Origin of the sequence: Kosakonia sp. WA-90 (assembly GCF_039871955.1) — a bacterium.
Classification (GTDB): Bacteria; Pseudomonadota; Gammaproteobacteria; order Enterobacterales; family Enterobacteriaceae; genus Kosakonia; species Kosakonia oryzendophytica.
Genome location: NZ_JBDPLJ010000007.1, coordinates 173,015 through 263,422 on the forward strand (window position 1 = coordinate 173,015; position 90,408 = coordinate 263,422).

85 protein-coding genes, 2 tRNA genes, 1 other RNA gene and 2 pseudogenes (1 of these 90 running past the window's edge) are annotated in these 90,408 nt (G+C 54.1%); 39 read left to right on the plus strand and 51 right to left on the minus strand.

Translation table 11 applies throughout. From position 1 onward, the window contains the following. The 7 genes from ABGA49_RS13865 to arsR form a co-directional block, all read right to left on the minus strand. Positions 1–641, minus strand: the 5' portion of a protein-coding gene (locus ABGA49_RS13865; protein ID WP_061499759.1) for an oxidoreductase. It extends 250 nt beyond the left edge of the window; the window shows 641 of its 891 coding nt (coding positions 1–641); it begins with the start codon at positions 639–641; its stop codon lies off the left edge, out of view. Between the two features lie 263 nt (positions 642–904). Next, positions 905–2,449, minus strand: a complete 1,545-nt coding sequence (locus ABGA49_RS13870) for a methyl-accepting chemotaxis protein (RefSeq protein ID WP_170933842.1) — start codon at positions 2,447–2,449, stop codon at positions 905–907. Between the two features lie 363 nt (positions 2,450–2,812). After that, positions 2,813–3,238: a glutaredoxin-dependent arsenate reductase gene (arsC, locus tag ABGA49_RS13875; RefSeq protein ID WP_347665688.1), complete on the minus strand. Its 426-nt coding sequence runs from the start codon at positions 3,236–3,238 to the stop codon at positions 2,813–2,815. A 12-nt stretch (positions 3,239–3,250) separates the two neighbouring features. Further along, positions 3,251–4,540 carry an arsenic transporter gene (locus ABGA49_RS13880; RefSeq protein WP_134318710.1) on the minus strand — a complete coding sequence of 430 codons (1,290 nt, stop codon included), beginning with the start codon at positions 4,538–4,540 and terminating at the stop codon, positions 3,251–3,253. Positions 4,541–4,586: 46 nt separating this feature from the next. Then, positions 4,587–6,338, minus strand: a complete 1,752-nt coding sequence (gene arsA / locus ABGA49_RS13885; RefSeq protein WP_347665689.1) for an arsenical pump-driving ATPase — start codon at positions 6,336–6,338, stop codon at positions 4,587–4,589. 17 nt (positions 6,339–6,355) lie between these two features. Next, positions 6,356–6,718 carry an arsenite efflux transporter metallochaperone ArsD gene (gene arsD / locus ABGA49_RS13890; RefSeq protein WP_061493267.1) on the minus strand — a complete coding sequence of 121 codons (363 nt, stop codon included), beginning with the start codon at positions 6,716–6,718 and terminating at the stop codon, positions 6,356–6,358. Between the two features lie 45 nt (positions 6,719–6,763). Beyond that, entirely contained in the window at positions 6,764–7,117 is a 354-nt protein-coding gene (gene arsR / locus ABGA49_RS13895) for an As(III)-sensing metalloregulatory transcriptional repressor ArsR (RefSeq protein WP_271044660.1), read from the minus strand. Positions 7,118–7,273: 156 nt separating this feature from the next. On the opposite strand from arsR, the pseudogene ABGA49_RS13900 reads away from it, so the two are divergent. Then, positions 7,274–8,065: pseudogene (locus ABGA49_RS13900) on the plus strand (IS3 family transposase); the annotation flags it as partial. Between the two features lie 199 nt (positions 8,066–8,264). Beyond that, complete coding sequence (locus tag ABGA49_RS13905) at positions 8,265–8,795, plus strand: DUF2778 domain-containing protein (protein ID WP_134318708.1); 531 nt, start codon at positions 8,265–8,267, stop codon at positions 8,793–8,795. Positions 8,796–9,410: 615 nt separating this feature from the next. Here the strand turns inward: ABGA49_RS13905 and ABGA49_RS13910 are convergent. Then, positions 9,411–9,484, minus strand: a tRNA-Gly gene (locus ABGA49_RS13910). Positions 9,485–9,786: 302 nt separating this feature from the next. On the opposite strand from ABGA49_RS13910, the gene ABGA49_RS13915 reads away from it, so the two are divergent. Next, positions 9,787–10,203 (plus strand): hypothetical protein, encoded by a 417-nt coding sequence (locus ABGA49_RS13915; RefSeq protein ID WP_061493262.1) that lies wholly within the window; start codon positions 9,787–9,789, stop codon positions 10,201–10,203. Positions 10,204–10,257: 54 nt separating this feature from the next. Here ABGA49_RS13915 and actS read toward each other — a convergent pair whose 3' ends face one another. Beyond that, positions 10,258–10,983 (minus strand): amidase activator ActS, encoded by a 726-nt coding sequence (gene actS, locus ABGA49_RS13920; protein ID WP_088237755.1) that lies wholly within the window; start codon positions 10,981–10,983, stop codon positions 10,258–10,260. Between the two features lie 84 nt (positions 10,984–11,067). Beyond that, on the minus strand, positions 11,068–11,967 hold the full coding sequence (locus tag ABGA49_RS13925; protein WP_088237754.1) for a LysR family transcriptional regulator: 900 nt from the start codon (positions 11,965–11,967) through the stop codon (positions 11,068–11,070). Between the two features lie 218 nt (positions 11,968–12,185). On the opposite strand from ABGA49_RS13925, the gene ABGA49_RS13930 reads away from it, so the two are divergent. The 4 genes from ABGA49_RS13930 (at position 12,186) to idi (ending at position 15,685) form a co-directional block, all read left to right on the plus strand. Further along, complete coding sequence (locus ABGA49_RS13930) at positions 12,186–13,679, plus strand: UbiD family decarboxylase (RefSeq protein WP_347665690.1); 1,494 nt, start codon at positions 12,186–12,188, stop codon at positions 13,677–13,679. A gap of 10 nt (positions 13,680–13,689) precedes the next feature. Then, positions 13,690–14,277, plus strand: coding sequence for a UbiX family flavin prenyltransferase (locus ABGA49_RS13935; RefSeq protein WP_088237752.1), 588 nt, complete (start codon positions 13,690–13,692; stop codon positions 14,275–14,277). Between the two features lie 16 nt (positions 14,278–14,293). Then, positions 14,294–15,010 (plus strand): DUF554 domain-containing protein, encoded by a 717-nt coding sequence (locus tag ABGA49_RS13940; RefSeq protein ID WP_347665691.1) that lies wholly within the window; start codon positions 14,294–14,296, stop codon positions 15,008–15,010. 117 nt (positions 15,011–15,127) lie between these two features. After that, the gene (gene idi, locus ABGA49_RS13945; RefSeq protein ID WP_134318703.1) at positions 15,128–15,685 is read left to right on the plus strand and encodes an isopentenyl-diphosphate Delta-isomerase; all 558 of its coding nucleotides are present in this window, start codon (positions 15,128–15,130) and stop codon (positions 15,683–15,685) included. A gap of 48 nt (positions 15,686–15,733) precedes the next feature. Here the strand turns inward: idi and lysS are convergent, their stop codons facing one another. The 5 genes from lysS to xerD form a co-directional block, all read right to left on the minus strand. Then, on the minus strand, positions 15,734–17,251 hold the full coding sequence (gene lysS / locus ABGA49_RS13950) for a lysine--tRNA ligase (RefSeq protein WP_061493256.1): 1,518 nt from the start codon (positions 17,249–17,251) through the stop codon (positions 15,734–15,736). A gap of 9 nt (positions 17,252–17,260) precedes the next feature. Next, positions 17,261–18,359, minus strand: a protein-coding gene (gene prfB, locus ABGA49_RS13955) for a peptide chain release factor 2 (protein WP_134318702.1) whose coding sequence is annotated in 2 segments (ribosomal slippage) — positions 17,261–18,283 and positions 18,285–18,359 — 1,098 coding nt in all. Because the reading frame shifts where the segments join, the coding sequence is not laid out codon by codon here. Between the two features lie 91 nt (positions 18,360–18,450). Continuing rightward, positions 18,451–20,184 (minus strand): single-stranded-DNA-specific exonuclease RecJ, encoded by a 1,734-nt coding sequence (recJ, locus tag ABGA49_RS13960; RefSeq protein ID WP_061493254.1) that lies wholly within the window; start codon positions 20,182–20,184, stop codon positions 18,451–18,453. A 5-nt stretch (positions 20,185–20,189) separates the two neighbouring features. After that, a complete protein-coding gene (gene dsbC, locus ABGA49_RS13965) occupies positions 20,190–20,903 on the minus strand; it encodes a bifunctional protein-disulfide isomerase/oxidoreductase DsbC (RefSeq protein WP_061493253.1) in 714 nt (237 codons plus the stop codon). Positions 20,904–20,926: 23 nt separating this feature from the next. Then, on the minus strand, positions 20,927–21,823 hold the full coding sequence (gene xerD / locus ABGA49_RS13970) for a site-specific tyrosine recombinase XerD (RefSeq protein WP_347665692.1): 897 nt from the start codon (positions 21,821–21,823) through the stop codon (positions 20,927–20,929). A gap of 98 nt (positions 21,824–21,921) precedes the next feature. Between xerD and fldB the strand changes: the two genes are divergently transcribed. Next, a complete protein-coding gene (gene fldB / locus ABGA49_RS13975) occupies positions 21,922–22,443 on the plus strand; it encodes a flavodoxin FldB (protein WP_347665693.1) in 522 nt (173 codons plus the stop codon). An 18-nt stretch (positions 22,444–22,461) separates the two neighbouring features. Here fldB and ABGA49_RS13980 read toward each other — a convergent pair whose 3' ends face one another. After that, positions 22,462–22,878, minus strand: coding sequence for a protein YgfX (locus ABGA49_RS13980; RefSeq protein WP_061493250.1), 417 nt, complete (start codon positions 22,876–22,878; stop codon positions 22,462–22,464). Then, positions 22,859–23,125: an FAD assembly factor SdhE gene (sdhE, locus tag ABGA49_RS13985; RefSeq protein WP_061493249.1), complete on the minus strand. Its 267-nt coding sequence runs from the start codon at positions 23,123–23,125 to the stop codon at positions 22,859–22,861. Before sdhE ends, ABGA49_RS13980 begins: the two co-directional genes overlap by 20 nt. 248 nt (positions 23,126–23,373) lie before the next feature. Here sdhE and ygfZ point away from each other — a divergent pair, with 248 nt between their 5' ends. After that, positions 23,374–24,357 (plus strand): tRNA-modifying protein YgfZ, encoded by a 984-nt coding sequence (gene ygfZ, locus ABGA49_RS13990; RefSeq protein ID WP_061493247.1) that lies wholly within the window; start codon positions 23,374–23,376, stop codon positions 24,355–24,357. Between the two features lie 45 nt (positions 24,358–24,402). Here ygfZ and ABGA49_RS13995 read toward each other — a convergent pair whose 3' ends face one another. Continuing rightward, the gene (locus tag ABGA49_RS13995; RefSeq protein WP_061493246.1) at positions 24,403–25,062 is read right to left on the minus strand and encodes a hemolysin III family protein; all 660 of its coding nucleotides are present in this window, start codon (positions 25,060–25,062) and stop codon (positions 24,403–24,405) included. 238 nt (positions 25,063–25,300) lie between these two features. On the opposite strand from ABGA49_RS13995, the gene ABGA49_RS14000 reads away from it, so the two are divergent. Both ABGA49_RS14000 and ABGA49_RS14005 read left to right on the plus strand, forming a co-directional pair. Further along, a complete protein-coding gene (locus ABGA49_RS14000) occupies positions 25,301–26,029 on the plus strand; it encodes a MurR/RpiR family transcriptional regulator (protein WP_061493245.1) in 729 nt (242 codons plus the stop codon). 116 nt (positions 26,030–26,145) lie between these two features. Further along, on the plus strand, positions 26,146–27,579 hold the full coding sequence (locus ABGA49_RS14005) for a 6-phospho-beta-glucosidase (RefSeq protein WP_088237747.1): 1,434 nt from the start codon (positions 26,146–26,148) through the stop codon (positions 27,577–27,579). A gap of 424 nt (positions 27,580–28,003) precedes the next feature. Here ABGA49_RS14005 and ABGA49_RS14010 read toward each other — a convergent pair whose 3' ends face one another. The 8 genes from ABGA49_RS14010 to ABGA49_RS14045 all read right to left on the minus strand — a co-directional run bounded on the left by ABGA49_RS14010 (position 28,004) and on the right by ABGA49_RS14045 (position 38,110). Next, the gene (locus tag ABGA49_RS14010; RefSeq protein WP_347665694.1) at positions 28,004–28,747 is read right to left on the minus strand and encodes an SDR family oxidoreductase; all 744 of its coding nucleotides are present in this window, start codon (positions 28,745–28,747) and stop codon (positions 28,004–28,006) included. Between the two features lie 60 nt (positions 28,748–28,807). Continuing rightward, entirely contained in the window at positions 28,808–31,681 is a 2,874-nt protein-coding gene (gene gcvP / locus ABGA49_RS14015) for an aminomethyl-transferring glycine dehydrogenase (protein WP_088237745.1), read from the minus strand. A 178-nt stretch (positions 31,682–31,859) separates the two neighbouring features. Further along, positions 31,860–32,249, minus strand: a complete 390-nt coding sequence (gene gcvH / locus ABGA49_RS14020; protein ID WP_061493241.1) for a glycine cleavage system protein GcvH — start codon at positions 32,247–32,249, stop codon at positions 31,860–31,862. 25 nt (positions 32,250–32,274) lie between these two features. Continuing rightward, positions 32,275–33,369 carry a glycine cleavage system aminomethyltransferase GcvT gene (gene gcvT / locus ABGA49_RS14025; RefSeq protein WP_347665695.1) on the minus strand — a complete coding sequence of 365 codons (1,095 nt, stop codon included), beginning with the start codon at positions 33,367–33,369 and terminating at the stop codon, positions 32,275–32,277. Positions 33,370–33,793: 424 nt separating this feature from the next. Continuing rightward, positions 33,794–34,996, minus strand: a complete 1,203-nt coding sequence (ubiI, locus tag ABGA49_RS14030) for an FAD-dependent 2-octaprenylphenol hydroxylase (RefSeq protein WP_061493239.1) — start codon at positions 34,994–34,996, stop codon at positions 33,794–33,796. A 19-nt stretch (positions 34,997–35,015) separates the two neighbouring features. Beyond that, complete coding sequence (ubiH, locus tag ABGA49_RS14035; protein ID WP_134318696.1) at positions 35,016–36,194, minus strand: 2-octaprenyl-6-methoxyphenyl hydroxylase; 1,179 nt, start codon at positions 36,192–36,194, stop codon at positions 35,016–35,018. After that, positions 36,191–37,507: a Xaa-Pro aminopeptidase gene (gene pepP, locus ABGA49_RS14040; protein WP_061493237.1), complete on the minus strand. Its 1,317-nt coding sequence runs from the start codon at positions 37,505–37,507 to the stop codon at positions 36,191–36,193. Before pepP ends, ubiH begins: the two co-directional genes overlap by 4 nt. 24 nt (positions 37,508–37,531) lie before the next feature. Next, complete coding sequence (locus ABGA49_RS14045; protein ID WP_088237846.1) at positions 37,532–38,110, minus strand: YecA family protein; 579 nt, start codon at positions 38,108–38,110, stop codon at positions 37,532–37,534. Positions 38,111–38,337: 227 nt separating this feature from the next. Here ABGA49_RS14045 and zapA point away from each other — a divergent pair, with 227 nt between their 5' ends. The 3 genes from zapA to ABGA49_RS14060 all read left to right on the plus strand — a co-directional run bounded on the left by zapA (position 38,338) and on the right by ABGA49_RS14060 (position 39,507). Next, positions 38,338–38,667, plus strand: a complete 330-nt coding sequence (gene zapA, locus ABGA49_RS14050) for a cell division protein ZapA (protein WP_061493235.1) — start codon at positions 38,338–38,340, stop codon at positions 38,665–38,667. A 41-nt stretch (positions 38,668–38,708) separates the two neighbouring features. Continuing rightward, a non-coding RNA gene (gene ssrS / locus ABGA49_RS14055) (6S RNA) lies at positions 38,709–38,892 on the plus strand. Positions 38,893–38,910: 18 nt separating this feature from the next. Continuing rightward, entirely contained in the window at positions 38,911–39,507 is a 597-nt protein-coding gene (locus tag ABGA49_RS14060) for a 5-formyltetrahydrofolate cyclo-ligase (RefSeq protein ID WP_088237741.1), read from the plus strand. Between the two features lie 43 nt (positions 39,508–39,550). Here the strand turns inward: ABGA49_RS14060 and serA are convergent, their stop codons facing one another. Next, the gene (gene serA, locus ABGA49_RS14065; RefSeq protein ID WP_061493233.1) at positions 39,551–40,783 is read right to left on the minus strand and encodes a phosphoglycerate dehydrogenase; all 1,233 of its coding nucleotides are present in this window, start codon (positions 40,781–40,783) and stop codon (positions 39,551–39,553) included. A gap of 267 nt (positions 40,784–41,050) precedes the next feature. Beyond that, on the minus strand, positions 41,051–41,710 hold the full coding sequence (gene rpiA, locus ABGA49_RS14070; RefSeq protein ID WP_061493232.1) for a ribose-5-phosphate isomerase RpiA: 660 nt from the start codon (positions 41,708–41,710) through the stop codon (positions 41,051–41,053). Between the two features lie 163 nt (positions 41,711–41,873). Between rpiA and argP the strand changes: the two genes are divergently transcribed. Continuing rightward, positions 41,874–42,767 (plus strand): DNA-binding transcriptional regulator ArgP, encoded by an 894-nt coding sequence (gene argP / locus ABGA49_RS14075; protein WP_061493231.1) that lies wholly within the window; start codon positions 41,874–41,876, stop codon positions 42,765–42,767. Between the two features lie 33 nt (positions 42,768–42,800). Here the strand turns inward: argP and ABGA49_RS14080 are convergent, their stop codons facing one another. The 7 genes from ABGA49_RS14080 to tkt all read right to left on the minus strand — a co-directional run bounded on the left by ABGA49_RS14080 (position 42,801) and on the right by tkt (position 51,184). After that, positions 42,801–43,541, minus strand: a complete 741-nt coding sequence (locus ABGA49_RS14080) for an oxidative stress defense protein (RefSeq protein WP_061493230.1) — start codon at positions 43,539–43,541, stop codon at positions 42,801–42,803. A gap of 95 nt (positions 43,542–43,636) precedes the next feature. Then, entirely contained in the window at positions 43,637–44,272 is a 636-nt protein-coding gene (gene argO / locus ABGA49_RS14085) for an arginine exporter ArgO (RefSeq protein WP_347665696.1), read from the minus strand. A gap of 139 nt (positions 44,273–44,411) precedes the next feature. Continuing rightward, positions 44,412–45,272 carry a small-conductance mechanosensitive channel MscS gene (gene mscS / locus ABGA49_RS14090; RefSeq protein WP_061493228.1) on the minus strand — a complete coding sequence of 287 codons (861 nt, stop codon included), beginning with the start codon at positions 45,270–45,272 and terminating at the stop codon, positions 44,412–44,414. A 185-nt stretch (positions 45,273–45,457) separates the two neighbouring features. Beyond that, the gene (gene fbaA / locus ABGA49_RS14095) at positions 45,458–46,537 is read right to left on the minus strand and encodes a class II fructose-bisphosphate aldolase (RefSeq protein ID WP_061493227.1); all 1,080 of its coding nucleotides are present in this window, start codon (positions 46,535–46,537) and stop codon (positions 45,458–45,460) included. 98 nt (positions 46,538–46,635) lie between these two features. Then, positions 46,636–47,799, minus strand: a complete 1,164-nt coding sequence (pgk, locus tag ABGA49_RS14100; protein WP_347665697.1) for a phosphoglycerate kinase — start codon at positions 47,797–47,799, stop codon at positions 46,636–46,638. Positions 47,800–47,847: 48 nt separating this feature from the next. Beyond that, positions 47,848–48,867 carry an erythrose-4-phosphate dehydrogenase gene (gene epd / locus ABGA49_RS14105; RefSeq protein WP_061493225.1) on the minus strand — a complete coding sequence of 340 codons (1,020 nt, stop codon included), beginning with the start codon at positions 48,865–48,867 and terminating at the stop codon, positions 47,848–47,850. 325 nt (positions 48,868–49,192) lie between these two features. Beyond that, a complete protein-coding gene (tkt, locus tag ABGA49_RS14110; protein ID WP_061493224.1) occupies positions 49,193–51,184 on the minus strand; it encodes a transketolase in 1,992 nt (663 codons plus the stop codon). Positions 51,185–51,460: 276 nt separating this feature from the next. Here tkt and ABGA49_RS14115 point away from each other — a divergent pair, with 276 nt between their 5' ends. Next, positions 51,461–52,219, plus strand: a complete 759-nt coding sequence (locus ABGA49_RS14115) for a M48 family metallopeptidase (RefSeq protein WP_061493223.1) — start codon at positions 51,461–51,463, stop codon at positions 52,217–52,219. A gap of 70 nt (positions 52,220–52,289) precedes the next feature. Here the strand turns inward: ABGA49_RS14115 and speA are convergent, their stop codons facing one another. Continuing rightward, a complete protein-coding gene (speA, locus tag ABGA49_RS14120; RefSeq protein ID WP_071889861.1) occupies positions 52,290–54,266 on the minus strand; it encodes a biosynthetic arginine decarboxylase in 1,977 nt (658 codons plus the stop codon). Between the two features lie 80 nt (positions 54,267–54,346). Then, positions 54,347–54,457 (minus strand): annotated as a pseudogene (gene yqgB / locus ABGA49_RS14125) (acid stress response protein YqgB); the annotation flags it as partial. 656 nt (positions 54,458–55,113) lie between these two features. On the opposite strand from yqgB, the gene metK reads away from it, so the two are divergent. The 8 genes from metK (at position 55,114) to ruvX (ending at position 62,325) form a co-directional block, all read left to right on the plus strand. Next, a complete protein-coding gene (gene metK / locus ABGA49_RS14130) occupies positions 55,114–56,268 on the plus strand; it encodes a methionine adenosyltransferase (protein WP_061493221.1) in 1,155 nt (384 codons plus the stop codon). 401 nt (positions 56,269–56,669) lie between these two features. Then, the gene (locus ABGA49_RS14135) at positions 56,670–58,064 is read left to right on the plus strand and encodes a sugar porter family MFS transporter (protein WP_061493220.1); all 1,395 of its coding nucleotides are present in this window, start codon (positions 56,670–56,672) and stop codon (positions 58,062–58,064) included. A gap of 77 nt (positions 58,065–58,141) precedes the next feature. Further along, positions 58,142–58,648, plus strand: a complete 507-nt coding sequence (locus ABGA49_RS14140; RefSeq protein WP_071889859.1) for a SprT family zinc-dependent metalloprotease — start codon at positions 58,142–58,144, stop codon at positions 58,646–58,648. Positions 58,649–58,735: 87 nt separating this feature from the next. Next, a complete protein-coding gene (endA, locus tag ABGA49_RS14145) occupies positions 58,736–59,434 on the plus strand; it encodes a deoxyribonuclease I (protein WP_134318693.1) in 699 nt (232 codons plus the stop codon). Positions 59,435–59,530: 96 nt separating this feature from the next. Next, a complete protein-coding gene (gene rsmE, locus ABGA49_RS14150; RefSeq protein WP_061493217.1) occupies positions 59,531–60,262 on the plus strand; it encodes a 16S rRNA (uracil(1498)-N(3))-methyltransferase in 732 nt (243 codons plus the stop codon). 13 nt (positions 60,263–60,275) lie between these two features. Beyond that, on the plus strand, positions 60,276–61,223 hold the full coding sequence (gene gshB, locus ABGA49_RS14155) for a glutathione synthase (RefSeq protein WP_134318692.1): 948 nt from the start codon (positions 60,276–60,278) through the stop codon (positions 61,221–61,223). Between the two features lie 122 nt (positions 61,224–61,345). Further along, positions 61,346–61,909, plus strand: a complete 564-nt coding sequence (locus ABGA49_RS14160) for a YqgE/AlgH family protein (protein WP_347665698.1) — start codon at positions 61,346–61,348, stop codon at positions 61,907–61,909. Beyond that, positions 61,909–62,325, plus strand: a complete 417-nt coding sequence (gene ruvX, locus ABGA49_RS14165; RefSeq protein ID WP_061493214.1) for a Holliday junction resolvase RuvX — start codon at positions 61,909–61,911, stop codon at positions 62,323–62,325. The genes ABGA49_RS14160 and ruvX overlap by 1 nt, the downstream gene beginning before the upstream one ends. A 162-nt stretch (positions 62,326–62,487) precedes the next feature. On the opposite strand, the gene ABGA49_RS14170 is transcribed toward ruvX, so the two are convergent. After that, the gene (locus ABGA49_RS14170; RefSeq protein WP_061493213.1) at positions 62,488–63,180 is read right to left on the minus strand and encodes a hypothetical protein; all 693 of its coding nucleotides are present in this window, start codon (positions 63,178–63,180) and stop codon (positions 62,488–62,490) included. Positions 63,181–63,247: 67 nt separating this feature from the next. Here ABGA49_RS14170 and ABGA49_RS14175 point away from each other — a divergent pair, with 67 nt between their 5' ends. Next, positions 63,248–65,509, plus strand: coding sequence for an FAD-dependent oxidoreductase (locus ABGA49_RS14175; RefSeq protein ID WP_347665699.1), 2,262 nt, complete (start codon positions 63,248–63,250; stop codon positions 65,507–65,509). Here ABGA49_RS14175 and ABGA49_RS14180 read toward each other — a convergent pair. Then, positions 65,506–66,486 (minus strand): type IV pilus twitching motility protein PilT, encoded by a 981-nt coding sequence (locus tag ABGA49_RS14180; RefSeq protein ID WP_061493211.1) that lies wholly within the window; start codon positions 66,484–66,486, stop codon positions 65,506–65,508. The two genes, ABGA49_RS14175 and ABGA49_RS14180, sit on opposite strands and share 4 nt — an antisense overlap. 17 nt (positions 66,487–66,503) lie before the next feature. Here ABGA49_RS14180 and ABGA49_RS14185 point away from each other — a divergent pair, with 17 nt between their 5' ends. From ABGA49_RS14185 to ABGA49_RS14210, 6 genes are all read left to right on the plus strand, one after another. After that, on the plus strand, positions 66,504–67,208 hold the full coding sequence (locus ABGA49_RS14185) for a YggS family pyridoxal phosphate-dependent enzyme (RefSeq protein ID WP_061493210.1): 705 nt from the start codon (positions 66,504–66,506) through the stop codon (positions 67,206–67,208). An 18-nt stretch (positions 67,209–67,226) separates the two neighbouring features. After that, complete coding sequence (locus tag ABGA49_RS14190) at positions 67,227–67,793, plus strand: YggT family protein (RefSeq protein WP_088238387.1); 567 nt, start codon at positions 67,227–67,229, stop codon at positions 67,791–67,793. Then, complete coding sequence (yggU, locus tag ABGA49_RS14195) at positions 67,790–68,080, plus strand: DUF167 family protein YggU (protein WP_061493208.1); 291 nt, start codon at positions 67,790–67,792, stop codon at positions 68,078–68,080. The genes ABGA49_RS14190 and yggU overlap by 4 nt, the downstream gene beginning before the upstream one ends. Before the next feature lie 8 nt (positions 68,081–68,088). After that, positions 68,089–68,682 carry an XTP/dITP diphosphatase gene (locus ABGA49_RS14200; protein WP_347665700.1) on the plus strand — a complete coding sequence of 198 codons (594 nt, stop codon included), beginning with the start codon at positions 68,089–68,091 and terminating at the stop codon, positions 68,680–68,682. Then, positions 68,675–69,811, plus strand: coding sequence for a radical SAM family heme chaperone HemW (gene hemW, locus ABGA49_RS14205; RefSeq protein WP_088238389.1), 1,137 nt, complete (start codon positions 68,675–68,677; stop codon positions 69,809–69,811). The genes ABGA49_RS14200 and hemW overlap by 8 nt, the downstream gene beginning before the upstream one ends. Before the next feature lie 74 nt (positions 69,812–69,885). After that, positions 69,886–70,272: an endonuclease domain-containing protein gene (locus tag ABGA49_RS14210; protein WP_347665701.1), complete on the plus strand. Its 387-nt coding sequence runs from the start codon at positions 69,886–69,888 to the stop codon at positions 70,270–70,272. Positions 70,273–70,504: 232 nt separating this feature from the next. On the opposite strand, the gene ABGA49_RS14215 is transcribed toward ABGA49_RS14210, so the two are convergent. From ABGA49_RS14215 to trmB, 3 genes are read right to left on the minus strand one after another with little or no spacing between them, the layout of a single operon-like run. Next, complete coding sequence (locus tag ABGA49_RS14215; protein WP_347665702.1) at positions 70,505–71,233, minus strand: DUF2884 domain-containing protein; 729 nt, start codon at positions 71,231–71,233, stop codon at positions 70,505–70,507. 56 nt (positions 71,234–71,289) lie between these two features. After that, positions 71,290–71,616: a YggL family protein gene (locus ABGA49_RS14220; protein WP_061493203.1), complete on the minus strand. Its 327-nt coding sequence runs from the start codon at positions 71,614–71,616 to the stop codon at positions 71,290–71,292. Further along, a complete protein-coding gene (gene trmB, locus ABGA49_RS14225; protein ID WP_061493202.1) occupies positions 71,616–72,335 on the minus strand; it encodes a tRNA (guanosine(46)-N7)-methyltransferase TrmB in 720 nt (239 codons plus the stop codon). Before trmB ends, ABGA49_RS14220 begins: the two co-directional genes overlap by 1 nt. A 136-nt stretch (positions 72,336–72,471) precedes the next feature. Here trmB and mutY point away from each other — a divergent pair, with 136 nt between their 5' ends. The 4 genes from mutY to ABGA49_RS14245 all read left to right on the plus strand — a co-directional run bounded on the left by mutY (position 72,472) and on the right by ABGA49_RS14245 (position 76,522). Continuing rightward, positions 72,472–73,527 carry an A/G-specific adenine glycosylase gene (mutY, locus tag ABGA49_RS14230; protein WP_271044659.1) on the plus strand — a complete coding sequence of 352 codons (1,056 nt, stop codon included), beginning with the start codon at positions 72,472–72,474 and terminating at the stop codon, positions 73,525–73,527. 26 nt (positions 73,528–73,553) lie between these two features. Further along, on the plus strand, positions 73,554–73,829 hold the full coding sequence (locus ABGA49_RS14235; RefSeq protein WP_061493200.1) for an oxidative damage protection protein: 276 nt from the start codon (positions 73,554–73,556) through the stop codon (positions 73,827–73,829). 109 nt (positions 73,830–73,938) lie between these two features. Further along, positions 73,939–75,021, plus strand: a complete 1,083-nt coding sequence (mltC, locus tag ABGA49_RS14240) for a membrane-bound lytic murein transglycosylase MltC (RefSeq protein ID WP_061493199.1) — start codon at positions 73,939–73,941, stop codon at positions 75,019–75,021. 247 nt (positions 75,022–75,268) lie between these two features. After that, the gene (locus tag ABGA49_RS14245; protein WP_061493198.1) at positions 75,269–76,522 is read left to right on the plus strand and encodes a nucleoside permease; all 1,254 of its coding nucleotides are present in this window, start codon (positions 75,269–75,271) and stop codon (positions 76,520–76,522) included. Between the two features lie 85 nt (positions 76,523–76,607). Here ABGA49_RS14245 and citG read toward each other — a convergent pair whose 3' ends face one another. The 8 genes from citG to ABGA49_RS14285 are packed head-to-tail and all read right to left on the minus strand — an operon-like array spanning position 76,608 to position 83,957. Beyond that, positions 76,608–77,438 carry a triphosphoribosyl-dephospho-CoA synthase CitG gene (gene citG / locus ABGA49_RS14250; RefSeq protein WP_347665703.1) on the minus strand — a complete coding sequence of 277 codons (831 nt, stop codon included), beginning with the start codon at positions 77,436–77,438 and terminating at the stop codon, positions 76,608–76,610. After that, complete coding sequence (gene citX / locus ABGA49_RS14255; protein WP_061493196.1) at positions 77,416–77,955, minus strand: citrate lyase holo-[acyl-carrier protein] synthase; 540 nt, start codon at positions 77,953–77,955, stop codon at positions 77,416–77,418. Before citX ends, citG begins: the two co-directional genes overlap by 23 nt. After that, positions 77,952–79,478 carry a citrate lyase subunit alpha gene (gene citF / locus ABGA49_RS14260; RefSeq protein WP_088238391.1) on the minus strand — a complete coding sequence of 509 codons (1,527 nt, stop codon included), beginning with the start codon at positions 79,476–79,478 and terminating at the stop codon, positions 77,952–77,954. Before citF ends, citX begins: the two co-directional genes overlap by 4 nt. A gap of 10 nt (positions 79,479–79,488) precedes the next feature. Next, positions 79,489–80,364 (minus strand): citrate (pro-3S)-lyase subunit beta, encoded by an 876-nt coding sequence (citE, locus tag ABGA49_RS14265; protein WP_061493194.1) that lies wholly within the window; start codon positions 80,362–80,364, stop codon positions 79,489–79,491. Further along, positions 80,361–80,654: a citrate lyase acyl carrier protein gene (gene citD, locus ABGA49_RS14270; RefSeq protein WP_347665704.1), complete on the minus strand. Its 294-nt coding sequence runs from the start codon at positions 80,652–80,654 to the stop codon at positions 80,361–80,363. Before citD ends, citE begins: the two co-directional genes overlap by 4 nt. A gap of 17 nt (positions 80,655–80,671) precedes the next feature. Next, the gene (gene citC, locus ABGA49_RS14275; RefSeq protein WP_061493192.1) at positions 80,672–81,691 is read right to left on the minus strand and encodes a [citrate (pro-3S)-lyase] ligase; all 1,020 of its coding nucleotides are present in this window, start codon (positions 81,689–81,691) and stop codon (positions 80,672–80,674) included. 16 nt (positions 81,692–81,707) lie between these two features. Beyond that, the gene (locus tag ABGA49_RS14280; protein ID WP_061493191.1) at positions 81,708–82,571 is read right to left on the minus strand and encodes a fumarylacetoacetate hydrolase family protein; all 864 of its coding nucleotides are present in this window, start codon (positions 82,569–82,571) and stop codon (positions 81,708–81,710) included. A gap of 21 nt (positions 82,572–82,592) precedes the next feature. Further along, a complete protein-coding gene (locus ABGA49_RS14285; RefSeq protein WP_061493190.1) occupies positions 82,593–83,957 on the minus strand; it encodes a 2-hydroxycarboxylate transporter family protein in 1,365 nt (454 codons plus the stop codon). Positions 83,958–84,292: 335 nt separating this feature from the next. Between ABGA49_RS14285 and ABGA49_RS14290 the strand changes: the two genes are divergently transcribed. Together ABGA49_RS14290 and ABGA49_RS14295 are read left to right on the plus strand one after the other, a co-directional pair. Then, entirely contained in the window at positions 84,293–85,930 is a 1,638-nt protein-coding gene (locus ABGA49_RS14290) for a sensor histidine kinase (RefSeq protein WP_061493188.1), read from the plus strand. Further along, positions 85,920–86,612 carry a response regulator gene (locus ABGA49_RS14295; protein WP_061493187.1) on the plus strand — a complete coding sequence of 231 codons (693 nt, stop codon included), beginning with the start codon at positions 85,920–85,922 and terminating at the stop codon, positions 86,610–86,612. Before ABGA49_RS14290 ends, ABGA49_RS14295 begins: the two co-directional genes overlap by 11 nt. Before the next feature lie 93 nt (positions 86,613–86,705). Here ABGA49_RS14295 and ABGA49_RS14300 read toward each other — a convergent pair whose 3' ends face one another. Next, on the minus strand, positions 86,706–88,841 hold the full coding sequence (locus ABGA49_RS14300) for an ornithine decarboxylase (protein WP_061493186.1): 2,136 nt from the start codon (positions 88,839–88,841) through the stop codon (positions 86,706–86,708). Positions 88,842–89,242: 401 nt separating this feature from the next. Between ABGA49_RS14300 and ABGA49_RS14305 the strand changes: the two genes are divergently transcribed. Together ABGA49_RS14305 and ABGA49_RS14310 are read left to right on the plus strand one after the other, a co-directional pair. Next, complete coding sequence (locus tag ABGA49_RS14305; protein ID WP_061493185.1) at positions 89,243–89,959, plus strand: DUF554 domain-containing protein; 717 nt, start codon at positions 89,243–89,245, stop codon at positions 89,957–89,959. A gap of 105 nt (positions 89,960–90,064) precedes the next feature. Then, positions 90,065–90,140 (plus strand) — tRNA-Phe (locus ABGA49_RS14310). The last annotated feature ends 268 nt before the right edge of the window (positions 90,141–90,408 follow it).

Below are 90,408 nucleotides of genomic sequence, written 5' to 3' on the forward strand. Positions count from 1 at the left end.
CACTCCTGCAAATAGTCCATCGCCAGTGTGGTGATGTCGTTGCGCGAGAACATGCCGGCGCGACGCCCTGCTAACACCATTAGCCCGGCAGCCGCATTCTGCAACAGCTTGCGCCACGCAACAGAGATGAAATCGGGAGAAAGATCAACAGCGCAGCGAGTACCCTGCAATACGGTCTGCACACGTTTCGCGGCTGGCGTATCCGGCAAGGTAAGCCGGGGGGCTGCACGCAACCAGACGGAGGCGTCCGGCTCACGCTGCGCGGGAAACCACACGACAGATGGCAGCACTTCGGCCCCCGCTACGTACGGCGTAATTTGCGCTTTTTGCTCCACGCCGTTTTGCAGTGCGCACACCACGGTATTTTCATTGCACAGCACCTTCAGCCACGCCGCACTTGCCGCCAGTTGCGTGGTTTTGGTCGCCACAAAAACCAGATCAAACGGCTGGTGAATGTCGCCCGGTTCAGTCAGCACCGGACCGGGTACCACAATATGTTCGTTATCGACACGCAAGATCAGCTGCGGGTGCGCCGTACGCCCGCACACCGTGGGCGTACGCCCGACTTCATGCAACGCCGCCACAATCGTGGTTCCAATTGCGCCAGGACCAATAAGGGCGACGCTGGGGTTATCTGACACCATCTCACTCTCCTGATTATCACGTGCCGCCCCGATAGCGGCAGTCATCACACACACTATGATACGCACTGAAGTCGATCACAAATGTGTCAATAAAAGAAACAGTGCTGTTTTGTGCGAATCGTTCGGTAAGAGCAGAGAAGAGGCGTTTTCATCCGGCGATGGGGATAATAAGACAAACGGGATACGTAAGATGCTTCGTAGTGGGAGTGACATCCGCGAGCCTGGGTAATCACAGGCTCGCGTTAATGACTCGATGGGGATTACCTGCCGGTATTAAAGAAAGCGACGGTCTCCGTCAGACGCCGGGTTTGCTCTTCCAGCGCACTTGCCGCTGATACCGCCTGCTGCACCAGCGCGGTGTTTTGCTGCGTCACCGCATCAATTTGAACAATCGCTTCGTTAACATGGCTGATCCCTTTGCTCTGTTCGTCGGTGGCAACGGAGATTTCCGACATGATATCTGACACACGTTTCACCGCGACAATCATCTCATCGATGTTGTTACCGGCAAGTTTGATCTGCGATGAACCGTTATTGACCCGCTCAACGGACTCTTCCACCAGGCCTTTTATCTCCTGCGCCGCCTGAGAGCTGCGTAATGACAGACTGCGCACTTCACCGGCGACAACGGCGAACCCTCGTCCCTGTTCACCGGCTCTTGCCGCTTCAACCGCCGCATTCAGCGCCAGGATATTGGTCTGGAACGCGATACCGTTAACCACTTCAATAATGCTGGCAATTTTCCCGGCGCTTTCAGAAATGCCATTCATGGTGTCATTCATGCCTTGCATCACCACGCCGCCGCGCGAAGCAATATCCACCGCTTCACTCGCCAGTTTGCGCGCCTGCCCGGCGTTTTCCGCATTTTGTTTTACAGCTGCGGTGATCTCTTCCATGCTGGAGGAAGTTCTTTCCAGCGACATGGCTTGCTGTTCAGAATGCGAAGCAATCTCCTGGTTTCCGGCGACAATGTCATGGGTGCTGGTGTTGATGATCTCCGCGCCATCACGGATATCTTCAATTACCGCAGTCAGTTGCTCTCGCATCACCCCCATTTCGTGGATCAGGCTTGAACTGTCGCCCGCTTTTTTATTTACCGGATGAGAGAGATCCCCGGCGGCAATTCGCGCTGCCACATCTGCGGCATAACGTGGCTCGCCCCCCAGAGTCCGTAGTGTACCCCGGTTAATCAGGTAGACGAGGATCGAGAGCAGAATGCTGATCGCCGCAAACTCAATGAGATTCTGGTAGAGCGACACCAGAAAGGCTTCATCAATATCATCAACATACAGCCCGGTGGTAATGATCCAGCCCCAGGGTGCCCACGGAATGTTGTAAGCAATTTTCGGTTGCGCTTTCGTCTCACCCGGGCGGGGGAAGACGTAAGCGGTATAACCGGCATGATTACCCTGCGTTACTGACACCATATCCCGGAAAATATAAACCCCGTTGGCATCGGCAATATCCGGCCCTTTGCCAATCAGTTTGGCATTGATCGGGTGCATAATGACCTGCGCCTGATTATTCACGATCGTGAAATAACCGGTTTCACCATAGCGCAGATCCTTAATTAATTGAGTGGCGCGCTGTTGTGCTTCCGCTTGTGAAATCAATCCCTTATCAGCCATGTCAGCCTGCGTTTTCACGATGCTGAGGGCCAGTTGCGAAACATGCAGTAACTCGTTTTTCCGCAGTGTCAGTTGGTCGTCTTTGACCGTCAGGGAACCGTAGAGCAGTGTTCCAGCCAGGCACAATAGCGCTACGATGAGAGGGAGCCAAAGTTTTTGCGCAAGAGATAGTTTCATGGCAGGAGTACCTATTGTTGTTTTATATGGCGGGTACAGCATCGGCCGTAGGGTTTCAGACCGCGCCTTATCTCTTTATCGGAAAGAGATAACAGCGGGTTAATCGATAGAAGTGATATATATATTCTTCTTAACCGCTTTTGGGTTATTAAAAATTTAACCAATTAATAACTAACGCGTTATTTTTCGGCAGATTAATTAACCTTTTGAATATCTTTGTATAAAGTCGAGCGTGATCACAATAATGCGCAGGAAGGCGCGAGAAGCGGAAGACGACGAATTCCTGTGAGGAAGATATACAGGGAAACACCATGCATGATGCAGGATCATCGAGGAATCTGGGGGCGGTTGCCCCCGTCATCGTTATTTCAGGCGTTTACCTGCACCATCAACAACCTGCTCGCCATCTTCTTTTACAAAAGCGCCTTTTTGCGCATCCGGAAGAATATCCAGCACAACCTCAGACGGGCGGCACAGGCGTGTTCCGCGTGGAGTCACGACAATCGGACGGTTAATCAGGATGGGATGTTGCAACATAAAATCGATTAACTGATCGTCCGTGAATTTATCTTCGGCAAGATTCAGCTCTTCGTAGGGCTCAACGTTTTTACGCAGCAGCTCCCGTACTGAAATCCCCATATCTTCGATAAGTTTAATCAGCTCATCGCGCGACGGCGGAGTCTCCAGATAATGAATAATTGTCGGTTCGGTGCCGCTGTTGCGGATCATCTCCAGTGTATTACGCGACGTACCGCAGGCCGGGTTGTGGTAAATGGTGATGTTGCTCATATCAGTATCTCATTACAAAGTGAAAGAGAGACGTAGCGCCAGCGCGGCCAGCGTTACAAACAGCACAGGCAACGTCATGATAATCCCGGTACGGAAATAGTAGCCCCAGGTGATCGTCATCGTCTTCTGTGAAAGTACGTGCAGCCAGAGCAGCGTTGCCAGGCTACCAATCGGTGTAATCTTTGGCCCCAGGTCGCAGCCAATGACGTTGGCATATATCATTGCCTCTTTGACCACACCTGATGCCGAGCTGCCATCAATAGACAATGCGCCTACCAACACGGTGGGCATATTGTTCATGATGGAGGAGAGGAATGCGGTCAGGAACCCTGTTCCCAGCGTCGCTGCCCAGAGGCCTTTTTCCGCCAATATGTTCAGCACACTGGAGAGATATTCCGTTAGCCCGGCGTTGCGCAAGCCATAAACCACCAGATACATTCCGAGCGAGAAAATCACAATCTGCCAGGGCGCACCTCTTAATACCTTGCCGGTGTTAATGGCATGACCACGCTTTGCAACGGCAAACAAAATCACGGCCCCCACTGCCGCAATCGCGCTCACCGGAATACCGAGCGGTTCCAGCACAAAAAAGCCAATCAGCAGAAGGAGTAAGACTATCCAGCCGGTTTTGAACGTAGCCAGATCTTTAATGGCTTTTGTTGGTGTCTTAAGGAGAGTCAGATCGTAAGTCGGCGGGATATCTTTGCGAAAGAAGAGATGCAACATTACCAGCGTGGCAACAATGGCGGCGATATCAACTGGCACCATCACCGACGCATATTCAGTGAACCCCAGGCCAAAGAAGTCTGCTGAAACGATATTCACCAGGTTCGACACAATCAGCGGCAGGCTGGCCGTATCGGCAATAAACCCGGCGGCCATCACGAAGGCCAGCGTTGTGCCTTTGCTGAACCCTAATGCCAGCAGCATAGCAATCACGATCGGTGTAAGGATTAACGCTGCGCCATCGTTAGCAAACAATGCCGCTACCGCTGCGCCGAGCAGGACGATGTACGTGAACAACAGGCGCCCCCGCCCCTTCCCCCAACGGGAAACGTGCAGTGCGGCCCATTCAAAAAATCCCGATTCATCGAGCAGTAGGCTGATAATAATGACCGCAATAAACGTGGCGGTCGCATTCCAGACGATATTCCACACCACGGGAATATCCCCCACATGTACCACACCGGAAACCAGCGCCAGTATCGCACCCAGCGTCGCGCTCCAGCCAATCCCTAACCCCTTCGGCTGCCAGATAACCAGAACAATGGTCAGGACAAAAATAGCGCCTGCCAGTAACATACATCCTCCTGAAAGGGCGACGCTGCCGCCCTGTATATCCCCAAAATTAACCCACTAATTCCCTGAGTTTTTCGATGCCCGCAGGCTCAAACGCCCGTACCGGAACAAGCGCTATACGTTTAGCGTGCTGCTGCCTGACGGCTTCAATCTGAGGGAGCTCCTGCCGGGCGCGCTGGCAAAGCAGGGGTGAGTGAGTCTCTGCAATGGAAAGGCTGTTGTTGATAATCCATCCCCAGGGATGAATCCCCGCTCTTTCAAGATCGGCCTGCAAATTTGCCGCCTCCAACACAGGGGTCGTTTCAGGAAGCGTGACCAGTAGCACTTTGGTGCGATCAGGGTCCTGAAGCTGCATCATCGGCGTGGTGAAATGGCCTTTATCGCCCATTTTTCTCGCAATCTCACGGTGATACGCACCGGTAGCATCAAGCAGTAATAGCGTATGCCCGGTAGGTGCCGTATCCATCACGACAAACCGCTTACCCGCCTCCCGGATCACCCTGGAAAATGCCTGGAACACGGCAATTTCTTCAGTACAAGGAGAGCGTAAATCCTCTTCCAGCAGCCGTTTCCCCGCGTCATCCAGACCCTTACCCTTCGTCTCAAGGACATGCTGGCGATAGCGTTCGGTTTCCTCGTGCGGGTTGATCCTACTGACCTGCAGGTTACTCAGGCTACCGTTGAGGGTTGTGCTGAGATGCGCAGCAGGATCGGAGGTGGTGAGATGCACATCAAATCCCCTGTCCGCTAAACTGACGGCGATAGCCGCCGCCATCGTCGTTTTCCCCACGCCGCCTTTTCCCATCAGCATAATCAGACCGTGTGTAGTGCGCGCGATTTCATCCACCAGGCCGGAAAGCGACTCGTACTCAGGTTTGGGCAGAATGTGCGTTTCCGTAAACGATGCTGACTCAAAACGGGGGTCGAATAGCCGCTTCAACGCGGACACACCCACCATGTTCACCGGCTGAAGAAATAAGGTGTCTGTCGGCAGCGCAGATAAACCCGCCGGAAGGTTAGCCAGCGCCGCCTGCTCCCGTTGCCATATCGCAGCCGCTAAGGCGTCACTTTCTGTTTCGGTTTCAGGCAGCACACCGTTAATAACCAGGTATTGATTTTTAAGGCCAAGCGTTGCCAGCTCGTCATGTGTGCGGGCCACTTCCTGCAGCGTTGATTTTTGCAGTCGTGCAACCAGCACAAGGCGGGTACGTTCGGGATCAGATAACGCCTCAACCGCATGTGCATATTGCTCACGTTGCTTTTCCAGCCCGGCCATCGGGCCGAGGCAGGAAGCCCCCTCCGGGTTACTGTCAATGAAGCTGCTCCAGGCTCCGGGAAGCTGGAGAAGGCGGATGGTGTGACCTGTCGGCGCAGTATCAAAAATAATGTGATCAAAACGGGTCAGCAGAGAAGCGTCTGTCAATAAACCAGTGAACTCATCAAATGCCGCAATCTCTGTCGTGCATGCTCCCGACAGTTGCTCGCTGATACTGTTAACAACGTCATCAGGCAGAAGACCCTTGATAGGATCCACGATTCTGGCCCGGTATTGCTGAGCCGCATCCTGTGGATCGATCTCCAGCGCGGAAAGTCCGGGAACGGCTGCCACAGGGTGAATAGTGTTACCGATAGTCTGATCGAACACCTGACCAACATTGGAGGCAGGGTCGGTGCTGACCAGCAGAACCCGTTTGCCCTGCCCTGCCAGGCGGATGGCCGTTGCGCAGGAAATGGACGTTTTCCCCACGCCTCCCTTCCCGGTGAAAAACAGGTAAGGCGGGATACGCTGTAAAAATTTCATATGTCCTCCTGACATATTCAGCAGCAGGAAGAATCACCACCGCAGCAACGTGCGGGAGCCAACCCCACTTTCTCCAGTGGAATACCAAACCAGCGTGCCAGTTCAGCCCGTTTGGGGTATCGCCCTGCCATGACGGTTTCACCGTCAAGCAACAGCAACGGCAGACCTTCCGCTCCCGATGCTTCAAGGAATGCTTTTGCTTTCTCGTTCTGAACGAAGCTCATGGGCTGTTGCGCCAGGTTGTAACGTTCAACCTGTACACCACGCCCTTTTAGCCATTGCACATCCGCAGAGAAATCGACCAGAACCTGATCGACATCTGAACCGCATACGCCAGTACTGCAACACATCGCCGGATCAAACACCGTTAACGTTTTCATCGCCACTACCTCACATTCATAAAAACATATATGTTCAGGCAAATTTTAGATGCAAACAGCCTTGCCGCTACCCGAGCAGTTTGCCGATGCCAGCTTACGGGCGATGGCCTGTACGTCGTCCTGTTGGCTTAACCAGGCCTGCTCAATAACCTGAGCCGCCCACGAAGGAATATGCGGAGATAAGCGGTAATGCACCCATTTTCCCTGCTTGCGATCCAGCAACAACCCGCTTTCCCGGAGCATAGCCAGATGGCGGGATATCTTGGGCTGCGATTGATCCAGTGCGGTGCAAAGATCGCACACGCACAACTCACCCATCTCCCTGAGCAGTAGAACGATCCCCAGACGGGTTTCATCAGAGAGATATTTGAAAAGTTGCAGAGAAGTAAGTGACATTATGCCTCCTGATCATAGGGAGACAGAATACGCTGCAAATGAATAAAAGCAATGAACATATTTGAAAAATCATATATGTTTACAGCAATATAATGTTGAATCGTGGCAGGTTTAACAGACACCTCAGAGACATTTAAAATGGCTTAAAGAGAGGTGCATATGAGCAGTAAGCGTTATCCTGAAGAGTTTAAAATTGAAGCCGTCGAGCAGGTTGCTGATCGTGGCCATTCTGTTTCCAGTGTCGCAACACGTGTCGATATCACCATCACCACCCACGGCCTTTATGCCTGGATTAAGAAATAGGGGCCGGACTCTTCCACCAACAAAGAAAAGTCAGATGCTCAGGCCGTGATCCGCCTACTAGAAGGAGCTGAAGCGGGTTACTGACGAACGGGACATATTAAAAAAAGCCGCGGCGTACTTCGCAAAGCTGTCCGACTGAGGTACACCTTTATCCGTGACAACTCCTGTTGTTGGCCTGTTCGTCTACTCTGTCGGGTGCTGAATGTTCATCCGAGTGGGTTTTACACCTGGCTTCAACAGCCGCATTCACCATGGTATCAGGCGGATCTCAGGCTGACAGGACAAATCAAACAGCTCTGGCTGGAATCCGGTTGTGTTTATGGCTATCGCAAGATCCATCTCGACCTGCGGGACAGCGGGCAACAATGTGGGATTAACCGTGTCTGGCGACTAATGAAGCGTGCCGGGATAAAGGCTCAGGTCGGGTATCGAAGCCCACGAGCGCGTAAAGGTGAAGCCAGTATCGTGACACCCAACAGACTCCAGCGGCAGTTCAACCTGGAAGCACCGGATGAACGTTGGGTAACGAACATAACTTACATCCGAACCCACGAAGGCTGACTGTATCTGGCCGTAGTTGTTGATCTGTTCTCGCGCAAAGTTATCGGCTGGTCAACGCAACCCCGGATGACAAAGGACATTGTCCTGTCTGGCTTAGGGGGGAGTTTTCGGGCAATCGTTGGTAGGTGCACAGTGAGAGTAAACACAGAATGATTTGAAATGGAGTAGTAGTGCAGATATCGCCTGCCTCAGTATACATTTTCATTTCTTTTTTAGGTTCCACCAAAACAAGAGTTAAGATTACTGGCGTTAAATTGGATTCATGGTTTTTAACAGGGGATGTTTTATGCAAATTATGAGAATGAGTTACAACGATCTATCCAATGGCGGTGGCGAAGCAAAATTGCACGTTTACGGTGTCGGTACCTTTCCTGTGTTTTCTGGTCAAAAACCGTATACAAACGATCCAAACTGTACCTATCGGCCAAATAGTGCAATCCCGGTTGGTCGTTACTGGATAGTTGATCGCCCGGAAGGTAGCCTTTCCAATAGGATCAGAGGTTGGGTTATTGATGCATGGAACAAATCCGACCATTCAGAGTGGTTTGCGTTGTTCAACGCGCAAACAATGAGCGACAGTATATTCATTAACGGCGTATCCCGTGGAGGCTTTCGCTTGCACCCCCTCAGGCCAGATGGCACAGGAGAAAGTGAAGGTTGTATTACCTTCGTAAGGCGTTCTGATTTTTACACGGTGCGGCAGGCTTTACTTGGCAGGGCAAAAACGCGAGTGCCGGGTTCACGAAATGGGTTGATGGCTTACGGTTATGTTGACGTTCAGGGAGAGAGTAACTTTGCAAACTGCAAAATTCGTTAAAAATGGAGGGCTATTTGCTCTGTGCTTCATCTGCGCGTTCTGGCTCTCGCGCTATGGTATGCCGCTTCACTCAATGACCACGTACATCATTGAGTATTCCCAGCAAATTTTCGGCAAATATCAGGCAGATATCTATGAAGCGGGCACAGATCCAATAACATTTATTTCGTTGATGGTTACGGTTTTACTATATGCCCTTATTATTTTTGGAGCCGCAAAGATAATCATCAGAAAAATGAAGAGATAACGTAGCACTATCTACATAGTTATTCGTGCGGTGTAATGGCTTACGAGTATAGATGAGATGCTTACACCGTGTTGACCACCGTAAACCTGTTTATCCCCTGCTCGTCATCTCGACGTGTGGCATGTAAGAGCATCGGGCTAAAATGCGCTTCACTAAAAGTCTTCAAGATTATGCCGGGCAAGCGGCTTTTGTTCGTTGTTGGGCTGTCGCAGTAAGAACCGGGAACCACCGCCAGCGTGATGATATGCTCCCTTGTACCACAGACCAATCACGCGACAGGTGCGGGCGTAGAACAATGGGTAGTTTAAGTTGCACCTGCTAAAGCGGGTTAACGTAACTAACTGATAAATATTAATTTATCAGGAGATTGGAGCGGGCGAAGGGAATCGAACCCTCGTATAGAGCTTGGGAAGCTCTCGTTCTACCATTGAACTACGCCCGCGGTGAGGTGCGAGGGGCATTATAACCCGTTACGGCGACAGAGCAAGGTGAGTTTACTGATAACCGCTGGAGTTTTAAGCAATTAATCTTCACGGCTTACAACACCGCCCCATTTGTGCAACCCGCACATCGACGCCGCTGAGCCCGGCATTACGAAGACATCCTCTCTGCGCTACGCCTCTCCCGTAAGTCTTTGCGGTTCCCAGGCTAAATTGACAATAATTAGGACAACAGCACCTCCCGCTTCGCTTTACGAGGAATAGCATATCCTGCGTAGTCACTACTTATTGGTTGGGGAAAAGGATGAACGTTAAGGCAATCTTTGTAGGCGTAGTTTTGGTGTCGGGTTCCATCAACAACGCACTGGCGGACAGTTGCCGGGAAAACATTTTTGGCGGGCAAGATTGCCGCTACGACAACGGTACAACCTCAAGCAGTCGGGCCAATATCTTCGGCGGACAGGATGTCCAATATAGCGACGGCAGAACGTCAACCAGCCGAGCCAATATTTTCGGCGGTCAGGATGTGAAAAACAGTGACGGCAGCAGTTCAACCAGCCGCGCGAACATTTTTGACGGCCAGGACACGCAATACAGTAATGGCGATAGCTCAACCAGCCGCGCCAATATTTTTGGTGGGCAGGACACCCACTACAGCAACGGTAAATCATCGACCAGCCGGGCAAATATCTTTAACGGCCAGGATACGCAGAATTATTAATTCGCGGCGCAATAACGCGCTAACAGGCCAGTCAGCGCCTGTTAGCGTGCTTTATTAGCATTTCGGTGGGCTACCTTGCGGAGGTAAATAACGCAGCGGATCGATAGCCGTCGCGCGATAACGCAACTGGAAGTGCAGCTTGACTGAATCCGTATCGCTGCTGCCCATGGTGGCAATCTTCTGCCCCGCTTTCACACTCTGCCCGTTATTCACCAGCAATGTGTCGTTATGGGCATAAGCGGTGATGTAATCTTCACTGTGCTTAATCATGATTAAATTGCCGTAACCACGCAGTTGGTTGCCGACATACACCACTTTCCCGGCCCCGGCGGCATAAATCGGTTGCCCGCGCGAACCGGCAATATCGATCCCTTTATTCCCACCTTCTGCGGTGGAATAGGTCATGACCACTTTCCCGGTCGTCGGCCAGCGCCAGCAACGGTCACCTACTGGCGGCCAGGAAGATTGCGGCACAGCAGAAGAGGGGACGACTTTCGCCGTTTTGCCGCTGCCTTTACCCGAGGAAGAGGCCGTTTTCGCACTGCCTTTCACTTTTAACTGCTGCCCGACTTCAATGGTATAGGGCGGTGAAAGGCCGTTCATGCCAGCCAGATCTTTAATACTGGTGCCGGTTATCCGGGAGATACGGTACAGGGTATCGCCCCGCTTCACCGTATAAACGCCGCCGGAATAACTGCCAACAGAAGATTTGTTCCCGGCGCAACCTGCCATCAGCAATATAATTGCCAGGCACATCACCCTGCGCAACGGGTTTATCATCAGGCGTCCTGCACGCAAAACAGTTCCTCGAATAAAATAAAAGGCGACCTATGATAAGCAGCCACCGATGGGATGCCAACCCTTTCACGCCGGATGACGCGGAATCGGGTATCCCTGGGCAATAATTTCCATAATTTCCGGCAAATAGGGCATGGCTGGCATCTTCACCAGGGCCGGATAAAAGACCTGCGGCGACGGGAAAACCTCCACCACGTGACATTGCGACAGCTTGCTGGCGTCGACTTCTGAAGAAGGCAACAGCGTCGCCGCCGCAAGTCCGGATTCCAGCCACTCAAGAATCACACCTGGCTGGGTAATATGCATAATCACCTTCGGATTGCCGCCCGCTTTACGAAATAAATCGATCAGCATTTCATAGGTTCCGGCATCTTTCGCCCGGTGTAACAGCACCAGTGGAAACGCCGCCAACGCCTGATAATCAAACGGGCTGACGGGGACTTGTGGCAAACACTGCTTACTGATCACCGCCACTAACCGTACGGGATCGAACGAGACATAATCAAAACCTTCGCTGCGATAGGGTCGCTGAATCATCGCCAGATCGATAGTGCCTTCATTCAGCATGGTCTCTAAATGGCTGGAATCGGTTACCGAGATATTAATTTCCGCGTCGGGATGGCGTTTATAAAGCTCCAACAACAATGGCTTAAAATAGGATTGAAAAAGATGTGTTAAGCCAAGTCTTAACTGGAATTTCTCTTTATTGGCAATCGCCACCGTTTCGCGTGCAGTATCTTCCACCTGACGTAATATTTCACAGGCTTTACGATAAAGAAAATAACCGGCTTCGGTAGGTTCAATACGATTTCCCTGACGGGTAAACAACGAAACTTGCAGTTCTTCTTCCAGCTCCTGGATCCGTTTACTGAGCGGAGGCTGTGCCATATTCAGCACTTTCGCCGCCTGGCTTACTGAGCCCTGCTCCACCACGCGACAAAAATAACGCAATCTTTTCAAATCCATACGACATCTCTCCGCCATACCCGAATGCTCAGTATCCCACTTAGTGTGGCAAAGGAAAAGTCCGCGGCTTTAATCAATTCACCAACGTTAAATTAACAATTATATAAAGAGTACTTTTTTGATCTGGTCTGAATCAGGAAAACGGTATTTGTTTAATCGGCAACATAAAAATAAGGTGAGCACAGCAAGTAAATCCCTATCAAAAAATGGAAAAGACCATGTCAACCAGAAAAAATAATAATGCCAGCGGCGTTTCCGATTTACGCTCTGCTCTTGAATTATTAAAGACATTTCCCGGCGAATATGTCGAAACCGACACCGAAGTTGACCCGCACGCAGAGCTCTCCGGCGTTTACCGCTACGTAGGCGCGGGCGGTACTTGCCAGCGTCCGACATGTAAGAACGGCCCGGTGATGGTGTTTAACAGAGTGAAAGGTTTTCAGGACATCAGTGTGGCAATTGGCCTGAATGGTTCACGCAAACGTGTCAGCCATTTCCTTAACTGCGAACCGGAAAAACTCGGCCATCTGCTAAAAGATTCCGTACAGAACCCGATCCCTCCGGTCGTCACCCAAGACCACGCCGTTTGCCAGCAAGTGGTGCACCTTGCCAGCGACGCGAATTTCGATCTGCGCAAGTTGTTGCCAGCACCGACCAACACCGAAGAAGATGCTGGTCCGTACATCACCATGGGTCTGTGTTACGCCTCCGATCCGGAAACCCATGAATCCGATATCACCATTCATCGTCTGTGCGTTCAGAGCCGCGATGAATTGTCGATGTGGCTCACACCGGGCCGCCATATTGACGCATTTCGCATGAAAGCCGAAGCGGCAGGTAAACCGCTGCCGATCTCCATCAGCATTGGCGTCGATCCGGCAATCGAAATTGCCGCCTGCTTTGAACCCCCTACCACACCGCTGGGCTACGACGAGCTGAGTGTTGCCGGTGCGCTGCGCGGTCACGCAGTCGAAATGGTGCAATGTAAAACCATCAACGAACGCGCGATTGCGCATGCGGAGATCGTTATCGAAGGCGAGCTGCTGCCTAACGTGCGTCTGCGTGAAGATCAGAACACCGATACCGGTAAAGCGATGCCTGAATTCCCGGGTTATACCGGCGAAGCGAAAGAAGCGCTACCGGTCATCAAAGTGAAAGCAGTAACCCATCGCTACAACCCTATCTGGCGCACGACCGTGGGTCCAGGTGAAGAACATGTCAACATGGCGGGTATCCCGACCGAAGCCAGCATTCTGGATATGGTTGGCCGTGCAATGCCGGGCAAACTGCTTAACGTGTTTGCGCACTCAGCAGGCGGCGGCAAGCTGCTGGCGGTGATGCAATTCAAAAAATTCTCCCCTGCGGATGAAGGCCGTCAGCGTCAAGCCGCGCTGCTGGCATTCTCTGCGTTCCCGGAGCTGAAACACGTGATTCTGGTCGACGAAGACGTGGATATTTTTGACAGCGACGATGTGCTGTGGGCCATGCAGACGCGTTATCAGGGTGATGTGGATACCGTGACGATCCCAGGTGTGCGTTGCCATCCGCTTGATCCGTCGCAGATCCCGGCTTACAGCCCAAGCATTCTGCAGCAGGGGATGTCCTGCAAAACCATTTTTGACTGCACAGTGCCGTTCCATCTGAAAAGCCACTTTGAACGTTCGAAGTTCAAAGAGGTGGATGTGAAACGTTTCCTGCCAGATTTCGAGTAAGGGGAAAGGTGTGACCACACTGCAACGCATCATTGTCGGTATTAGCGGCGCTTCCGGTTTTCAGTATGGCGTGAAAGCACTTGAGCTTCTACGCGCGCAGGATCTTGAAGTCCATTTAGTTATCTCGAAAGGGGCGGAAAAAACCTGCGAGCTGGAGACGGATTACCAGCTTGACGACGTGAGGGCGATGGCGGATGTGGTCCACCCTATCGGCAATCTCGGCGCAGCTATCTCCAGCGGATCGTTTAAGACCATGGGCATGCTTGTCGCGCCCTGTTCTATGCGTTCGCTGGGTTCCATTGCAAACTGCCTGACGGATAACTTGCTAACCCGCGCCGCCGATGTGGTGCTGAAAGAGCGCCGTCGTTTGGTGCTGCTGGCGCGCGAAACGCCATTGAATCTCGGGCACATTCGCAATATGCAGGCCATTACAGAAATGGGCGGGATTATTTTCCCGCCGGTTCCGGCGCTCTATCAGCGCCCGCAAACCACAGATGAGATCATTACCCACAGCGTCAGTCGCGCACTGGATCTGTTTGGTATTGATGTAAAAAACCTCCCGCGCTGGGGTGAGGGACACCTCACCTATAACGCGTAATCTTTCAGGAAACATTATGTTAATCGGTCCTTATGTGAACGGCGCCGCAGTGATTGTCGGCGGTCTGCTGGGTTCAGTGGTTGGCACCCGCATCCCCGATCGGGTCAAAGTGGCATTGCCGCTGACGTTTGGTTTGTGCTCGGTTGGGCTTGGCATCAACCTGGTGATTAAAGTGAAATTTATGCCGGCAGTAGTGCTGGCAATGGTGCTGGGGGCGGTGATTGGCGAAGCCTTCTTCTTTGAAAAACAGATTGGCAGAGCGGCAGGCACTACCCGTGGCTTGATCAACCGGATTTTCCCGCCAGTAAAGGGGTTAACCCACGATGAATTTACGGAAAAATTCGTCGCGATTCTGGTGCTGTTTTGCGCCAGCGGAACGGGGATTTTCGGCGCCATGCATGAAGGGATGACCGGCGATCCGTCCATTTTGTATATCAAAACAGTGCTGGATCTGTTCACCGCCGCCATTTTCGCCACCATGCTGGGCTTTTCGGTGATGACCATCGGTCTGCCACTGATTGCCGTACAGGTCGCGCTGGCAACGCTGGCGGTTTACATCGTGCATATAATAACGCCAGATATGATGGGCGATTTCTCCTGTGCTGGCGGCCTGATTATGGTGGCAACCGGGCTGCGCATTTGTAATATCAAACCCTTCCCGGTGGCGAATATGCTACCCGGTCTGGTACTGGTGATGCCCTTTTCCGCTCTCTGGGCAAAGCTGTTTGCCTGATAGTCAGGTATAATTGGGTTCGCACGGTGGCGCTGCGCTTATCGGATCTGTGGGATCGCCCTCCCGCGGTCTGCAGTAAGCGCAGCGCCATCCGGCGTTCTCAGTACTGGAGTCGTTATGGGTCTACAAGAACACGTCATTTTGGTTAATCACCAGGGAGAGGTGACTGGCACTCAGGAGAAATACGCCGCACATACTTCCCACACCCCATTACATCTGGCTTTTTCATGTTGGATTTTCAATCGGCAGGGCCAGCTTCTGATCACGCGCCGCTCACTGAGCAAAAAAGCCTGGCCCGGTGTCTGGACCAACTCAGTGTGTGGTCATCCGCAACTGGGTGAATCCGATGAAGAGGCGATACACCGCCGCTGCCGTTTCGAAATCGGCACCCGCGTCGACAACATTACGTCAATTCATCCCGGTTTTCGTTACCGTGAAACCGATCCATCCGGCATCGTCGAAAATGAAGTGTGCCCGGTTTATGCCGCGCGGATTGACGGTGAAGTCGTCCCCAACCCCGATGAAGTCATGGCGTATCAATGGGTTGACCTCGATGCCCTATTACAGGGGCTGGACGTAACGCCATGGGCCTTCAGTCCATGGATGGTCAGCGAAGCGTCGCCCGGTGAAGGACGGGATAATCTCCGCCGGTTTGCCGCCAGATTGCAGCAATAAAAAAGCCCCGACGCGATTAACGCCGGGGCTTTTATTATCGCTGAGCGATTATTTTACCGGACGCATTGCCGGGAACAGGATCACGTCACGGATGGTGTGGCTGTTGGTAAAGAGCATAACCATGCGGTCGATACCAATCCCCAGACCCGCCGTCGGCGGTAAACCATGTTCCAGCGCAGTCACGTAATCTTCGTCATAGAACATCGCTTCGTCGTCGCCTGCATCTTTCGCTGCAACCTGATCAGCAAAGCGCTGTGCCTGGTCTTCTGCGTCATTCAGCTCGCTAAAGCCGTTACCGATTTCACGTCCACCGATAAAGAATTCAAAGCGGTCGGTGATTTCCGGGTTCACGTCGTTACGGCGTGCCAGCGGGGAAACTTCCGCCGGGTACTCGGTAATAAAGGTTGGCTGAATCAGGTGCGCTTCGGCCACTTCTTCAAAGATTTCGGTCACGATGCGGCCCAAGCCCCAGCTCTTCTCAACCTTGATACCAATGCTGTCAGCAATGGCTTTCGCGCTGCCGAAGTTATCCAGATCCGCCATATTGGTTTCCGGACGGTACTTTTTGATCGCTTCGCGCATGGTCAGTTTTTCGAACGGCTTGCCAAAATCGAAAATTTCGTCACCGTACGGGACTTCAGTCTTACCAAGGATGTTCTGCGCCAGGGTGCGGAACAGCGACTCGGTCAGCTCGATAAGATCTTTATAATCCGCGTACGCCATGTAGAGTTCCATCATGGTGAACTCAGGGTTATGGCGCACGGAGATACCTTCGTTACGGAAGTTACGGTTGATTTCGAACACGCGCTCAAAACCGCCGACTACCAGACGTTTGAGGTAAAGCTCTGGTGCGATGCGCAGGTACATGTCCAGATCCAGCGCATTATGATGCGTGATAAACGGACGTGCAGACGCACCGCCAGGGATCACCTGCATCATTGGGGTTTCCACTTCCATAAAGTCGCGGCCAACCATGAACTGACGAATTCCGGCCAGGATCTGCGAACGAACCTTGAAGGTGTTACGGGATTCATCGTTCGCAATCAGATCGAGGTAGCGCTGACGGTAACGCGCTTCCTGATCCTGCAAACCGTGGAATTTATCCGGCAGCGGGCGCAGCGCTTTGGTCAGCAGACGCAGCTCAGTGCAGTGAATAGAGAGTTCGCCAGTCTTGGTTTTGAACAGCTTGCCGCGGGCGCCGAGGATGTCACCGAGGTCCCATTTTTTGAACTGCTCGTTATACACGCCTTCCGCCAGATCGTCGCGCGCAACGTAGAGCTGGATACGGCCCCCAACATCCTGCAGCGTCACGAAAGAGGCTTTACCCATAATACGACGGGTCATCATACGACCGGCAACCGCCACTTCAATGCCGAGTTCTTCCAGCTCTTCGTTCTCTTTAGCATCGAATTCAGCGTGCAGCTTGTCAGAGGTCTGGTCGCGACGGAAATCATTCGGGAACGGCACACCCTGCTCACGCAGCTGCGCCAGCTTCTCACGGCGATTTTTCAGTTCATTATTAAGTTCAACTGCCGCGTCAGCGCCCTGTGCTTGTTGTTCAGACATGTTGGTTCCTCATAACCCTGCTTTCAAACTTGCTTCAATGAATTGATCCAGGCTGCCGTCCAGCACCGCCTGCGTGTTACGGGTTTCAACCCCGGTGCGCAGATCTTTGATGCGGGAATCATCCAGGACATAAGAACGGATCTGGCTACCCCAACCGATGTCAGACTTGGTGTCTTCCATCGCTTGTTTCTCAGCATTTTTCTTCTGCATCTCCAGCTCATAAAGCTTCGCTTTCATCTGCTTCATGGCCTGGTCTTTGTTCTTATGCTGGGAACGGTCGTTCTGGCACTGTGTTACCAGCCCGGTCGGAATATGGGTAATACGTACGGCTGATTCAGTACGGTTAACGTGCTGACCGCCCGCGCCGGATGCGCGATATACATCGATACGCAGGTCCGCCGGGTTGATTTCGATATCGATATCGTCTTCCACTTCCGGGTAGACAAACGCGGAGCTGAACGAGGTATGACGACGACCGCCGGAGTCAAACGGGCTTTTACGCACCAGACGATGAACGCCGGTTTCCGTACGCAGCCAGCCGTAAGCGTAATCGCCGATAATCTTGATCGTGACAGATTTAATCCCCGCCACTTCACCTTCAGACTCTTCAATAATTTCGGTCTTGAAGCCACGCGCTTCTGCCCAGCGCAGATACATACGCATCAGCATGCTGGCCCAGTCCTGCGCTTCGGTGCCACCGGAACCCGCCTGAATATCAAGGTAACAATCGGCGCTGTCATACTCGCCGGAGAACATGCGGCGGAACTCCAACTGCGCCAGTTTCTCTTCCAGCCCATCCAGTTCAGCGACAGCTTCGTTGAAGGTCTCTTCATCGTCAGCTTCAACGGCGAGATCCAGCAGCCCGGCAACATCTTCCAGCCCCTGAGTCATCTGATCGAGCGTATCAACAATGGCTTCGAGTGAAGAACGCTCTTTGCCCAGCGCCTGTGCGCGCTCAGGCTCATTCCATACGTCCGGCTGTTCCAGCTCGGCGTTTACTTCTTCCAGACGCTCTTTCTTGGCGTCATAGTCAAAGATACCCCCTAAGAACGTCGGAGCGCTCCGTGAGGTCCTGAATACGATTTTTTACCGGGTTAATTTCAAACATGGTCTGATTTCTTTTAATGGACTTGTCAAAATGCGGTGATAAGGGCGGGAGTTTACCGGATCCACGCCCTTTTTTGTAGCGAATACTGGCGCTAAATTGGCCAGAGGTTTTCGATAATCAGCTGTACGCTACGGTTGCCGCGAAACTCGTTAACATCGAGTTTATAAGCAATATTCACCTGCCGCACACCATTGTCTGGCCAGCAGGTGGTATCCACGTTAAACGCGATACCGTCCAGTAGCGGGCCGCCGCCAACGGGCTCCAGCATCACTTTAAGATGGCGTTCCCCCACCAGACGCTGCTGCAACAGGCGAAACTCACCGTCGAACAGCGGTTCCGGGAACATCTGCCCCCACGGCCCGGCTTCACGCAGCATCTCGGCGATCTCCAGCGTCATCTCCTGCGCCGTTAATGGCCCATCAGAAACGATTTCGCCCTGCAATAACGCCGGATCCAGCCACTCAGTGACCAGATCGCCAAAACGTTGCCGGAACTCGTCAAAGCGCCCTTCCTCCAGGGTTAAACCCGCCGCCATCGCATGGCCGCCGAATTTCAGCATCATCCCGGGGAATAACATATCCAGCCGCTCCAGCGCGTCGCGCATATGCAAGCCCTGAATGGAACGCCCCGACCCTTTCAACACACCGTCACCCGCAGGGGCAAAGGCGATAACCGGGCGGTGAAAACGTTCTTTGATGCGCGACGCAAGAATACCCACAACGCCCTGATGCCACTCAGGATGGTACATCGCCAGGCCACCAGGAAGGGTATCAAGACTGCGTTCGAGTTGTTCGCACAGGGTGAGCGCTTCAGCCTGCATACCCTGTTCAATCTCTTTGCGCGTCTGGTTCAGCGCATCCAAATCGTTGGCAAGCTGGCGCGCCTCACCAAGGTTATCGCACAGCAGCAGTGCCACGCCGACAGACATATCGTCCAGCCGACCGGCCGCATTCAGGCGCGGTCCCAGCGCAAAACCGAGATCGCTGGCCGCCAGTTTTTGCGCATCGCGATTCGCCACTTCCAGCAGCGCTTTGATTCCGGGACGGCAGCGCCCGGCACGAATGCGGCTCAGACCTTGCCAGGTCAGGATGCGGTTATTGGCATCCAGCGGCACCACGTCCGCCACTGTACCTAATGCCACCAGGTCAAGCAGTTCTGCAAGATTTGGCATCGCCAGGCCGCGCGCATCGAACCAACCGTTATCACGCAGGAAACTACGCAACGCCAGCATCAAATAAAACGCCACACCCACACCTGCCAGCGATTTCGACGGGAAATCACAGTCACGCAAGTTAGGGTTCACAATGGCTTCTGCCTCGGGCAAGGTTTCCCCCGGCAAATGGTGATCGGTCACAATCACCGGAATGCCCAGCGCATGCGCCCGTTCAACGCCAGCGTGGGACGAAATACCGTTATCGACGGTCAAAATAAGCTGCGCGCCGCGTGCATGTGCCTGATCGACGACTTCCGGGCTAAGGCCATAACCATCGTCAAAGCGGTTTGGCACGAGGTAGCTGACGTTTTCGCACCCCAGTGAACGCAGCGCCAACACGCTCAGGGCGGTGCTGGTTGCGCCATCAGCGTCAAAATCGCCGACGACAATAATCCGCAGCCCTTCGCGCAATGCGTTGTACAAATGCGTTACTGCATCGTCGATGCCATTTAACTGATGCCACGGCAGCATGCCTTTGACGCTACGCTCCAGTTCGCTGTCATGCCGCACGCCGCGGCTGGCATATAACCGGCGCAGCAGAGGCGGAAGTGAATCCGCCAGTTCCACCGCGTCATCAATTACGCGGCGGCGAAGTTGTATCTGAGCTTTCACGCGAATTATTTACCGCCAGTGGCTTTTTGATGTTGGTCGAGAAACGCTTTCATCTCGGCAGGTGCCTGATACCCCGGCACAACATAGCCATCATTCAGCACTACCGCTGGCGTACCATTCACGCCAAACTGCACGCCCAGCGCGTAGTGATTGGCGATATCCATATCACAACTGGCCGGTTTAACGCCTTTGCCGCTCATGGCATCATCAAAGGCTTTGTTACGATCTTTGGCGCACCAGATCGCTTTCATGTCCTTCTCGGCTTCACTTCCGATCCCCTGGCGCGGAAACGCGAGGTAGCGAACGGTAATGCCTAAAGCGTTGTAGTCAGCCATTTCGCTGTGCAGCTTCTGGCAATAACCGCAGGTGATGTCGGTAAAGACGGTAATTACGTGTTTTTCCTGCGGCGCTTTGTAGACAATCATCTCTTTTGCCAGCGCATTGAGGTGGGGCATCAGCATTTGTGAGGTGACATTCACGGGTTGCGCGCCACTGACGTCGTACATCGGCCCCTGGATAATATGTTTGCCATCTTCGGTAACATACAACACACCGCTACTGGTCAACACGGCTTTCATTCCGGCAACTGGCGCGGGCAGGATTTCAGAGCTCTGTACACCCAGTTTCGCCAGCGACTGTTTGATCGCCGCATCATCCGCATGCGCAACACCAGAAAACGCCGCTGCTAGCAAGGTGAACATGATTAAACCGTTTTTCATAACACATCCTTAGATTGTCAGTATCACGCCCGCGGGTGATGCTGTTGATGAAGCTTACGCAGCCGCTCTGTAGCCACATGCGTATAAATTTGTGTTGTCGACAGATCCTGATGCCCCAGTAACATTTGCACTACACGCAAATCCGCGCCGTGGTTGAGCAGATGCGTGGCAAACGCATGGCGCAACACGTGCGGCGACAGCTTCTCGCTATCAATGCCCGCCAATTGAGCATAGTGCTTGATACGATGCCAGAATGTCTGTCGCGTCATCTGTTGCGCGCGCTGGCTCGGAAACAATACATCTATTGATACGCCGTTAAGCAACCAGGGACGACCATATTCAAGGTAATTTTCCACCCAGTAAACCGCTTCTTCGCCTAACGGCACCAGACGTTCTTTATTGCCTTTACCGATTACCCGCAACACCCCCTGCCTCAGGCTGATGTCGCTCATCGTTAATCCCACCAGTTCAGAAACACGAAGGCCGGTGGCGTAGAGCACTTCAAGCATCGCTTTATCGCGTAACTCCAGCGGTTGGTCAACCACCGGTGACTGCAATAATCGTTCGACCTGCGCTTCGCTTAAATCTTTGGGCAAGCGCAGAGGCAGTTTTGGCGAGGCCAGTAACGCACTGGGGTCGTCGCTGCGAATTTTTTCACGATACAGGTACTGAAAAAAACGCCGCACAGCGCTCAACAAACGTGCCGAACTGGTCGCTTTGTACCCTCCGTCGACGCGCTCCGCCAATATCGCCTGTAAATCCTCGCTTTGCGCCTGTTCGAGGCTGCTTTCCCGATGGTGTAGCCACTCCACGACGCTCTTCAGGTCGCGACGATAAGCGCTGAGGGTATTTTCCGCCAGGTTGTTCTCAAGCCAGAGAGCATCCAGAAACTGCTCAATGCGTGCCAGATCCTGTTCCATCTGCGCCTCCTTCTCTCAATCGCTGCATTATGCCTGATTGCCGTACGATTCTGGTACACTGCTCGCAAAGAGACATCAAGCATTGAGAAGTTTACGTTATGAATATTGGTCTGTTTTACGGTTCCAGCACCTGCTACACCGAAATGGCGGCGGAAAAAATTCGCGATGTTATCGGGCCAGAACTGGTGACGTTGCACAACCTGAAAGACGACGCCCCTGCGCTGATGGAGCAGTATGATGCGTTGATCCTCGGCATTCCCACCTGGGATTTCGGCGAATTGCAGGAAGACTGGGAAGCTATCTGGGATCAGCTTGACGACCTGCATCTCGATGGAAAAATCATCGCGTTGTACGGGATGGGCGACCAGCTCGGCTATGGCGAATGGTTTCTCGACGCACTTGGCATGCTGCATGACAAACTGGCGCCCAAAGGCGTGACATTTATCGGCTACTGGCCAACTGAGGGCTACGAGTTTACCAGCAAGAAACCGGTCATCGCCGATGGCCAACTTTTCGTTGGCCTGGCGCTTGATGAAACCAACCAGTACGATCTGAGCGAAACGCGCATTCAGGCCTGGTGCGAGCAGATCCTGCTGGAAATGGCGGAACGGCTAGCCTGATTACACACCGTCTCGCGCTTAATGCAGCCCCTGCGCCGACTTTTGAGAGAGCATCCGGCGCAGATCGCGCCACTCCTGTGCATCCATGCTGTCCGCCGCCAGCCACAAATGTTGGCGTCGTCCGTCTTCTTCACGGCGTAACCGCAGCATCATACCGCTGCGTAACATCCACGGCGCACCGACAATATTCCACTCAACGCCCTGCCAGCGTAGACGTGACTCCATCAGCAGTTTGATCTCACCATGGCAGGCATTGATGCGACGCTGGCTGCGTACGCTGTCAAAAACCACCAGCGATAGCAATAACAGCCACAATGGCGTATAGCTCAATGGCCATGGCATCAGCAATATCAGCGCCGCCACCAGACCATGGAGCAGTAAAGAGAGCCATTGCGCGCGCCATGAGACGCGTAAATCAGATTGCCACAGGACCACGTTCCCGATTCCGTGTTTGAATTAACTGCACCATTCTCTGCAACCCCGCATCCTGAGGTTTGCCATGATTCATCAGCCAGTTAAATAAGTCCGGGTCATCACTTTCCAGCAGGCGCACAAACAGATGCTTGTCGTCATCGCTCAGCGTGTCGTACTCATGTTCAAAAAAAGGCATGATGGAGATATCGAGTTCGCGCATTCCACGGCGGCACGCCCAGTGGATACGGGCTTTGTTATTAATATCCATGTTCTTCTCCCTGCGTAGGCATAATGGGGCCTATTGTAACGTGTTTTTGTGCTTTCTTTTGCGGATTATTTATCCTTACGAGGACGCTCAGGGAATAAATCGCATGGTCTGCAAAAATTTCATTCCCCTGCGCAGTCGCTCGCAAGGCTTTCACAATGGCACAAAACGCGTGCTTTATCGCTTGCATTGAACAATGGCTCTTTTACCATTAAGCACCAACACAGCGTTAAGCTAATCAGGACATTATTATGGCTTTTACACCATTTCCTCCGCGCCAGCCGACCGCATCCGCACGTCTGCCGCTGACGCTTATGACGCTCGATGACTGGGCACTGGCGACCATCACCGGCGCCGACAGCGAAAAATACCTGCAAGGCCAGGTAACCGCCGATGTCGCGAAAATGCCCCCTGAACAGCATCTGCTGGCGGCGCATTGCGATTCTAAAGGTAAAATGTGGAGCAATATGCGGTTGTTCCACTACCAGGATGGATTTGCCTGGATTTTACGCCGCAGCGTGCGTGAATCGCAGTTGACCGAGCTGAAAAAATACGCCGTCTTTTCAAAAGTCACGATAGCCCCCGATGACGAACATGTGCTACTGGGCGTGGCCGGTTTCCAGGCGCGCGCCGCGCTGACGGATCTGTTTACGACGCTGCCGGATGCGGAAAAACAGGTTGTTCAGGATGGTGCGACCACCCTCCTGTGGTTTGCCCACCCCGCTGAGCGCTTTCTACTGGTGACCGATGTCGCAACCGCCGAACGGGTTACAGAGAAACTGCGCGGCGAAGCACAGTTGAATAACAGCCAACAATGGCTGTCACTGAACATCGAAGCCGGTTTGCCGGTTATTGATACACCGAACAGCGCACAGTTTATCCCGCAGGCGACCAACCTGCAGGCGCTCGGCGGCATCAGCTTTAAAAAAGGTTGCTATACCGGGCAGGAAATGGTGGCTCGTGCGAAATTCCGCGGCGCAAACAAACGCGCGCTGTGGTATCTGGCAGGCAAGGCCAGCCGTGCTCCGGAAGCCGGTGAAGACCTCGAAATGCAGATGGGGGAAAACTGGCGTCGTACTGGTACCGTACTGGCCTCTGTCCAGCTTGATGATGGACGCCTGTTAGTGCAAGTCGTGATGAATAACGATATGGAGCCTGGCAGCGTATTTCGCGTTCGCGACGATGCAAATACCTTAAGCATCGAGCCGCTGCCCTACTCACTATCAGAAGAATAGTTTGATGAAGCCGGGGCTGGCGCAAGCGCCCCCCGGCAAGAAAGGCTAAACCTGTCCGACGTACAGATAGATCGCCAGGAAGTGGCAGACACTGCCACCGAGCACAAAACCGTGCCAGATAGCATGGTTATAAGGAATCCGCTTGCAGACGTAAAATATCACGCCAAGCGAGTATACCAGTCCCCCCACCGCCAGCAGTGTTACGCCGCCAAGCGACAAGCGGGTGGCCAGTTGGTAAATCACAATCAGTGACAGCCAGCCCATCGTCAGATACGTCACCAGCGACAATACCTTAAACCGGTGTGCAATGGTGAGTTTGAACAGGATACCCAACAACGCGAGGCTCCAGATGACAATCATCAGCCCGCGCGCCAACGGCGAATCCAGACCGACCAGCAGAAATGGCGTATAGGTACCGGCAATCAACAAGTAGATCGCACAGTGGTCAAATTTCTTCAGCCATATCTTTGCCCGCTGATGCGGGATCGCATGGTAAAGCGTAGAAGCGAGAAACAGCAAAATCATGCTGCCGCCATAAAGACTGTAACTGGTGATAGCCATCATACTGGCGTTACTGTCCACTGCCTGCACCAGCAGCAGCACCAGACCGACAATACCAAACACCAGCCCGATACCGTGGCTGATGCTGTTGGCAATTTCCTCTGCCAGTGTGTATCCCTGTGCGATTAATGGTTTCTGCGCCATAGCTAACTCCGGGAAGAACGCTTAAAACGTTGCGATCATAGAGTAACTGAGAATGATTCCAGTGCACACCTGTACGCTAAAATAAATATCGTATCTGAATATTTGCCGGCCAAAGGGTGACACGCCGCGCAAAAGTCGGGGCAACACCAGCAGAGTTATGGCAGCATGTGCGCACGCCCAGACCAACCGTGCATAAGATGGGTGACGTTAACAAAAAGTAAAGGATACCGCCGTGACGATGTTTACTCACTCGGCCATCGCCAGCCTCAATAATCTGGAGATGATGGTCTATAACTTTGTCGTCAAGAATCGTGACAAAGTGATGTATATGACAATTCGCGAACTGGCCGACGCGGCGGACGTATCGACAACGACGGTGTTGCGCTTTTGCCGCAAACTCAACTGTGAAGGATATTCTGAGTTCCGGGTGCGTTTTAAATTATATCTGGAACAAAATGAACCCCAGCAACCTAATTTTGGCGCCAGCGAAATTATCAGCTTTTTTAAAGGGGTAAATAACGAAGAGTTTGATAAATTACTCGATAGTGCTGTCGATGTCATATTATCCTCTGAGCGCATTATATTTGTCGGCGCGGGAACATCAGGCGCATTAGCAAAATATGGCGCACGGTTCTTTTCTAATGTCGGGAAATTCAGTAACCATATCGATGACCCTTATTTCCCGGTAACGAATGATATGGCGAAAAACGCGCTGGCAATTGTACTCTCCGTCTCCGGTGAGACAGAAGAGATCCTCCGTTTTGCCAGCCAGTTCAGTCTGCATCACTGTAAAGTGCTCTCTGTCACCAGCCACGAGCATTCACGACTGGCGAAACTGGCGGACTTTAATATCTCCTGGCATATTCCACAGACCCGCATTACCGGCGGCTACGATATTACGACGCAAATCCCGGTCATTTATATTCTGGAGACGCTGGGAAGAAAACTGGCGAAAAGAATAGCATAAAAAAACAGGTTGTTTTTTTGATGTAACAAATTACTGGCCAGGTAATTTGTTATATCGTGACATTTAATTCCCCTTTGTTAGACTCGTTACCAGCAAATATGACGAGAAAAGCAAAGATGAAAAAATTAACCTTACCGAAAGACTTTTTATGGGGCGGCGCCGTCGCTGCACACCAGGTTGAAGGCGGCTGGAATAAGGGCGGTAAAGGCCCCAGCATCTGCGACGTGCTGACCGGCGGCGCACACGGCGTACCACGCGAAATCACCCAGCACGTTGAGCCGGGTAAATACTACCCCAACCATGAAGCCATCGACTTTCACGGCCATTACAAAGAAGACATCAAGTTGTTTGCGGAAATGGGCTTCAAATGTTTCCGCACCTCCATCGCCTGGACGCGTATTTTCCCGAAAGGCGACGAACAGCAACCGAATGAGGAAGGGTTAGCGTTCTACGATGACATGTTCGATGAACTGCTGAAATATAACATCGAACCGGTAATTACCTTGTCGCACTTCGAAATGCCGCTGCATCTGGTGCAGGAATACGGCGGCTGGACGAACCGTAACGTGGTCGACTTCTTCGTACGCTTTGCGGAAGTGGTCTTTGAGCGCTACAAAAGCAAGGTCAAATACTGGATGACCTTCAACGAAATCAACAACCAGCGCAACTGGCGCGCGCCACTGTTCGGTTACTGCTGCTCTGGCGTGGTCTACACCGATCATGAAAACCCCGAAGAAACCATGTATCAGGTACTGCACCACCAGTTCGTGGCCAGCGCCATGGCAGTTAAGATTGGTCATCGCATTAACCCCGCCATGAAAATTGGCTGCATGCTGGCAATGGTGCCGCTGTATCCATTCTCCTGTAAGCCAGAAGATGTGATGTATGCGCAGGAATCAATGCGTGAACGCTATGTCTTTACCGACGTTCAATTACGAGGTTACTACCCGTCGTATGTGCTGAATGAATGGGAACGTCGCGGTTTCACGATCAAAATGGAAGCAGGTGATGAAGCCATCCTGCGTGAAGGCTGCTGCGATTACCTTGGTTTTAGCTACTACATGACCAACGCCGTAAAAGCGGAAGGCGGTTCCGGTGATGCACTGTCTGGTTTCCAGGGCAGTGTTCCCAACCCACATGTGAAAGCATCTGACTGGGGTTGGCAGATTGATCCGGTAGGGTTGCGTTATGCGCTGTGCGAACTTTACGAGCGCTACCAGAAGCCGCTGTTTATCGTCGAAAACGGTTTTGGTGCGTACGATAAAGTCGAAGACGACGGCAGTATTAACGACGATTACCGTATCGACTATCTGCGCGCACACGTCAAAGAGATGGTGGAAGCGGTGACTTACGACGGCGTCGACCTGATGGGTTATACCCCGTGGGGATGCATCGACTGTGTGTCGTTCACAACGGGTCAGTACAGCAAACGTTACGGCTTCATTTACGTGAACAAGCATGATGATGGCACAGGCGATATGTCACGCTCGCGGAAGAAGAGTTTTAACTGGTACAAAGCGGTGATTGCCAGCAACGGCGAAAACCTCTGAGTCAGTTTTCCCCTCACCCTGCCCCTCTCCCCTCAGGGGAGAGGGAATGTACCGGTGACAGAGGATATTTCCTTACCCGGCCTCATACCCTGGCGAAGAGAGGGAACAGGTCTGCGGAAGATGACCGTGTTTTCCCCCTCTCCCTGGCCCTCTCCCCACAGGGGAGAGGGAATGTACCGGTGACAGAGGATATTTCCTTACCCGGTCTCATACCCTGGCGAAGAGAGGGAACAGGTCTGCGGAAGATGACCGTGGTTTTCCCCTCACCCAGGCCCTCTCCCCTCGGGGGAGAGGGAATGTATCGGTGACAGAGGATATTTCCTTACCCGGTCTCATACCCTGGCGAAGAGAGGGAACAGGTCTGCGGAAGATGACCGTGGTTTTCCCCCTCTCCCTTCCAGGGAGAGGGCCGGGGTGAGGGTCTTTACCGCCCCCCAGCCAAATCTAAAAAACTCCCCGTCACATACGACGCTTTATCACTAAGTAACCAGGCAATCCCCTGCGCAACCTCCTCGGGTTGTCCGCCACGTTGCATCGGTATCACACTGCTTACGCGATCAACACGCCCCGGCTCACCGCCGCTGGCATGCATGTCGGTATAGATAAAACCTGGGCGAACACAGTTGACCCGGATCCCGCAGGCCGCTACCTCCAACGCTAACCCGATCGTCAGCGTATCAACCGCGCCTTTCGAGGCAGCATAATCAACATATTCGCCAGGGGAACCGGTTCGCGCCGCAGCCGATGAAACATTCACAATCGCGCCCCCCTGCCCACCATACTGCCAAGACATGCGTTTTACGGCTTCGCGGCAACACAGAAAATAACCGGTCACGTTGGTGCTTAGCACCTGGTTGATACGTTCAGCGGTCAGGTGCTCCAGCCGGCTTTGCCGAAACAAGATCCCGGCATTATTTACCAGCGCCACCAGCGGTTCCGCTTCATGGTCGATACGGGTAAACAGAGCGTCTACCTGCGCTTCATCGCTGACATCCGCCTGCACCGCAAAAGCGTTACCGCCCTGTGCGATGATGTATGCCACCACCTCGTCAGCCGCCTGGGCATTATGCTGATAATTCACCGCCACGTTGTACCCTTCCTGCGCCAGCAGCAGTGCAGTCGCCCGTCCAATCCCCCGGCTGGCACCGGTGACTAACGCTATCGCCATTATCCTCTCCCATAATAAAAGGGCGCCGAAGCGCCCTTAAAAGATAGCCTTATTCCCACACTACTGATATTCGCTTACCGGTACGCAGGAGCAGAACAGGTTACGGTCACCGTAAACATCATCCAGACGTTTTACCGTTGGCCAGTATTTATTGACCACACCCGCCGGGAATACTGCTAACTCGCGGCTGTAACCGTGGTTCCATTCAGCAACCAGTTCATTTTGCGTGTGTGGCGCATTCACCAGTGGGTTATCTTCCAGTGGCCATTCACCTTGTTTCACGCGATCGATCTCGCCACGTATCGCCAGCATCGCGTCAATAAAGCGATCCAGTTCGACCTTGCTTTCTGATTCAGTCGGTTCGACCATCAGCGTTCCGGCAACCGGGAACGACATGGTTGGCGCATGGAAACCATAGTCAATCAGACGCTTAGCAATATCCAGCTCACTGATGCCGGTCTCTTCTTTCAGCGGACGGATATCGAGAATACATTCGTGCGCCACGCGACCATCGCGGCCGGTATACAGCACCGGAAACGCCCCTTTCAGACGGCTGGCAATATAGTTGGCATTGAGGATCGCGACCTGGCTGGCCTGTTTCAACCCTTCAGCGCCCATCATGCGGATATACATCCAACTGATAGGCAGAATCGACGCGCTGCCGAAAGGCGCAGCGGACACCGCGCCCTGACGGGTCAGCATCCCGTCGATTTGCACCACGCTGTGGCCCGGCACGAACGGTGCCAAATGCGCTTTCACACCAATTGGCCCCATGCCCGGGCCGCCGCCGCCATGCGGGATGCAGAATGTTTTATGCAGGTTAAGGTGCGATACATCCGCGCCAATAAAGCCCGGCGAGGTAATACCAACCTGGGCGTTCATGTTCGCGCCATCCAGGTAAACCTGGCCACCGAACTGATGCACCACGTTACAGACTTCACGAATCGTCTCTTCATAAACACCGTGAGTAGACGGGTAAGTCACCATGATGCAGGAGAGATTATCGCCCGCCTGTTCGGCTTTCGCGCGCAAGTCAGCAAGGTCGATATTGCCGTTTTTATCACACGCGACCACCACCACCTGCATACCGGCCATCTGTGCGGATGCCGGGTTGGTTCCGTGAGCGGAGCTTGGGATCAGGCAGATATCGCGGTGCCCCTGGTTGCGGCTTTCATGATAATGGCGGATAGCCAGCAAACCTGCGTATTCGCCCTGCGCGCCGGAGTTCGGCTGCATACAGAGCGCATCATAACCGGTCAGTTTAACCAGCCAGTCAGAGAGCTGAGCGATCATCTGATGGTAACCCTCCGCCTGCTCCGGCGGGCAGAACGGGTGCAGCTCCGCAAATTCCGGCCAGGTGATGGGGATCATTTCCGCTGCGGCGTTCAGCTTCATGGTACAGGATCCCAGCGGGATCATTGCCTGGTTCAGCGCCAGATCTTTACGCTCCAGCGAGTGCATATAACGCATCATTTCAGTTTCGCTGTGGTAGCGATTAAAGACCGGATGCGTCAGGAAAGCATCGTCACGCAGCATACTTTGCGGAACAGAACGGCTGTCGAGCGCCACGTCCTGGTCCAGCGTGTCGATATCCAGGCCATGATTATCCCCCAGCAGCACCGTAAATAGCGCCAACACATCTTCACGGGAGGTGGTTTCATCCAGCGTAATACCCACGGCGTTGAGGATATCGCTGCGCAGGTTAATTTCCTGCGCTTCAGCGCGGGCCAGCACGGCGGCTTTATCCGCCACATCCACACACAGCGTGTCGAAGTAGTGCGCATGACGCAGTTTCAGACCTTTACGCTGCAAACCCGCCGCCAGGATATCGGTCAGGCGGTGAATACGCCCGGCGATGCGTTTCAGCCCTACCGGACCGTGGAAAACCGCGTACAGACTGGCGATATTGGCCAGCAGAACCTGCGAAGTACAAATGTTGGAGTTCGCTTTCTCACGGCGGATATGCTGTTCACGCGTCTGCATCGCCATGCGCAGCGCGGTATTACCGGCGGCATCTTTAGATACGCCGATAATACGGCCAGGCATAGAGCGCTTGAATTCGTCTTTTGCGGCAAAGAAAGCCGCATGCGGGCCACCGTAGCCCATCGGCACGCCAAAGCGTTGCGCGGAGCCAAATACAATATCAGCTCCCTGCTTACCTGGCGCAGTCAAATATACCAACGTCATCAGGTCGGCAGCGACGCTGACGATAATTTTGCGGTTTTTCAGTTCGGTAATAAGCGCGCTGTAATCGTGTACTTCACCGGTGGTGCCCACCTGCTGGAGCAGCACGCCGAACACATCCTGGTGATCCAATACTTTGTCGGCGGCATCCACAATCACGTCAAACCCGAAGGTTCCGGCACGGGTACGGACCACATCCAGCGTTTGCGGATGAACATCGTCCGCAACAAAGAAGCGATTCGCCCCTTTCAGTTTGCTGACGCGCTTCGCCATCGCCATCGCTTCAGCCGCCGCAGTGGCTTCATCCAGCAATGACGCAGAAGCCATATCCAGCCCGGTCAAATCCAGCGTCACCTGCTGGAAATTGAGCAGTGCTTCCAGACGACCCTGTGACACTTCCGGCTGGTAAGGGGTGTAGGCGGTGTACCAGCCCGGATTTTCCAGCATATTGCGCAGAATAACCGGCGGTAGCTGCACGGCGGTGTAGCCCATGCCAATGTAAGACTTAAAGCGCTTGTTACGTCCGGCAATCGCTTTCAGTTCGGCCAGGGCCGCGAATTCGGTGGTTGGCTCTCCAACCTGCGGCGGAGTGGCAAGCTGGATGTCTTTTGGCACGATCTGGCCGATCAGTGCATTTAATGAATCCGCGCCAACAGTATTCAGCATCTCCAGCTGTTGCTGAGCATCCGGCCCAATGTGACGTTCAATGAAAGCGCCACGGTTTTCAAGCTGGCTTAAAGTCTGTGTCATGAGCGATGGTTCCTGAAACGTGCAGTGAATCGTGTTTGGACATTATCTGAATACGCTAAATCATTCATTCGCGTTGCAGGAGGGCGGTAACATAGCCACTCCCCAGACGCTTACATCAGCAGGTGACCGGGGTGGGCGAGGAGGTTACCGCGTTTGCAACGCGAAGAATGACGCGTATTTATTCGTCTTCTAGCAGCGCCGCGTAAGCCGTGGCATCCAGCAGCGCAGCCACTTCCGCTTCGTCACTGGCTTTGATTTTGAAGATCCAGCCTTCACCGTAGGGCTCGCTGTTAACCAGTTCAGGCGCGTCATTCAGCGCGTCGTTCACCGCGACAACTTCACCGCCGATAGGCGCATAAATGTCCGACGCGGCTTTTACCGACTCCGCCACGGCGCAATCGTCACCCGCAGCAACGGTTGTCCCCACGTCTGGCAGGTCAACAAACACCATATCGCCCAGCAGTTCCTGCGCGTGTTCGGTGATACCAACGGTGTAGGTACCGTCCGCCTCTTTGCGCAGCCACTCGTGTTCTTTACTGTATTTCAGATCGCCAGGTACATTGCTCATCTCAATCTCTCCAGATAAAAAAAGGTTACGCGACGGCTTTGCCAGCACGCACAAAAATCGGTTTGGTCACTTTGACCGGCATTTCACGGTTGCGGATTTGCACCACTGCTGTTTCGCCAATACCAGCAGGAACGCGCGCCAGTGCAATACTGTAGCCAAGTGTCGGTGAGAAGGTTCCGCTGGTGATCACGCCTTCTTGCACATTGCCCTGGCTATCGGTGAAGCGTACCGGCAGTTCGTTGCGCAGCACACCTTTCTCGGTCATCACTAACCCAACCAGTTGCTCAGTGCCTTTTTCCCGCTGTACTTCCAGCGCTTCACGACCGATAAAATTGCGATCCTGCGGCTCCCAGGCAATGGTCCAGCCCATATTGGCCGCCAGCGGAGAAACGCTTTCATCCATTTCCTGACCATACAGGTTCATGCCGGCTTCCAGACGCAGCGTATCGCGCGCACCAAGGCCACAAGGTTTAACACCCGCGCCCAGCAATGCCTGCCAGAAGTCAGCCGCACGTTCATTCGGCAGCGCAATTTCATAGCCCGCTTCACCGGTATAACCGGTGGTCGCGATAAAAAGTCCATCAACATCAACGCCAAAGAAAGGTTTCATCCCGTCAACCGCGCTGCGCTGTGCATCGCTGAATAATGACGCGGCTTTCGCCTGCGCGTTCGGCCCCTGTACGGCGATCAGCGACAAATCATCACGCACGGTGAGTTCAATGGCGAAGGGTTCAGCGTGTTGGGCAATCCAGGAGAGGTCTTTTTCGCGGGTGGCGGAGTTAACAACGAGGCGGAAGAAATCTTCAGTGAAGTAATAAACGATCAGGTCATCAATGACACCGCCCGAGGCGTTTAGCATGCCGGTGTAAAGCGCTTTACCGGGCTTCGTGAGTTTCGCGACATCGTTAGCCAGTAAGTAGCGTAAAAACTCGCGGGTGCGTGCACCTTTGAGATCAACGATGGTCATATGCGACACATCAAACATACCAGCGTCGGTGCGCACTGCATGATGTTCATCAATCTGCGAGCCGTAATGCAACGGCATCATCCAGCCATGGAAGTCCACCATGCGGGCACCGCACAGTGTGTGTTGTTCATACAAAGGGGTCTGCTGAGCCATCTTTTCCTCGTCGAATAAGCTGAGCCATCACGCTCGCCGGTGGCGTTTAATCACGCCGCCAAAAGCCGGGTTCACGACCTGTTGCAGGCCGCGACGCAAACGTTCTCTTTCGCCTGAACTTATCACCGAAAGCGGCGCTTAACCATAAGGTAAAATGGGCCATCACATTAGCTTATGACCTGTTTAGCTAAAAAACGGATCAGATGATTACACTGGATGAATGGCGCAATTAGTGCACAAACCATTACAAAAAGGGGAATGCCAGGGTCATTTCCAGCATTTCACTCCGCAAAAAAGCGAATTTTGCCGCATGAGAAAAAACATGACATGAGAAAATCTAATCTGAAAAAAGCGGTGAAATTAGATTATTTCAAATGAGAAGTGCGAGCCCTTCCCGTTACCGGGAAGGGAAAATGTGATGGGGTTAACGTAACCACTCAGGGAGATCGTTCAGGCCTAACGCCTGACGCAGTAACTGACTTTTCACACCGGGGAGCGTATCGGCCAGTTTCAGGCCAATATCACGCAGCAATTTTTTCGCCGGGTTGGCACCGGCAAACAATTCGCGAAATCCCTGCATACCGGCCAGCATCAGTGCCGCACTGTGTTTGCGGCTGCGCTCATAGCGACGCAGATAAAGGTGCTGGCCAATATCTTTGCCCTCGGTGCGTAAACGACGCAGTTCGGCAATTAACTCCGCCGCATCCATAAAGCCAAGGTTTACGCCCTGCCCGGCCAACGGATGGATGGTGTGCGCGGCATCGCCCACCAGCGCCAGCCGATGCGCGGCAAACTGACGTGCATAACGCCCGGTCAACGGGTAAACCTGGCGCTCGCTTTCCACATGGCAAAGCCCAAGGCGGTTATCAAACGCCATACACAGCGCCTGGTTAAACGCCTCATCGCTTGCCTGCTGCATGGCCTTTGCCTGCTCCGGAGGCAACGACCAGACAATTGAGCAGAGATGCGGGTCGCTAAGCGGCAGGAAGGCGAGAATACCATCGTGATGAAATACCTGGCGCGCCACCGCCTGATGGGGCTCTTCCGTGCGGATAGTCGCCACTAAAGCATGATGGTGATAATCCCAGAACGTCAGTGGAATATCGGCTTTGTTACGCAGCCAGGAGTTAGCGCCATCGGCACCGATCACCAGCCGCGCAGTCAGCATCGTGCCATCTTTTAACGTAAGAAAGGCCTCATTTTCGCCCCACGCAACTTGTTGCAGCTCCGCCGGGGCAAGCGTTGTCACATCCGGGCATTGCTGTGCTTTATCCCACAACGCCTGATGGATCACCGCATTTTCAATAATGTAGCCAAGGTGATCGTACCCCATTTTCTGGTCATCAAAAGCAATACGCCCGAAGCTGTCTTTATCCCACACTTCCATGCCGTGATAGCAACCCGCGCGACGGGCAATAATGTTTGACCACACGCCCAGATGACTCAACAGTTTTTCGCTGGCAGCGTTGATCGCTGAAACGCGTAACGCAGGGGGCGCATCGTCAGCCAGCGGCGCAGGAAGCTGCTGCTCAAGCACCGCCACACGCAATCCGCTACCTTGTAACCCGCACGCCAGCGCCAGCCCCACCATACCGCCGCCGACAATCGCAACATCAACACTCTGCACTCTAACGCTCCTTTGATCCTTAACGCGCAACCCAACCAAGGGTTCGCTGCGCCAGCGCATCGCGCGCCGGGGTGAATAGATCCATCGCCATAAGCCCGATATTGCGCCCAACAACCAGCGGAGCCCAATGGTTCGCAAACAGATGCACCAGCCCGTCGGTCACCCCAATGGTCGATTTTTTATCCGCATAACGACGATCGCGATAGCGGGTCAGCACCGGGAACTCCCCCACATCCTGCTGCGCGCCTGCGGCCTGCGCCAGCGTTTCCGCCAGCGTCATTACATCGCGCATGCCAAGGTTAAAACCCTGCCCGGCAATCGGGTGCAATGTTTGCGCCGCATTACCCACCAACACGGCACGATGAGAAATGGTCGAGGATGCACAGTTCAACGCCAGGGGATAAACGGTGCGTTTGCCGGTCTGCGTAATGCGCCCGAGCCGCCAGCCGAACGCTTTTTGTAGCTCATGACAGAAACGTTCATCAGACCAGGCGGCCACGGTTTGCTGTTTTTCCAGCGGGTGGCACCACACCAATGAACAACGCCCCTGCGACATCGGTAACATGGCCAGCGGGCCATGTTCGGTAAAACGTTCGAATGCGCGTCCCTGATGTGGCACCGAAGTCGTCACATTTGCAATCACCGCGACCTGATGATAAGGCGATTGCTGCTGACTGATGCCCAACTGCTCACCCACGGCGGAGCGGGAACCATCTGCCGCCACCAGCAATTTACCGATAATTGACTCGCCATTATCCAGCGTCACACAGACCTGCCGGGCATCACGGATAAACTGGCGAACGCTCGCCGGACAATGCACAGTAACGCCCGGGGCTTTTTGCAGCAGGCTAAACAGCCGCTGACCGACATCATGCAGCTCTACCACCTGACCGAGTGCATCAAGACGATACGCCTGCGCATCCAGGGTAACGAAACCGGCATGCCCGCGATCGCTGACGTGAACCGTCGAAATCGGTGTCGCGCAGGAGGCTATCGCCTGCCAGATCCCAACACGGGCCAGTTGCTGGCAGGTTCCCGCCGCCAGTGCAATTGCGCGAGCATCGAACCCCGGGTGGTTGCCCGCCCCCGGCGCAGTGGCTTCCACCAGATGAACGGGCAGTTGACCTGAGGTTAAATGTGAAATGGCCAGTGCCAGCGTTGCTCCCGCCATGCCGCCGCCAATAATAATCACGCTCATGATCGGCGCGCCGCCGCCATCAGCGCCTCAATCTCATCCGCCGTTTTCACCACGCTGGCGGTCAGATTTTCGTTGCCGCTTTCTGTGATCACAATGTCATCTTCGATACGAATACCAATCCCGCGGTACTGTTCCGGTACATCGGCGTCCGGTGCGATATACAGTCCGGGCTCAACGGTCAGCACCATACCTGGGGCCAGTTTGCGGGAGCGATCCTGGCCATAAACACCCACGTCATGCACATCAAGCCCCAGCCAATGGCTTAGCCCATGCATAAAGAACGGACGGTGGGCGTTATTCGCCACCAGTTCTTCCACATCGCCTTTAAGAATACCGAGCTTCAGCAGGCCGCTAATCATGATACGCACCACTTCACCGGTCACTTCCTGAATCGAGGTATCCGGGCGGAACAGCTCAAGGGAGCGCGTCAGCGATGCAAGGACAATGTCATAAATTTCGCGCTGCGCCGGGCTGAATTTGCCATTCACCGGGAACGTGCGGGTAATATCTCCGGCATAGCCCATATATTCGCAGCCTGCGTCAATCAGCACCAAATCCCCGTCGCGCATCTGACTTTCATTTTCGGTGTAGTGCAGAATGCAGCCGTTGACGCCGGAGCCGACAATGGTGTTGTAAGAGGGGAAACGCGCGCCATGGCGGTTAAATTCATGATGAATCTCGCCCTCAAGCTGGTATTCGAACATGCCCGGACGGCAAACCTGCATCGCACGTGTGTGCGCCAGTGCGGAGATCTCCCCGGCGCGACGCATCACTTCAATCTCTTCGGCGGACTTGAACAGACGCATTTCATGCACGATCGGGCGCCAGTCGGTCAACGTGGCGGGAGCCTTCAGGTTTTGCCTCGAACCTTTGCGCAGCTTATCCAGCGCAGTAAACAGGACCTTATCGGCATACTCAAATTCGCCCTGAGCGTGATATACCGCATCAAGGCCGTTGAGCAGTTGATAAAGATGTTCGTTGATATCCGGGAACGCCAGCGCACGATCAACGCTCAGTTTTTCCGGCGCGGCGTCCTGCCCAAGACGTCGACCAAACCAGATCTCAGCGGTTTTATCCCGTATGCGGTTAAACAGGACGCTGTGGTTGTGGGTGTCATCGCTCTTTATCAGCACCAGTACCGCTTCAGGCTCGTTAAAGCCGGTGAAGTACCAGAAGTCGCTGTTCTGGCGATAAGGATACTCGCTGTCCGCGCTGCGGGTTGCTTCCGGCGCAGCGAAAATCAGCGCGGCGCTTCCAGGCACCATCTGCGCCAGTAATGCCTGGCGACGACGGAGAAACTCAAGCTGTGTCATGACACCTACTCCCTGCAAGGCGAATTAATGTAATGTCGGCTTCCGCACTTCGGGTGCGGTCGGCTGTGGGCGCGTAAAGGTGTCGTGGCACAGCAGTGCCGCGACACGCACGTATTCGATGATCTCTTCGAGCGACATCTCCAGCTCTTCCTGATCTTCTTCTTCGTCATAGCCCAACTGCGCGATATTACGCAGATCGTCAATTGCTTCACCGGTTTCGCCGGTGACTTTATCAAGTTTGGGTTGCGTAACCCCCAGCCCCAGCAGGAAATGGTTCACCCAGCCTGCCAGCGCATCCGCGCGATCAAACACGCTGACATCATCACCCTCAGGCAGATAGAGCTGGAAAAGGAAACCGTCGTCTTCCAGTGAGTCACTGGTGCCGGCGTGCATGGCGCGCAGTGCCTGCGCCAGCTCGTGACCGAACGCCAGTCCGTCATTCGTCAAGTCATGCAGCAGCGGCAGCCAGGAGCTGTCATTATTGCCACCGCAGAGCATCCCCGCGATAAGACCGTGCATTTCAGCAGGAAGTAATCCCACGCCCTGTTGGTTGAGTAGCTGGCCTACTTCGTTGTAACCAGGTATTTCGTTCTGTATAGACATGCGCATTCGTCGTCGTTGGGGGGAATATTCATGATATGCTACCACTTTGGCCCCTGGTGATATACCCGTGATGCTTCACGTTCCATGCCTTTGCATGCACGCTGAATCATTAAGGTATAGACGCAAAAAACTTGAAAGCACGCGCCAGGCTAGCTTATAGTGTCGCCCCTTCGCAGCCCAGGGCTCGAATGCGAAGGCAGAGCGCAGTCAAACAGCAGGAAGGTGGCATGTCTGCACAACCCGTCGATATCCAAATTTTTGGCCGTTCACTGCGAGTGAACTGCCCGCCTGAGCAGAGGGATGCTCTCAATCAGGCTGCGGAGGATCTGAATCAGCGGTTGCAAGATCTGAAAGTTCGCACTAGAGTCACCAATACTGAGCAGTTGGTGTTTATCGCCGCGCTGAACATCAGCTATGAGCTGACTCAGGAAAAGGCAAAAACCCGTGAGTATGCCGCCAACATGGAGCAGCGTATTCGGATGTTACAGCAGACCATCGAACAGGCATTGCTTGATCAGGGTCGCATAACAGAAAGACCGGGGCCAAAGTTTGAATAACACTTCAGGGTCAGTTGTGGTAGAGTGACCTTGAAGAAAAAATTTCTCTGAGATGTTCGCAAGCGGGCCAGTCCCCTGAGCCGATATTTCATACCACAAGAATGTGGCGATCCATGGTTGGTGAGCATGCTCGGTTCGTCCGAGAAGCCTTAAAATCATGACGACACATTCACCTTGAACCAAGGGTTCAAGGGTTACAGCCTGCGGCGGCATCTCGGAGATTCCCTTCTTTTACTTACTACCATGACGCAACTTCCTGATTTTCCTTCATCACGACAAGAAATCCGCAAACTGATTCGCCAGCGCCGCCGGGAACTGACCCCTGAGCAACAAGCACATTTTGCACAGCAAGCGGCCGCTCGTATGATGGCGTACCCGTCGGTGGTGATGGCGCATACCGTCGCGCTGTTTCTCTCGTTCGATGGTGAGCTCGATACCCAACCGCTCATTGAACAGCTCTGGCGCAGCGGCAAACGTGTTTACCTGCCAGTATTGCATCCGTTTAGCCCGGGTAATCTGCTTTTTCTGCACTATCATCCCCATAGCGAACTGGTGGTCAACCGCCTGAAAATCCAGGAGCCGAAACTGGACGTCCGCGATGTGCTGCCGCTTCATCAGCTTGATGTTCTGATCACTCCGCTGGTGGCCTTTGATGAACACGGACAACGTCTGGGAATGGGTGGCGGTTTTTACGACAGAACTCTGCAAAACTGGCGCGAGTACGGTCTGCAACCTATCGGCTACGCCCACGACTGCCAGGGCGTCAACACGCTGCCGGTCGAAGAGTGGGATATCCCGCTGCCTGCGGTGATCACGCCGTCAAAAATCTGGGAATGGTAACAGCCTTCCTCCCCCGACCTGGGAGAGGAAGACGCGAGGTTTATCAGAACAGCAGACGGGAACGAATGGTGCCAGGAATGGCTTTCATACTCTGCAGCGCTTTCTGCGCCACATCCTCATCGGCTTCAATATCCACCACCACATAGCCCATATACGGCGTTGTTTGCAGATACTGTGCAGCAATGTTGATGTTCTGGCTGGCAAAAATCTGGTTCAGCGCAGTCAGCACACCCGGGCGGTTTTCGTGGATGTGCAGCAGACGACGACCGCCATGCAACGGCAGAGAAACTTCCGGGAAGTTAACCGCAGACAGCGTTGAGCCGTTGTCCGAGTATTTGATCAGTTTACCGGCGACTTCTAACCCGATGTTTTCCTGCGCTTCCTGCGTGGAGCCGCCAATGTGCGGGGTTAGCAGTACGTTATCGAATTCGCACAGCGGGGAGTCGAAGGGGTCGCTGTTGGTTGCTGGCTCTGTGGGGAACACGTCGATAGCCGCGCCCGCCAGATGTTTGCGTTTCAGCGCATCGCACAGCGCCGGAATATCCACCACCGTACCGCGTGCGGCGTTAATCAGCAGCGCGCCAGGTTTCATCAGCGCCAGTTCTTCCACGCCAATCATATCTTTGGTGGAGTTGTTTTCCGGCACGTGCAGGCTCACTACATCGCTCATGTTCAGCAAATCGGAAAGGTGCTGAACCTGTGTGGCGTTACCGAGCGGCAGTTTGTTTTCAATATCGTAGAAGTAAACATGCATACCCAGCGATTCTGCGAGAATACCGAGCTGCGTACCAATGTGACCATAACCGATGATGCCCAGTTTTTTACCGCGCGCTTCATAGGAGCCCACAGCCAGCTTGTTCCAGATACCGCGATGGGCTTTGGCGTTCGCTTCCGGGATCCCGCGCATCAGCAGCAGCAGTTCGCCAATCACCAGTTCCGCAACGGAACGCGTGTTGGAAAACGGCGCGTTAAACACCGGGATGCCGCGCTTCGCAGCCGCGTCGAGGTTAACCTGGTTGGTGCCGATACAGAAACACCCAATCGCCACCAGTTTTTCAGCGGCAGCAATGACATCTTCAGTCAGTTGAGTACGGGATCGCAGGCCAATAAAGTGAGCATCACGAATGGATTCTTTCAGTTGTTCGCTGTCCAGCGCGCCCTTATGAAATTCGATGTTGGTATAACCTGCCGCACGAAGGCTATCCAGCGCCTTCTGATGAACCCCTTCAACCAGCAGGAATTTAATCTTGTCTTTCTCCAGTGATACCTTTGCCATTTACCCGACCCTGTTTTTGTCTTGACTGTGATGTTGTGCAGATCGCAATCCGCTTCAGTCAACATATCAAAAAAAACTATTGCGGCAATATGAACGTTTGCGTCGGCTATCTGAAGAAATGTCATACAGCGGGAATTGGCAGATAAAAATGCTGGAAAAATGGACAACACTGGCAGGGATCGTAGAAATAGCAGAAAAACGTGACAGATATCACCAAATATGCCGCTCGCAGATTTTTTAGAGGGAGGCAGGCGCCTCCCTGTCAGATCATTTTACGATGGTTTTCACGCCATCGGCAGTGCCGATCAACGCCACATCCGCGCCACGGTTAGCGAATAACCCTACGGTAACTACGCCCGGGATACCATTAATGCTGTTTTCCAGCGCGATCGGGTCGATAATCTCCAGCCCGTACACATCAAGGATCACGTTGCCATTATCCGTCACCACATTCTGGCGATATTCCGGGCGTCCGCCCAGTTTCACCAGTTCACGGGCAACCGCGCTGCGCGCCATTGGGATCACTTCCACCGGCAGCGGAAATTTCCCCAGGATATCGACCTGCTTAGACGCATCAGCGATGCAGATAAACTTATCGGCGACCGACGCAATGATTTTCTCACGCGTTAGCGCCGCGCCGCCGCCTTTGATCATCTGCATCTGACCATTAATTTCGTCTGCACCATCAACGTAGATGCCTAACCGATCCACCTCATTGAGATCGAACACGGTAATCCCGAGGCCTTTCAACTTCTCGGTTGAAGCGTCCGAACTGGAGACTGCGCCTTCAATCTGGCCTTTCATCGTGCCTAATGCGTCAATAAAGTGTGCGGCAGTGGAGCCTGTGCCTACGCCCACAATGGTGCCGGGTTCAACATACTTAAGCGCTGCCCAGCCCACTGCTTTTTTGAGTTCATCCTGCGTCATGGTCGTTCACCTGTGGTGTGAAATTTCAGGCGCATTATAGACCAGCCTCCCCCTAAATGTCCCTGTGACCAGCGTCACATTACGCGACTGCCAATTTCGTCTGTATCTCCTAAAAATTTATGTCATAGTGCTGGGTAATCATTTTCAGGAGACAGTGCGAACAATGAAACGTCCGGACTACAGAACACTACAAGCGCTTGATGCGGTCATTCGTGAACGCGGGTTTGAGCGCGCCGCACAAAAGCTGTGTATTACCCAGTCCGCCGTATCGCAGCGCATTAAACAACTCGAAAATATGTTCGGCCAACCACTGCTGGTGCGCACGGTACCACCGCGTCCAACGGAACAGGGGCAAAAACTGCTGGCGTTGCTGCGCCAGGTGGAATTGCTGGAAGAAGAGTGGCTGGGAGATGAGCAAACCGGCTCTACGCCGCTGCTGCTGTCGCTGGCAGTCAACGCCGACAGTCTGGCGACCTGGCTGCTGCCTGCGCTGGCGCCCGTGCTGGTGGACTCCCCCATTCGTCTGAATCTGCAGGTTGAAGATGAAACCCGCACCCAGGAACGCCTGCGTCGTGGCGAGGTGGTAGGTGCGGTGAGTATTCAGCCGCAAGCGCTGCCCAGTTGTCTGGTTGATCAACTTGGCGCGCTGGATTACCTGTTCGTCGGCTCAAAAGAGTTTGCTGCGCGCTATTTCCCCAACGGGGTCACGCGCTCTGCGTTACTGAAAGCGCCTGCGGTTGCCTTTGACCATCTGGATGACATGCATCAGGCGTTTTTACAGCAGTACTTCGATCTGCCGCCGGGCAGCGTCCCATGCCATATCGTTAACTCCTCCGAAGCCTTTGTGCAACTGGCGCGCCAGGGCACCACCTGCTGTATGATCCCACACCTGCAGATTGAAAGAGAATTGAACAGCGGTGAGTTAATTGACCTGACGCCGGGACTGCTGCAACGCCGCATGCTCTACTGGCATCGCTTTGCGCCGGAAAGCCGGATGATGCGCAACGTAACCGATGCGCTGCTGGAATACGGACATAAAGTATTAAGGCAGGATTGATTTGCCCCTCACCCTCACGGGTGAGGGAAACGATCACTTCGCAGCAGGAGTCTGCTGCTGGCCCTGAACGGGCTCCAACTGGAACACCACATCAACCTGATCGTCAAACTGGATAGTCGGCTGTTCGTAAGTTTCCTGCGCTGAAGCTGGCGCTGCTGCCTCGGCTTTCATCATGCGAACCATCGGGCTCGGCTGATAGTTAGAAACATGGTAACGAATGCTGTAGACGGGACCGAGTTTGGCATGGAAGCCGTCGGCCAGTTGCTGTGCCTGGCGGGTGGCATCATCAATTGCGGCTTTACGGGCTTTATCTTTAAAGGATTGCGGTTGCGCAACCCCCAACGAGACGGAACGGATTTCGTTCAGACCCGCCTTCAGTGCGCCATCCAGCAGCGAATTGAGTTTATCCAGCTCGCGCAGCGTCACTTCAACGGTGCGTACTGCACGGTAGCCTTTGAGGATGCTTTTGCCGTTCTGGTAGTCATAATCGGGCTGAGTGCGTAAGTTCGCGGCATTAATGTCTTTACGGGCAATGCCATTTTGCTCAAGGAAGCTAAGATATTGCGCAACACGGTCATCGGCCTGTTTTTTGGCTGAGGCTGCATCTTTAGCGGCGACATTCACCTCAATCGCCAGGGTGGCGATGTCCGGTGTCGCATCCACGCTCGCCGTCCCTGAGGTGACAATATGCGGACCATCAGGCAATTCACTCGCCTGCACCGCCATCGCACTGAAACCCACCATCGCCGCCAGGGCCATCACTTTAAATTTCACAGTTGCTCCTCCATGGTGCTTTTGTTACGTCCATACACGCTGGACGCCTGGCAGCAAGCTTAGCGGCTCGGCGCAAATTGTCCATCGGACTTACCTTAACTGAATAATCCCTGCAAATGGTGGATGCCCTCTTTCGCCAGTTGAAGCGCGATAATCCACATCACCAGCCCAACCAGCAGATTGATAGCCCGCTGCGCTTTGGCTGTTCGCAGGCGGGGTGCCAGCCAGGCTGCGAGTAAAGCCAGGCTGAAGAACCACAGAAACGATGCACTGACTGTGCCTAACGCAAACCAGCGGCGCGGCTCCACATCCAGCTGCCCACCCAGGCTACCGAGCACAACAAAGGTATCGAGATAAACATGGGGATTAAGCCAGGTTACTGCCAGCATGGTAGCAATAATGCGCCAGCGCCCCTGGCGTAACGCGTCCGCACTGGTCATGTCCGGTTGGCTGCTGAGAGCAGTTTTCAGCGCGCCAAAACCGTACCACAGCAAAAACGCAACGCCACCCCAGGTGACCAGCGCCAGCAACCAGGGTGACTGCATCAGCAGCGCACTACCGCCAAAAATACCGGCGCAGATCAGCAGCAAGTCACTGAGGGTGCAGAGAAAAGCGGTCATGATGTGGTACTGCCTGCGAATCCCCTGGTTCATGACAAACGCATTTTGCGGACCCAACGGCAGGATCAACGCGGCACCGAGCATAAGCCCTTGAAAATAATAAGATAGCACGACTTTATTCCGTCAGAGTTGTTTCGGATGCAGACTATAGCGCGGAAGAGTTATTAGTTGAAATTGATAATTTTAATCGTTAATTAGAATCACTAATGAAAACAGGTAACAAAAAGGCCGGCTGAGCCGACCTTGGACGTTACTGCTCTGCAGCGGGTTTGGCACGTTTAAAATTGACGTCCATTTGCGGGTACGGGAAGCTGATGCCCTGTTCATCGAAGCGGCGTTTAATCAGCTCCAGTACGTCCCAGTAGACGTTTTGCAGGTCGCCGCTCTTACTCCAGACACGCACTACAAAGTTAATTGAAGAGGGACCCAGCTCATTCAGACGCACGGTCATCTCACGATCTTTGAGAATGCGATCGTCAGCCTGAATAATCTCCGTCAGTATGTTTTTAACCTGATCGATATCGGAATCGTAAGCCACGCCGATAATGAACTCGTTACGGCGCACCGGCTCACGGGAAAAATTCACGATATTCCCGGCGATAATTTTGCCATTCGGGATAACCACAATACGGCCATCGACAGTGCGCATGGTGGTGGAGAAAATCTGCACCTGCAACACCGTCCCGGCTACACCACCCAAATCGACATACTCGCCGGAGCGGAACGGACGGAAAGTGACCAGCAACACGCCTGCCGCCAGGTTAGAGAGCGAGCCCTGCAATGCCAGACCAATGGCCAGACCGGCTGCACCGAGTACGGCGATCACCGAGGCGGTCTGTACGCCAACCCGCCCCAGCGCGGCAATCAGGGTAAACGCGATGATGCCATAACGCACCAGTGCAGAGAGAAAATCTGCGACGGTGGTGTCAATATGCCGTGCCACCATCAACCGGTTCACAGCATTGGACACAATGCGCGCGACGATCATACCGACAATGATAATGGCGATCGCCGCCACAATATTGACGACGTAGCTCAGCAACAGCGCCTGGTTGTTGACCAGCCACGAGCCGGCGTCGTTGATGCTGTCGACGACGTTGAGATCTTCCATTCTTTCTTCCTTACTGTTGTTCCAAACGGGAAAACCGCCCCTTACGGGCAGGACGGTTTCCTAAAGGGTAAACAATAAGCGACGATTTCGCCAAATGGATCACATTTTATGTCGCGGACAGCCTGTTGAATTCTCAATAAAAAAGCCCGCATATATGCGGGCTTTTGGCTGAACCAGGACGCAAATTACAGAACGTCTACTGCGTTCAGTTCTTTGAAAGCCTGCTCCAGACGAGCGACCATGCTGGTCTGCGCAGCACGCAGCCATACACGCGGATCGTAGTATTTCTTGTTCGGCTGGTCTGCGCCTTTCGGGTTGCCCAGTTGGCCCTGCAGGTAGCCTTCGTTCTCTTTGTAGTAGTTCAGGATACCTTCCCAGGTTGCCCATTGGGTATCGGTATCAATGTTCATTTTGATAACGCCGTAGCTTACGGAGTCTTTGATTTCCTGAGCAGAAGAACCGGAACCGCCGTGGAAGACAAAGTTCAGGCTGTTGTGCGGCAGGTTATGTTTTTTAGACACATATTCCTGAGAGTCACGCAGGATAGTCGGGGTCAGTTTCACGTTACCCGGTTTGTACACACCGTGTACGTTACCGAAGGAAGCAGCGATGGTGAAACGCGGGCTGATCGCGTTCAGTTTGGTGTACGCGTAATCAACATCTTCCGGCTGGGTGTACAGTGCAGAAGCGTCCATGTGGCTGTTGTCTACGCCGTCTTCTTCACCACCGGTGCAACCCAGTTCGATTTCCAGAGTCATGCCCATTTTGGCCATGCGCGCCAGGTATTTAGAGCTGATTTCGATGTTCTCTTCCAGAGACTCTTCAGACAGGTCGATCATGTGAGAAGAGAACAGTGGTTTACCGGTAGCAGCAAAGTGTTTTTCACCCGCATCCAGCAGACCGTCGATCCACGGCAGCAGTTTTTTGGCACAGTGGTCAGTGTGCAGGATCACTGGCACACCGTAATGTTCAGCCATCTGGTGAACGTGATGCGCGCCAGAAATAGCGCCCAGAATTGCCGCACCCTGCGGAACGTCGGTTTTCACGCCTTTACCTGCGATAAAGGCAGCGCCACCGTTGGAGAACTGAATAATAACCGGCGCTTTTGCTTTTGCAGCAGCTTCCATGACAGCGTTGATGGAGTCGGTGCCCACACAGTTTACTGCTGGCAGAGCGAAGTTGTTTTCTTTCGCTACCTGGAACACTTTCTGAACGTCATCACCAGTGATCACGCCCGGTTTTACGAAATCAAAAATTTTAGACATGTTACGGAGTCCTGTATCTGTATCTTCGACCGTTAGAGAAAAGTCGCGAGCTCTTAAGCGCGCTGAAAATTGGGCAGGTTTCCCTGCCCAGTAAAAACTTACTTCTTAGCGCGCTCTTCGAGCATAGCTACTGCCGGCAGCACTTTGCCTTCCACGAATTCGAGGAATGCGCCGCCGCCAGTGGAGATGTAGGAAATTTTGTCAGCGATGCCAAACAGGTCGATCGCCGCCAGGGTGTCACCACCACCTGCGATGGAGAACGCGTCGCTGTCTGCGATAGCGTTAGCCACGATTTCAGTACCTTTACGGAAGTTCGGGAATTCAAACACGCCAACCGGACCATTCCACAGGATAGTTTTGGCGTTTTTCAGGATTTCAGCCAGTTTTTCCGCAGACGCGTCGCCCAGATCCAGAATTTGCTCATCATCTTTGATGTCAGTCACGGACTTCAGGGTAGCCGTTGCGGTTTCTGAGAACTCGGTTGCAACGCGAACATCTGTCGGAACCGGGATATCACAAGAATTCAGCAGACGTTTAGCTTCATCAACCAGATCGGCTTCGTACAGGGATTTACCGACGTTGTGGCCCTGGGCAGCAACGAAGGTGTTGGCGATACCGCCACCCACAATCAGTTGGTCAGCGATTTTGGACAGAGAGTCCAGAACGGTCAGTTTAGTGGAAACTTTAGAACCACCCACGATAGCGACCATCGGGCGAGCCGGTTCTTTCAGTGCCTTACCCAGCGCGTCCAGTTCGTCTGCCAGCAGCGGACCTGCACAAGCTACGTCAGCAAATTTGCCGATGCCGTGAGTCGAAGCCTGCGCACGGTGTGCGGTACCGAAAGCATCCATAACAAACACGTCGCAGAGTGCAGCGTATTTTTTGGAGAGTGCTTCGTCGTCTTTCTTCTCGCCTTTGTTGAAACGCACGTTTTCCAGAACAACCAGTTCACCGGCCGCAACGTCAACACCGTCCAGGTAGTCTTTAACCAGACGTACCGGGTTGGACAGTTTGTCTTTCAGGTAATTAACAACCGGCAACAGAGAGAATTCTTCGTTGTACTCGCCTTCGGTCGGACGACCCAGGTGGGAGGTGACCATCACTTTCGCACCCTGCTTCAGGGCCAGTTCGATGGTCGGCAGAGAAGCACGGATACGCGCATCGCTGGTCACTTTGCCATCTTTAACCGGTACGTTCAAATCCGCACGGATGAAAACGCGTTTACCTGCCAAATCCAGATCGGTCATCTTAATTACAGACATGGTGAATCCTCTCAATGATTCTTAAAGTTTTGCAGACACGTAAGTGTCTTACCTGAAACTAATAGCCGCCATTGCTAACGTCGTGTCGAGCATCCGGTTAGCAAAGCCCCATTCGTTATCGCACCATACCAGGGTTTTAATCAGGTGCGCGCCACTGACCCGTGTCTGTGTACCATCAACAATGGCACTGTGCGGATCGTGGTTAAAATCGGTTGAAACCAACGGTAATTCCGTATAGTCAACTATACCATGAAATGTTCCCTGCGCTGCTTTTTGCAGCAACGCGTTGACTTCCATAGCTTTTACCGGTTTTTTTACCGTTACACTGAGATCGATAGCCGTCACGTTAATCGTCGGTACGCGAACAGCTATCGCCTCGAATCTGTCATTAAATTGCGGAAAAATACGCGTGATCCCCGCCGCCAGTTTGGTGTCCACCGGGATAATTGACTGGCTGGCTGCACGCGTGCGGCGCAGATCGGGATGATAGGCGTCAATCACCTGCTGATCGTGCATCGCGGAGTGAATGGTCGTCACCGTTCCTGATTCGATACCATACGCATCGTCGAGCAGTTTTATGACCGGAATAATACAGTTCGTTGTGCAGGACGCGTTAGAGACCAGGCGATCATCAGCGCGCAGCGTGCTCTGGTTAACGCCAAACACGATGGTCGCATCAAGATCGTGGCTACCGGGGTGAGAGAACAGAACTTTTTTCGCTCCCGCCGCAAGATGCGCTTCGCCATCTTCACGGTTGCCATACACGCCCGTACAGTCGAGCACCACATCCACACCCAGTTCACGCCAGGGCAGCGCCGTGATCGATCGCTCATGCAGAATGCGAATGACATCATCGCCAACAAACAGTTGCTCGCGCTCCTGGCGAACATCCCAGGCAAAACGTCCATGGCTGGTGTCATATTTCAATAAATGCGCCATGCCCACGGCATCCGCCAGTTCATTGATTGCCACCACGGTGATTTCCGCCCGACGCCCGGATTCATATAAAGCACGAACCACATTGCGCCCGATGCGACCGAAACCATTAATCGCTATGCGTACGGTCATAACTCTCCTGCAAGACAAGCCAGCCTGAAGTGGATGACAGAGTAATCCAGCAACCACAAGAGGGGAATCCTCGCCTGCCTCAAACTGCGTCTGATTGGTCATTTGTCGAACATTTAATCGACTGAAACGCTTCAGCTAGAATAAGCGAAACATGGAATAAAAGGAATGATTGTCCAGACGGTTTCACCAGTAATCTGACTTGCATCACATTTTCACAGGAATAATTGGTACAAGAGCATCGAACGGAAGAATAACAGCCGAAAAAAAACCGGGCGTAATGCCCGGTTGATCTTTAACCTGTGAAGCCGCTATACGGCAACAGGGATTACAGCAGCGCTTTCGCTTTGGCGACCACGTTATCCACGGTGAAGCCAAACTCTTCAAACAGCAGCTCAGCCGGCGCCGACTCACCAAAGGTGGTCATGCCCACTACCGCACCGTTCAGGCCCACGTATTTGTACCAGAAGTCTGCAATGCCGGCTTCAATCGCCACGCGCGCAGAGACGGCTTTCGGCAGGACGGATTCACGGTACGCCGCATCCTGTTTGTCGAACGTATCGGTAGACGGCATGGAGACCACACGCACCTTCACACCTTCGGCGGTCAGTTTTTCCCACGCCGACACCGCCAACTCTACTTCAGAGCCGGTGGCAATCAGGATCAGTTGCGGTTGACCAGCACACTCTTTCAGTACATAAGCACCGCGGGCAATATCCGCCAGCTGTTGCGCCGTACGCTCCTGCTGCGCCAGGTTCTGACGGGAGAGGATCAACGCAGTCGGGCCATCGGCACGCTCAACGCCATATTTCCACGCTACCGCGGATTCCACCTGGTCACACGGACGCCAGGTGCTGACGTTCGGGGTCAGGCGCAGGGAAGCCACCTGCTCCACCGGCTGGTGAGTCGGACCGTCTTCGCCCAGACCGATAGAGTCGTGAGTGTAGACCAGCACCTGACGCTGTTTCATCAGCGCTGCCATACGCACCGCGTTACGGGCATATTCGACGAACATCAGGAAGGTGGAAGTGTACGGCAGGAAACCGCCGTGCAGGGAGATACCGTTGGCAATCGCGGTCATACCGAACTCGCGCACACCGTAATGGATGTAGTTGCCGGCAGTGTCTTCGTTGATGGCTTTCGAACCGGACCACAGGGTCAGGTTGCTTGGTGCCAGGTCAGCCGAGCCGCCAAGGAATTCTGGCAGCAGCGGACCAAAAGCTTCGATGGCGTTCTGTGAGGCTTTACGGCTGGCGATTTTCGCCGGATTAGCCTGCAATTTCTCCACAAAAGCCTGTGCTTTGGCGTCGAAGTCAGAGGGCAGCTCACCCTTCATACGGCGGGTAAACTCGGCAGCTTCCTGCGGGAAGGCTTTCGCGTAAGCCGCGAATTTCTCGTTCCACGCAGCTTCTTTCGCCTGGCCAGCTTCTTTCGCATCCCACTGCGCATAGATGTCAGACGGAATTTCAAAGGCCGGGTGTTTCCAGCCCAGCGCTTCGCGGGTCAGGGCGATTTCTGCATCACCCAGCGGCGCGCCGTGGGAATCATGGGTACCGGCTTTGTTCGGCGAACCGAAACCGATGATGGTTTTGCACATCAGCAGCGACGGTTTGTCCGTCACGCTGCGCGCTTCTTCTACCGCGCGTTTGATAGCGTTTGCATCGTGACCGTCCACCCCGCGCACCACGTGCCAGCCGTAGGCTTCAAAGCGTTTCGCGGTATCGTCGGTGAACCAGCCCTCAACGTGACCGTCGATGGAGATGCCGTTGTCATCGTAGAACGCCACCAGTTTGCCCAGTTTCAGGGTACCGGCCAGCGAGCAGGCTTCATGGGAAATACCTTCCATCATGCAGCCGTCGCCCATAAAGGCGTAAGTGAAGTGGTCAACGATGTCATGACCCGGGCGGTTGAACTGCGCCGCGAGGGTTTTCTCAGCAATCGCCATGCCCACAGCGTTGGCAATGCCCTGCCCCAGCGGACCGGTGGTGGTTTCTACGCCAGCGGTGTAGCCCACTTCCGGGTGACCCGGCGTTTTGGAATGTAGCTGGCGGAAGTTCTGCAGCTCGGACATCGGCAGATCGTAACCGGTGAGGTGCAGCAGGCTGTAAATCAGCATCGAGCCGTGACCGTTGGACAGCACAAAGCGGTCGCGGTCAGCCCAGGCCGGATTCGTCGGGTTATGGTTCAGAAAATCACGCCACAGGACTTCGGCAATGTCAGCCATCCCCATCGGGGCTCCCGGGTGACCGGATTTGGCTTTCTGTACCGCGTCCATGCTCAGCGCACGAATAGCATTGGCAAGCTCTTTACGTGAGGACATTTTGACTCCAGATCAGACGATTAAGGGCTGTGCCCGTAACGACTTGACGACAGCGCGTTTTGGGCTACGCCGGAAAAAAGTGCCAACAATGTAACCCAAGCGGCTGGTCATGTACATGGAACATCCTTTTGCCTGTTCAGAAATCTCCGGAAGCTGCCTGCTTGTTGCGCAATCTCCTCGCTCGCCTTTCCTGCTCTTATTTATACTTACGCTGCCACCGGTTCGCATAACCCCGGTGCATAATCAGAAATGACTCACCATTGCGGAAGATGACACATGAAAATTCGCCCAGCATTACTTGCTCTGGGAATGACAACCCTGCTCGCCGGTTGCCAGAATATGGACTCCGGCGGTTTTCTCAGCTCGGGAGCGGAAGCTTTCCAGGCTTACACCCTGAGTGATGCTCAGGTTAAAGCACTGAGCGACGATGCCTGTAAACAAATGGACAGTAAGGCCAGCATTGCGCCAGCCAGCAGCCCGTACAGCCAGCGTCTGAGCAAAATAGCCGCCGCCCTCGGCGACAATATCAACGGCCAACCGGTGAACTATAAGGTTTACGTGGCGAAGGATGTGAACGCCTTTGCGATGGCCAACGGCTGCATTCGCGTCTACAGCGCACTAATGGACATGATGACCGACAACGAAGTCGAAGCGGTGATTGGTCACGAAATGGGTCACGTTGCGCTGGGGCATGTGAAAAAAGGTATGCAGGTTGCGCTCGGGACCAATGCATTACGCGCGGCAGCGGCGTCCGCGGGCGGTATTGTCGGCAGCTTGTCACAATCGCAGCTTGGCGCACTGGGCGAACAACTGGTGAATTCACAGTTCTCCCAGCGCCAGGAATCCGAAGCGGATGACTACTCTTACGATTTGTTGCGCAAACGCGGCATCAATCCGTCAGGGCTGGCGACCAGTTTTGAAAAACTGGCGAAAATGGAAGAGGGTCGTCAGAGTTCAATGTTTGACGATCACCCGGCCTCTGCCGAGCGTGCGCAACACATTCGTGATCGTATGGCAGCAGACGGTATTAAATAACGCAACAGGGAGGCAATAGGCCTCCCTGTTTTTACGCAGTGTGTGGACAATCACCTGTCACTGGAAAATCTTATTCATCTTCCAGATAGGTGTAGCCGTACAGTCCGGCTTCAAACTCTTCGAGGAACTGCTGCTGCAGCGCATCTTCGAGCCCGGTCTGTTTAACCTGATCGCGGAACTGCGTCAGCAGAGTGTTCGGATCGAGCTGCACATACTGCAACATATCCGCGACGGTGTCGCCTTCATCAGAAAGCTCCACTTCCACGCTGCCATCCGGGAAAACAAACACATCAACCGCTTCGGTATCACCGAACAGATTATGCATATTCCCGAGGATCTCCTGGTACGCGCCAACCATAAAGAAGCCCAGCATCGGCGGGTTCTCCGGGTCGTATTCCGGCATCGGCATCGTGGTGGCGATCCCGTCGCCATCCACATAGTGATCGATAGCACCGTCGGAGTCACAGGTAATATCCAGCAGTACCGCACGGCGTTCCGGTGCATGATTCAGCCCTTCCAGCGGCAACACCGGGAAGAGTTGATCGATCCCCCAGGCATCCGGCATCGACTGGAACAGCGAGAAGTTGACGTACATTTTGTCCGCCATACGCTCCTGCAATTCATCGATAATCGGACGATGTGCACGGTTGCTCGGATCCAGCTGTTTCTGCACTTCATGACACATATTCAGATAGAGCTGCTCAGCCCAGGCGCGCTCTTGCAGGCTGTAAGCGCCAGAAGAGTAACCGACATGGATATCGTGCAAATCCATCTGGCTGTCATGCAACCATTCACGCAGCGAACGGCGTGTGCCAGGCTCATGCATCTCCTGCCAGGTTTCCCACATACTTTGTAACGCACGCGGCGCATCGTCAGCCGGGGCTGTTGCCTGCGTATATTCGTTGCGTTCCACACCGATAATATTGGACACCAGCACTGTGTGGTGCGCAGTCACGGCGCGACCAGATTCCGTGATCACCGTCGGATGCGGCAAACCATGCTCTTCACACGCATCGCCAATCGCCCAAATGATGTTATTGGCATATTCGTTCAGGCCATAGTTCACCGAACAGTCTGACTGCGAACGTGTACCTTCATAGTCCACGCCTAACCCGCCGCCAACGTCGAAGCACTGGATATTCACGCCCAGTTTATGCAGTTCAACGTAAAAACGCGCGGATTCACGCACGCCTGTCGCGATATCGCGGATGTTTGCCATCTGCGAACCAAGGTGAAAGTGCAGCAGTTGAATGCTGTCCAGACGCCCGCGCTCGCGCAGAATTTCCACCAGTTGCAGAACTTGGGTGGCCGCCAGACCAAATTTAGATTTCTCGCCGCCGGAAGATTGCCATTTACCGGAGCCTTGCGACGCCAGACGCGCACGCACACCAAGACGCGGCACCACGTTCAGACGCTCCGCTTCTTCCAGTACGATGGCGATTTCGGTCATTTTCTCAATCACCAGATAGACCTTGTGGCCCATCTTCTCGCCAATCAGCGCCAGGCGAATGTATTCGCGGTCTTTATAGCCGTTACACACGATCACCGAGCGGGTCATCCCCGCATGCGCCAGTACGGCCATCAGCTCCGCTTTGGAACCGGCTTCCAGCCCCAGCGGTTCGCCGGAATGGATCAGCGACTCAATCACACGCCGGTGCTGGTTCACCTTGATCGGATAGACGAGGAAATAGTCGCCATTGTAACCGTAGGATTCACGCGCACGTTTAAAGGCGGCGTTAATCGAGCGCAGGCGATGTTGCAGGATCTGCGGGAAACAGAACAGCGCTGGCAGGCGCTGCCCTTGCGCTTCGCGCGCTTTCACCAGTTGCGCCAGGTCAACGCGGGCTTCCGGTACATCCGGATCCGGGCAAACACTGATATGCCCCAGTTCATTGACGTCGTAGTAATTATTACCCCACCACGCAATGTTATATGTACGTAGCATCTTGCTGGCTTCCTGGGAGCTCATCGCCACCTCCTGCATGGAACGTAATACACCGTGTTCGCCTGCTGACGAAGGCGAAACCGAAGACATGTCGTCAGACATAGCGAACCTCAACATAAAAAAGTGTATACCCTGTTGGTTTCACCGCGCCCGCAGGCCGCAGAGTAAAACGCAACGGATACAAAACAGTTGACTACTATCGCAGTGACATATAGCGATAACAACCCATAAACAGCCTGAATGCTCAGCATGTCATGCTGAAGCGCCGGCTGTGCGACCGGTTTCTTGTTCATATCATTGTAAAACACGTTCCGAACTTAAGTATGACAGTCCGGCGAAACCACGAGAAAACTCCTGATTTATCAGGAGAGCCCTTGTTCAGTTATCGCAACGCCTTACCGGCTCTGGAGTCCTGAGAAGCGCCGAAATGGGTATAACATCGGCTGGTTTGCAGATTAGAAATGCAGGTAGTGGGGAGTAAACATGCGTCAGAACGACGCAACAGTTTTTGCGGAAAACAACGGTTCATTATCTCGTATCACCTCCACGCAAGCCTTTTACAACCCGCGACAAGCCAAAGCCATTAAATTCACTGCTTAACCCGGCTGGAAGTGGCGACACAGCGTTTTTGCCGTGCGCTTTTTTAAGTGAGCCGCGCGCGGCGTTTTATACCGACAACGAGGTGAAAATGCAAAATAAAAAAGCTGTGTTTGACGCATTGCCAGGAAAATTTTCCGTCACTATTTGTGACAAGAAGTGGTGAACATCAAAAAGCGCTGGCAATAGAGTCAGGAAGTACCTTAGAATAGCCATCCAGATGTTAATCCGTCTATATTGATTAACACTCAGACTTTTGCGTCATAACCTGCAGTCCCCGCGGCGCCACCGCGAAGGCATATCCGGACGCAGAATTCGAGCTAACCGTATTACTCCAGGGTGAAAACAACATATGGCAAAACACCTTTTTACGTCCGAGTCCGTCTCCGAAGGGCATCCTGACAAAATCGCTGACCAAATTTCCGACGCCGTGCTGGATGCGATCCTCGAGCAGGATCCGAAAGCACGCGTTGCGTGTGAAACTTACGTCAAAACCGGCATGGTGCTGGTGGGTGGTGAAATTACCACCAGCGCATGGGTTGATATCGAAGAGATCACCCGTAATACCGTCCGTGAAATTGGCTATGTGCATTCCGACATGGGCTTTGACGCCAATTCTTGCGCCGTACTGAGTGCGATTGGTAAGCAATCTCCGGATATCAACCAGGGCGTTGACCGCGCCGATCCGCTGGAACAAGGTGCGGGCGACCAGGGGCTGATGTTTGGTTACGCAACCAACGAAACCGATGTACTGATGCCTGCACCGATCACCTATGCACACCGTCTGGTTGAGCGTCAGGCTGAAGTGCGTAAAAACGGCACCCTGCCGTGGCTGCGCCCGGATGCGAAAAGCCAGGTCACGTTCCAATATGAAGACGGTAAAATTGCCGGTATCGATGCCGTTGTGCTGTCCACACAGCATGCAGAGAATATCGACCAGAAATCCCTGCAAGAAGCGGTGATGGAAGAGATCATCAAGCCGATTCTGCCGTCTGAGTGGCTAAATGAGTCCACCAAATTCTTTATCAACCCGACAGGCCGTTTCGTTATCGGTGGCCCGATGGGCGACTGTGGTCTGACCGGACGTAAAATTATCGTTGATACCTATGGCGGCATGGCGCGTCATGGCGGCGGCGCATTCTCCGGTAAGGATCCGTCTAAAGTTGACCGTTCTGCCGCTTACGCTGCGCGTTACGTCGCGAAAAACATCGTTGCTGCGGGCCTGGCTGACCGCTGTGAGATCCAGGTCTCCTATGCTATTGGCGTGGCAGAACCGACCTCTATCATGGTGGAAACCTTCGGTACCGAGAAAATCGCCAGCGAGCAGTTGACCCTGCTGGTGCGCGAATTCTTCGATCTGCGTCCGTATGGTCTGATCCAGATGCTGGATCTGCTGCACCCGATCTACAAACAAACCGCTGCATACGGTCACTTTGGTCGCGAAACCTTCCCGTGGGAAAAAACCGACAAAGCTGATGCGCTGCGTGAAGCTGCCGGTCTGAAATAATCCTCTGGCAATGTCTTTTTAAGGCCAGCCTCGTGCTGGCCTTTTTTATATTCTCCGCCCTTCATCCCAACATATTTTTTCTCAATGCCAGTGCCTACTTAGGGTGAGGGAGTTTCGCATGAAAGCGATTACATCAAACCGCTTCGGTAAAAAATCAGAATTCTCTCTTTGAAAAGCAGCAAACTGATGACTGTTACATAATGCTTCGGTTTAGTCTGAAATCACGTCAACCACCTCACATTATCTCTTCAGTAATTCTATAATATTTATGACTTTTATTTACATTACATCCTTGATTGTAATGTAACCGATTACACTCATGTGATGATAGTCACATATTTTTGCGTATTCCTGACCTACCTTTGACACCGATAAAACCAATGACATCAATGGAGGGCATAATGCCTGACACGAAAAAACAGGGGCGTTCAAACAAGGCAATGACCTTCTTTGTCTGTTTCCTCGCAGCACTGGCAGGATTGCTTTTTGGCCTGGATATTGGCGTGATCGCGGGTGCGCTGCCCTTTATCACAGATGATTTTCAAATTAGCTCACATACCCAGGAATGGGTGGTGAGTTCGATGATGTTCGGTGCCGCCGTAGGCGCTGTCGGCAGCGGATGGCTCTCCTGGCGCCTCGGCCGTAAAAAAAGCCTGATGATCGGCGCCGTACTTTTTGTGATCGGCTCGCTCTGCTCCGCCGCTGCCCCGAACGTTGACGTGCTGATTATTTCTCGTGTGGTGCTGGGCCTTGCCGTGGGCGTAGCGTCCTACACTGCACCGCTCTACCTGTCGGAAATTGCCCCGGAAAAAATCCGCGGCAGCATGATCTCCATGTATCAGTTGATGATCACCATCGGTATTCTCGGTGCTTATCTTTCCGATACGGCGTTCAGCTACAGCGGTGAATGGCGCTGGATGCTGGGGGTGATCATTATTCCGGCTATCCTGCTGTTGATTGGCGTCTTTTTCCTACCAGACAGCCCACGCTGGTTTGCCGCGAAGCGCCGTTTCCACGATGCAGAACGTGTGCTGTTGCGCTTGCGCGACACCAGCGCTGAAGCGAAAAATGAGCTCGAAGAGATCCGCGAAAGCCTGCAAGTGAAACAGACCGGCTGGGCGCTGTTCAGAGAGAACAGCAATTTCCGCCGCGCCGTGTTTCTTGGTGTGTTGCTGCAGGTGATGCAACAGTTCACCGGGATGAACGTCATCATGTACTACGCGCCAAAAATTTTCGAACTGGCGGGCTATACCAATACCACCGAGCAGATGTGGGGCACGGTGATTGTCGGTCTCACTAACGTACTGGCGACGTTTATTGCTATCGGTCTTGTGGATCGTTGGGGACGTAAACCGACGCTGGTGCTGGGCTTCCTGGTGATGGCGGCGGGGATGGGCATCCTTGGCACCATGCTGCATCTGGGCATTCACTCCCCGTCGGCACAGTACTTCGCGGTCGCTATGCTGCTGATGTTCATCATTGGTTTCGCCATGAGCGCGGGGCCGTTGATTTGGGTGCTGTGTTCCGAAATCCAGCCGCTGAAAGGCCGCGATTTTGGTATCACCTGCTCAACGGCCACCAACTGGATTGCCAATATGATCGTCGGCGCGACGTTCCTGACCATGCTCAATTCGCTGGGCAACGCCAACACCTTCTGGGTGTATAGCGCGCTGAATGTGCTGTTTATCGTCCTGACGCTGTGGCTGGTGCCAGAAACCAAACATGTTTCGCTGGAGCATATCGAGCGCAACCTGATGCGCGGTCGCCCACTGCGCGAAATTGGTTCCCACAACTAGCCCTGAAGGCTTCCTCCCCGGAGGAAGCCTTCCCTTCCCCTTGCACTCCCGCTTCGCCCATCCTATGCTCTGCAACTATGAAAACACCCCGCCTTCCCATTGCCACGCAACAAGCCGTCATGCGCAGCCTGCGAGAAAAACTCGCCCAGGCAAACCAAAAACTGGGGCGCAATTACCCGGAACCTAAACTGATTTATCAACAGCGCGGCACGGCCGCCGGTACCGCCTGGCTGGCGGATTACGAAATCCGGCTTAATCCGGTGTTATTACTGGAAAATGAACAGGCATTTATTGACGAGGTGGTTCCTCACGAACTGGCGCATCTGCTGGTGTGGAAACACTTTGGCCGTGTCGCGCCTCATGGCAAAGAGTGGAAATGGATGATGGAGAGCGTATTGGGCGTCCCCGCCAGACGCACTCATCAATTCGAGCTGGAATCCGTACGGCGCAATACTTTTCCCTACCGCTGCAAATGCCAGCAGCATCAGTTAACCGTGCGCAGACATAACCGGGTGGTACGTGGCGAAGCGGTTTACCGTTGTGTTCGCTGCGGCGAGCCGCTGATTGCCGACGCGAGTAACTGAATCCATTAAGAAGTTTTCTGCTCTTACTGATTGCATCAGGCAACGCCTTCCGTTACGTTGCGGACTCGTTTTGACAGGGAGTTCGCCATGTTTCGTCTTTTCTCACTTTTATTGACTCTTATTGCCGTTCCTGCACTCGCCGCAGACGGGATCAACAGTTTTGCCCAGGCCAAAGCAGCAGGCGTTAAAGTGAACGCCGATGCGCCAGGAGACTTCTACTGCGGGTGTAAAATTAACTGGCAGGGGAAAAAAGGCGTGGTTGATCTCGCCTCCTGCGGCTATCAAGTGCGGAAGAACGAAAATCGCGCCAGCCGTATCGAGTGGGAGCATGTCATGCCCGCCTGGCAGTTCGGCCACCAGCGCCAGTGCTGGCAGGATGGTGGACGGCAGAACTGCGCGAAAGATCCGGTGTACCGCAAAATCGAAAGCGATATGCATAACCTGCAACCCGCCGTAGGCGAGGTGAACGGCGATCGCGGCAATTTTATGTACAGTCAGTGGAACGGTGGTGAAGGTCAGTACGGCCAGTGCGGCATGAAAATCGATTTCAAAGCCAAACTCGCCGAACCGCCGGCCCGCGCCCGCGGCGCGATTGCCCGCACCTATTTCTATATGCGCGATCAGTACCAAATTTCGCTTTCACGCCAGCAAACGCAGTTGTTTACCGCCTGGGATAAACAGTACCCGGTGACCGACTGGGAGTGCGAACGCGATGCACGCATCGCCAACGTACAGGGCAACCATAATCCGTATGTGCAGCGCGCTTGCATGGCGCGAAAGAGCTAACCTACACTAGCGGCAATTATTTATTTGCAGGCGCGCCCCTCCCCTTCAATGGCGGAGGGGATAGACCGCGCCGCCCCACACATGGAATTTCATACTATGCGCATTCCCCGCATTCATCATCCGGAACGCATCCTGCCTGGCTGCGAAATCGCACTCAGTGAAGATGCAGCCAACCATGTCGGTCGCGTGCTGCGTATGGGGCCAGGCCAGGCGCTTCAGTTATTTGATGGTTCGAACCAGGTCTTCGAGGCGGAAATCGTCCATGCGGACAAAAAAAGCGTGCGGGTGAATGTGCTTCGCGGCGAGTTGGACGATCGGGAATCGCCGGTGCATATCCACCTCGGACAGGTGATGTCCCGCGGGGAAAAAATGGAATTCACCATCCAGAAATCCATTGAGCTTGGGGTAAGCCTCATTACGCCACTTTTTTCTGAACGCTGCGGCGTTAAACTGGATGCTGAACGTCTGAGCAAAAAGCTTCAGCAGTGGCAGAAGATTGCCATTGCCGCTTGCGAGCAATGCGGACGTAACCGCGTTCCGGAAATCCGCCCGGCAATGGATCTGGAAGCCTGGTGCGCCGAAGAGGATACCGGCCTGAAGCTGAACCTGCATCCGCGCGCCAGCCAAAGTATCAATACCCTGCCGTTGCCAGTGGAACGTGTGCGACTGCTGATTGGTCCGGAGGGCGGGTTAACCGCCGATGAGATTGCCATGACCGCGCGCTATCAGTTCACGGATATTTTGTTAGGGCCACGCGTACTACGCACAGAGACCACGGCGCTTACCGCCATCACCGCGCTTCAGGTACGCTTTGGCGACCTGGGTTGAGAGGAGAAGCAAAATGATTAAGCTCGGCATCGTGATGGATCCCATCGCAGACATTAACATTAAAAAAGACACCAGCTTCGCCATGCTGCTGGAAGCACAGCGCCGCGGCTATGAGCTGCACTATATGGAAATGGCCGATCTCTACCTGATCAATGGCGAAGCCCGCGCACGCACCCGTAAGCTTTCCGTCGAGCAAAACTACGACAAATGGTACGAATTTGGCAGCGAGCAGGATATTCCGCTCGCCGATCTGGATACCATTCTGATGCGCAAGGATCCGCCGTTCGATACCGAATATATTTACGCGACCTATATCCTTGAACGTGCTGAAGAGAAAGGCACGCTGATCGTCAACAAACCGCAGAGTCTGCGTGACTGTAACGAAAAACTGTTCACCGCCTGGTTCGCGGAATTAACTCCGGAAACGCTGGTTACCCGCAACAAAGCGCAGTTGAAAGCGTTCTGGCAGAAACACGGCGACATTATTCTCAAACCGCTGGATGGGATGGGCGGCACCTCGATTTTCCGCGTGAAAGAAGGCGATCCAAACCTGTCGGTGATTGCCGAAACCCTGACCGAACTGGGCAATCGTTACTGCATGGCGCAGAACTATCTGCCGGCCATTAAAGATGGCGATAAACGCGTGCTGGTTGTGGATGGCGAGCCGGTACCTTACTGCCTGGCGCGCATCCCGCAAGGTGGTGAAACCCGTGGCAACCTGGCGGCCGGCGGTCGCGGCGAACCTCGCCCGCTGAGCGAAAGCGACTGGGCGATTGCCCGTAAAGTCGCCCCAACGCTGAAAGCAAAAGGGCTGATTTTTGTCGGCCTGGATATTATTGGCGATCGTCTGACTGAAATTAACGTCACCAGCCCGACCTGCGTACGTGAAATTGAAGCTGAATTCCCGATCTCGATCACCGGCATGCTGATGGACGCCATCGAGAAACGTCTGGGAAAATAAGCCTCAATGCTCCGGATACGGGAAGGAACCCGTATCCTGCCAGGTTTGGCTAGTGACAGCATTCTGCTTTCACCGCATACTAGACTGTCGCTTTTTTGAACCAGGAAACAGAACCTCTGACAATGAATTTACAGCATCACTTTCTTATTGCCATGCCTGCTCTTCAGGATCCCCTCTTCCGGCGCTCCGTGGTTTATATTTGCGAGTACAACGATGAAGGCGCAATGGGGCTTGTTATCAACAAGCCGCTGGAAAACCTGAAAGTAGATGGTGTGCTGGAAAAACTCAAAATCCAGCCAGAGTCTCGCGATCCGTCGATCCGTCTGGATAAACCGGTGCTGCTCGGCGGCCCGCTGGCGGAAGATCGTGGTTTTATACTGCACACACCACCCGCCAGTTTCTCCTCCAGCATCCGTGTCTCTGACAACACCGTCGTGACCACCTCGCGTGATGTCCTTGAAACACTGGGCACAGCAGAGCAGCCAAGTGAAGTGCTGGTCGCGTTGGGCTATTCATCCTGGGAAAAAGGGCAATTGGAGCAGGAGATCCTCGATAATGCGTGGCTGACCGCACCGGCGGATCTTAATATTTTGTTTAAAACGCCTATTGCCGATCGCTGGCGTGAAGCGGCAAAACTTATCGGCATTGATATCTCCACCATGCCGGGTGTTGCGGGGCACGCCTGATGAGTGGAACGCTGTTAGCCTTTGATTTTGGTACTAAAAGCATTGGCGTAGCCATTGGGCAGCGCATTACTGGCACCGCCAGGGCGCTGACCGCACTGAAAGCGCAGGACGGCACACCGAACTGGAGCGCCATCGAAAAGCTGTTAAAAGAGTGGCAACCTGAAGCAGTGATCGTCGGTTTACCGCTAAATATGGACGGCACAGAGCAGCCGCTGACGGCCAGAGCGCGTAACTTTGCCAATAAGATACATGGCCGTTTCGGCGTGCAGATCAAACTGCATGATGAACGGCTCAGCACCGTCGAAGCCCGTTCAGGGCTGTTTGAGCGTGGGGGATTTCGCGCCCTCAATAAAGGCAGTGTGGATTCCGCTTCCGCCGTCATCATCCTCGAAAGCTGGTTCGAACAGAACCTCTGATCCTCTCAGGGGCGGATTCCGCCGTCGATAACGTTTTCCCCCTCATCAAGCCGCGCATCAGCCGCGGCTTTCTGCCGATCGTGCTCACAAATTTAGCCCGTATTTTTTGCATTTCCATCAGTGTTTCTATAAAAGAAACATATCAGACAATGTGAGTGGCGATCAGGGCTTTTCCGTCAGACGATTCACCAGAGAGTGAAGTTCCTCCAGGCGCGTTTCCACCACGGCTTCGTTTATCTGCCACATTCCGGCAAACGCCAGTGCGGCAGAGTGAGCGCCGAGAGGCTGCGCCATAGAAATTTCACCATCGTCATGGCGCCAGACAACATGCCCCTGCTCGCGCTGCTGAGCAACGTGTGGGCCAAGTTGCCGCCATTGCTCATCGGTAAAGCGTTTTTGCAAATCGTCATCGCTTTCCGCCGCCAGCAGTGACATGCCAATCACGGATTGCCAGGCAGGGAGCATATGGAAACCGGCCAGCGCCTGGCTAACCTGGCTACCGGGTTCGGAGTGATAGATGTAAATAACCTGGTCCTCCCACAGCACGGCCATTGCGACCACGATATCTTTCGGGGCGTAGCGTTCTAACAAGGGGAGTGCATGGGAGAACAGCGCCGATCCGCGAATAGCCTGGGCGGCCAGTGCGTGAATACCAGGGCCTGGTAGATAGCGTCGTTGAGCATCCTGCATGGTCAGGCCGATAGAGGCCATGGTCATCAATAACCGGTTTACGCGGGTGGTGTTGATCCCCATCAGGCGCGCCAGCTCGCGACAGCCAATAGCACGGCCGCTGGACACCAGGTACTGCAGGCAGCGAATACCGTCGATCAGGCTTTGGTTCGGTTGTGAAGACATAGCAGGGTTCGCTTCTCAGGTTGCTCAAAGAGTCGATTTTACCGCCAGTAAAGAAGGATACAAGGTTATGAAAATCTTTCCCCAATCCGCCGCCAGATGTTTTCCGACACAATACCTGCATGCCGACCTGCTGGTCGCAGGCGGCGGACTGGCAGGGCTATGCGCGGCCCTCGCCGCCGCACGTGACGGCTTACAGGTTGTACTGATCCAGGACCGGCCGGTGCTGGGCGGCAATGCCTCCAGTGAGGTTCGCCTGTGGGCCAATGGTGCGACTTCGCATATGGGAAATAATAACCGCTGGGCGCGCGAAGGAGGCATTATGGGCGAAATCATGGAGGAGAACCTCTGGCGTAACAAAGAGGGTAACCCGGTAATGTTCGACCTGGTGCTGCTGGATCTGGCGAAAACTCAGCAAGGTCTCACGCTTTTGCTGAATACAGCCGTCTACGAGGTGGAAAAAGAGCAGCAGCGCATCACGCATGTCAGCGCCTTTAACCCGATTAACGAAACGTTTTATATCGTCAGCGCAGAACAGTTTTGCGATGCCACGGGCGATGGCGTGCTGGGTTTTCTTGCCGGGGCAGAATATCGGGAGGGTGCAGAAGATGCGGAGGAGTTGGATGAAAAGATGGCACCAGGCGATAACTTTGGTCATAAACTGGGTCACTCGATTTATTTCTATACCAAACAAACAGCTGGCCCGGTCAATTTCATCCCGCCGTCTTTTGCGCTGAAAGATATTACCGACATCCCGCGTTACAAACGCCTCACCTCAACCCTTAACGGCTGCGATCTCTGGTGGCTGGAATGGGGCGGACGTCTCGATACCGTGCATGAAAGTGAAGAGATCAAATGGGAGCTATGGAAAATCGTCTGGGGCGTTTGGGATCATATTAAGAATTCGGGTCAGTTTCCTGAGGCCGAGAATATGACCATTGAGTGGGTCGGCGCGATCCCCGGCAAACGGGAAAGCCGCCGCTTTGTGGGCGACCACCTGCTCTGCCAGCAGGACATTATTGAGCAACGGGATCACTATGACGCCGTTGCCTACGGCGGCTGGTCTATTGATTTACACCCGGCGGATGGCGTCTACAGCACCCATGACGGCTGCCGTCAGTTCCACAGTAAAGGTACTTACACTATTCCATTTCGTAGCCTTTACAGCCGCACGCTGGATAATTTGCTGCTAACCGGACGGTTGATTTCCGCCTCTCATGTGGCCTTTGGCAGTGCACGCGTAATGTGCACCTGCGGTCTGCTGGGCGAAGTGGTTGGCCGCGCCGCCGCCCTGTGCAAGACGCATAATCTCACTCCGAGGGAACTGGCCAGGCCAGAGCATGTCACCGCGCTACAGCAGCAGTTGCAGCGTAATGGCTGCTACATTCCGCGCCACTGGCTGAGCGATCCGGCACAGGGTGCGACGGTCAGCGCTAGCAGTGAGTACCAACTCACGGAGCTTGCACCGAATGGTCAATGGCAGCCGCTGGCGGAACGGATGGCACTGTTGCTACCGGTGCAGGCAGGCGCATCATTGCCGAAGATTACGCTGCGCCTGCGCTCCACTACCCCGCTGCAACTGGCGGTATCGCTTTTGGGCAGCAAACGCGCCGGGAATTTCACACCGGACGAGCAGTATGACGAGTGCATACTGCAACTTTCGCCTGGCGAAGGTGAGTATGCACTAACGTTTAACTGGCAAAGCGCCCGTGATCAGTACCTGTTCCTCGCTTTTGACGCCCGGGATAGCGTGGAGATCGCCTTGACCGACACGCATCTGCCTGGAATGATGACGGTGTTTAATAGTCTGAATGCCCGCGTGGCGAAGCATACTCGCCAGGTAGCGGACGGTGATTACGGCGTGGACGAGTTCGACTTCTGGTTACCGCGCCGTCACCCGCAACAGATCATGCCCGCCCTGCGAGTCAGCCAGCCGTTGGCATACTGGGGGGCGCAAAATGTTCTGAATGGCCGCCTGCGCCCTGAGCAGCAAATCAATGCCTGGAGCCCGGCTGCAAATGACAATACGCCTGAAATCATCTGGCGCTGGCCTACGCCGCAGTCCCTGAAACAGCTAACGCTGGTGCAGGACAACGACTTCGACAACGCCATGGAGTCGGTACAAATGGGTCACCCTTATGCTGTAACGCCGCACTGCATTACACACTACCGCTTGTGGGCCGATGATCGGTTGCTGGCTGAGGTTAAAGCGAATCACCACTCCGTGTGTCAGCACTGTCTGGACGAACCGCTCACGGCGACAAGCATCCGGTTAGAGATCCTCGCCACAGCAGGTGCACTCCCGGCGGTTTACTCTCTGAACGTAAGCTAAAGCCGCCCCGCCTGTTCGCGCTGCTGCCGGCTTTGCGCAAATGTCAGCATCCCCGCTTGCTGCCCGGTTTGCATTACGCCGGGCAGTTGGTGAGTCTTGCCTTCACGGATCAAGTTCGCCGATGCAGAGGTATTCACCAACAGTTCAAACAGCGCGACCCGCCCCGCCTGTTTATCGGCTTCCAGTTTTTGCGCCAGCACTGCCAGTAAACTCCCGGCAAGCTGGCTGCGCACCGGGTCTTTTTCCTGCGCCGGGAAAGCATCCACCAGCCGCTCCACGGCCTGTGCCGCACCGCGCGTATGCAGCGTCGCCAGCACCAGATGCCCGGTCTCCGCCGCCGTTAACGCCAGCCGGATCGTCTCACTGTCGCGCAACTCACCAAGCAGGATCACATCCGGATCCTCACGCAATGCCGCGCGCAGCCCGCTGGCAAATGACCGGCAGTGCAGACCAACCTCCCGCTGCTGGATTAAGCACCGCTCGCTGGTATGTACAAACTCAATCGGATCTTCCAGCGTCACGATATGCCCGTCCATGCGTTGATTAAGGTGATTTACCATTGCAGCAAGCGTTGTTGATTTACCGCTACCAGTAGCACCGGTCACCAGAATCAAACCGTGCTCCTGCGCGAGCAACCCGGTAAGCGCCTGGGGCGCATCAAGTTCGTTGAGCTGCGGACAGCGTTGCGGTAATAACCGCAGCGCCAGGGAGACACCGTCATGACGGGCAAACGCCCCGGCGCGCAAACGCAGACCGCTGGCAGTGGTGAGCGCAAAATCCACCTGCCCTTGCTCTCGCCACTGGTTTTGCAGCATTTCACTAAGATGCCTGTTCATGAGTGCAGCGATGTCCGGACAGGGAAAAGGCGCAGGCTCCAGCCGCCCTTGTTGCCGCCAGCGTGGAGAACGCCCACTGCACAGGTGTAGATCCGAGACGTTATGCTTTACACTAAGCTCCACTATTTTTTCTATATCCATATAGCCACCCTGGAATCATGAACGATATCGCGCATAACCTGGCACATGTCCGGGACAAAATCTCCGCTGCGGCGACGAACTGCGGCCGTGCTCCAGAGGAAGTTGTTTTACTTGCCGTGAGCAAAACCAAACCTGCGAGCGCCATCGCAGAGGCTATTGACGCCGGGCAACGTGCCTTTGGCGAAAACTATGTTCAGGAAGGGGTGGATAAAATCCGCCATTTTCAGGAAGCTGGCGTTGAAGGTCTGCAATGGCACTTTATCGGTCCATTACAGTCCAATAAAAGTCGTCTGGTTGCCGAGCATTTTGACTGGTGCCATACCGTCGATCGGCTGCGTATTGCCAGTCGGTTAAGCGAGCAGCGTCCGGCAACGCTTGCACCACTGAACGTGCTGATTCAAATCAACATCAGCGACGAGCAGAGCAAATCCGGCATCGCGCTCAGCGAGTTGGATGCGCTGGCGGCGCAGGTTGTGGAATTACCGGGCATCCGCCTGCGCGGGTTGATGGCAATTCCTGCGCCGGAAACGGAGTATCAGCGACAGTTTGCCGTCGCGCAGCAAATGGCGGTAGCATTTGAGACGCTGAAAACCCGCTATCCAACGGTGGATACGCTGTCGTTGGGCATGACAGACGATATGGCCGCCGCCATTGCGGCTGGCAGCACCATGGTGCGCATCGGAACGGCCATTTTTGGTGCGCGCGATTACACAAAAAATTAAGGAAAACTGAGGAACGCCATGAAGACGTTGACTTTCCTGCTCTCGACGGTCATTGAACTCTATACGATGGTTCTGCTGTTGCGCGTCTGGATGCAGTGGGCACGCTGCGATTTTTACAACCCGTTCTCGCAGTTCGTGGTGAAAGCCACACAGCCGATTGTCGGGCCACTACGCCGCATTCTGCCGTCGCTTGGGCCGATTGACAGCGCGTCGCTGTTGATAGCCTTTGTTCTGAGTTTTATCAAAGCGATCGTGCTGTTTATGGTGGTGACCTTCCAGCCGATTATCTGGATCTCCGCCCTGCTGATTTTACTGAAAACCGTCGGCCAGATGGTTTTCTGGGTATTACTGGTGATGGCGATTATGAGCTGGATCAGCCAGGGACGCAGTCCGGTGGAATACGCATTAATGCAATTGACCGAACCGTTGCTGCGCCCAATCCGTAACCTGCTGCCGGCAATGGGCGGGATTGATTTCTCGCCAATGGTGCTGGTGCTGCTACTGTATGTCATCAATATGGGGGTTGCCGAAGTACTGCAATCCACAGGCAATATCCTGCTGCCGGGGCTGTGGATGGCGCTATGAGTGCCGTGCTCGTTTGCGAAGACGGGCTGATTTTGCGGCTGTACATTCAGCCGAAAGCCAGCCGGGACAGTATCATCGGGTTGCATGGCGACGAACTGAAAGTCGCCATCACCGCCCCGCCAGTGGACGGCCAGGCCAATGCTCACCTGGTTAAGTATCTCGCAAAGCAGTTCCGCGTAGCCAAAAACCAGGTCGTGATTGAAAAAGGCGAACTGGGCCGCCACAAACACATTAAAATCACTCATCCGCAACAGATCCCGACGGAAGTCGCGGCGCTGATAAATTAGGATCCGCTATGCAAAAAGTTGTCCTCGCTACCGGTAATGCCGGTAAAGTGCGCGAGCTTGCCTCGCTGCTCAATGATTTCGGCCTTGATGTGGTAGCGCAAACCACACTGGGCGTAGACTCAGCAGAAGAAAACGGGCTGACGTTTATTGAAAACGCGATCCTGAAAGCCCGCCACGCGGCACAACTTACTGGCTTACCGGCCATTGCCGATGACTCTGGGTTGGCGGTTGACGCACTTGGCGGCGCGCCGGGTATCTATTCCGCACGCTATTCCGGTGTTGACGCCAGCGATCAGCAGAACCTCGAAAAGCTCCTTGAAGCCCTGAAAGATGTCCCGGATGCTCAACGTCAGGCACAATTTCACTGTGTACTGGTCTATATGCGCCATGCAGAGGATCCGACTCCGCTGGTGTGCCACGGTACCTGGTCGGGCGTTATTGCCCGCCAGCCTGCGGGTAACGGCGGCTTTGGCTACGATCCGGTGTTCTTTGTCCCTTCCGAGGGCAAAACCGCTGCGGAACTGACCCGCGAAGAAAAAAGCGCCATTTCCCACCGTGGACAGGCGTTGAAACTGTTACTGGAAGCGTTACGTAATGGCTGATTTGCCACCTCTGAGCCTTTATATTCACATTCCCTGGTGCGTGCAGAAATGCCCGTACTGCGATTTCAATTCCCATGCGCTCAAAGGGGAAGTCCCGCACGATGACTATGTGCAGCATCTGCTGTGCGATCTGGATGCCGATGTTCCCCTGGCGCAGGGGCGTGAAATAAAGACCATTTTTATTGGCGGCGGCACGCCGAGCCTGTTGTCCGGCCCGGCGATGCAAACGTTGCTGGATGGCGTGCGTGCCAGGCTTCCGCTGGCTGCCGATGCGGAAATCACCATGGAGGCCAATCCTGGCACCGTCGAAGCGAATCGCTTTGTCGACTACCAGCGCGCTGGTGTCAACCGTATCTCCATTGGTGTGCAGAGCTTTAGCGAAACCAAACTCCAGCGTCTTGGACGTATCCACGGCCCGGAAGAAGCCAAACGGGCGGCGCACCTGGCCTGTGGGCTGGGCTTGCGCAGCTTTAATCTCGATTTAATGCACGGTTTACCGGATCAGTCGCTGGAAGAGGCGCTGGACGATCTGCGCCAGGCCATTGCGCTTAACCCGCCGCATCTCTCCTGGTATCAGCTTACCATCGAGCCCAATACGCTATTTGGCTCTCGCCCGCCGGTCCTGCCGGATGACGATGCGCTGTGGGATATTTTTGAGCAAGGCCATCAGATCCTCACTGCTGCCGGGTATCAGCAATATGAAACCTCGGCCTATGCCAAACCGGGTTATCAGTGCGAGCACAATCTCAATTACTGGCGTTTTGGCGACTATCTGGGCATTGGCTGCGGCGCGCACGGCAAAGTGACCTTCCCGGACGGGCGCATTATGCGAACCGCGAAGACGCGCCATCCCCGCGGTTATATGCAGGGAAACTATCTGGATAAGCAGCACGACGTGGAAACAGCGGACAAACCGTTCGAGTTCTTTATGAACCGTTTCCGCCTGCTTGAGCCCGCACCGCGCGCTGAGTTCTCTCGTTATACCGGCTTAAGCGAAAGTACGATCCGTGCCCAGTTGGATCGCGCGCTGGCGCTCAATTATCTGACCGAGTGTGATGACTACTGGCAGATAACCGAGCACGGCAAGCTGTTTTTAAACTCGCTACTTGAGCTTTTCCTTGCTGAGTAATCTCTCTGGAAAACGGTTCGCAAAACGCTCATCACGTTCTGTTAGCGCAAGGAGAGCGCTGACAGAATGGCGGGATGGAAAAGATCACACATGCCCGCGCCCTTCGCAAAGCATTAACGCCACAGGAGCGCCAACTGTGGCGACAATTACGTAGCCGTCGTTTTGCCTGTTATAAGTTCCGTCGCCAGCATCCGATTGGCCCATGGATCGTCGATTTCGCGTGCTGCGAGGCTCGTCTGGTTATTGAACTGGATGGTGGGCAACATGAAGAACAACGTGGATACGATAACCGCAGAACACGCTGGCTGGAAGCTGAGGGCTGGAAGGTGCTGCGTTTCTGGAATAATGAGCTGGCGAGGAATGAGGAAGGGGTGATGTTGAGAATTCTGGACGTATTGCAGGTGCTTTTACCCTCACCCCGGCCCTCTCCCTGGAAGGGAGAGGGAGAAAAACAGCGCTGACAGCCCGTCCCCAGGCAGAAAATCCGCACCTGACGGTCCCCTCTTCCCCCCGAGAGAAAAACCTGCACCAGACAGTCCCTCTCCCCTTTCGGGAGAAACCCGCACCAGACAGTCCCCTCTCCCCTTTGGGGAAAAACCCGCACCAGACAGTCTCCTCTATCCTCGGGGGAGAAAATCGGCACCAAATAGTCCCCTCTCCCCTTTGGGGAGAGGGTTAGGGTGAGGGGAAAGATTACTTCAGACCCGCTGTTAACGCTTTGCGGCTCTCTTCCAACGACACCACACGCTGGCACACATCTTTGCCAAATTGCTGGAAATCCGCTTCCTGGTTATTCCACTCATTCTGGATAGCAGTCTGTAAACCACCAAGGCTACCCAACACACCCTGTAACGGATTACCGCCGCCTTTTAGCACCGCTTTGGCACCCATCTCATTAATACTGTCCTGCAAAATACCGCCCATCGCCTGATTCACCAGTTGCTGACCGTTGGCACGCACCTCATCAATCGCTTTATAGTGGAACGTGAGCCCGTCACTACGGTGCTCAATAATGCGATTCATCTGCTCTTTCAGTTGCGCGTCCAGTTTGGTCAGACGACTGCGCATGCTGCTGCTCTCGCCAACTTCTTTAACGATGATTTTATCCAATGCCGTACGGCCTTTCTCCACACGGCTGCGTGCGCCTTCATCAATCCACGGCAGCGCATGACGCAGATCGGCCTGATAATCTTTCGCCTGTTCACGCTGAGCAGCACTGAGCGAAGGCTGCTTACCGTTGAACATGACATTGCCATCCGGCGTAATCACCAGATTGCCGTTCTCCCCTTTTACCTGCACGGATTGCGGGCTGAGGATCACATCGTCACGTGGGGTCACGCTACATTGATAATCCGCCTGAGCGGCAAAAGCGGTAAAAGCGGTAAACACCAGCGTTGCCGCTAGCAGCGTTTTGCGCATCATAAAAAAACTCCTGTAGAGACAAAACGGGCCAGCTAATGCTGGCCCCTTATGCATGCTTAGTCCCACCAAACGTCGAAAAGTTCGCTGATGCGCACCTCATCCAGTTTGCGGTCCTCAAGCCATTTACGCACGATGGCCTGGTGCTCTTCGGTGCACTTGCCCACTTCTTGCAGACAAATCAGCCCGTCCCAGGCCAGGTAACCGCTGCCGTCAAACGCCAGTTTGTTCGGCTCAATCACTTCCTGAATAAAATCATCGACGGTTTTATCGATTTGCTCTTCACTGGTGCCTTCCGGGAAACGCCACGCGACGGAGAAACCCAGTTCCTGGAATTCGTCGATATGCATTTTTTTACGCAAGCGACGGCTGCGGTTTGTTGCCATTATTTCACCCTCTCGAACATTAAGTCCCATACGCCGTGACCAAGACGATGGCCACGCTGTTCAAATTTCGTCACCGGGCGCGACTCGGGGCGCGGCACATAATCACTCGTCGCCGACAGGTTTTTATACCCATCAATAGAAGACATGACCTCGAGCATATGTTGCGCATAGGCTTCCCAATCGGTCGCCATATGAAACACGCCGCCGGGTTTCAGCTTACTTTTCACCAGTTCAGCAAACGGTACCTGAACGATGCGGCGTTTATTATGACGGGCTTTATGCCACGGGTCAGGAAAAAAGAGCTGCACCATATTTAAAGAATTGTCAGGGATCATTTTGTGCAGCACTTCTACCGCGTCATGGCACATCACCCGCAGGTTTTCCACGCCCTCTTCGTGAGCGGAAGAGAGGCACGCGCCAACGCCCGGCGAATGCACTTCAATACCGAGGAAATTCTGCTCCGGGCGGATTTTCGCCATCTCCACCAGCGAAGCGCCCATGCCGAAACCGATCTCCAACGTCACCGGCGCGGTGCGGCCAAACAGCGCGGCAAAATCCAGCGGCTGTTCAGTGAACTCAACGCCCATCACCGGCCAGTAGTTTTCCAGCGCGTGCTGCTGCCCTTTAGTCAGGCGGCCCTGGCGACGGACAAAGCTGCGAATTCGGCGCAGCGGGCGACCGTTTTCATCAAATTCCGGTGAAATGACGTCGTTATTCATAAAGTTTTCTGCTTGTGAGAGTGTTCAGGAAACGGGCATTATCCAAAGTTCATCGCACGATGCAAGCACCGGAAAGTTCCGGTTTACAGTCTGCTGCCGCTGTGCTGCAATCTTGGCCCCTGATAACGCGATTCTGGTGACCATGCAAGCGTCTCAATTTTCAGCCCAGGTTCTGGACTGGTACGACAAATACGGGCGAAAAACTCTGCCCTGGCAAATTGAAAAAACGCCTTACAAAGTATGGCTGTCGGAAGTGATGTTGCAACAAACACAGGTCGCAACCGTTATTCCCTATTTCCAGCGATTTATGGCGCGCTTCCCCACGGTAACCGATCTGGCGAACGCGCCGCTGGATGAAGTACTGCATCTGTGGACCGGTCTCGGTTACTACGCCCGCGCCCGCAATCTGCACAAAGCCGCGCAGCAAGTGGCTAACCGGCACGGCGGTTATTTTCCTGAAACGTTTGACGAGGTTGCCGCCCTGCCAGGCGTTGGTCGCTCAACGGCAGGTGCGATTCTCTCTTTGTCGCTGGGCAAACACTTTCCTATTCTTGACGGTAACGTAAAACGCGTGCTGGCGCGCTGCTATGCCGTGGAGGGCTGGCCGGGCAAAAAGGACGTGGAAAAACGCCTGTGGGATTTGAGCGCCCAGGTGACGCCAGCCCATGGCGTAGAGCGTTTTAACCAGGCGATGATGGATCTCGGCGCAATCGTCTGTACGCGCTCAAAACCGAAGTGCGAGCTCTGCCCGCTGCAAACCGGTTGCGAGGCGTATGCAGCCCATTCATGGGCGCAGTATCCGGGTAAAAAGCCGAAACAGACGCTTCCTGAACGCACCGGTTACTTCCTGTTGATGCAGCACGAAGGTGAGGTCTATCTTGAACAGCGCCCACCAAGCGGTCTGTGGGGCGGTTTGTTCTGTTTTCCGCAGTTCAGTGATGAAGCCGCCCTGCGTGACTGGCTGGCGCAAAGAAGCATTCCTGCGGATAATCTCAGCCAACGGGTAGCATTTCGCCATACGTTTAGCCATTTCCATCTGGATATTGTGCCTATGTGGCTTGATGTGTCCTCGCTCTCGTCTTGCATGGATGAAGGCGCGGGTCTTTGGTATAACTTAGCGCAACCGCCGTCGGTCGGTCTGGCGGCCCCAGTGGAACGCCTGATACAGCAATTACGCGCAGGCGCTTTATAGCGCTGGCGCATGAAAGAGGATGACTTATGAGCAGAACCATTTTTTGTACCTTCCTGCAACGCGAAGCAGAAGGACAAGACTTCCAGCTCTATCCGGGCGATCTGGGTAAACGTATTTATAACGAGATCTCAAAAGAGGCCTGGAAGCAGTGGCAGCAGAAACAAACCATGCTGATCAACGAGAAAAAACTCAACATGATGAATGCGGAGCACCGCAAGTTGCTGGAAGAGGAGATGGTGAATTTCCTTTTCGAAGGCAAAGATGTGCACATTGAAGGCTATACGCCGCCAGAAAAAAAATAAGCGTCTGCACGCTCACCACGGCTGGCAATGTCGCTAAATCATGGGAAGACATTGCCCGCAAGCGAGCGTCACTGGCGCGGTTAAACCAACACAACTGCATCCCGGAATGATGAAAAAATTTTTAGCGCTCGCCCTGATTGCGCCGTTGCTGATTTCGTGTTCCAGCTCTAAAAAAGCAGGCGAAGACTATAACGAAGCCTGGATCAAAGACACCAACGGTTTTGACATTTTGATGGGGCAGTTTGCCCATAATATTGAGAATTTATGGGGGTTTAACGAAGTCCTTATTGCAGGGCCGAAGGACTACGTTAAATACACCGACCAGTACCAGACGCGAAGCCATATTAACTTCGACGCCGGGACAATCACTGTTGAAACCATTGCCGGTACCGAACCGGCCGCACATCTGCGCCAGGCGATCATCAAAACCCTGCTGATGGGCGACGACCCCGGCTCTATCGACCTCTACTCCGACGTTGACGATATCCCCATCTCCAAAGAACCGTTCTTGTATGGCCAGGTGCTGGATAACAACGGCGAAGCCATTCGCTGGCAGTGGCGCGCTGTGCGCTTTGCCGATTATTTGCTGCAAACTCGCATGAAAAGCCGCAGCAACGGTTTACGCGTGATCTACAGCGTCACCATCAATCTGGTGCCAAACCACCTCGATAAGCGTGCGCACAAATACGTGGGTATGGTACGCCAGGCGGCACGCAAATATGGCGTGGAAGAGTCACTGATTCTGGCGATTATGCAAACCGAATCCTCATTTAACCCGTATGCGGTCAGCCGTTCCGATGCGCTGGGATTGATGCAGGTCGTGCAGCACAGCGCCGGGAAAGATGTGTTCCGTGCGCAGGGGAAATCCGGTACACCGGACAGAAACTATCTGTTTGATCCGCAAAGCAACATTGATACCGGTACTGCCTACCTGGCGATGCTGAACAATATTTATCTTTCCGGCATCACTAACCCAACATCACGCCGTTATGCGGTGATCACCGCCTATAACGGCGGCGCAGGTAGCGTGTTGCGCGTCTTCTCCAGTGATAAGGTGCAGGCGGCAAATATCATTAACAGCATGACGCCGGGGGATGTTTACGAAACCCTGACCAGCCGCCATCCATCCGCGGAATCCCGCCGTTACCTCTATAAAGTGAATACGGCGCAGAAGACATACCGCCGCAATTAACGCCCTTCACCTTATGCCTCTTTCACGCATCACGCGGAAAGAGGCATAAGCGTTACCTTTGAGAGATGCAAACGGTTGCGTAAAATTGTGACATACGTCACCATATGGAATTGCAATCAGAGGAAGTTTGCATTTTTATGTCGGGCGTAACAAATTCACCACGCCGTCGATGATAGAATCCTGACACATAACAAAAGCAATTGTGCCCATTCCAACACCTAACCGTCTCCTTTGTGAGGAAATTAGCATGAATCTTAAGCTGCAGCTGAAAGTCATTATCTTTCTGCAGTTCTGCCTGTGGGGTAGCTGGCTGACTACACTTGGCTCTTATATGTTCGTCACCCTGAAATTTGAGGGTGCGGAAATCGGCGCCGTTTACAGCTCGCTGGGTATTGCCTCTCTGCTGATGCCAACGCTGCTCGGTATCATTGCGGATAAATGGCTGAGTGCAAAATGGGTTTACGCCCTTTGCCACCTGGTCGGGGCGATCACGCTGTTTATCGCCGCAGGCGTGACGACGCCGGGGGCTATGTTTGCCATTATTCTGCTCAACTCGCTGGCCTATATGCCAACGCTGGGCCTGGTAAACACCATCTCCTACTTCCGTTTGCAATCCGCCGGTCACGACATCGTGACAGAGTTCCCGCCAATTCGTATCTGGGGCACCATTGGCTTTATCCTGGCAATGTGGGCGGTGAGCTTCTCAGGTTTCGAACTGAGCCATATGCAGCTCTATATCGGCGCTGCGCTGTCGCTGCTGCTGAGCCTGATCTCTCTGACGTTACCGCACATTCCGGTGGCAAAAAGCAAAGAGAAACAGACCTGGGTGGAAATGCTCGGCCTGAACGCGTTTGCGCTGTTTAAAAACAAGCGCATGGCGATTTTCTTTATCTTCTCGATGCTGCTGGGCGCCGAGTTGCAGATCACCAACATGTTCGGCAACACCTTCCTGCACAGTTTCGATGCTAACCCGCTGTTTGCCAACAGCTTTATCGTGACCCACGCCTCGGTCATGATGTCGATTTCGCAGATTTCCGAAACCGCCTTCATCCTGGCTATTCCGTTCTTTATGAGCCGCTACGGCATTAAGAACGTCATGATGATCAGTATCTTCGCCTGGGTGCTGCGTTTTGGCCTGTTCGCCTTCGGCGACCCGACGCCGTTCGGTACCGTACTGCTGGTGCTGTCGATGATCGTGTACGGCTGTGCATTCGACTTCTTCAACATCTCTGGCTCCGTATTTGTGGAGAAAGAAGTCAGCCCGGCCATCCGCGCCAGTGCACAGGGTATGCTGCTGATGATGACCAACGGTTTCGGTTGCATCCTCGGCGGTATGGTGAGCGGTAAAGTGGTGGAGATTTACACCACTGCAGGCGTGACCGACTGGAAAACCGTATGGTTGATTTTCGCCGGTTATTCGCTGGTACTGGCGTTCGCGTTCATCACGATGTTTAAGTACAAACACGTGCGCGAACCGGCAGGCGTCGCGCAAAAAGCGTAAGACAAAAAACCCGGCCTGAGCGCCGGGTTTTTTATTGGCCTGTTGCCGGATGATGGCCTCGCCCTATTCCTCCGGCAAAAACAGCTTAAGGGAGCGATGCCAGCACATACGCGACGGCCAGTAAGTCCGCACTACCGCCGGGGCTTAAGCGCCTCGCCATCAACGCATTATCCATTTCCCGCAGGGAATCGCTATTCCACGAGGTCGCCAGCAATGCGGCCGCATAATCCTGTACATAACGCAGCCCTGCCATACCCCCACGCGATACCAGATTGCTATCGGCGTTGGCGGCCATCAGGCGCAGCAGCGCGTTGTGCAAGCGGCGCTCCCCTTGTTCCTGATGCCAGAACGGCAATACCGCGCGTCGAACGGTGATAAAGCCCTGTTCAACTTCTCCGCGAGCCCCGGTCAGGCCATAGGCATGAAATTGCTTCTCACCAGCGGTGGCTGCTTGCGGTCGCGCCATCAGCTCACGCGCCACCAGGCCACGACAAATTTCACTGACCTGACGGCACAATGCATCAGCGCTAACCACTCGGTTTTGCCCCTGCAAGCGCCCGGCAGCGAAACATAACAACCCTAGCGAAAAGATGCCGCCTTTATGGGTATTCACCCCGTTTGTGGCGCTGAGCATGGCCTGTTCACAGGCGATGCCCTGAGGTCGTAACAGGCGTAACTGCTCGCTGGCGGGTTTATGGGCATGTGCTTGCCCGGCCTGCATAAAGGCGGAAAACCAGGGCGTGATAGCCTCAATGCTCTTCACAAACAGAGCGTGGTCCATATCCTGGTGCGAGCCGGTATTCGCTCTGTCCACCAGCCCCGGTTTCGGGGTTAAATCCAGTTCAATACGCAACGCCCGCGCGGCAAGCGTGGGCACATCGTCTTGTTGGGGGTTAGTCGCGAGCAAACCAGCCATCAATCAATCTCTCTACACGCCCGACCACATCCTCAACCGGATGGCGACGAGAGCGTGCGCAGCCGTGTGCAGGCTCGTCGCATACCAGGCAGCGGCGCGTGTTCAGATCCAGCGAATGTCGGCCAACTTGTCCGTTGTCCGGGCAAAAAACATCAAAATCCCACAATCTACCCAGCGGATGCGTTTGCTCCATCTCCACGCAGCAAGCTTTGATTTCCACCGCCGGATGCGCCACGCACCACAAGGCTTCTGCGCCGGTTGGCAACCACAGCACCTGTCTGTCCAGCACGTTCCAGCGATGCTGCCACAGCAACTGGTCGCAGGCTTGCAACGCCACCCCCATGGTATTGCGATAGCGGATACTGTCTTTAACCGCGCCGGGCGTCACCAGCGTCAGCGAAATAACCGGTTGTTGATAGTGAGCGAGCCAGTCAGCCTGACGCGCCGCGCGGCTATCTTTCGCCGCCAGCAGCGCTTCAAGGCTGACGCCCGCTCTCACGGGCGTCAGTGTGGTCATTGATTTTCCTCTTTAACCTGACGGACAACGTCAATCACGCTGCCGTCGCGGTAGCGGATCACCCCGACGATACGGTCGGTAAAGGCGATCGGTTTCGGTTCACCGGTAAGGGAGATGGCACGTTGATAAAGCGCGTCGATATCCACGATTTTCAGTCCAGCCGCCAGCAGGCGTTCGCGAATTTCCGGGCGCGCCGGGTTAACGGCAATTCCGTGGTCGGTCACCAGCACATCGATGCTTTCCCCTGGTGTCAGCAGTGTGGTTACCCGTTTTACCACGGTCGGGATACGACTACGCAGCAGAGGCGCAACCACAATGGTCAGGTTTGCCGCTGCAGCCACATCACAGTGACCACCGGACGCGCCACGCATCACACCATCGGAACCAGTAATTACGTTAACGTTAAAATCGACGTCAATTTCCAGCGCGCTGAGGATCACCACATCCAGTTGATCGCAGCTTGCCGCTTTACCACCGGGGTTGGCGTAGACGTTGGTGGAGATTTCCACATGGTTCGGGTTACGACGCAGAGATGCCGCCGCTTCGCTGTCAAAGCACTGGGTATCCAGCAGTTTTTCGATTAACCCTTTTTCATGCAGATCCACCAGGCTACCGGTGATACCGCCAAGCGCAAAACGGGCTTTCACACCGTGGCGCTCCATTTTCTCTTCCATAAAGCGGGTCGCTGCGGTGGACGCCGCACCGGACCCCGTCTGCATGGAGAAGCCGTCTTTGAAATAGCCGGAGTGTTCAATCACATCGGCGGCATAACGGGCGATCATCAGTTCACGCGGGTTACTGGTCACACGGGCTGCACCCACGCTAATTTTGGCCGGATCGCCAACGCTCTCCACCTGAACGATCAGATCCACCTGATTCTGACTGAGGCTTGCCGGCATATTCGGGAACGGCACCAGCTCTTCGGTCAGCAACACCACTTTTTTGGCGAACTGCGCATCCACCATCGCGTAACCCAACGAGCCGCAGGACGATTTGCCCTGCGTACCGTTGGCATTACCAAATTCGTCGCTGCACGGTACGCCAAGGAAAGCGACATCGATGTTCAGCTCACCGTCCTGCAACAATTTCACGCGACCACCGTGGGAGTGAATTTGTACCGGTTCGTCCATCAGCCCGTGGGAGATAGCATCTGCCAGCTTGCCGCGCATACCGGAGGTATAAATCCGGGTGATCACGCCATTCTGAATATGCTCGATCAGCGCATCGTTACAGGTCATCAGTGAACTGGAGGCCAGCGTCAGGTTTTTAAAACCCAGACGCGCCAACGTCGCCACCACGTTATTGATCACGCGGTCGCCTTCGCGAAACGCATGATGGAAAGAGATCGTCATACCGTCTTTCAGGCCGCTGCGGGCAATGGCATCTTCCAGCGTGGCGCAGAGTTTACGCGTATGTTTGCTGTTAACGTCCGCCAGCCACGGCGTGGCGGCATGGGCGCTCTCAAAGGGTTTTAAATCACGCAGATGGGGGAAATTAACGTGAAGAAGCTCTGTTTGATTCATTGTTCTGTCCTTAATGACGCACGCCGGACGCAGCCGCACGTTCCAGCACCATCTGCGCGTGATTAATAATGGGGGCGTCGATCATTTTGCCGTTCAGCGATACAACACCAAGGCCGTTGCGTTCACCCTCTTCCGCCGCTTCGATAACCCGTTTAGCATGGTCAACTTCCTGCTGGGTGGGGGCATAGGCGTTGTGCAGCAGGTCGATCTGACGCGGGTTAATCAACGACTTACCGTTAAAGCCCATTTTGCGGATCAGGTCGACTTCACGCAGGAAACCGGCTTCGTCATTCACGTCTGACCACACCACGTCAAAGGCATCAATACCGGCGGCGCGGGCAGCATGCAGTACGGCGCAACGCGCGTAGAACAGCTCAGTGCCGTCGCCACGTTCGGTTTGCATATCCATCACATAGTCAAACGCCGCCAGCGCAATACCGATCAAACGTTGAGAACTACGGGCAATGGCCACAGCATTGATAACGCCGATAGCGGACTCAATTGCCGCCATCACACGTGTGGAGCCCACTTCGCGGCCGCACGCCAGCTCAATGCGTTCCAGATGGCGTTCCAGTTCGTAGATATCTTCCGGGGTGTCGGTCTTCGGTAAGCGCACCACATCCACCCCGGCGCGAACGACGGCTTCCAGATCCGGCAAACCGAACGGCGTGTTCAGTGGGTTAATGCGCACCACGGTTTCAATGTCCTGGTACATCGGGTGTTGCAGCGCATGAAATACCAGCAGACGCGCCGTGTCTTTTTCACGCAGAGCGACAGCGTCTTCCAGATCGAACATGATTGAATCCGGGCGGTAGATAAACGCGGTGGAGAGCATGGCGGCGTTAGCGCCTGGCAGAAACAGCATGCTACGACGAAGTTTTTTCACAGCAGTTTCCCCCAGTCAATTTCAGTGCCTTCGGCGGCACGCAGGATAGCGATTTGCAGACGGGCGCGAATAACGCAATCCAGCGCGCCTTTATCTTCAATAATCACCAGCCCCTGATGGACGTCCATCGCGCGTAACGTGGCATTGACCACCTGGCGGATTTGATCGCCAAACTGCTTAATCACTTCGCTGTGCACAACGACTTCCAGCTCGCCCGCAGTCGGGGCTATTTTCACCATCAGGTCGCTGGACTCCATGGTCCCGGCCAGCGCCTCCCTCACAATTTTCATAATGACATTCCTGATTTTTAAGCGACTTCCGCGCTGTAATGGGATTCAAGGTGCGCGAAAGTGGTATCCGGTACGATTTCCCGAATGCGGGAAAACTGGTGTGTTTTGAGTAAACGGCGAACTTCCGAGGCGGAGATGGCATTGCCGGTGGCTTTAATGCGCGGAATTTCCACCACCTCCACGACGCCTGCCAGCAGCTGATGCATGGTTTGGTTGTACTGGCGGGTGATATCGCAAAACGGCTCGCTGCCGATAAAGCGGTGGGTAATCCCCAGCGCCGGGGCGATATAATTGCGGAAGATAAGCAGATCGATTTCGCTCCACGCCTGCTGCACTTTGCCGGTCTCTTTCAGGAAGTAGGCCGGGAAGGTGGCGCGGGAAATAATGTACTGAGAGCCTTCATGCACGGTGACGTTCGCCAAATGCGACACACCTGCTTTCACCATTTTTAAGCGTGCGGCAAAGGGAAAGAACGAAGCGTCTTCACGCACCACAAACAGGTGCAGCCAGTCGCACGCCTGCGCAGCCTGCTCGACCAGATGGCGATGCCCAAGGGTAAAAGGATTGGCGTTCATCACAATCGCGCCAATACGCTTTCCCGGCATGCGATCTGCCTGCAACGTGCGGCAATAGCGCTGAATCCCTGACGGCGTGTTTTCCATCAGAATGGCATTATTGCCGCTCTGCGCAACAGGCCAGAATCCGCTGTGCTGAAAGCGCTCCCGGTTACAGGGGCGAGTGCACAGAAACAGATGAAAGTGGCCGCGCGCCAGCGCCAGGTGTTCAACTTCTGCCAAGAGTTGCGCGCTGAGGTTCTCACCGCGCATCTCTTCATCTACTGCCACGCACTTGATGACGTTGTCGGCCAGGCCCGCACAACCCACCAGTCGGTTTCCCGACCAGGCTTCAACGAAAGTGGTGATATCGTGGTCCATACCTAAGCCGCTGTCAGCGAGCAACGTGCGGATAGAGGCCAGCCGTTGAGTATTGCCGTTGACTTCCGCTACGCGGAAGTCGATGGGGGGTCGTGCTTGCATGGTGTTGCCTTCGTCCTTAGTGCGCCGCCGTCAGCGCATGCGCTGGCGCATCGATAATCACATTGCTGAGGTGACCGATATTCTCGATTTCCACTTCAATGCGATCGCCCGCTTTCATGAACAGCGGCGGGTTACGCTTTTTGCCGACGCCGCCCGGTGAACCGGTGATGATGACGTCGCCTGGCGTCAGGCTGGTGAAGGTACTGATGTACTCGATAAGCTCGGCCACCTTATGGATCATGCTGGCGGTGTTGTCGTCCTGCACCATACGGCCATTCAGCCAGGTACGGATAGCAAGCGCATGCGGATCCGGGATCTCATCCGCGGTGGTCATCCACGGGCCAAACGCGCCTGTCTGCCGCCAGTTTTTGCCTGCGGTAAACCAGGTGTGCTGCCAGTCACGTGCGGAACCATCCATATAGCAGCTATAACCCGCCACATGACTTAACGCCGTCTCGCGGGAAATATTTTCACCACCTTTACCCATGATCACCGCCAGTTCGCCTTCGTAGTCGAATTCGCTGGAGTGACGCGGTTTAAGCACCGGTGCGTTATGCCCGGTCTGCGAGTCGGCAAAGCGGACAAACAGCGTCGGTGCCGGGTTGTGCTGATCAAATTCTTTGCGTTTTTCGGCGTAGTTCATGCCAACACAGAGAATTTTGCCGGGGTTATCGATCACGGGCAGAAAATCGAGATCATCGAAGCGGAGTTCCGGTGCTTCACCGACAAACTGCTGTGCCTCGTTCAGCGCGTTGGCCGCGAGCAGTGATTTCAAATCACCGTAACGATCGCCCAGGCGCTTACCCAGATTGATGACGCCATCAGCCTTGACGATGCCGTAGCTACGGATCCCCTGATGGACAAAGCTTGCGAGTTTCATATCAGTTCCTGTAATGCTTAATCAAACGAGGAAATTGCCAAGGACCAGCAGTGACACCGACACGTTGATCGCGCCGCCAATACGGGTCGCAATCTGTGCAAACGGCATCAGGCTCATGCGGTTACCCGCCGTCAGGATGGCAACATCCCCTGTCCCGCCCTGACCGCTCTGGCAGCAGGAAACGATGGCCACATCAATAGGATGCATGCCGATCTTTTTACCCACGAAGAAGCCAGTCGTAACCAGTGCGGAAACGGTACTCACGATCACCAGCAAGTTGTCGATGGTGAAAGCGTGAACCAGTTCTTCCCACGGCGTGATCGCCACGCCAACCGCGAAGAGAATCGGATAGGTGACCGAGGTCTGGAAGAATTTGTACACCACCTGAGAGCCTTCCAGCAGGCGCGGAGAAACGCCATGTACCAGCTTGATCAGGACAGCAACAAACAACATGCCGACCGGTGCAGGCAGGCCAATCAGTTTGTGGCCAAGCATGCCGATCATGTACAGCAGTACTGCCAACAGTGCGCCAGCTGCGATAGTGGTCACATCGGTTTTGCCGGAGAATGCCGGTGCCGCCGGAGCCTGTTCATCACCGTTGCTGCGGTTAGGCATCAGTTGGCCTTCACCGGTCAAATGTGGGAAGCGTTTACCGAGCTGGTTCAGACAACCAGAGATAATGATGGCAGTCAGGCCACCCAGCATTACCATTGGCAGTACACGACCCAGTGCAACACCCTGATCCATATGCAGCAGCGTGGCGTAACCAATAGAGAGCGGAATCGCCCCTTCACCCACACCACCGGCCATGATCGGCAGAATGATAAAGAAGAAGATCTGGAACGGTTCCATACCGAGCATCAGGCCAACGCCCATGCCTACCAGCATGCCAACAATTTCACCGCACAGCATCGGGAAGAAGATACGCAGGAAACCCTGAATCAGGGTGGTGCGGTTCATGCTCATGATGCTGCCGACAATGATGCAGCAGATATAGAGATAGAGAATGTTGGTGGATTTATAGAACTTGGTGGTAGATTCCACGACCACGTCCGGCAGCAGACCGTAATAGACCATCGCCGAAGGAATAAAGGTTGCGCAAATCGCCGCAGCGCCCAGCTTACCGATGATCGGCAAACGCTTACCGAATTCACCACAGGCAAAGCCGAAGAACGCCAGCGTAGCGACCATCACCACGATATCGCTGGGAAGCTTGCCGCCCAGACAGTCAATCGCAATCAACGCCCCCGCCAGCAGGAATAACGGCAGTGGAATAATCCCTACCTTCCAGGTATCCATAATGTGCCACCACTTATCTTTAAGTGATGTTTTTTGAATCGCCAGCGATTCAGAGGTAACAGAAAATGAATCGTCAGTTGTGCTCATAATTAAGCCCCTTGGTTATTTTGTGCGTACAGACTAAAGGGCTAAACACACACTTTATGTGAGGAGCTGCATAATAAAATTGGAGTTTTAATGGCGCCTATGGTTTTTATGGTTTCTTTTATTTTGTGTGATTTGCGCCTTAATAATGCGCGTGGTTTTTATGGTTTTTATATATAGAAATACAACTTAATAACATTTCCCAAAAAGAATATTTAACAGGCCGTTTTTCAGCGTCAGCGCTTGCTGTGCAAGGGATCACAAGTTTCCAGTAAACTGCGTACGGCAGCAAAAAAAGATGGTAGATTGGCGCATTGTTGGCTGCTGTGCGTACCGTCATGAAAGTATCCTTTCAAATCAAACTTTTTATTTCGCTGGTGCTTTTCTTCTCCGGCCTTTTTGCCTTGCTGGGCGTTTATTATTACAAGGATGTCGGTCGTCAGCTATACCAGGAAATGAGCGTCAGAGCAAAAATACAAGCTGAAGAAATAGCGATTATTCCGAATTTACGCAAGGCTGTTGCTGAAAAAGATATTCCGGCAATTACCCAGTTTATGCATCAGGTAGTATCCCACAGTGACGCCAGCTTTATTGTTATCGGTGATAATAAGGGCCTGCATTTATTTCACTCGGTACATGCCAATGTTGTGGGTAAGACGCTGATAGGCGGCGATAACGAAGAAGTGCTGCGAGGTTTAACTACCACCACGATCCGCAAAGGAGGCTTAGGTATTTCCCTGCGCAGTAAAGCGCCGATATTCGACGATAACGGGCAGGTCGTGGGAATTGTTTCCGTGGGATATCTGACCAGCTATCTGGATACTATTACGCTTGGCAAAGCGATCAATATTTTTATTGCTGCCGTGTTGCTGCTCGTCGCGCTCTTTATCTTTTCCTGGTTTTTCACCCGCGGAATTAAAAAACAGATCTTCTCGCTGGAACCGCGGGAAATTGGTCTGTTAGTGCGCCAGCAAAAAGCAATGATGGAGTCCATTTATGAAGGGGTGATCGCCGTCGACAGCGAACTGCGCATTGAGGTGATAAACCAGGCCGCGCGCAAACTGTTGGGACTGAGCCAACCTACCCGTGCCCTGCGCGGACTTGCCATTGGCGACGTGATTGCACCGGTGCCCTTTTTCACCCGCACGGTGATGCTGGAGCACGACACCCACGATGAGATCTGCTGTTTTAACACCTTAACAGTGATCGCCAGTCGGGTGCGCATTATGCTGGAGGATAAATTACAGGGCTGGGTAATCACCTTCCGCGACCGCAATGAGATAGACAGCCTCAGCGCGCAACTCAGTCAGGTTAAACGCTATGTTGATAACCTGCGCATTATGCGCCACGAGCAATTAAACCGCATGACCACACTCTCGGGTCTGCTGCATATGGAGCGTTACGACGAGGCGGTGCGTTACATTCAGGCGCAGTCTGAGCATGCGCAGGAATTGCTGGACTTTATCTCGTCGCGTTTTAGCTCGCCGACCTTATGCGGGCTGCTGTTGGGCAAAGCGGCGCGCGCCCGTGAAAAAGGCGTCGAACTGGCGTTTGATCCGCTGTGCAGGATGGATCGCGCCTGTCTCGCGCTGGGGGAAGCGGAACTGATCTCGATCATCGGCAATCTGCTGGATAACGCCATTGAGGCAACGCAGCGTGCAGCGCTGCCGCACGAACCGGTGGAAGTATTGATCCTGCTGAATGAACGGGAGCTGATTATTGAAGTAGCGGATCGCGGTATCGGTATCGATCCGACTATTCGCGAGCACATTTTTGAACGCGGGATGACCACCAAACACAGTGGCGATCATGGTATTGGCCTCTATTTGATTGCCAGTTATGTGACACAGGTAGGCGGATCGATCGACGTTTCTGATAACGATCCCCGCGGTGCGATTTTTTCTTTGTTTATTCCTGAAGCGGGCAACGTACAGCGTCCCGTACCGACCCTGGAAGATCAGAATTATGCGACATGAACTGATAGACGTGCTGATAGTAGAAGATGAAAACGCGCTTGCGCAGCTTCATGCTGAACTGATCAGCAAACATCCGCGTTTACGTCTGGTGGGCATTGCCTCATCCCTTGCCGAAGCAAAGGTGTTGCTGAACAGTACGCAGCCGCAACTGGTTTTACTCGACAATTACCTGCCGGACGGTAAAGGCATTACGCTTATCAGCGATCCGCTGATTACCCGCGCCAACTGTTCGGTCATTTTTATCACCGCCGCCAGCGATATGGACACCTGTAGCCTGGCTATCCGCAACGGCGCTTTCGACTATATCCTCAAACCGGTGTCCTGGAAGCGGTTAAGCCAGTCGCTGGAGCGTTTTGTGCAATTTGCCGAGCAGCAACGGGTATGGAAAATCGTCGACCAGCAGAACGTTGACTCGCTCTATCAGCTACAGGCCAAAAACTACCGCCAGGATAACGGCAGTAAAGGTATTGAAGAGAATACGCTGGCGCTGGTGCAAAAGTTGTTTGCTGATGAGGCTGAACGCTGTTTTTCCGTTGATGAAGTGGTAAGCGAAACGGGGCTGAGTAAAACCACTACCCGACGCTACCTGGAACACTGCGTGGAGGCGGGTTTTCTGGCGGTAGAGATGCAATACGGCAAGATTGGGCATCCACGCCGTATGTACCGGCGCGTAGCCGCGTGATGATTGCCCTCTCCCCCAGGGGAGAGGATGGAAAACGGCGCCATACACATCTCCCTCTCCCCTCAGGGGAGAGGGCTGGGGTGAGGGGAAAAACTACTTCAACACATACCCGTACAAACGCTTGATCCCGTCCGCATCCGTTTCGGAATAGACGCCCTGCAATTCCGGCGAGAAGCCCGGCAACAGATTTACGCCCTCTTCCAGTGCCAGGAAATAGCGTTGCACCGCGCCACCCCATACTTCCCCCGGCACCACACACAGCACCCCCGGTGGGTACGGGAGCGCGCCTTCAGCGGCAATACGCCCTTCCGCTTCGCTGATGCGCACCAATTCCACATTGCCACGAATAAATTCGCTGTTGGCATCCTGCGGATTCATCACCACTGGGGGCAGGCTCTCTTTGCGGAACATCGCTTTTTGCAGATCTTTCACCCCGAAGCTGACATATAAATCATGCATCTCCTGGCACAGTTCGCGCAGCGTGTAATCGCGGTAGCGCACCGGATATTTGTTGAAGATGGTCGGCAGCACATCCGCCAGCGGCGTATCGTCTTCAATATGCTGTTCGAACTGACCGAGCATCGCCACCAGTTGCGCCATCTTCTCTTCGCTTTCCGCTGGTGTCAGCAGGAACAGGATTGAATTGAGATCGCACTTCTCCGGCACAATGCCGTTTTCGCGCAGGAAGTGCGCAAGAATGGTCGCCGGAATACCGAACTCTGTGTACTCGCCGGTTTCAGCATCAATACCTGGCGTGGTCAGTAGCAGCTTGCAGGGATCAACAAAGTACTGTTCCCGCGCATAGCCCTCAAACCCGTGCCATTTATCGCCCGGTTCAAAACTGAAGAAACGACGTTCGCGGGCAATATTCTCCGTAGGATGATCCTGCCACGGTCGACCGGCGATTTCTGGCGGCACAAATGGCCTGATCATTTTGCAGTTGGCGATGATCGCTTTGCGCGCTTCAATCCCCAGAGTCACGCACTCCGCCCACAGGCGGCGACCGCTCTCGCCCTGGTGAATTTTGGCGTTAACGTCCAGCGCTGCGAACAACGGGTAAAACGGACTGGTGGACGCATGCAGCATAAAGGCGTTGTTGAGCCGCTTATGCGGGCAAAAACGCGCCTGACCACGCAGGTGGTTATCTTTTTTATGGATTTGCGATGTTTGCGAGAACCCCGCCTGCTGTTTGTGCACTGACTGGGTGACGAAGATCCCCGGATCATTTTCATTGAGCTCCAGCAGCAGCGGCGAGCAATCCGCCATCATCGGAATAAACTGCTCGTAGCCCACCCACGCGGAGTCAAACAGAATGTAATCACACAGGCTGCCGATTTTGTCGATCACCTGGCGGGCGTTGTAAATGGTGCCATCGTATGTGCCAAGCTGGATCACCGCCAGGCGGAACGGGCGCGGCTGGTTAGCTTTTTCCGGGGCGACTTCGCGGATCGCATCGCGCAGATATTTTTCATCAAAGCAATGCTCATCAATACCACCGATAAAACCAAACGGATTACGCGCGGCTTCAAGATAGATCGGCGTCGCACCCGCCTGGATCAGCGCGCCATGATGGTTGGATTTGTGGTTATTGCGGTCGAACAACACCAGGTCGCCACGCGTCAACAGCGCGTTCGTTACCACTTTGTTGGCGGCGGAAGTGCCGTTAAGCACAAAATAGGTTTTGTCAGCGTTAAACACTTTGGCGGCAAATTTTTGCGCATGCTTGGCGGATCCTTCATGGATCAACAAGTCGCCCAGTTTGACATCCGCGTTGCACATGTCGGCGCGAAAGACGTTTTCACCGAAAAAATCATAGAACTGTCGCCCGGCCGGGTGCTTTTTAAAAAACGCGCCGTGCTGATGTCCGGGGCAAGCAAAGGTGCTGTTATCCATCTCAACGTACTGGCGCAGCGTATCGAAAAAGGGTGGCAACAGATGGTCTTCATAATCGCAGGCGGCAGTTTCCAGCTCCAGCCAGTCCTGCGCTTTACCGCCGATCACTGCCGTTACACCGTCCGGCATTTCAACAGGCTCGTTAGCAAACAAGAACACCGGCAGATTAAAGCCAGTCCGTTTCAGCAACGCCAGAATGCCACTATGACTCTCCGCCACCGTCATGACGACTGCCGCCACATCCGTAAAATCGGTACTGTCCAGCGTCACGGCTTCGCGGTGAGTGGAAAGTTGGGACACCAGCTCACGGCTGACGGCAATTTTCATTGATTTCATAAGCACGAATACCCGTTTCAGGGGAGTAAAAGACCCCGGGCAAAGCGGTGGCTTCACCCAACGAACGTGTCTGACTGGGACCAGCTCCGACCGCCAGACATCAGTAAAAGCAGACAGCTTCTGATCTTACTGTTGTCCTACAGTGAGCGTACGATACCCTCACCGCATGGTGAGAGACGTAGGGGACAAAACGATACGGGCGCCCATTCGCATGCTGGCGTAAAGCGTGTGACAAACAGTGTTAATGTACGTCATCAGGCAGCCCCGTGAAGGTAGAGGAAAATTCGCGCAATCATGGCATCTTTCCCCGGGTGGTGCAACCAACGGGGCGGCTCAACCGCATAAAAATGCTATTCTGTGCGTTATCTTATTCAGTTTTATGAACATCAGGGAGAGAGGGTGTGTTAACGGGTCCCTTTATTAATGCTGCTGCCGTTTTAATCGGCGGTAGCCTCGGTGCGCTGCTCAGCCACCGTCTGCCGGAGCGCGTACGCTCTTCTATGCCATCGATATTCGGCCTCGCATCATTGGGGATCGGTGTTTTGCTGGTGATCAAGTGTGTCAACCTGCCGGTGATGGTGCTCGCCACGCTGGTCGGCACGTTAATTGGCGAGCTGTGTTACGTTGAGCGCGGGATCAGCGGTGGCGTTAACGCCCTGCGCAACCTGGTGCTAAAGCGCAAAAGCGGCGAAGCCAATAGCGCGCATGAATCGTTTATTCAGAGTCTGGTGGCCATCATTATTCTGTTCTGCGCCAGCGGCACCGGGATTTTTGGCGCGATGCGCGAAGGGATGACCGGCGATCCAAGCATTCTTATCGCCAAGGCGTTTCTGGATTTCTTTACGGCGGTTATCTTTGCCACCTCGCTCGGGTTTGCCGTGGCGATCATTTGCGTACCGATGCTGATTATTCAGCTTACGCTCGCCACCTGCGCAACACTCATCCTGCCGCTGACCACGCCCGCCATGATGGGAGATTTCACTGCTGTGGGCGGAATTTTGCTGCTGGCAACCGGGCTGCGCATTTGCGGGATTAAGATGTTTGCCGTGGCGAATATGCTGCCTGCACTGGTGATCGCCATGCCGATTTCCGCACTGTGGACAGCGTTTTTTGCCTGACACGGCGTGCGTTTTCAACAAAGTGGTGATAGATTGTGCAGTCTGCAACGAATTAAAGAAATTTCGTTGACGGAGCGCGGTGAATCAGGTTTAATGCGCCCCGTTGCCCGGATAGCTCAGTCGGTAGAGCAGGGGATTGAAAATCCCCGTGTCCTTGGTTCGATTCCGAGTCCGGGCACCACTTATTCAGAGAACCCAGCCTACGGCTGGGTTTTTGCTTTCTGTTTTCCGGACTCTCCATCGAACTTCGTTCGATTATTCGCCGCAAGCGGCTCACCCCTTCGGGGCCAGCGCGACAAGCGCGCTGTTCAACGCCTGCGGCGTTAGTCCGGGTCCGAGCACCACTTATTCAGAGAACCCAGCCTACGGCTGGGTTTTTGCTTTCTGTTTTCCGGACTCTCCATCGAACTTCGTTCGATTATTCGCCGCAAGCGGCTCACCCCTTCGGG

Bases quoted from the DNA above. Each gene is read 5' to 3' on its own strand.
- ABGA49_RS14185 (WP_061493210.1), top strand. From the start codon at position 66,504: ATGAACGATATCGCGCATAACCTGGCACATGTCCGGGACAAAATCTCC.
- endA (WP_134318693.1), top strand. From the start codon at position 58,736: ATGTTTCGTCTTTTCTCACTTTTATTGACTCTTATTGCCGTTCCTGCA.
- ABGA49_RS14180 (WP_061493211.1), bottom strand. From the start codon at position 66,486: ATGGATATAGAAAAAATAGTGGAGCTTAGTGTAAAGCATAACGTCTCG.
- mscS (WP_061493228.1), bottom strand. From the start codon at position 45,272: ATGGAAGATCTCAACGTCGTCGACAGCATCAACGACGCCGGCTCGTGG.
- ruvX (WP_061493214.1), top strand. From the start codon at position 61,909: ATGAGTGGAACGCTGTTAGCCTTTGATTTTGGTACTAAAAGCATTGGC.
- ABGA49_RS14060 (WP_088237741.1), top strand. From the start codon at position 38,911: ATGACGCAACTTCCTGATTTTCCTTCATCACGACAAGAAATCCGCAAA.
- xerD (WP_347665692.1), bottom strand. From the start codon at position 21,823: ATGGAACAGGATCTGGCACGCATTGAGCAGTTTCTGGATGCTCTCTGG.
- argP (WP_061493231.1), top strand. From the start codon at position 41,874: ATGAAACGTCCGGACTACAGAACACTACAAGCGCTTGATGCGGTCATT.
- ABGA49_RS14175 (WP_347665699.1), top strand. From the start codon at position 63,248: ATGAAAATCTTTCCCCAATCCGCCGCCAGATGTTTTCCGACACAATAC.
- fldB (WP_347665693.1), top strand. From the start codon at position 21,922: ATGAATATTGGTCTGTTTTACGGTTCCAGCACCTGCTACACCGAAATG.
- citX (WP_061493196.1), bottom strand. From the start codon at position 77,955: ATGACCACACTGACGCCCGTGAGAGCGGGCGTCAGCCTTGAAGCGCTG.
- serA (WP_061493233.1), bottom strand. From the start codon at position 40,783: ATGGCAAAGGTATCACTGGAGAAAGACAAGATTAAATTCCTGCTGGTT.
- ABGA49_RS14135 (WP_061493220.1), top strand. From the start codon at position 56,670: ATGCCTGACACGAAAAAACAGGGGCGTTCAAACAAGGCAATGACCTTC.
- speA (WP_071889861.1), bottom strand. From the start codon at position 54,266: ATGTCTGACGACATGTCTTCGGTTTCGCCTTCGTCAGCAGGCGAACAC.
- ABGA49_RS14285 (WP_061493190.1), bottom strand. From the start codon at position 83,957: ATGAGCACAACTGACGATTCATTTTCTGTTACCTCTGAATCGCTGGCG.
- hemW (WP_088238389.1), top strand. From the start codon at position 68,675: ATGGCTGATTTGCCACCTCTGAGCCTTTATATTCACATTCCCTGGTGC.
- ABGA49_RS14290 (WP_061493188.1), top strand. From the start codon at position 84,293: ATGAAAGTATCCTTTCAAATCAAACTTTTTATTTCGCTGGTGCTTTTC.
- rsmE (WP_061493217.1), top strand. From the start codon at position 59,531: ATGCGCATTCCCCGCATTCATCATCCGGAACGCATCCTGCCTGGCTGC.
- trmB (WP_061493202.1), bottom strand. From the start codon at position 72,335: ATGAATAACGACGTCATTTCACCGGAATTTGATGAAAACGGTCGCCCG.
- gcvH (WP_061493241.1), bottom strand. From the start codon at position 32,249: ATGAGCAATGTACCTGGCGATCTGAAATACAGTAAAGAACACGAGTGG.
- ABGA49_RS14235 (WP_061493200.1), top strand. From the start codon at position 73,554: ATGAGCAGAACCATTTTTTGTACCTTCCTGCAACGCGAAGCAGAAGGA.
- ABGA49_RS13940 (WP_347665691.1), top strand. From the start codon at position 14,294: ATGTTAATCGGTCCTTATGTGAACGGCGCCGCAGTGATTGTCGGCGGT.
- mltC (WP_061493199.1), top strand. From the start codon at position 73,939: ATGAAAAAATTTTTAGCGCTCGCCCTGATTGCGCCGTTGCTGATTTCG.
- ABGA49_RS14295 (WP_061493187.1), top strand. From the start codon at position 85,920: ATGCGACATGAACTGATAGACGTGCTGATAGTAGAAGATGAAAACGCG.
- ABGA49_RS14170 (WP_061493213.1), bottom strand. From the start codon at position 63,180: ATGTCTTCACAACCGAACCAAAGCCTGATCGACGGTATTCGCTGCCTG.
- lysS (WP_061493256.1), bottom strand. From the start codon at position 17,251: ATGTCTGAACAACAAGCACAGGGCGCTGACGCGGCAGTTGAACTTAAT.
- zapA (WP_061493235.1), top strand. From the start codon at position 38,338: ATGTCTGCACAACCCGTCGATATCCAAATTTTTGGCCGTTCACTGCGA.
- metK (WP_061493221.1), top strand. From the start codon at position 55,114: ATGGCAAAACACCTTTTTACGTCCGAGTCCGTCTCCGAAGGGCATCCT.
- ABGA49_RS14045 (WP_088237846.1), bottom strand. From the start codon at position 38,110: ATGTCTATACAGAACGAAATACCTGGTTACAACGAAGTAGGCCAGCTA.
- citD (WP_347665704.1), bottom strand. From the start codon at position 80,654: ATGAAAATTGTGAGGGAGGCGCTGGCCGGGACCATGGAGTCCAGCGAC.
- ABGA49_RS13915 (WP_061493262.1), top strand. From the start codon at position 9,787: ATGAACGTTAAGGCAATCTTTGTAGGCGTAGTTTTGGTGTCGGGTTCC.
- ABGA49_RS14140 (WP_071889859.1), top strand. From the start codon at position 58,142: ATGAAAACACCCCGCCTTCCCATTGCCACGCAACAAGCCGTCATGCGC.
- ABGA49_RS14190 (WP_088238387.1), top strand. From the start codon at position 67,227: ATGAAGACGTTGACTTTCCTGCTCTCGACGGTCATTGAACTCTATACG.
- arsA (WP_347665689.1), bottom strand. From the start codon at position 6,338: ATGAAATTTTTACAGCGTATCCCGCCTTACCTGTTTTTCACCGGGAAG.
- ABGA49_RS14245 (WP_061493198.1), top strand. From the start codon at position 75,269: ATGAATCTTAAGCTGCAGCTGAAAGTCATTATCTTTCTGCAGTTCTGC.
- arsC (WP_347665688.1), bottom strand. From the start codon at position 3,238: ATGAGCAACATCACCATTTACCACAACCCGGCCTGCGGTACGTCGCGT.
- actS (WP_088237755.1), bottom strand. From the start codon at position 10,983: ATGATAAACCCGTTGCGCAGGGTGATGTGCCTGGCAATTATATTGCTG.
- yggU (WP_061493208.1), top strand. From the start codon at position 67,790: ATGAGTGCCGTGCTCGTTTGCGAAGACGGGCTGATTTTGCGGCTGTAC.
- citF (WP_088238391.1), bottom strand. From the start codon at position 79,478: ATGAATCAAACAGAGCTTCTTCACGTTAATTTCCCCCATCTGCGTGAT.
- ABGA49_RS13930 (WP_347665690.1), top strand. From the start codon at position 12,186: ATGTCAACCAGAAAAAATAATAATGCCAGCGGCGTTTCCGATTTACGC.
- epd (WP_061493225.1), bottom strand. From the start codon at position 48,867: ATGACCGTACGCATAGCGATTAATGGTTTCGGTCGCATCGGGCGCAAT.
- tkt (WP_061493224.1), bottom strand. From the start codon at position 51,184: ATGTCCTCACGTAAAGAGCTTGCCAATGCTATTCGTGCGCTGAGCATG.
- ABGA49_RS14215 (WP_347665702.1), bottom strand. From the start codon at position 71,233: ATGATGCGCAAAACGCTGCTAGCGGCAACGCTGGTGTTTACCGCTTTT.
- ygfZ (WP_061493247.1), top strand. From the start codon at position 23,374: ATGGCTTTTACACCATTTCCTCCGCGCCAGCCGACCGCATCCGCACGT.
- citG (WP_347665703.1), bottom strand. From the start codon at position 77,438: ATGGCTGGTTTGCTCGCGACTAACCCCCAACAAGACGATGTGCCCACG.
- ABGA49_RS14010 (WP_347665694.1), bottom strand. From the start codon at position 28,747: ATGGCGATAGCGTTAGTCACCGGTGCCAGCCGGGGGATTGGACGGGCG.
- ABGA49_RS14160 (WP_347665698.1), top strand. From the start codon at position 61,346: ATGAATTTACAGCATCACTTTCTTATTGCCATGCCTGCTCTTCAGGAT.
- ABGA49_RS14210 (WP_347665701.1), top strand. From the start codon at position 69,886: ATGGAAAAGATCACACATGCCCGCGCCCTTCGCAAAGCATTAACGCCA.
- ubiH (WP_134318696.1), bottom strand. From the start codon at position 36,194: ATGAGCGTGATTATTATTGGCGGCGGCATGGCGGGAGCAACGCTGGCA.
- fbaA (WP_061493227.1), bottom strand. From the start codon at position 46,537: ATGTCTAAAATTTTTGATTTCGTAAAACCGGGCGTGATCACTGGTGAT.
- idi (WP_134318703.1), top strand. From the start codon at position 15,128: ATGGGTCTACAAGAACACGTCATTTTGGTTAATCACCAGGGAGAGGTG.
- ABGA49_RS14005 (WP_088237747.1), top strand. From the start codon at position 26,146: ATGAAAAAATTAACCTTACCGAAAGACTTTTTATGGGGCGGCGCCGTC.
- ABGA49_RS13870 (WP_170933842.1), bottom strand. From the start codon at position 2,449: ATGAAACTATCTCTTGCGCAAAAACTTTGGCTCCCTCTCATCGTAGCG.
- citC (WP_061493192.1), bottom strand. From the start codon at position 81,691: ATGCAAGCACGACCCCCCATCGACTTCCGCGTAGCGGAAGTCAACGGC.
- ABGA49_RS13925 (WP_088237754.1), bottom strand. From the start codon at position 11,967: ATGGATTTGAAAAGATTGCGTTATTTTTGTCGCGTGGTGGAGCAGGGC.
- gshB (WP_134318692.1), top strand. From the start codon at position 60,276: ATGATTAAGCTCGGCATCGTGATGGATCCCATCGCAGACATTAACATT.
- dsbC (WP_061493253.1), bottom strand. From the start codon at position 20,903: ATGAAAAACGGTTTAATCATGTTCACCTTGCTAGCAGCGGCGTTTTCT.
- ABGA49_RS14000 (WP_061493245.1), top strand. From the start codon at position 25,301: ATGTTTACTCACTCGGCCATCGCCAGCCTCAATAATCTGGAGATGATG.
- ABGA49_RS13880 (WP_134318710.1), bottom strand. From the start codon at position 4,540: ATGTTACTGGCAGGCGCTATTTTTGTCCTGACCATTGTTCTGGTTATC.
- rpiA (WP_061493232.1), bottom strand. From the start codon at position 41,710: ATGACGCAGGATGAACTCAAAAAAGCAGTGGGCTGGGCAGCGCTTAAG.
- ABGA49_RS14200 (WP_347665700.1), top strand. From the start codon at position 68,089: ATGCAAAAAGTTGTCCTCGCTACCGGTAATGCCGGTAAAGTGCGCGAG.
- pgk (WP_347665697.1), bottom strand. From the start codon at position 47,799: ATGTCTGTAATTAAGATGACCGATCTGGATTTGGCAGGTAAACGCGTT.
- sdhE (WP_061493249.1), bottom strand. From the start codon at position 23,125: ATGGATATTAATAACAAAGCCCGTATCCACTGGGCGTGCCGCCGTGGA.
- gcvP (WP_088237745.1), bottom strand. From the start codon at position 31,681: ATGACACAGACTTTAAGCCAGCTTGAAAACCGTGGCGCTTTCATTGAA.
- ABGA49_RS13905 (WP_134318708.1), top strand. From the start codon at position 8,265: ATGCAAATTATGAGAATGAGTTACAACGATCTATCCAATGGCGGTGGC.
- ABGA49_RS14115 (WP_061493223.1), top strand. From the start codon at position 51,461: ATGAAAATTCGCCCAGCATTACTTGCTCTGGGAATGACAACCCTGCTC.
- ABGA49_RS13995 (WP_061493246.1), bottom strand. From the start codon at position 25,062: ATGGCGCAGAAACCATTAATCGCACAGGGATACACACTGGCAGAGGAA.
- pepP (WP_061493237.1), bottom strand. From the start codon at position 37,507: ATGACACAGCTTGAGTTTCTCCGTCGTCGCCAGGCATTACTGGCGCAG.
- ABGA49_RS14300 (WP_061493186.1), bottom strand. From the start codon at position 88,841: ATGAAATCAATGAAAATTGCCGTCAGCCGTGAGCTGGTGTCCCAACTT.
- ABGA49_RS14220 (WP_061493203.1), bottom strand. From the start codon at position 71,616: ATGGCAACAAACCGCAGCCGTCGCTTGCGTAAAAAAATGCATATCGAC.
- ABGA49_RS14280 (WP_061493191.1), bottom strand. From the start codon at position 82,571: ATGAAACTCGCAAGCTTTGTCCATCAGGGGATCCGTAGCTACGGCATC.
- arsD (WP_061493267.1), bottom strand. From the start codon at position 6,718: ATGAAAACGTTAACGGTGTTTGATCCGGCGATGTGTTGCAGTACTGGC.
- gcvT (WP_347665695.1), bottom strand. From the start codon at position 33,369: ATGGCTCAGCAGACCCCTTTGTATGAACAACACACACTGTGCGGTGCC.